The following is a 113,250-nucleotide window of genomic DNA, read 5'->3' as shown; positions in this document are numbered from 1 at the left end:
TTCTCGCACCCGGTCAACGTCGAGCCGCCCGCGGGCATCACGTTCGCTGTGGAGGGCAACAACAAGCTCACTGTCAGCGGAATCGACAAGCAGGCCGTCGGTGAGGTCGCCGCCAACATCCGTAAGATCCGCAAGCCCGAGCCCTACAAGGGCAAGGGTGTGCGCTACGCCGGCGAGGTTGTCCGCCGCAAGGCCGGAAAGGCTGGTAAGTAACCATGGCTCTTGGAACCAGAGGAAAGAGCAAGTCCGCAGCGCGTGACCGCCGTCACGCCCGCCTTCGCAAGAAGGTCGAGGGCACCGCGGTCCGTCCGCGTCTGGTCGTCAACCGCTCGGCCCGTCACGTCTTCGTGCAGGTCGTCGACGACGCTCAGGGTCACACCCTCGCGTCTGCGTCGACCATGGAGGCGGACCTCCGCAGCTTCGACGGCGACAAGACCGCCAAGGCACGCAAGGTCGGCGAGCTCGTCGCCGAGCGTGCGAAGAGCGCGGGCATCGAGGCCGTCGTATTCGACCGTGGAGGCAGCAAGTACGCAGGTCGCGTCGCCGCTGTCGCCGAAGGAGCTCGAGAGGGTGGATTGAACCTGTGAGCGACGAACAGAACAACAAGGAGCAGACCGTGGCCGCAGAGGCGCCGGTGGAAACCGCCGCATCCACGACCAGCACGCAGAACGAGCCTCGCGAGGCTCGCCGCGGTGGCCGTGAGCGCAACCCCAACCGTGATCGCGGCAGCCGCGATCAGGACAAGAGCCAGTTCCTCGAGCGCGTTGTGACCATCAACCGTGTCTCCAAGGTCGTCAAGGGTGGTCGGCGCTTCAGCTTCACCGCTCTGGTGGTCGTCGGAGACGGCAACGGACTGGTCGGCGTCGGCTACGGCAAGGCCCGTGAGGTGCCGCTGGCGATCTCGAAGGGTGTCGAGGAGGCGAAGAAGAACTTCTTCCGCGTCCCGCGCGTCGGCAACACCATCCCGCACCCCGTGCAGGGTGAGGCAGCCGCCGGTGTGGTGCTTCTGCGCCCCGCCGCCGCCGGTACCGGTGTTATCGCCGGTGGCCCCGTGCGCGCCGTGCTCGAGTGCGCCGGTATCCACGACGTGCTCAGCAAGTCGCTCGGCTCGTCCAACACGATCAACATCGTGCACGCGACCGTCGAGGCGCTGCAGCAGCTCGAGGAGCCCCGTGCCGTCGCAGCTCGCCGTGGTCTCGACTACGACCAGGTCGCCCCGGCGCGCCTGCTTCGTACCGAGGCAGCGCTGGCCGAGGCCGCCGCGACCGCGAAGGCAGGTGCCTGATGGCTGCTCGTCTGAAGATCACGCAGATCAAGTCCAAAGTAAGTGAGAAGCAGTACCAGCGCGACACCCTTCGCAGTCTGGGACTGAAGCGCATCGGTGACGTCGTCGTCCGTGAGGACAACTCGCAGAACCGCGGGTACGTCAACACCGTCGCTCACCTGGTGAAGGTCGAGGAGATTGACTAATGGCTGACGAAAAAGAGGCAACCACCAAGGCTGCTGCTAAGCCGGCCGCCGAGAAGAAGGCTCCGGCCAAGAAGGCTCCGGCGAAGGCCGCTGCCGACAAGCCGGCCGCCGAGAAGAAGGCTCCGGCCAAGAAGGCTCCGGCGAAGGCCGCTGCCGCTTCGACGAGCGAGACCACCGCTGCCAAGGCTGAGAAGCCCGCAGCGAAGGCTCCCGCCAAGAAGGCCGAGGCCACGGAGAACCGCGAGCACGTGCTCAAGGTCCACCACCTGCGCCCCGCCGCCGGTTCCAAGAAGGACCGGACCCGCGTCGGACGCGGTGAGGGTTCCAAGGGTAAGACGGCAGGCCGTGGTACCAAGGGTACGAAGGCCCGCTACTCCGTCCGCCCCGGCTTCCAGGGTGGCCAGCTGCCGATGCACATGCGGGCTCCGAAGCTTCGCGGCTTCAAGAACCCGTTCCGCGTCGAGTACCAGGTCGTGAACCTGGAGAAGCTCGCCGAGCTCTACCCGTCGGGTGGTGACGTCACCGTCACCGATCTCGTCGCGAAGGGCGCCGTTCGCAAGAACGAGAAGGTCAAGGTTCTCGGCAATGGAGACATTGCGGTTAAGCTGAACGTTGCGGTCGACAAGGTCTCCGGCTCCGCCGAGCAGAAGATCGTCGCCGCGGGTGGCTCCGTCAAGTAGTCACTGGGATCGCTGGAACCGCCGGTTCCGCGCGACCTACGTAAAGTAGTGCAGTCGGGTGACCAGATCATCTGGTCACCCGGCTGACTCCTTACAGGAAAGCAGGACGCACTTTGTTTAGCGCCGTCGCGCGGATCTTCCGCACGCCAGATCTTCGCCGCAAGATCGCCTTCACCCTGGGCATCATCGCCCTGTTCCGGCTGGGGTCGTTCATCCCGGCTCCGTTCGTGGACTTCGGCAACGTGCAGGCCTGCCTCAATGCGAACCAGGACACGTCCGGTCTCTACTCGCTCGTCAACCTGTTCTCGGGTGGCGCGCTCCTCAAACTCTCGATCTTCGCGCTCGGCATCATGCCGTACATCACCGCGTCGATCATCGTGCAGCTGCTGCGCGTGGTCATTCCGCGCTTCGAGACCCTCTACAAAGAGGGTCAGGCCGGTCAGGCCAAGCTCACGCAGTACACCCGTTACCTCACGATCGCGCTCGGTGTGCTCCAGTCCACCACGCTGATCACCGTCGCCCGCAGCGGCGCGCTCTTCGGCACCACCGCCGTCTCGCAGTGCACGCAGCTCATCACCGACGACTCCTGGTACGCCATCATGCTCATGGTCATCACCATGACCGCCGGCACCGGCCTCATCATGTGGATGGGCGAGCTCGTCACCGAGCGCGGCATCGGCAACGGCATGTCGCTCCTCATCTTCACCTCGATCGCCGCGCAGTTCCCGAGCTCGCTCTGGGCCATCGCGCAGTCGCAGAACGTCGAGACACTCATCGTGGTGATCGCCATCGGATTGCTGATCGTGGCGGCCGTCGTGTTCGTCGAGCAATCGCAACGGCGCATCCCTGTGCAATACGCCAAACGGATGGTCGGCCGGCGCACCTACGGCGGCAACAACACGTACATCCCGATCAAGGTCAACATGGCCGGTGTCGTGCCGGTGATCTTCGCGTCGTCGCTGCTGTACCTGCCGGCGCTGATCGCGCAGTTCAACCAGCCCGCAGCGGGCAAGGCCCCTGCTCCCTGGGTGACCTGGATCACCAACTACCTCACCAAGGGCGATCACCCGCTCTACATGCTCCTGTACTTCCTGCTCATCGTGGGCTTCACCTACTTCTACGTCGCGATCACCTTCAACCCTGAAGAGGTCGCCGACAACATGAAGAAGTACGGCGGCTTCATCCCGGGCATCCGTGCCGGACGCCCGACCGCCGAGTACCTCGACTACGTGCTGACCCGCGTGACGCTCCCCGGAGCGATCTATCTGGGGTTGATCGCGCTGATACCTCTGATCGCCTTCGCGGCGATCGGGGCCAGTCAGAACTTCATGTTCGGAGGCACATCGATCCTGATCATCGTCGGTGTCGGACTCGAGACGGTCAAGCAGATCGACTCGCAACTCCAGCAGCGGCATTACGAAGGGCTGCTGCGATGACCCGGATGCTGATCGTCGGACCTCCTGGAGCAGGCAAGGGGACGCAGGCGTCCCGCATCACCTCCGCCTACGGGATCCCCGACATCTCCACCGGTGACATCTTCCGCGAGAACATCAAGAACGAGACGCCGCTCGGCAAGCAGGTCAAGGCCATCGTCGACTCCGGCGACTACGTGCCCGACAGCCTCACCAATGAGCTCGTCACCAACCGGCTGCTCCAGGACGACGCCCGGAACGGCTTCCTCCTCGACGGCTACCCGCGCACGCTCGAGCAGGTGCACTTCCTCGATCAGCTGCTGGATTCCAAGGGTCAGAAGCTCGAGGCCGTCATCCAGCTGGTCGCCGATCAGGACGAGATCGTCTCCCGCCTGACGAAGCGAGCGCAGGAGCAGGGCCGCGCCGACGACTCGGAGGACGCCATCCGGCACCGCCAGCAGGTCTACCTGCGCGAGACCTCGCCGCTGATCGACGTCTACCGCGACCGGGGTCTCCTGGTCGAGGTCGACGGCCTCGGCGACATGGACGAAGTGGCCGAGCGCATCAAGGCGGCTCTGGCCGAGCGCGGCATCGTGCCCGTCGGCCAGCGCGACGAGTCGGTGGCGTAGGGCCGTTGGTCTTCAAGCGGTCCATCTACAAGTCGCCCGCGCAGCTCCGGCTGATGGTGGCGCCCGGTCTGGTGACCGCGGCCTCGCTCGACGCCGTGCAGAACGGCATCGCGGCGGGTGTCTCGACGCTGGAGCTGGACGCCCTGGCCGAGCAGGCCATCATCGCCGCTGGCGGCACGCCGAACTTCAAGCTCGAGCACGGATACCTCCACACGATCTGCGCGTCGGTGAACGACGAGGTGGTGCACGGCATCCCCGGTGCGCGCATCCTGCAGCCCGGTGACGTCGTCTCGATCGACAGCGGCGCCGTGCTCGACGGCTGGAACGGCGACGCGGCGCGGACCTTCGTGCTGCCCGATCCGACCCGCCCGGAGGTCGTCGCCGAGCGGCAGCGTCTCTCCGACGTGACCGAGGCATCGCTGTGGCACGGCATCGCCCGGCTCGCATCCGCCTCCTACCTCAACGAGGTGGGCGAGGCGATCGAAGAGCACATCCTTTCGCAGGGGGAGTACGGCATCCTGACCGACTACATCGGGCACGGCATCGGGCGCCGGATGCACGAGGAGCCGCCGGTCTTCAACTACCGCGTGCGCGCGAAGGGCCCGGAGGTCAAACCCGGTCTGGTCGTCGCGATCGAGCCGATGGTGGTGCTCGGCGACGCCGAGACCTACGTGAAGGACGACGGCTGGACCGTCGCCACGGAGGACCACTCGGCCGCAGCGCACTGGGAGCACAGCGTCGCGGTGCACAAAGACGGCATCTGGGTGCTCACCGCCGCCGACGGCGGAGCGGCAGGACTCGCCCCGTTCGGCATCGTCCCGGCGCCCCTCGCGTGACCTGCTCGCGCAGGGCGAACGCAGATCATACACAAGGATTAGCCAAACGCCAGTTAATCCCATAAGATTGATCCTTGGTGTCTTGGGCGTGCTTTTTGCATGCCATTCACCACAATCAACGCACGACCAGCAATCAATACTTTTAGCGACAGTGAGGCTATGGCCAAAAAAGACGGTGTCATCGAGATCGAAGGATCTGTTGTCGAAGCGCTGCCCAACGCGATGTTCCGCGTTGAGCTGACGAACGGCCACAAGGTTCTTGCCCACATCTCCGGCAAGATGCGTCAGCACTACATCCGTATCCTCCCGGAGGACCGCGTGATCGTGGAGCTGAGTCCCTACGATCTGACCCGCGGCCGGATCGTCTACCGCTACAAGTAACGACTGCTGTAAGTAACGGCCACGCCACCGGGTAGCCCCTGGCGAGGTACGAGGACAGCGAACAAAGGTATACACACATGAAGGTCAAGCCTTCCGTCAAGAAGATCTGCGACAAGTGCAAGGTCATCCGTCGTAACGGGCGGGTCATGGTCATCTGCGAGAACCCGCGCCACAAGCAGCGCCAGGGCTGACGCAGGACCGGCCGGCACAGTTCGGCTTCGGCCGGCGGGATCCGTCCCGCCGGCCGGCACAACTGAATATCGAATGAAGGCAACACCAGATCCCGCAGCGCTTGTCGCGGCGGGGGACACCCCCGGTTGGAGGCCGGGGCACCGGAGTTGCTGCAGACCTCCACTCACTCACAGGAGAAAGCCACAATGGCACGTCTAGCAGGCGTCGACATCCCGCGCGAAAAGCGCGTGGAAGTCGCACTCACGTACATCTACGGCGTCGGACGCACGCGGGCTCTGAAGACCCTCGCCGACACCAGCATCGACGGCAACATCCGCGTCAAAGATCTGACCGACGACCAGCTCGTCGCGCTCCGCGACTACATCGAAGGCAACTTCAAGGTCGAGGGTGACCTCCGCCGCGAGGTGGCAGCCGACATCCGCCGCAAGGTCGAGATCGGCAGCTACGAAGGTATCCGCCACCGCAAGGGCCTCCCGGTCCGCGGTCAGCGCACCAAGACCAACGCTCGTACCCGCAAGGGACCGAAGCGCACCGTGGCCGGCAAGAAGAAGGCTCGCTAGGCCTTAGCCAGCAGCCTCGCCTTTAGGATTCAGGAGAAATCATGGCAGCACCCAAGTCGGCCGTTCGCAAGCCGCGCAAGAAAGAAAAGAAGAACATCGCCGTGGGCCAGGCCCACATCAAGTCGACGTTCAACAACACCATCGTCTCGATCACCGACACCACCGGTGCGGTCATCAGCTGGGCATCCTCGGGTGGCGTCGGCTTCAAGGGTTCGCGCAAGTCGACCCCGTTCGCCGCACAGCTCGCCGCAGAGTCGGCCGCGCGTCAGGCGCAGGAGCACGGCATGAAGAAGGTCGACGTCTTCGTCAAGGGCCCGGGCTCGGGTCGCGAGACGGCGATCCGCTCGCTGCAGGCCGCCGGCCTCGAGGTCGGTTCGATCAACGACGTCACCCCGCAGGCGCACAACGGTTGCCGCCCGCCGAAGCGTCGCCGCGTCTAAGCAGTCTGTATTCCTTTCGCGCGAGCGACGGCGGTCGGCTGTGCCGGTCGTCGTCGCTCACGCGCGACATAACTCAATACCTACATCACGCAAGTGTCATATAGCGGACACTTAGCCGAAAGGAATTAAACAGTGCTCATTGCACAGCGTCCTACGCTCGCCGAAGAGAACATCTCCGAGTTCCGCTCGCGGTTCGTGATCGAGCCCCTCGAGCCGGGCTTCGGTTACACCCTCGGCAACTCGCTTCGCCGCACGCTCCTCTCCTCGATCCCCGGCGCTGCCGTGACGAGCATCCGTATCGACGGTGTGCTGCACGAGTTCAGCACGGTGCCCGGTGTGAAGGAAGACGTCACCGAGATCATCCTGAACATCAAGGGACTCGTCGTCTCCAGCGAGCACGACGAGCCGATCACCGCGTACCTGCGCAAGACGGGTGCCGGCCAGGTCACGGCCGCCGACATCTCGGCTCCTGCCGGTGTCGAGATCCACAACCCGGAGCTCGTCATCGCGACGCTCAACGACAAGGCCAAGTTCGAGGTCGAGCTCACCATCGAGCGCGGCCGCGGCTACGTCTCGGCGACCCAGAACCGCAACGAGTACAGCGAGGCCGGTCAGATCCCGATCGACTCGATCTACTCGCCCGTCCTCAAGGTCACCTACCGCGTCGAGGCCACCCGTGCCGGTGAGCGCACCGACTTCGACCGCCTCGTGGTCGACGTCGAGACCAAGCCGGCCATCAGCCCGCGCGACGCCATCGCGTCCGCCGGCCGTACGCTGACCGAGCTCTTCGGCCTGGCCCGCGAGCTCAACACCGCCGCTGAGGGCATCGAGATCGGCCCCGCGCCGGTCGACGCCGTTCTCAGCTCCGAGCTGTCGATGCCGATCGAAGACCTCGACCTCTCGGTGCGCTCGTACAACTGCCTCAAGCGCGAGGGCATCAACACCGTGAGCGAGCTCGTCTCGCTCTCGGAGACGCAGCTGATGAACATCCGCAACTTCGGTCAGAAGTCGGTGGATGAGGTCAAGGACAAGCTGACCGAGATGGGTCTGTCGCTCAAGGACTCGGTTCCCGGCTTCGACGGCGCCCACTTCTACAGCGGGTACGAAGAAGACGAGACCAGCATCTGAGCTTCGTCGTCCGACGACTCCGACTGACACACCAACTTTCAACACTGGAGATAACCGATCATGCCTAAGCCCACCAAGGGCCCCCGCCTCGGAGGCGGTCCCGCGCACGAGCGCCTGATGCTCGCCAACCTGGCCGCTGCGCTCTTCACCCACAAGAGCATCAAGACCACGGAGACCAAGGCGAAGCGCCTGCGTCCGCTGGCCGAGCGTCTCGTCACGTTCGCCAAGCGCGGCGACCTGCACGCCCGCCGTCGTGTGCTCAGCATCATCCACGACAAGTCGGTCGTGCACGAGCTGTTCACCGAGATCGCCCCGCTCGTCGCCGAGCGCGAGGGTGGTTACACCCGCATCACCAAGCTGGGTTACCGCAAGGGCGACAACGCCCCCATGGCTCAGATCGAGCTCGTGCTCGAGCCGGTCACCCCGAAGGTGAAGTCGACGAAGTCGTCCAAGACCGCCGCTCCGAAGGCCGCTCCGGCCGAGGAGGCCCCCGTCGAGGAGGCTTCGACCGAGACCGCCGCCGCAGAGGCCGAGGTCGTCGAGGAGACCACGGCTGACGCCGAGGCCACCGAGTCGGAGGAGACCACCGCCGAGGCCGAGGCCGAGAAGGCGTAACGCTCAGCAGTCCACGAAGGCCCCGCATCCACTGGATGCGGGGCCTTCGTCGTTGGAGCCGCGCGCCGGCGTGAATAGGCTGTGGAGATGGCCGAGAGCACACAGTCCCTCCCACCGGTGAACGAGCGGATGACCGCCCCCGAGCTGCACCGGCCCTCGCATCCGCTCATCGCAGAGTGGCGTCCGATCGCACCGGACGATCTGGACGCCGTGCTCGAACTGCTCCAGGCGATGGACGCGGTCGACCACCCGAACTATCTCACGACGCGCGAGGAGCTCGAAGACGAGTTCGCCTTCACGTTCGTGCAACTCGAGACGGACTCCCTGCTCGGGCTCACGGCCGACGGGCGTGCGGTGGCGGCCGCCCTGATCGTTGTGCCGCCCCTGCAGGAGACGCTGGTGCGCGCCTACCTGGAAGGCGGCGTGCATCCGGACGTCCGCGGGCGCGGCATCGGGCGTGAACTGCTGGCCTGGCAGCGCACGCGCGCAGAGCAGCTTCTGGCGACCTCGACGAAGAGGCTCCCCGCCTGGATCTTGGCGTACGCGGATGCCCGCGCTCCGCAGACCGAGCACCTGTTGCAGCGCGGCGGCTTCGAGATCGCGCGATACTTCTCGGGTCTCGAACGTGACCTCAGCGCCCCCATCGACGCCGTCGACCCGGCGGAAGGCATCCGCATCGTGCCGTTCACCGAGGAGCGGTCGGCTGCGGCGCACGCGGCCCGCACGGACTCGTTCCGCGACCACTGGGGGAGTCAGCCCATGAGCGAGGAGCAGTGGCATTCCTGGCTCGGCGGCACCTTCGATGCCGGCGTTTCGTTCCTGGCCGTCGCCGACGATCCGGAGGCACCGGGCGGTGAACAGGTCGTCGGCTTCGCGCTCTGCCAGGTGAACGAGGACGACTGGGCGAGCCAGGGGTTCACCGGCGCGTATCTCGGCATGGTCGGCACGACGCGCGCGTACCGCGGGCGCCGGATCGCCCCGGCGCTGCTGTCGCGCGTGCTGACGGCCTGCGCTGCCAGGGGGTGGGAGAGGGTCACGCTCGACGTCGACTCCGAGAGTCCCACCGGGGCACTCGGCCTCTACACGCGCATGGGCTTCGTGCCGACCAACTCGGAGACGGCACTCACACGCGTCTACTGAGCGGAGGCGCATCCGGGCGATGCGGCTGGTGCGGGCAGGCGGCTATTGCGGGCGGGGTCCCTGCTGATCCCAGGGGTTCGCGACGCGCACCGTCGACGACTCGGCGAGCTTCTGCAGCGCAGAGTGCAGAGCGTCGGCGTAGAGGCGGCCGCCGCTCATCCCCGGGTGGATCTGGTCGTCGGCCAGCAGGTCGAGGTGCGGCGCGATCGTCGCCTTCCACGGCGCGAGGGCGGCCGCTCCCGGATGCGCGTCGACATACGACGTGAGGGTGTCGTTCACGCCGTCGGTCCAGGAGCGCGGGGCTTGGACGCTGACGAAGACGACCTGCCGCCGGGGTCCGGCCGCGTCCTGGATGCGCTGCAGCGTGTCGGCGGAGATGGAGCCGTTCGTGCCCAGACCGACGAGCACGACCGGGCGGAGGCGTCCGGCCTCCCGTGCCGCGCGCACCAGGTCCGGAGCCGCGCTCATCTGGCGGGACACGACCGCGTCGATGGCGATGCCGGGGAAGCGCTCCTGCAGCGCGGGCGCCGAGGCCAGCATCACCGAATCGCCGAAGGCCGAAATGTCCGGCCCGGTCGCCACGGGATGAGGATCGGGCGGGATGCGCAGGTTCGAGGCGGGAGGCGTCGCCGCGCCCGCACCCGGAGAAGGCTGCTGCAGTGAGGCGCTCCCCTTCTCGATGAACTGCTGCGCGCCGGTCGCCGATGGCGCGACGACGACGGCGACGACGGTGGCGATCGTGAGGAGCGCGGCGACGACGAGTGTCGCGATTCCGCGGGCCCGCGCCGGCGACGAGGCGCGCATCCGGTTGCGGGCGGCCTGGAGGGTCCCGAGCAGTCCGTGGCGGCGGATCGGCTGCTCGACGTAGCGGTACGAGAGCAGCGCGGCGGCCGTGCCGATCGCGAGAGAACCGAAGCCGACGATCAGCGCCATCACCGGATCGTGCTCGTCGGGCACCAGGGCGCAGACCAGCACGAAGACCGGCCAATGCCAGAGGTACAGCCCGTAGGAGCGCACGCCGACGAAGCGGAGCGGGCCGGCGTCGAGCCGTCCGCCGAGGCGACCGCCGGGCGTCACCGCGGCCCAGATCGCAATCGCCGTGAGCACACTGACCAGCACGAGGCCGCCCTGGTAGGTGAACGCCGCGTCGTCGTGCATCCCCCACGCGGCGACGCCGAGTCCCGCGAGCGAGAGGATGCCGAGCGGGGGCAGCCAGCGACGGGAGAACGCCTGCATCGCGCTCTCGCCGGCGTCGAGGTCGATGGGCCGCATCCGGGTCACGAGGATCGCGAGTGCTGCTCCGATCGCGAGACCGAAGCTGTGGGTGTCGGAGCCGAAGTACACGCGGGTCGGGTCGCCGTCGGCCGGGTAGAGCACGAGCATCCCGACGGCCGAAGCCACGGCAACCGTCGACACGATGGTGAGCCGCGCCAACCAGGGCCGCACCAGCGCGAGACCCAGGATGACCAGGGGCCACACCAGATAGAACTGCTCCTCGACCGCGAGCGACCAGAGATTGCGGAAGAGCTCCGGCGCATCCTGGTTGAAGTAGCTGCTGTCGGCGGCGATCGAGAGCCAGTTGGCGCTGAACGTCGCCGCGCCAACGATCTGGCGCCCGAGACCGACGAGCACGTCGCCGCCGATCGCCAGCGCCGCGCTCGAGCAGACGATGACCAGCACGACGATCGCCGGAAGCAGGCGGCGCACGCGGCGCACCCAGAACCGCCGGAGGTCGAGGCGGCCGGTCGCGCGGCGTTCCCGCATCAGCAGGCTCGTGATCAGGAACCCGCTGATGACGAAGAACACGTCGACGCCGATGAAGCCGCCAGGGAGCACGCCGGGGAACAGGTGGTAGACCAGCACGGCGGTGACGGCGAGGGCGCGGAGGCCGTCGAGCCCTGCGTAGCGGCGGCTGCGTGCTTGCTGTGTGGTCGGGGTGCTTGGCGCCGGCGCGGTGGCTGCCGGGGTCGCGGATGCCGGGGTCGCAGAAGCGGCCTCCGGGGGGAGGCCGATGGCGGGACTGGTCGTGATGGTGAGGACTGGTGTTGTGGGAGAAGTCATAGCGGTTGGGTCTCGCGACGAAGCATCCACGATAACAACGTCGGCTGACAGTTCAGGGGGCGCCGCGGGACATCCCTAGAATTGTCCTGTGAACGACCTGGGGCCTGCGAACGATCCGTCGACGACCCGATTCCGGCTCGACATCGCGTATCAGGGCACGGACCTGAACGGCTGGGCCCGCCAGCCCGGGCAGCGCACCGTGCAGGGCGAACTCGAGTCGGCGCTGGCGACGATCTTCCGCCGGCACGGCGCCGCTCCGGGGCTGGTCGTCGCCGGTCGCACGGACGCCGGAGTGCACGCGCTCGGCCAGGTGGCACACCTCGACCTCACCGACGAGCAGGTCAAGAGTCTTCTCCGGCCGCGCGGCAAGCAGCCCGTCACGGATGCCGGCGCCACCCTCGCGCGCCGGATCAACGGCATCCTCGGTCCGGTCCCCGACATCGTCGTGACCGCGGCGTCGCAGGCGCCCGATGGCTTCGATGCGCGCTTCTCGGCCATCTGGCGACGGTACGAGTACCGCGTGGCGGACATCGTCGCCGTGCGCGATCCGCTTCAGCGCCACCGCACCACCTGGTTGCCGGTCGAGCTCGGCGTCGAGGAGATGGACGCCGCCGCGCTCGGCCTCCTCGGACTGCACGACTTCGCCAGCTACTGCAAACCGCGTGCGGGGGCGACGACGATCCGCACGCTGCAGAGCTTCGGCTGGCGGCGCGACCCCGACGGAGTCCTCGTGGCGGACGTGCGCGCCGACGCGTTCTGCCACAGCATGGTGCGCTCGCTGGTGGGGGCGTGCGTGAGCGTCGGCGAGGGCAAGCTGACGGCGGAGGAGCTCGTGTCCCTGCGCGACGGACGGACGCGCACGAATGCGTTCAAGGTGATGCCCGCACGCGGACTGACGCTGATGCAGGTGGGCTACCCGGATGACGTGGGGCTGGCCATCCGGGCGGAGCAGACGCGGGCGTTGCGGACGCTGTAGGGGTGGGGCTGGGCCGGGCTGGGCCGGGCTGGGCCGGGCTGGGCCGGCTTTCGCGGAGATGTGAGCGCGTCCTCCACAGGTGAGTCTTTCCAGAAGTTATCCACAGAAAAATCCCTGGTCAAAGCCATATTTGTCGTCCTCCGATGTCGGTGGTCCGTGATGTGATGGAGACATGACGACGACACCGGCCACGGCGCTGAGAGGGGCACTCGCCTCGCTGAAGGCTCCCGCCGCGTCGTCGTGCGACGAGCTGCTGCGTGCGCTCACGGCACTCGGGGAGGCGCAGGCCGTGCTGGACGCCGCCAAGCTCGGCGTCGTCGGCGAGATCGTGGAGCGGTCCGCGTTGCCTGAGCCGAGCAATCCGGTCTCGCGCGCTGGACACGCACGACCCGCGACGCTCGTGGCGGAACGGTGGGGCGTGCCGGTGCCCGCCGCGCGAGCATTCTGCGAGGTCGGAGCGGCGATCCGATCGCGAACCGGTCTGACCGGTGAAACGCTGCCCGCGCGATTTCCGGCGCTCGCTGCAGCGTTCGAGGGGGTGCTCGCCGGCGATCCTGTGATTTTCGGTGATTCTGCGCCGCTCAGCGACTCTGCGCCGCTCACGGTCGATCAGGCGGTCGTGATCGTGCGCGAACTCACGAAGGCCGCACCTGCCTGCGCACTCGACGACGTGCTCCACGGGGAGCGGCTGCTCGTCGAACATGCTCCCACCCTGACGATTCCTGAGTTACGCACGGTCGCCGGTCAGGTGCGCGACCGGCTGGACCAGGACGGCGTGCTCCCACGTGAACGCCGGCAGCGCCAGCGTCGATCCCTGACCATCTCCACCACCTCCGACGGCCTCACGCACGTCGACTGGTACCTCGACCCCGAGTCGGCGGCATACGTGGTGACGGCGATCGACGCCTTCGTCGGTCACGAACTGCGCACTGTGCGATTCCGTGACTCCGCCGCGACTCCGGAAGGGGTCGACGAGTACGCCGCGCCCGAAGGGGGCGACGAGTATGCCGCCCCCGCCGAAACGCGCTCACTGCCGCAACTGCGATCGGATGCCGCGACGGACATCTTCCGTCACGTCGCCGGATGCTCGGCTCGCACGGCTCCGGATGCCGTCGGCACGACGCCGCCGGTCACGGTGATCGTGCGGATCGCCCTCGCCGACCTCCAGGCCGGCGTCGGTCTCGGCGAGATCGACGGGATCGCCACCCCGGTCAGCGCCGGCACCGTCCGACGGATGGCTGCGGATGCCCGGATGATCCCCGCTGTTCTCGGCGGTCCGTCGGAGGTTCTCGATCTCGGTCGCGGGCGTCGACTCTTCTCCACGGCGCAGAAGCTCGCCCTGGCCGAACGCGACGGCGGATGCGCGTGGATGGGCTGTCCGCACCCGCCGAGCTACACCGAAGCGCACCACCTCGAATGGTGGAGCGCCCACGGAGGCCGCACCGACCTGGACAACGGGATCCTGCTCTGCAGCACGCACCACCATCGCGTCCACGACGACGGCTGGCAGATCCAGGTGCGCGAGAGTGTGCCCTACTTCATCCCGCCCGACGCCGTCGATCCGTATCGACGTCCCCGCAGAGGTGGTCGTGTCCGCCTGCCCGATGCGGCCTGAGGAGAGGCACTGTCAAGGCTGCTGGAGTGCCCTGCCTGCGGGCGCCGACAGTGGCAGCTGGGCGTCGGCAGCACGAGTGCAGTAGCAAGTGCAGCAGCAGCGCGTCAGGCAGTACAGCAGCAGCGCGTCAGGCAGTACAGCAGCAGCGCGTCAGGCAGTGCACCAGTCAGTGCACCAGTCAGCGCATCAGGCCGTTCTCGTAGGCGAAGGCGACGAGCTGCACGCGGGAGGCGAGACCGAGCTTGGCGAGAATGCTGCGCATGTGGCTCTTGACGGTCGCTTCGCTGATGAAAGCGACCTGCCCGGCATCGGCGTTGCTGAGTCCGCGGGCGGCGAGCAGGAAGACCTCCTTCTCCCGCGTGGAGAGCGGCTCGAGCACGTCCTCCGCGGGCAGGCCGCCATAGGTGCCGGACGGTCCCCACGCACCCCGCCCGTCGGCTGGCCTCGCATCCTTCCCGCCGCCCTGCGGCGCCAGCAGTGCGGCGATGTCTCTCGGAGCGATCACCGAATGCCCGGCATGCACGGTCCGGATGGCGGCGAGCACGAACTCCGGTGTGGTGTCCTTCATGACGAACCCGTGGGCGCCGGCGCGGATGGCACGGGCGACGGCCTCGTCCCGCTGAAAGGTGGTGAGGACGATGACCTTGGGTGCGGTCTCGGGGGACTCGGCGGCGGCGACGATCCGTGCGGTGGCCTCGATTCCGTCGATGCCGGGCATCCGGATGTCCATGAGGATGACGTCGGGGCGCTCCCGCCCGGCGAGGTCGACGGCTTCGTCGCCGGTGTGCGCGGCGCCGGCGAAGGCGAGGTCGGGCTGGGATTCGACGAGCATCCGCATGCCGGAGCAGAACAGCACCTGGTCGTCGGCGATGGCCACGCGGATGGCGCTCACGCGGCGGCCTCCACGGCTGCATCGGTCGGGATGAAGGCGGTGACGATGTACCCGCCAGGCGTGTCGTCGACGGGACCGCAGGTGAGCCAGCCGCCGGCGAGACGAGCGCGCTCGCGCATCCCGTAGAGCCCCCGGCTCGTGGTCAGCGGCTCGCTCCGGGAGGAGGGTTCGCCGTTCGAGGCGACGGTGATGGCGAGACCGTTGCCGCGCCAGTCGAGGGCGACACGGGCGACGGGTTCGCGTCCGGCATGTTTGAGGGCGTTGGTGAGGCTCTCCTGCACGATGCGATAGACGGCGAGCTCCTGGGTGGAGGTGAGCGGCTCGGGATCGCCGAACTGTTCGAGGGTGACGTCGAGTCCGGCGGTGCGCATGCGGTCGACGAGCTCGTCGAGTTCGGCGATCCGGGGAGCGGAGTGCCCGACGGGGTCGGCGATGAGCGTCTCGATGAGCATCCGCACTTCGGTGAGAGAGGTCCGCGCGGAGGCTGCGATGTTCTCGAGGGACTCGGAGACGGCCTCGGGACGCGCGGGGGCGACGAAGCGGGCGCCGTCGGCCTGGGCGATGATGACGGAGAGCGAGTGGGCCATGATGTCGTGCACGTCCTGGGCGATCCGATCCCGTTCCTGCGAGACGAGCAGGTCGACCTCGGCTGCGCGCAGGTCGTCGGTGGTCTGAGCGAGGAGGGCGTCGTTCTGCAGCTTCTGCTGCCACGCGCGACCGAAGAAGCCGAGCAGCCAGGCGCCGATGGACAGGATGAGCGCGATGGCGAAGATGGTGATCCGGTTGGCGACGATCATGCCGACGTCGGAGGTGGCGCCCCGCGAGGTGTCCGCGATGGGTCCGTACCAGTCCATCCGGCCCCAGCCGACGAGCAGCCCGGCGACGGAGACGGCGATCCCGATGGCGAAGGCGAAGGAGACGGGTCGCCAGCGATCGCGGACGGCGGCGCTGACACCGAGCACGACGATGAGGAAGCCGAGGTAGATCGGCCAGTCGGTGTGGGTGAACACGGCGGAGTACGGGAAGAGGAGTTGCCCGACGACGACGAGGGTGGAGACGCCCATCGCGACGAGGGGCCAGTTGCGGCACACGGCGATGGCGATCGAGACGCCGAGCAGCGCTGCCCACCACGGAAGCACACTGCGAAGGAGGCCTGGCAGGATCGGATGGGTGCCGGTCTCGGCGAGCGCCCAGAACACGAAGAAGATGATGGCGATGACCGGTTCGAGGTAGCGCTGACCGCGGAGCAGAAGCGTGTGCATGGCCATCACGCTAGAGGTCGGGGCGAGCCGGCGCTGCCGTTTGCGGCGGGTTTCAGCCCTAGGGCGCAGAGGAATCCTCCAGGTGGCTGGTCTGCTAGTATTGACCTTTGGTGTCCGCGCCCTGGTGGCGTGACACACGAACGTGAGCCCTCCGAGGGATCGATTACCGGCTGATCCAGTCGACAACGGTCATGGAGCGGGATTCACGAACACCTCCGTTCGATACAGAAAGCAGCCACTACTGTGACGCGCACTTACACCCCGAAGGCAGACGAGATCCAGCGCGACTGGGTCGTCATCGACGCGACTGATGTCGTGCTCGGCCGTCTCGCCAGCCACACCGCCGCTCTCCTCCGTGGAAAGCACAAGGCGACGTTCGCCCCGCACATGGACAGCGGCGACTACGTCATCATCGTGAACGCCGACAAGGTCGCCCTCACCGGCGCCAAGGCGGCGCAGAAGAAGGCCTACCGTCACTCGGGTTACCCGGGTGGTCTCTCGGCCGTCACCTACGCGGAACTCCTCGAGAAGAACCCGATCCGCGCCGTGGAGAAGGCCGTCCGCGGCATGCTCCCCAAGAACTCGATCGGCCGCGCTCAGCTCCGCAAGCTGAAGGTCTACACGGGCAGCGAGCACCCGCACGCCGCCCAGCAGCCGAAGCCGTACACCCTCGGCCAGGTCGCTCAGTAAGCGACGAGCAGACACTTCAGACTCAGAGACAAAGGATTATCACCATCGTGGCGAAGATCGCAGACAGCATCGAGTCGGCTCAGGCCGACAACGTCGAGTCCTACTCGACCGAGACCCCGGCGAGCGAGGCCCCCGCGGCCACGCGTCCCGTCCTCACCGTTCCGGGCGCGGCCGTCGGCCGTCGCAAGCAGGCCATCGCCCGCGCGCGCCTGGTCCCCGGCTCCGGCACCATCACGGTCAACGGCCGTGAGTTCGCCGACTACTTCCCGAACAAGCTGCACCAGCAGCTGATCACCGACCCGTTCAAGGTGCTCGACCTCATCGGCGGCTACGACGTGGTCGCCCGCATCACCGGTGGCGGCCCCTCGGGCCAGGCCGGCGCGCTGCGCCTGGCGATCGCTCGTGCCCTCAACGAGATCGACCGCGAGAACAACCGTGCCACGCTCAAGAAGGCGGGCTTCCTCACTCGTGACGCGCGCGTCATCGAGCGCAAGAAGGCCGGTCTCAAGAAGGCCCGCAAGGCGTCGCAGTTCTCCAAGCGCTAAGCGTCCCCAGCGCTTAGGCTTCGGTTCATGCCACGCCTCTTCGGTACCGACGGGGTCCGCGGACTCGCGAACGGTAGTCTCACCGCCGACCTCGCGCTCGGTCTTGCTCAGTCAGCTGCTGCTGTACTGACGCAAGGCCGCAGCGCGGAGGCGCGGCGTGCCGCCGGCAAGCGTCCGGTGGCGATCGTCGCCCGTGACCCTCGTGTCTCGGGCGAGTTCATTTCCGCCGCGGTCGCGGCGGGTCTGGCGAGCTCGGGCATCGATGTGCTCGACGCGGGCGTCATCCCGACGCCGGCGGCCGCCTTCCTGATCGCGGACATCGACGCCGACTTCGGCGTGATGGTCTCGGCGTCGCACAACCCGGCGCCCGACAACGGCATCAAGATCTTCGCCCGCGGCGGCACGAAGCTTCCGGATGTGGTCGAGGACCGCATCGAAGAGCACCTCTCGCTCGAGAAGCTGGCGCCCACGGGTGCCGCGGTCGGCCGCATCCGCCGGTTCGCCGACGCGGAGGACCGCTACGTCATCCACCTCCTCGGCAGCCTCCCGCACCGCCTCGACGGCATCCATGTCGTGCTCGACTGCGCACACGGCGCTGCGGCAGGTGTCTCCCCGGAGGTCTTCACCGACGCGGGAGCGCGGGTGACGGTCATCGGTGACGCGCCCGACGGGATGAACATCAATGACGGGGTCGGCTCGACCCACCTCGACAACCTCGCCAAGGCCGTGCTCGAGCACGGTGCGGATGTTGGCATCGCCCACGACGGCGACGCCGACCGCTGCCTTGCGGTCGACGCGAACGGCAACATCGTCGACGGCGACCAGATCATGGCGATCCTGGCTCTCGGGATGGCGGAACGCGGCAAGCTGCGCGACAACACGCTGGTCGCGACGGTGATGAGCAATCTCGGTCTCAAACTCGCGATGCGCGACCACGGCATCCGGATGGTGGAGACGGCGGTCGGCGACCGTTACGTGCTCGAGGAGATGAACGAGCACGACTTCTCGCTCGGTGGCGAGCAGTCCGGCCACGTGATCATGCGCGAGTTCGCGACGACGGGCGACGGGATCCTGACGGGACTCCACCTGCTCAGCGAGATGGCCCGACAGCACAAGTCGCTGGCGGAGCTGGCGCAGGTGATGACGGTGTACCCGCAGGTGATGGTGAACGTCAAGAACGTCGACCACCACGCGGTGCACACCGACGAGCCCCTGCAGGCAGCGGTGCGACGCGTGGCGGAGACACTGGGCGACACCGGTCGCGTTCTGCTGCGCCCGTCGGGCACGGAACCGCTGGTGCGCGTGATGGTGGAGGCCGCCGACCAGCACACTGCCGAGCGGCTGGCGAACGAGCTCGCCGAAGTGGTCAGGGAGCGCCTGGGTCTCTGACCCGCGGTGCTGCTGGCCGTCAGTCCTTCTTCGGCGCGCCGTCGGACGCGGCCTTCTGCGCCGCGAGGAAGTCCGTGACGGAGAATGCCCGCGCGCGGCCGGGGAGCATGTCCTTGCCGTAGAGGCCGGCGAGGAGCGTGCCCGGGTCGACGTTGAGCGCCGTCGCCAGCCGCACGATGGTGTGCAGCTCCGAGTTGGCCTCACCGCGCTCGACGCGACCGTAGTTGGTCACGTGCATGTCGGCGAGGTGGGCGATGTCTTCCTGGCTCATCCCGAGGGCCACCCGCGCCTCCCGGATGCGCGCGCCGAACAGTTCGGCGGCACGGGAGCGCGAAGCGGGCATACCTCATGCCTACGGCACCAGGGCTCGGCCGACCAGAGTTCGACGACCTGGGGTCTAACGACCTCAGGCGCAAGAACCGCACACGCGCTGGCGTGAACCCGTCACAGCTTGCGCAGCAGCACGGAGCTCACGGTGTGGTCGGCGTCTTTGCGCAGCACGAGCTTGGCGCGGGACCGCGTCGGCCGGATGTTCTGGGTCAGGTTGGGCTCGTTGATGCTGGCCCAGATGCCGGCGGCGCGTTCCCTGGCCTGCTCTTCGGTGAGCTCCGAGTACCGGTGGAAGTACGACTTGGGGTTGGCGAAGGCGCCGCGCTGGAGCTTGAGGAAGCGCTCCTCGTACCAGCGGGCGATGTCGCGGGTGCGGGCATCCACGTAGACGCTGAAGTCGAAGAGATCGCTCACGGCGAGCCGGTTGCCGCCGCCGGCGGGCTGCAGCACGTTGAGGCCCTCGACGATCAGCACGTCGGGCCGGCGCACGACGATCTCGGCGTCGGGGACGATGTCATAGCTGAGGTGCGAGTAGAACGGCGCACGCACCTCGGCCGCCCCGCTCTTGACGGCGGTGACGAAGCGCAGCAGGGAGCGCCGGTCGTACGACTCGGGGAAGCCCTTGCGTTCCATCAGGCCGCGGCGCTGCAGTTCGGCGTTCGGCAGGAGGAAGCCGTCGGTGGTGACGAGCTCGACGCGCGGGGTGTCGTCCCAGCGGGAGAGCAGTTCCCGCAGCAGGCGCGCGATGGTGGACTTGCCGACGGCGACGGAGCCGGCGACGCCGATGACGAACGGGGTGCTGGCCGCCCGCTCGCCGAGGAAGTCGCTGGTGACGCGGTGCAGCTGCTTGGCGCCGCCGACATAGAGGTTCAGCAGCCGGCTGAGCGGCAGGTAGACCTGTTCGACCTCGCGCATGTCGAGGGGGTCTCCGAGTCCGCGCAGCTGCACGATCTCGGTCTCTTTGAGCGGGAGCCGGGTGCTCTGGGCGAGCTCTGCCCAGTCCTCGCGCCCGAGTTCGACGAACGGTGACGACTCGCCATTACCTGAGGATCCGCCTTGTGCTGCGCCGTTCACCGCCATAGGCGACAAGTCTAGGGTGTGGGCCCAGGCTAAAATCGGGTGCATGTGTGGAATCGTCGGGTACGTCGGTACGGATAAGAGCCTCGAGGTGCTCCTCGGTGGGCTGAAGCGTTTGGAGTACCGCGGGTACGACTCCGCCGGCATCGCTGTGATCGCACCGGATGGCGCGCTCAACACGGCCAAGAAGGCGGGCAAGCTGTCCGTGCTGGTCGACGAGCTCGACGCCAACCCGATCCCGAACGGCGGGACGGGCATCGGCCATACCCGCTGGGCGACCCACGGCGGCCCGACCGACCGGAACGCGCATCCGCATCTCGGCGACGATGGCCGGCTCGCGGTCATCCACAACGGGATCATCGAGAACTTCGCCACGCTCAAAGACGAGCTGCTGGCCGACGGCTTCACCTTCGAGTCGGAGACGGACACGGAGGTCGCCGCGGCGCTGCTGGGCCGCGAGTACCGCACCACGGGAGACCTCAACGAGGCGTTCCGCCGCGTCGTGTCCCGCCTCGAGGGCGCCTTCACGCTGCTCGCCCTGCACCAGGACGCCCCGCACGTGGTCGTCGGCGCACGGCGCAACTCCCCGCTCGTGATCGGCCTCGGCGAGGGCGAGAACTTCCTCGGCTCCGATGTCGCGGCGTTCGTCGAGCACACCCGCAACGCGATGGCGATCGGCCAGGACCAGATCGTGACGATCACGCCCGACAGTGTGACGGTCACCGACTTCTCCGGGGCACCGGTCGAGGTCGAGCCGTTCGAGGTCGCCTGGGACGCGTCGGCCGCCGAGAAGGGCGGCTGGTCCAGCTTCATGGCGAAGGAGATCGCCGAGGAGCCGGATGCGGTGGCCAACACGCTGCGCGGCCGCCTGGTCGACGGCGCGGTGCACATCCCCGAGCTCGACGGCCTGGGCGACGAAGTGCTCGCCGAGATCGACCGCATCACGATCATCGCCTGCGGCACCGCGGCCTACGCCGGCATGGTCGGCTCGTACGCCATCGAGAAGTGGGCGCGCGTTCCCGTCTCCGTCGAGCTCAGCCACGAGTTCCGGTACCGGGAGCCGGTCATCACCGACCGCACGCTGGTGATCTCGATCAGCCAGTCGGGCGAGACCATGGACACGCTCATGGCGGTCAAGTACGCCCGCGAGGCCGGCGCGAAGGCGATCTCGGTCTGCAACACACAGGGTGCGACGATCCCGCGCGAGTCGGATGCGGCGCTCTACACGCACGCCGGTCCCGAGGTCGCGGTGGCGTCGACGAAGGCGTTCGTGGCCCAGATCACGGCCCTCTACCTCTTCGGGCTGCACCTCGCACGGGTGCGCGGAACGCTCAGTGCCGTCGCGCAGCGCGACGCGATCGCCGAGCTCGCCGCGGTCCCCGACAAGATCGCCACGGTGCTCGAGTCGCACGAGACGATCGCCCAGCTGGCCAAATGGATGTCCGACACCCGCTCGGTGCTGTTCCTCGGTCGCCACGTCGGGTACCCGATCGCGCTCGAGGGCGCGCTCAAGCTCAAGGAGCTGGCGTACATCCATGCAGAGGGCTTCGCCGCGGGCGAGCTCAAGCACGGTCCGATCGCGCTGATCGAGCCCGGCCAGCCCGTGTTCGTCGTCGTCCCCAGCCCGCGCTGGTCCGACGAGATGCACAAGAAGGTCGTCTCGAACATCCAGGAGATCCGCGCTCGGGGCGCCCGCGTGATCGCGATCGCCGAGGCCGGCGACGCCGCCGTGCTGCCGTTCGCCGACGAGGTCATCCGCATCCCGCTCGCTGCGCCGCTGTTCGAGCCGCTGCTGGCCGTGGTGCCGCTGCAGATCTTCGCGATGGAGCTCTCCTCCGCCAAGGGGCTCGACGTCGACCAGCCGCGCAACCTGGCCAAGTCGGTCACGGTCGAATAGCCGAAAGCACGTCAGTCATGATCGCCGGTATCGGGGTCGACGTGGTCGACCTGCAGAGGTTCACACGGGCGATCGAGCGCACCCCGCGGCTGCGCGAGCGACTGTTCACCGACTCCGAGCGATCGCTGCCCGTGCACTCGCTCGCCGCGCGGTTCGCGGCGAAGGAGGCGCTGATCAAGGCGCTCGGCGACTCGGAGGGCGTGCGCTGGCACGACATGGAGATCGTCCCCGATGAGGAGCGCAACCCGGGATTCGTGCTGCACAACGTCGTCGAGGGCGTCGTGCGCGACCGCGGCATCACGTCGATCCACGTGTCGATGACGCACGACGCCGGCATCGCGATGGCCTTCGTCGTGACGGAGATCGACGGGGGAGCCGGTCGTGGCTGACGGCACGCAGACCCCGAGGGATGCCACCCGTCAGGCGCCGGCCGAGAAACCGGAGGCCGCGTTCCGCGAGGCCGTGATCGACCTCGGCGCGCTGACCGCGAACGTGGCGCACCTGCGCGAGCTGGTCGGCACGGAGCACGTGATGGCGGTCGTCAAGGCGAACGCGTACGGCCACGGCGCCGTCGAGTGCGCGCGTGCCGCTCTGGCCGGGGGCGCCGACTGGCTGGGCGTCGCCGACCTGACCGAGGCGGTCCAACTGCGGGATGCCGGGATCGATGCGCCCCTGCTGGCGTGGCTGCACGACCCGGACGCGGACTTCGCTCCGGCGATCGAGGCGGGCGTCGACATCGGGGTCTCGTCGATCGCGCAGCTCGACGCGGTCGCGGACGCCCGGCGCGCACTCGTCGCGGCCGGGCGGCTCCACGGTCAGGCGCTGGTGCAGCTGAAGCTCGAGACGGGGCTGAGCCGAAACGGCATCTCGGAGCCGGAGTGGGCCGCGACCTTCGAGCGCGCCCGTGCCCTCGAGAAATCCGGCGACATCGTGGTGCGCGGCATCTTCAGCCACGTCTCGAACGCGTCGCCGGACGACGACGCTGCGGCGATCGACACGTACACGCGCGGTCTCGGGGTGGCCGCGGCTGCGGGGCTCGAGCCCGAGCTGCGTCACCTGGCCGCCTCCGCCGCGGCGCTGAGCCTCCCGGACGCCCGGTTCAATCTCGTCCGGCTCGGCATCGGAATCTACGGGCTGTCCCCGTTCGCCGGCCGGTCGAGCGCCGATCTGGGGTTGCGCCCGGTGATGACCCTGCGCGGGCGAGTCGCCGCCGTGCGCCGGGTGCAGGGCGGAACCGGCGTCTCGTACGACTACACGTACCGCACGACCTCGGATACGACTCTCGCCCTCGTGCCGCTCGGCTACGCCGAAGGCATCCCGCGGCACGCCTCCGGCCGCGCATCGGTGTCGATCGCGGGCGAGACCTTCCGGATCGCCGGACGCGTCGCGATGGACCAGTTTGTCGTCGATGTCGGCGATCACGATGTGCAGGTCGGCGACGAGGTCGTGCTGTTCGGCGATCCGGCGACCGGTGTGCCGTCGGCCGACGACTGGGCGGAGGCGGCCGGCACGATCAACTACGAGATCGTGACCAGGATCGGCGCCCGCGTGCGCCGCACCTACGTGGGGCGGCGATGACGGGCACGCTGCAGCCGCCCGTCGAGCGCGTCGTACCCACCGCCGACGGGATGCACGTGCTCGGCATCGAGCTCGCCGGCGTGTTGCGGGCGGGAGACCTGATCGTGCTCAGCGGTCCGCTGGGGGCGGGCAAGACGACACTGACCCGCGGGATCGGCGAGGGTCTCGAGGTTCGCGGACCGGTGACGAGCCCGACGTTCGTGCTGGCGCGCACGCATCCGAGCCTGGTCGGGGGAGCGCCGCTGGTGCACGTCGACGCCTACCGGCTGAGCAGCGCGCTCGAGCTCGACGACCTCGACATCGACTTCGCCCGGTCGATCGTCGTCGTCGAATGGGGCAGCGGGATGCTCGACGGCGTCGCCGAGTCGTGGCTGGAGGTCGACATCGTCCGTCCGACCGGAGCGCACGGCGCTCCCGGCGCCGAGATGCCGCCCGCGGCCGACGACGACGATCCCACCGAGGATCCCGACCCCGACGACGAACTCGACGCCGACGAGCCGCGCCGCGTCGTCATCACCGGATACGGCCCGCGCTGGCAGTCGCCGCCGCTCGCCTAGGCTGGAATCATGCTTCTCGCGATCGACACCTCCGCAGGAACGAGTGTCGCCGTCGTCGATCGGGACGGCGGGATGCTCGCCGAGCGCACGGAACCCGACACGATGCGGCACGCCGAGGTCGTCGGCGAACTGATCGAGGCGGTGCTGCGGGAATCCGGCGTAGCCGTCGCGGCGCTCTCCGGCGTGGTCGCCGGGATGGGTCCCGGCCCGTTCACCGGCCTGCGCGTCGGCATCGCCGCGGCCAAGGCGTTCGCTTTCGGCGCTGGCAAGCCGCTCGTCCCGGTGGTCAGCCACGACGCCGTGGCGTTCGAACGGTACGCGGCCGGACACGAGGGTCCTCTGCTCGTCGTGACCGACGCCCGACGCCGCGAGCTGTACTGGTCGACCTACACCGGCGTGGACGACGCGGGTCTGCCGATCCGCTCCGACGGCCCCGGCCTGAGCCGCCCCGACCGGCTTCCCGAGACCGACCCCACCCAACCGGACCCCGCCCGCGTCGATGCGCGCATCGTGTCGGCCGGCTCGCTCGGGATGCTCGCCGAACTGCTGTACTCCAACGGCCGGCCCTTCGCCGCCGACGAGCCGCTCTACCTGCGCTCGCCGGATGTCACGCTCTCGAGCGGCCCCAAGCGGGTGAGCGCGTGACCGCCTGGCAGCTGCGCCGCGCGACGCCCGACGACGTCCCGGCGATCATGGAGCTCGAGCGCTCGACGTTCACGACCGACGCCTGGTCGGAGCACTCGATGCTGTCCGAGGTCCGCAGCGAGCACACCTACTACCTGGTGGCCTTCGAGCCCGAGCATCCGGAGCGCATCGACGGGTACGCGGGCCTGCTGTCGCCTGCGGGAGCCGCCGAAGGAGACATCCAGACCATCGCCGTCGCTCCCGCCGCTCGGCGCCACGGCCTCGGCCGCGCGCTGATGCTGGCCCTGATCGGCGAGGCGCGCAAACGCGGCGCCCGTGAGGTGTTCCTCGAGGTGCGCGCCGACAATCCGGCGGCCCAGACGCTCTACCGGGCGCTCGGCTTCGAGGAGATCGGGGTGCGACCGCGCTACTACCAGCCCGACGACGTGGACGCGATCGTGATGCGCCTCATCGTCCCGACCCCGGAGACGACCGTCGCATGAACCGCGAGAATCCGCTGGTGCTCGGCATCGAGACCTCCTGCGACGAGACCGGGATCGGGATCGTGCGGGGAGACACCTTGCTCGCCAACACCATCGCCTCGTCGATGGAGGAGCACGCCCGCTACGGTGGCGTCGTTCCCGAGGTGGCGGCCCGTGCGCACCTCGAGGCGCTCACGCCGACGCTCCGCACCGCCGTGGCGGACGCGGGCATCGAGCTGGCCGACATCGACGCGGTGGCGGTGACGAGCGGTCCGGGCCTGTCCGGCGCCCTGATGGTGGGCGTCGGGGCGGCGAAGGCGCTCGCGGTGTCGCTCGGCAAGCCCATTTACGCCGTCAACCACCTCGTCGGACACGTCGGGGCCGACCTGCTCGACGCGCACGGCGGGCCGGGGCATCCGGTCGAGCTCCCGACGATCGCCCTGCTCGTCTCGGGCGGGCACACCTCGCTGCTGCTCGTGCGCGACCTGGTCTCCGATGTGGAACTGCTCGGCGAGACGATCGACGACGCCGCCGGTGAGGCCTTCGACAAGGTCGCCCGCGTGCTGGGGCTGCCCTACCCGGGCGGACCGCAGATCGACCGGGTCGCCGCGGGCGGCGATCCGCGCGCCATCCGTTTTCCGCGTGGGCTCACCAAGCCGAAAGACCTGGACGCGCACCGATACGACTTCTCGTTCTCCGGCCTCAAGACGGCCGTCGCCCGCTGGGTGGAGCAGCGGCAGGATGCGGGCGAGCCGGTGCCGGTCGCCGATGTCGCGGCGAGCTTCCGCGAGGCGGTCGTCGACGTGCTGCTCACGAAGGCGCTCGCCGCCTGTCGCGACTACGACGTGCCGCGCCTGCTGCTCGGTGGCGGAGTGGTCGCCAATGCACGCATCCGGGAGGTCGCGGTCGAGCGCACCGAGGCGGCCGGAGTCGCGCTGCGCATCCCGGCGCTCTCGCTCTGCACCGACAACGGTGCGATGATCGCGGCGCTGGCCGCGCAGCTCATCCGGGCCGGGCACGAGCCGAGCACGCTCGGCTTCTCGGCCGATTCGACGCTGCCGGTCACGGAGATCCAGGTCGCGCGCTGAGCGGATGCGGTCCGGTCGGATGGGCTCCGGTCGGATGCGCGCAGGGCGCCGCCAGCTGTCCCGCCGTCCCGCGGTCCCGCGGTCTGAACCGTGTGGTACCACGGTGCCGAATACGGCTCCCGGCCTGACCAGACCGGCCCGGCCGGAATACCCTGGGATGACAGCGCTCGCGCGGGTCTCGTTGACACCTCTGAGGGCGCCTGCCACTATGGCTGCGATACAGGAACCTCTCAGAATTCGAAGGAGATTGGCCTCATGACCGACCCGAACGTGCCCGCGGAGCCGACGGACCCCGCAGCCGGAAACGGCGCAGTTCCGCCCGCCCCGACGGACGACACCACCGGCGCGGTTCCCCCCACGCCTCCCGTCTCCGACGCGGCAGCCGCTGCTGCCGCTCCCGCCCCGGTCGAGGGCGCACCCGCTCCGGCCGCACCGCCGGTCCCGCCGGCCCCGCCCGCTCCGGGCTACGGTCAGCAGGCGCCGTACGGTCAGCCCGCATACGGACAGCCGGCCTACGGCCAGCAGCCCCAGCAGCCGTACGGTCAGCCCGGCCAGCCCGGCCAGCCCGGCGCTCCCGCCTACGGGCAGCAGCCGCAGCAGCCGTACGGCCAGGCCGCCTACGGGCAGCCGGCGCCTGGCTACGCGCAGCCGTACGCCCCTCAGGCGAAGTCGCCCGTGCTGAGCATCCTGTCGATGGTCGGCGGCATCCTGAGCGTCGTGCTCGCCTGGGTGTACGGCCTCGGGTTCCCGTTCGGCGTTGCGGCCGTGATCCTCGGATTCATCGGCCGCAAGAAGGAGCCGGCGGCGAAGGGATTCTGGCTCACCGGCATCATCACCGGTTTCGTGGGGATCGCGATCGCGATCGTCGAGTGGGCGGTTATCATCATCGCCCTGATCGCGTTCTCGACCTACCGCGGCAGCTACACGTACTGAGCCCGGCCTCACCAGAGGCACGAACGGCCGGTCGGCGCACAGCGTCGGCCGGCCGTTCTGCGTGTCCGGGGGCCGCTCAGGCGGGCAGCCGCTCCACCAGGAGCGCGGTGTGCCGCCCCGCGACGCGCGTGAGCACCACGGTGGCAGAGCCCGATCCGCTCAGCGACAGGCGCTTGCGCAGGGCGGCGGGGTCGACATCCACCCCGCGCTTCTTGATCTCGAGGGTGCCGATGCCGCGCTGCCGGAGCGCCCGCTTGAGCTCCTTCTCCTGGAAGGGGAGGGTCTCGATCACGCGGAACCCCGTGGCGAACGGTGTGGAGGTGGCGTCGTCGGACGTGAAGTAGGCGATGCCGTCGGAGAGCATCCGGGCGTTCAGCGAGCGCGCGAGGTCGCCGATGAGACGGGCCCGGATGACGGCGCCGTCGGGCTCGTAGAGATAACCGCCGAGCGGGCCGGCCTCGACGTCTTCGCTGTCGGACGGCGCCGTCAGCTCGCTGGCCTCGTCGCCGTGCAGCACGAGGGCGGCGCGACGGATGCCCGACCGGGCGAGCGCGCCGAACCAGAGGCCCATCTCGACCAGCTGGCCGTCGACCGACACCCACTGCGCCTCGGCGCCCGTCGGGATGAGGTCGCGGTCGAGTCCGGGGCCGAGCTTCACGCCGACGGACCGGCCGGTTCCGAGCTCGAAGGCGAAGCCGAGCGACGGGGAGTAGTCGTCGGGGTCGGTGAGTCGCGCGGTCTGCCCGTGGCCGGCGGTGCGGCGGGCGGGATCGAGGAAGACGCCGTCGATCCCGTGCAGGTCTGCGTCTTCGGCCAGCCCGTGCTCGACGGTGGCGTTGTCGAACGGGGCGAGGTTGTAGCTCGCGATGGCCGCGGTGACCTCGTCGGCCTCGACGGCGGTCACCTCGAGGTCGAGCGCGGCGAGCGACATGGCGTCGCCGCCGATCCCGCAGCCGAGGTCGGCGACCCGGGTGAGCCCGGCGGCCGCGAAGCGCCCGGCATGCCGGGCGGCGACGGGAAGCCGCGTCGCCTGCTCGAGGCCGGCCTCGGTGAAGAGCATCCGGTCGGCGAAGGGACCGAACTTGGCGGCGGCTTTCGTGCGCAGCTTGGACTGCGTGAGCACGGCCGCCACGAGCCCCGGCGGATGCCCGGCCTTGCGCAGCTCGGTGACCAGAGCGAGCACATCCGATTTCGAGTGGTACGGGGGGAGGGAGTCGAGCAGCCGCAGCCCCTCGGGCGACAGCAGCTCGACCAGCTCAGACCGTTCCATGGCTTCACGCTACCCTCTTGGCACTCACGTTGCGTGACTGCTAATGAACCCTCTAAACTCGTGTTAGCACTCTCCGTGCGAGTGTGCTAACTCCAGTCTTCACGTCAGTGTTAGTTCAAGAAAGAGGTCAACCGTGTCGGTCTCCATCAAGCCGCTCGAGGATCGCATCGTTATCAAGCAGGTCGAGGCTGAGCAGACCACTGCTTCGGGTCTTGTCATCCCCGACACCGCCAAGGAGAAGCCCCAGGAGGGCGAGGTCGTGGCGGTGGGCCCCGGCCGTATCGACGACAACGGCAACCGCGTTCCGCTCGACGTCGCCGTCGGCGACAAGGTCATCTACTCCAAGTACGGCGGAACCGAGGTCAAGTTCGGTGGAGAGGACTACCTCGTCCTCTCGGCTCGCGACGTTCTGGCCGTCATCGTCCGCTGACGATCGGCTCTGAAGGCCCGGATGCTCAGGCATCCGGGCCTTCGTCGTCTGTGCGTAGAATCACCAGGTGTCCTCGAGCGAAACAGAACCAGCCGTCGCCGTCGCCGTCGCCAAGCCGTTGACGGAGCATCGCCGATCCGGGCTGATCTATGCGATCTCGGCGTACGTGCTGTGGGGCATCCTGCCCATCTACTTCCTCTCGCTGGTGCCGGCCAGCGCCTTCGAGATCGTGGCGTGGCGCGTTCTCTTCTCGCTCGTCTTCTGCGCCATCCTGCTCACCGTCACGCGCAAGTGGCGGGCCTTCGCCACGCTCCTCACCAACAAGCGCGTCGTCTTCACCATGGGGGTGGCCGGCGCCCTCATCTACGTGAACTGGCAGACGTATGTGCTCGCGACGGTCTCCGGCCACGTGGTCGAGGCGGCCCTCGGTTACTTCATCAACCCGATCGTCACGGTCTTTCTCGGAGTGATCGTGCAGCGCGAGAAGCTGCGCGTCGCCCAGTGGGTCGCGGTGGGCATCAGCATCATCGCGGTGGTCGTGCTGGCGGTCGGGTACGGCTCCATCCCGTGGATCGCTCTCATCCTCGCGTTCTCGTTCGGCCTCTACGGCCTCATCAAGAAGCGCGTCGGGCCGTCGGTCGACGCGGTGTCCGGGCTCACGCTCGAGACGCTGTGGCTCACCCCGGTCGCGATCGTCCAGCTCGTCGTCGTCGGGGCGACCGTCGGCATCACGATCGGCACGATCAGCGTCTGGCACACCGTCGCGATGGCGGGCGCGGGAGTGATCACCGCTGTGCCGCTGCTCTTCTTCGCCGCGGCGTCGCGCCGGCTCCCGCTGGTCTACATGGGCTTCATCCAGTACTTCGCCCCGTTCATCCAGTTCCTGGTCGGCGTGGTGGTGCTCCACGAGGCGATGCCGCCCGAGCGCTGGGTCGGGTTCAGCATCGTCTGGCTCGCGCTCCTCATCCTGGCGATCGACCTCGTCGCGTCCGCGCGCTCGAACCGCAGGACCGCCGCCCTCGACGTCGCGACCGTGGAATAACGCTCAGGGTTCTGCCGTTAGCATTGAGTATCCGTGGCGCTGGTGGCGGGCGGATTCTCCCATTCCTCGCGACGCTCTAAGGGGTGAAATGGATCAGACGGATCCGTTCGGCTTCATCGGATTGACCTACGACGACGTGATGCTCCTGCCCGGGCACACCGACGTCATCCCGAGCGAGGCGGACACGTCCTCCCGGCTCACCAAGCGCATCACGGTGGCGTCCCCGCTGTTGTCGAGCGCGATGGACACGGTGACCGAGTCGCGCATGGCGATCGCCATGGCGCGCAACGGCGGCATCGGCATCCTGCATCGCAACCTCTCGATCGAAGACCAGGCGGCGCACGTCGACAAGGTCAAGCGGTCCGAGTCGGGCATGATCACCAACCCCGTCACCACCACCCCCGACGCCACCGTCGAAGAGGTCGACCAGCTCTGCGGTCAGTTCCGCGTGAGCGGCCTGCCGGTGGTCGAGGGCGATGGAACCCTCGTCGGCATCATCACCAACCGCGACATGCGCTTCGTCTCGCCGTTCGAGCGCACGACCACGTATGTGCGCGATGTCATGACCCGGCAGCCGCTGATCACCGCGCCGGTCGGCATCGACCCCGACTCCGCTGTGGCGATCTTCGCCCAGCACAAGATCGAGAAGCTCCCGCTCGTCGACGCCGACGGCAAGCTCAGCGGTCTCATCACGGTCAAGGACTTCGACAAGAGCGAGAAGTACCCCAACGCCACCAAGGACGACGAGGGCCGCCTGCGGGTGGGCGCGGCGATCGGCTTCTTCGGCGACGCGTGGGAGCGCGCGATGGCGCTCGTCGACGCGGGCGTCGACGTGATCGTCGTCGACACGGCCAACGGCGACAGCGCCGGAGTGCTCGACATCATCCGCCGGCTGAAGGCGGAGCCGCGCGCGGCGCACGTCGACATCATCGGCGGCAACGTGGCAACCCGCGCCGGGGCACAGGCTCTGATCGACGCCGGCGCCGACGCGATCAAGGTCGGCGTCGGACCGGGCTCGATCTGCACCACGCGCGTCGTCGCGGGCGTGGGCGTCCCCCAGGTCACGGCCGTCTACGAGGCGTCGCTCGCCGCCCGTGCGGCCGGTGTGCCGCTCATCGCCGACGGCGGTCTGCAGTACTCCGGTGACATCGCCAAGGCGCTCGTCGCCGGCGCGGACACCGTGATGCTCGGCTCGCTGCTCGCCGGAACGGCCGAGTCGCCCGGCGACCTGGTGTTCGTCAACGGCAAGCAGTTCAAGAACTACCGCGGCATGGGATCGCTGGGCGCTCTGCAGACGCGCGGCAAGAAGACCTCGTACTCGCGCGACCGCTACTTCCAGGCGGATGTGCCCAGCGACGAGCAGCTCATCGCCGAGGGCATCGAGGGACAGGTGCCGTATCGCGGACCGCTGTCGGCCGTCGCCTACCAGCTGATCGGCGGCCTGCGGCAGTCGATGTTCTACGTGGGGGCGCGCACCATCGCCGAGCTCAAGGAACGCGGCAAGTTCGTGCGCATCACGGCGGCCGGACTCAAGGAGTCGCACCCGCACGACATCCAGATGGTGGTCGAGGCGCCGAACTACCGCCGCTGACCCTGGTCTCACCTCGCTGACCCGTCTGACCTCCACAACTCCGGAAGATCCCGCCTCACCGCGGCGAGCTTCCGGAGTTGTGCGTTAATCGACGGGGTGTCGAGCGAGAGTTCCGGAATTGCGGACGGGGCGACCGCGGGTCGACGGGACGAGCGCGGTCGTCTATTCTGGAAGGCTCGTTCGACGCGGGCGCCCCGCACCAGGGCTCGCACCGAATGAAAGCACTCCCGTGGGATACATCGACGTCGCCGGAATCGGCTATTCACTCGCCGACGGCCGTCCGCTGCTCGACGACGTCTCGTTCCGCGTGGGGGAGGGCAGCGTATCGGCGCTCATCGGCGCGAACGGGGCGGGCAAGTCGACGCTGCTGCGCATCATCCGGGGCGAGCTGAAGGCCGACACCGGCAGCATCGGGATCGACGGCGGCCTCGGGGTGATGGACCAGTTCGTCGGGCATGTGCGCGACGACCGTACGGTGCGCGACCTCCTCGTGTCGGTCGCGCCGCGCGCCGTGCGCGCGGCGGCGGAGGCGCTGACTGCGGCCGAGGAGGCCATCATCGAGCGCGACGAGACCGACACCCAGCTCCGCTACGCGTCGGCCCTTGCCGACTACGCGGATGCGGGCGGCTACGAGCAGGAGGTCGTCTGGGACCACTGCACGATGGCCGCCCTCGGCATCCCGTTCGAGCGCGCCCAGTACCGGGGCCTCCGGTCGCTGTCGGGAGGCGAGCAGAAGCGTCTCGTGCTCGAGGCGTTGCTGCGAGGGCCGGAGCAGGTGCTGCTGCTCGACGAGCCGGACAACTATCTGGATGTGCCGGCCAAGCGCTGGCTCGAGGAACAGCTGCGTGCGACCCAGAAGACCGTGCTGCTGGTCTCGCACGACCGGGAACTGCTGGCGAACGCCGCCGACCGGATCGTGACACTCGAACTCGGCGCGGCCGGCAACACCACCTGGACCCACGGCGGCGGCTTCGCCGGCTACCACCAGGCGCGCGACGACCGGATGGCCAGGCTCGAGGAGCTGCGCCGGCGCTGGGACGAGGAGCACGCGAAGCTGAAGGCCCTCGTGCTGCGGCTGTGGGAGAAGGCGAAGTACAACAGTGATGTCGCACCTGCGTACCGCGCCGCTCAGACGCGACTGGCGAAGTTCGAGGAGGCCGGTCCTCCGCAGCTGCGCCCGCGCGAGCAGGAGGTGACGATGCGCCTCACCGGTTCGCGGACGGGTCGTCGCGTCGTCGAGTGCTTCGATCTGGAACTCACCGGGCTGATGCGCGCATTCAGTGCGGAGATCTGGTTCGGCGAGCGGGTGGCCGTGCTCGGGTCGAACGGGTCGGGCAAGTCGCACTTCCTTCGGCTCCTCGCCGCGGGCGGCACCGATCCGGATCCGGCGGCCGGGCACCTCGCCTCGGCGGAGCAGTCGGGCCCTCCCGTCGCGCACTCGGGCGTCGCGAAGCTCGGCGCGCGCGTGGTGCCGGGGCTGTTCGCGCAGGCGCACGAGCATCCGGAGCTGGTGGGCCGCACCCTGCTGGAGATCCTGCACCGCGGCGACGACTTCCGTTCGGGGATGCCCAGGGACGCGGCCAGCCGGGTGCTCGACCGCTACGGGCTCGCCGCCTCGAGCGAGCAGACGTTCGAGTCGCTCTCGGGCGGCCAGCAGGCGCGGCTACAGATCCTGCTGCTCGAGCTGTCGGGCGCGACGCTGTTGCTGCTCGACGAGCCGACGGACAACCTCGACCTCGTCTCCGCCGAGGCGCTGGAGGAGGGTCTGCGCGGGTTCGAGGGCACGGTGATCGCCGTGACGCACGACCGCTGGTTCGCGCGCGGGTTCGACCGCTACCTGGTGTTCGGCGCCGACGGGGGCGTGTACGAGTCGGATGAGCCGGTGTGGGACGAGGCGAGGGTGGCCCGGGTGCGGTGAGGCTCGGGAGATCCGGGCAGGCTGGCGGGTCCGGTCAGGGCCGCACCGAGGCGAGCCGGAGCACGGCCTCCGTGAGCACCGACGGGGAGCAGGCGAAGTTCAGCCGGGCGAACCCGGCGCCCTCGCGCCCGAAGTCGGGACCGGGCACGAGCGCGACCCGCGCCTCGTCGAGCGCCAGCCCTGCCGGTTCGACACCCCAGTCGAGCGGGCGGAAGTCGAGCCACGCCAGGTAGCTCGCCCGTGGCTCGCGGTAGCGTACCTCGGGCAGGTACTGCGTGAGCAACTGGGTGAGGAGCGCCCGATTCGCCTCCACCGCGGCGAGCATCCCGCCCAGCCACGCGCGCGAATCGCGGTACGCCGCTTCGGTGGCGATCCTCCCGAAGAGGCTGGTGCGCTCCTCGACTTCGAACGGCAGCGTCGCGAGCACGCCGGCCATCCGGTCGCTCGCGGCGACGAACATCGCGCACTTGAGGCCGGCGAGGTTCCAGGCCTTGCTCGCTGAGTGGGCGGCGATGCCGTGCTCGCGCGCGGCGTCCGACACGGAGAGGAACGGGGTGAACGTCGCGTCGGAGTGCGTGAGCGGCGCGTGCACCTCGTCGCTGACGACCACGGCGTCGTAACGGGCCGCCAGCTCGGCGACCGCGGCCAGTTCGCCGGCGCTGTGCACGAGCCCGAGCGGGTTGTGGGGGTTGCAGAGCAGGAAGGCGCGGGCGCCCGACGCGAAGGCGCGCTCGATGCCGTCGAGGTCGAGCGACCAGCCCGAGGCCGGGTCGACCGAGAGCGGCACCTCCTCGACGACGCCGCCGGCCTCGGTCACCATGCCGAAGAACGGCGGATACACGGGCGGCGTGATGATGACGCGGTCGCCGGGGGTGATCACCAGTCGCAGCGACTCGACGATCACCGAGCTGACGTCGGTCGTCGTGGTGACACGCGCGGGATCGACCTCCCACCCCCACGAGTTCCTGGCGAAATCGGCGAACGCCCGCTTGGCCGAGTCGTCGGGCCCGATGTACCCGGTGTCGGAGCGGCGCACGGCGGCGATCAGCGCCTCGGCGATGGGTTCCGCCAGGGGATAGTCCATCTCTGCGACGAACAGCGGGAGCACGTCATCCGGATACGCGCGCCACTTCTCGCTCGTCCTGGTGCGCAGTTTCTCGAGGGAGTCGGCTTCGATCGTCATGGTTCCACTCTGCCCGCCTGCGCCCGACGGCGCATCCTCGACGCCCTCGCCATAGACTGAACGGGTGAGTATGGAGATTGAGATCGGGCGCGCCAAGCGCGCTCGCCGCGTGTACGCCTTCGACGACATTGCGGTGGTGCCGAGCCGGCGCACCCGTGACCCCGAGGACGTCTCGGTCTCGTGGTCGATCGACGCGTACCAGTTCTCCATCCCGTTCCTCGCCGCCCCGATGGACTCGGTGGTCTCGCCGACCACCGCGATCATGATGGGCCAGCTGGGCGGTCTGGGCGTTCTCGACCTCGAGGGCGTGTGGACGCGGTACGAGGACCCGGAGCCGCTGCTGGCGGAGATCCGCCAGCTTCCGGCCGCGAAGGCGACCTCGCGCATGCAGGAGATCTACTCCGAGCCGATCAAGCCGGAACTCGTCACGAGCCGTCTCGCGGAGATCCGCGAGGCCGGCGTCACAGTCGCCGGCGCCCTGTCGCCGCAGCGCACCCAGGAACTGTACGAGACCGTGGTCGCAGCGGGCGTCGACCTGTTCGTGATCCGCGGCACGACGGTGTCGGCCGAGCACGTGTCGAAGAACGTCGAACCCCTGAACCTCAAGAAGTTCATCTACGAGCTCGACGTGCCGGTCATCGTCGGCGGGGCGGCCACCTACACGGCCGCACTGCACCTGATGCGCACCGGCGCGGCCGGCGTCCTCGTCGGCTTCGGCGGTGGCGCCGCCTCCACGACGCGCTCGACCCTCGGCATCCACGCGCCGATGGCTACGGCCGTCGCCGACGTCGCCGGCGCACGCCGCGACTACATGGACGAGTCCGGCGGCCGCTACGTGCACGTCATCGCGGACGGCGGGCTCGGCAGCTCGGGCGACATCGTCAAGGCGATCGCCTGCGGCGCCGACGCGGTGATGCTCGGCTCCACGCTCGCCCGCGCCACCGACGCCCCCGGCGGCGGCTGGCACTGGGGTGCGGAGGCGCACCACGCGCAGCTGCCCCGCGGCAACCGGGTCGAGGTGGGCCAGGTCGCCCCGCTCGAGGAGATCCTCTACGGCCCGGCACCCGTCGCCGAGGGAACGGCCAACCTGGTCGGCGCACTGCGTCGCTCGATGGCCACCACCGGCTACTCCGACCTGAAGGAGTTCCAGCGCGTCGAAGTCGTCGTCGCGCCGTACAACGCGCACTGAACATCGGCCGATGGCGGCCGAGAGGGAGAGAACGATGGTCACGACCAGATCCACCTCACAGCCGGCTGTGTCGTCCACGTCACGGCTCGGCCCGGCCGAACGTGCGGACGCGATAGCGGCACTGAAGGACACCGAGCTCGACATCCTCGTGGTCGGCGGCGGCATCGTCGGAACGGGCAGCGCGCTCGATGCGGTGACCCGCGGGCTCTCGGTCGGCCTCATCGAGGCGCGCGATTTCGCATCCGGCACCTCGAGCCGGTCGTCGAAGCTCGTGCACGGCGGCATCCGCTACCTCGAGCAGCTCGACTTCCGGCTGGTGCGTGAGGCCCTGATCGAACGCGGGCTGCTGCTGCAGCGCATCGCGCCGCACCTCGTGAAGCCCGTGCGGTTCCTCTACCCGCTCAAGAAGCGCGTCATCGAGCGTGCCTATGTGGGCGCCGGCATGATGCTCTACGACATCTTCTCGTACACCGGACTGCGTCCCCCGGGCGTCCCGCACCACCGCCACCTGTCGAAGCGGCAGGTGATGCGCTCGATCCCGAGCCTGGCGAGCGACGCCCTGGTCGGCGGCATCACGTACTACGACGCGCAGGTCGACGACGCCCGGTACGTGGCGAACCTCGCGCGCACGGCCGCGCACTACGGGGCGAACGTGGCGAGCCGAGTGCGCGCGGAAGGCTTCATCAAGGTCGGTCAGCGCGTGGTCGGCGTGCAGGCGCACGACCTCGAGACCGACGAGCGGTTCGAGATCCGGGCCAAGCAGGTCGTCAACGCCACCGGCGTCTGGACGGACGACACGCAGGCGATGGTGGGGGAGCGCGGCCAGTTCAAGGTGCGCGCCTCGAAAGGCATCCACCTCGTCGTGCCGCGCGACCGGTTCCAGTCGAAGATGGGACTGTTGCTGCGCACCGAGAAGAGCGTGCTCTTCGTCATCCCGTGGGGCCGTCACTGGCTGATCGGCACGACAGACACCGACTGGCACCTCGACAAGGCCCACCCGGCGGCGACGGCGGCGGACATCGACTATCTGCTCGCGCACGTGAACTCGGTCCTCGCCATCCCGTTGACCAGGGAGGACGTCGAAGGCGTCTACGCCGGCCTGCGCCCGCTGCTCGCCGGTGAGTCGGAGCAGACCTCGAAGCTCTCCCGCGAGCACCTCGTCGCGCACTCGGTTCCCGGCCTGGTGGTGATCGCGGGCGGCAAGTGGACCACCTACCGGATCATGGCGAAGGACGCGATCGACGCGGCCGTGGACGCGCTCGACGGCAAGATCGCCAAGAGCACGACGGAGGAGATCGCGCTGGTCGGGGCCGAGGGATACCAGGCCGCCTGGAACCGCCGCAACCGCATCGCCGACGAGAGCGGGCTGCACGTGGTGAGGATCGAGCACCTCCTCAACCGTTACGGCACGCTGGCCGAAGACATCCTGGAGCTGATCCGCGACGACCCGTCGCTCGCCGAGCCTCTGCCGGGCGCCGACGACTACGTCGGGGCCGAGGTGGTCTACGCGGCGTCGAACGAGGGTGCGCTGCACCTCGAGGACGTGCTCGCCCGCCGCACCCGCATCTCGATCGAGGCGTGGGACCGCGGGGTCTCCGCCGCACCGGTCGCCGCCCGTCTGATGGCCGGCGTGCTCGGCTGGGACAAGGGCAGGGAGGACCGCGAGGTGCAGACCTACCTCAAGCGCGTCGCGGCCGAACGTGCGAGCCAGCTGCAGCCCGACGACGAGTCGGCCGACCGCATCCGGCTGGAGGCTCCCGACATCGTCGACGTCGACGCGGCGGCGGCGAAGGCGGCCAAGACGGCCCGCGCGTCGAACCGGGCCAGGGCGACGCGCAAGCCGGCGACGTCTGCAGCGCCGGCCGCGCCGACCGCGCCCGCTGCACCGGATGCGCCTGCAGCCCCGGATGCGCCGGGTGCGCCTGCCGGAGACGGAGCGCCCGCCGCCGAGTGACGCGGGGCACCGCCCGTCCGTACACCACCAACCCCGGAGCCGCCTTCAGGCGGCTCCGGTACGATTGACGTACTGCCCCCAAAACCTCTGGAGACGGAACATGGTTGACGTTCGACGGGTCAAGCTACCCGGAGTCGGGGTGCTGCATACGTTCGTGACCGACGACGGTGGAAAGGTCGGTGTCATCGCGCACCGGTCGGGTCACAGCGACCTGATCACCTTCTCCGATCACGAAGACGGCGCCGACGTGACCAAGGTGTCGCTGCGCCTGAACGAAGACGAAGCGCACACCCTTGCCGAGCTGCTCGGCGGCACGCAGATCACCGAGTCGCTCACGGCTCTCGACCAGATCCCCGGTCTCAGCATCGACTGGTTCACGGTCGACTACGACGACTACATCGCCGGCCAGCCCCTCGGTGCACCCGCCGATCGCGGCCTCGTCGGCCTCACGGTCGTCGCGGTCGTGCGCGGTGACTCCGCGAATCCCGCGCCGGCCCCCGACTTCAAGGTCTTCCCCGGCGACACGCTGGTCGTCGCCGGCTCCCCGGAGAAGGTCGCGAAGGCGTTCTCCTTCTTCCGCACCGGCGAGCTTCCCGCTCGCGTGACCGCAGACGCGCCGCCCGGGGGATAAGCAATGCATCTCGGCGAAGACCTCATCGTTCTCGGCGTCCTCCTGCTCGTGGCCTACGTGCTCGGGCGCCTCGGCAAGCTGGTGGGTCTCCCCGCGATACCCATCTACATGCTCGTCGGCTTGCTCGCGAGTCCCCACACCGGATGGTTCCCGCTCAACTTCGAATCGCACTACATCGAACTGATCGCGATCTTCGGGCTGATCCTGCTCCTGTTCAATCTGGGGCTCGAGTTCGACCAGGACGAGTTCTTCGGCAACTTCGGCAAGCTGATCATCTCCGGCGGCTCCTACATCGTGGTCAACATGGGCGTCGGCCTGATCTTCGGCTTCATGGTCGGCTGGGGCACCCGCGAGGCCCTGATCATCGCCGGCATGACGGCCACGTCGTCGAGCGCGATCGTCACCAAGCTGCTGATCGAGCTGAAACGCCTGGCGAACACCGAGACGCCGATGATCCTGGGCGTCACGGTGGTCGAGGACATCTTCATCGCGATCTACCTCGCGATCGTCTCGGTGGTGCTCAGCGGCGAGACGGACTTCTGGCCGATCGTCGCCAAGCTCGCGATCGCCTTCACCTTCCTGGTGGTGATGTTCACCATCGCGCGCTGGGGAGGACGGTTCGTCTCGCGGCTCTTCCGCACCAAGGACGACGAGCTCTTCACCATCCTGTTCTTCGGCTTCGCCGTGTTGTTCGCCGGTATCGGCGAGGTGCTGGGCGTTACCGACGCGATCGGGGCTTTCCTCATCGGTCTGGTGCTCGGCGCGACGAAGTACCACAAGAAGATCGAGCAGATCGCGATCCCGCTGCGCGACGTCTTCGCGGCCTTCTTCTTCCTCAACTTCGGCCTCGCGCTGAATCCGGCGCAGTTCCCGCAGGTCGTGGTGCCGGTGCTGCTCGCCGTGCTGCTCACGATCGTGCTCAACATCGGCGCCGGGCAGTTCGTCGCCTGGATCAACGGGCTCGGCGTGCAAGCGGGCATCAACACCACGGTCATCCTGCAGAACCGCGGCGAGTTCGCGCTGATCCTCGCGACGCTGTCGCTCAGCGCCGGACTCGACGAGCGCATCCAGCCGTTCGCGGGCCTCTACGTGCTGATCATGGCGGTGCTCGGCCCGGTGCTCGCAGCAAACTCCGAGAAGATCGGTGGGATGATTCTGCGGACCGGTCGATCCGGAAAGCGCCCCACGAAGGGCGCTGCGAAGCGCGACCCCATGCTCGACGAGGAGATCGCGCTGGTCGAGGCGGCGACAGCCGACCTCGATCCCGACGCGCGGTCCGACGACACGAAGAGCGCCATCGACCGTGTGGTCGAACAGGCCATGCAGCAGCAGGACACCACCGGGGACCGAAAGCGGGACTGAACCATTAGCGAGACCACCGGAGACAGCGAGACGACGCTGTTCCAGATGATGCTGCGCCCACGCTGGATCGGCGCGCTGCTGCTGGCGCTCGCGCTGGCGGCCGGATTCGCGGCCCTCGGCCAGTGGCAGCTGGAACGGGCGGTGGAGTCAGGCAAGGTCATCGATGCGCCGAGCGAGTCGGTGCTCCCGCTCGCCTCCGTGGCGAAGCCGGACGGCCCGATCACCGACGAGGCGACCGGCCAGCTGGTGACGGTGACCGGATCGTTCGTCCCTGGCGACTACCAGCTGCTCGACGGCCGGCTCAACAAGGGCACGGCCGGATGGTGGGTGGTCGCGCACGTGACGGTGGACGATGCCGCATCCGGGCATCCGGTCGCTCTCGCCGTCGCTCGGGGTTGGGCGCCCGACAAGGCCGCGGCCGAGTCGGTCATGGCGCGGCTCGCGAACGAGCAGCCGAGCCAGCAGACGATCGTGGGCCGGCTGCTGCCGACGGAGGCGCCGGAGGTGCCCGCCGATAAGAGCGACCCGACGCGGATGCGCACCATGTCGGTGGCGGCGCTGTACAACCTGTGGACCGGCGTCGACGGCGTCGACGTCTACTCGGCGTACGTCGTCGAGCGCACCCCGCCGCAGGGGCTGGTGAAGATCGATTCGCCGCCGCCCATCCAGGAGAGCACGCTCAACTGGCTCAACATCTTCTACGCGGCCGAGTGGATCATCTTCGCCGGCTTCGCGGTCTTCTTCTGGTACCGACTGGTGAAGGACGCGAAGGAGCGCGAAGACGAGGAACGCCAGCTCGCGCGCGAATCGGTCGCTGCCGCCGAGAAAGTAGAATAGGTCCATGCCCCTCGCTCCCAAACCAGAAGACTTCCCGAAGATCCGCGGGGCGCTCCGGTTCTACCAGGTCTTCGCCTACGTCACCGGCATCATGCTGCTGCTGCTGTGCGTCGAGATGATCATCAAGTACGGCATGGGCTACCAGCTGTTCGCGTTCAGCAACTACGGCGTCTTCGCGCTCGTCGACGTGAACGAGCCCGTCGCCCCCACCGGTCTCGACCTGAGCACGGGCATCCTGATCGCGCACGGCTGGCTGTACGTCGTGTACCTCTTCTCCGACTTCCGTCTGTGGAGCCTGATGCGCTGGAACTTCGCGAAGTTCGTGGCGATCGCCCTCGGCGGGGTCGTCCCGTTCCTGTCGTTCTTCGTCGAAGCACGCATCACCAAGCAGGTGAAGTCTTATCTGGCCGGCCGGGAGGCCGAAGAAGCGACCCTCGTGGAGGCATCAAATTAGCACCGACCCCGTTTTCTCCGAGATCCTGGGAGGGGCCGACGCGGCCAATCCGTCCGGTCCTGTTCTCGTCGTCGACTTCGGCGCGCAGTACGCCCAGCTGATCGCGCGGCGCGTCCGCGAGGCGAGCGTCTACTCGGAGATCGTGCCGCACACCGTCACGGCTGCCGAGGTCGCCGCCAAGAAGCCGTCGGGCATCGTGCTCTCCGGCGGACCGTCGAGCGTCTACGAAGAGGGCGCCCCGCAGCTCGACGAGGGCATCTTCGAGCTCGGCGTCCCCGTGCTCGGCATCTGCTACGGCTTCCAGGTGATGGCGACCGCCCTCGGCGGCGAGGTCGCGCACACCGGAGCGCGCGAGTACGGCTCGACCGCCGTGCGGATCAGCGAGTCGGCCAGCAACGGTCGAGGACAGCTGCTCGACGGCCAGCCCGAGGAGCAGACCGCGTGGATGAGCCACGGCGACTCCGTGTCCCGTGCTCCGGAGGGCTTCGAGGTGCTGGCCTCGACCGACTCGACGCCCGTCGCCGCGTTCGCGAACGACGAGCGCAAGCTGTACGGCGTGCAGTGGCACCCCGAGGTGAAGCACTCGGCTTACGGCCAGGCCGTGCTCGAGAACTTCCTGCACCGTGCCGCCGGCATCCCGGCCGACTGGAACAGCGGCAACGTGATTGCCGACCAGGTGGCGGCGATCCAGGCGCAGGTCGGCTCGGGTCGCGTCATCTGCGCGCTCTCCGGCGGCGTCGACTCCGCCGTGGCGGCCGCGCTGGTGCACAAGGCGGTCGGCGACCAGCTGGTCTGCGTCTTCGTCGACCACGGACTGCTCCGCAAGGACGAGCGCCGCCAGGTCGAAGAGGACTACGTGAAGGCCACCGGCGTTCGCCTCGTCACGATCGACGCCGAGAAGCAGTTCCTCGACGCGCTCGCCGGCGTGAGCGACCCCGAGACCAAGCGCAAGATCATCGGCCGCGAGTTCATCCGCACCTTCGAGCAGGCGCAGGCCGACCTGATCGCCGAGGCCGCGAGCGAAGGCGACCCGATCCGCTTCCTGGTGCAGGGCACCCTCTACCCGGATGTGGTGGAGTCGGGCGGAGGTACGGGCACCGCGAACATCAAGAGCCACCACAACGTCGGCGGCCTTCCGGAAGACCTGCAGTTCGAGCTCGTCGAGCCGCTGCGCACCCTGTTCAAGGACGAGGTGCGTGCCATCGGCCGCGAGCTCGGTCTGCCCGAGGCGATCGTTGGCCGCCAGCCGTTCCCCGGCCCCGGCTTGGGCATCCGGATCGTCGGCGAGGTGACGCACGAGCGCCTGGAGCTGCTCCGCGACGCCGACGCCATCGTGCGCGCCGAGCTGAGCGAGGCCGGCCTCGACGGCGAGATCTGGCAGTGCCCGGTCGTGCTGCTGGCGGATGTGCGCTCGGTGGGCGTTCAGGGCGACGGCCGCACCTACGGGCACCCGATCGTGCTGCGCCCGGTGTCGAGCGAGGACGCGATGACCGCGGACTGGACTCGCCTGCCGTACGAGCTGCTCGCCAAGATCTCCAACCGCATCACGAACGAGGTCGACGGCGTCAACCGCGTCGTGCTCGACGTGACGTCGAAGCCGCCGGGAACGATCGAGTGGGAGTGACGCTCCCGTAGTGCCGGGCGACGGCGCTCTGTCACAACTCCGGAAGATCGGGGCCGAAAGGCTTCAGGCTTCCGGAGTTGTGGCGTTTCGGGCGGCGTGTCGCCCGGAGGTTCCGGAGTTGTGCGCCTGACACGGCGGGCGTGCGGGATGCGAAAGGGCCGGGGATGCGAAAGGGCCGGGACGAATCGTCGTCCCGGCCCTTTCGCGTGCGAGGTGTCGCTCGCAGGTCGTGCGGTGCTGCGCGGTCGCGTGTCGCTAGTTGCGGGCGATGGCGAAGATGCGCAGCAGTTCGAGGTACAGCCAGATGACGGTGAGCATGATGCCGAAAGCGCCCGCCCAGCCGACAGCACGCGGGGCGCGGTTCTTGACGCCCTGCTGGATCATGTCGAAGTCGAGCACCAGCGAGTAGGCGCACATGATGACGACGAGGACACCGATGATGAGACCGAGCGGGATGCCGAAGATCTTGAACGAACCGCTCAGCCCCCACGGGTCGCTGTTGGCGCCGGTCCAGATGAGCACGACGTTGATGAGGGAGAACACCAGGTAGCCGATCATGGCGATCAGCCAGATCTTGGTGGCCTTGGCGGACGCGCGGATCTTGCCGCTCGCGAACAGGGCGAGGGTGACGCCGACGACCACGACCGTGCCGAGCACCGCCTGCACGACGACGCCGCTGGCGATCTCCTCGTAGAACCGGGAGATGCCGCCGATGAAGATGCCCTGAGCGCCGGCGTACGCGAGGGTCAGGCCGGCGGACGGGAGCTTCTTGCGGTTGTGGAAGATGTTGACGAAGGCCAGCACGAGGCCGACGACCGCACCCGCGATCCACAGACCGGGCACGACCCAGCCGATGAGCGCACCGACGACCAGGATGCCGAAGCTGATGCCGGTCTTCTTGATGGTGTCTTCGACCGTCATGCGGTCGGTGTCTGCAGCGGTGGCGGACGGCGACGCGTACAGCTCCTGCAGCTGCTCAGCGCTCACAGTGGAGTTCATTGCGCTGGAGTTCTGGAAGGCCGGGGTCTGCGAGAAGGCCGGGTTCGAAGTAGCCATGGGTTCCTCTGCTCACGTTGTGGGTCCGGGAAGTCCGGGGTGGGTCAGTCCAATCTATCCGCTTGTTTTCTGAGAGTTCTGACAGATTGCCTTGAATCGACCAAAACAGCGACCCACCGTGCCAGCCAGGCGCCCGCGATGACCACCAGGGTGCTCACCAGGATGGAGACCCAGCTCACCGAGTAATCGGTCACGGTGCGGGCGAGCACGATGCTCGACGCGATCGGCAGAACGAGCACGACGTACGACAGGAGCGGGCGCAGCCGCACGAGCAGCCAGGCGGCGAGCGGGACCGCGAAGCACCACGCGAACGAGGCGCCGCCGAGCATGAGCCAGGTGAAGCCGAGCACCGGGACGACGACGGCGACGCGCCGCCCGATCCACGACGGCAGGAGTGCCCACCCCGCCGGCTGGATCAGGGAGCCGGAGAGCAGGAACGGCAGGCTGTACGCGGACGTGAGCAGGATGCAGCCGGTGCCGACCATGATGAGCACCAGCCCCGCGAGGAGCCGGGGTCGATACGCGCCCCAGTGCAGCTCCAGGCGGCTCGCGGGCTCGCTCCAGCCGGCTGCTGCGGAGGGCTCCCGGACGGACACGCGTTGATTCTGTCACCCGGATGAGCGGGCGACCAGCCCCCGACCGCGGGCTAGTATCGCTCCATGCGCGCGCATACAGGCCCCCTGATCATCGGTCATCGGGGCGCGTGCGGGTACCGCCCCGAACACACGGCGGCGGCCTACGAGCTCGCCTTCGCTCTCGGGGCGGACGCCGTGGAGCCGGACCTGGTCGCGTCGAAAGACGGCGTGCTCGTGCTGCGGCACGAGAACGAGATCTCGGGCACGACGGATGTCGCCGAGCATCCGGAGTTCGCGGCGAAGCGCACGACCAAGGAGGTCGACGGGGCGGAGCTCACCGGGTGGTTCACGGAGGACTTCACCTGGGCGGAGCTGACGACGCTGCGGGCGAAGGAGCGGCTGGGAGGCATCCGGCAGGCGAGCTCGACGTTCGACGGACGGTACCCGCTGCTGCGGCTGAGCGACCTGTTCACGATCGTGGAGCGCGCGAGCGACGACGCTGCGCGACTGCTCGGGATCGTGGCCGAGCTCAAGCACGCCACGTACTTCGAGTCGATCGGCCTGCCGCTCGACGAGCTGTTCGCGAGCGAGTTGGGCGAGGCGGGCTGGTTCGACAACCCCGGGCTGGTGGTGGAGAGCTTCGAGAAGACCGTGCTGACCCGGCTGCACGGCCGCGGCTTCCGGGGGAAGCGGGTGTACTTGCTCGAAGACGAGGGAGCGCCGGCCGACCGGGTGGCGCGGCTGGGGTCGACGGCTCCGGGATACGCGGATGACCTGACGGCACGCGGACTCTATGCGCTCGCGGCGGCGGGGCCGGCCGAGCGCGTCGACGGGATCAGCGTCGAGACGGGCCAGGTGCTGGCCTCCGGATCGGTCGCGGTGGCGTTGTTCGACGACGGCGACGATGTGGGCGCGGTGACGTCGGATCTCGTCGACACGGCGCACTCCGCCGGGCTCGAGGTGTTCTGCTGGACGCTGCGGCCGGAGAACGGACTGCTGCCGGCGGAGTTCCGGCGGGCCGAGGCTCTCGACGCCCAGTGGGGCGACTGGCGCCGGTTGTTCTCGATCGTGCTCAACTCCGGGGTGGACGGCGTCTTCGTCGACCATCCGGACCTCGCGGTGGCCGTGCGCGACGGCCGGTAGCGCGGACGCGGCCGGGACGGCGCCGGTGATCCGCGCGCGGAACCCGGATGACGGTGGTGGCGGCTAAAATCGATGGAGACATGACGAGCCTCTCCAACCCCGACACCTCGAACTCCGCCACCCCCATCATTCTCGACGGCCGGCAGGGTGGTTCTTCGGGCGACGGCGGCTCCGACAGCGCGCACGAGCGGCTCTTCGCCGGTCTCAACCCGCAGCAGCGGGAGGCGGCCGAGTACCGTGGCGCGGCGCTGCTGATCGTCGCCGGCGCCGGTTCGGGCAAGACGAGCGTGCTCACGCGCCGCATCGCCGGTCTGCTCCAGAGCCGCGAGGCGTGGCCGAGCCAGATCCTCGCGATCACGTTCACCAACAAGGCGGCCGCGGAGATGCGCGAGCGCGTGCAGGCTCTCGTCGGCGACACGGCGCAGGGGATGTGGATCTCGACCTTCCACTCGGCGTGCGTGCGCATCCTGCGTCGCGAGGCCGAGACGATCGGCAAGACGCAGAGCTTCACGATCTACGACTCGGGCGACACGCGCGCCCTGCTCAAGCGCATCATCAAGGGGCTGGATGCCGACACCCTCGGCTTCACGGTCGCGGGCGCCGCCGCGCGCATCTCGAAGCTCAAGAACGAACTCACCGACATCGAGACGTACGCCCGGTCGGCCAATCTGAGCGACCCGCAAGAGGTCATGTTCCTCGAGATCTTCCGGCAGTACACCCGGCAGCTGCGCAGCGCGAACGCCTTCGACTTCGACGACCTCATCGCGGAGACCGTCTTCCTCTTTCGTGCGTTCCCCAAGGTCGCGGCGCTCTATCAGCGGCGGTTCCGGCACATCCTGGTCGACGAGTACCAGGACACGAACCACGCGCAGTATTCGCTGATCCGCGAGCTGACCATGCCGATCGCCCCTGCGATCGCCGACGAGCTCGAGGCGCAGGGCCACCACGTCGACCGGATGCGCGACCCCCTCGGCGTCATCCCCGGCGCCTCGCTCACCGTCGTCGGCGACTCCGATCAGTCGATCTACGCGTTCCGCGGCGCCGACATCCGCAACATCGTCGAGTTCGAGCGCGACTTCCCGGGAGCGAAGGTGGTGCTGCTCGAGCAGAACTACCGGTCGACGCAGAACATCCTGAGCGCCGCGAACTCGGTGATCGCCAACAACTTCGACCGCAAAGACAAGAAGCTGTGGACGGCGGTCGGCGACGGCGACAAGATCATCGGGTTCACGGGGTACTCCGGTCACGACGAGGCGCAGTTCGTAGCCGACGAGATCGAGAAGCTCCACGCGGCGGGCATGGCCTACAGCGAGATCGCGGTCTTCTACCGCACGAACGCGCAGACGCGTGCGCTGGAGGAGATCTTCATCCGCTCGGCTCTGCCGTACCGCATCATGGGCGGCACCAAGTTCTACGAGCGCGCCGAGATCAAAGACGCGATGGCCTACCTCACGGCGGTGGCGAATCCCGACGACGCCCTCGCACTGCGGCGCATCCTGAACACGCCCAAGCGCGGCATCGGCCCTGCCACCGAAACCCAGCTGGGCAGTTACGCCGACGACAACGGCGTGAGCTTCCGCCAGGCGATGCGCGACGCGGGCTCGCTCGGGCTCGGCCCGAAGGTGACGGCCGCGATCCTGCAGCTCGCCGGTCTCCTCGACACGGCGACGGAAATGGTCGACCCTGCCAACCCGGCGGGTGCATCGCCGGTGGCCGACGTGCTCACCTACCTGCTCGACGAGAGCGGGTACCTCGACGCGCTCCGCAACAGCCGCGACCCGCAAGACGAGGCGCGCGCCGAGAACGTCGACGAGCTCGTCGCGGTGACCCGCGAGTTCGCGCGCAACAATCCGGATGGCGGGCTGATCGACTTCCTCACCGAGGTGTCGCTGGTCGCGGCCGCCGACGAGATCGACGACTCGAGCGGAACCGTCTCGCTGATGACTCTGCACACCGCGAAGGGGCTCGAGTACGACGCGGTGTTCCTCACGGGCATCGAGGAAGACCTGCTGCCGCACCGAATGTCGGCGAACGAGCCGGGCGGACCGGCCGAGGAGCGGCGTCTGTTCTACGTCGGCATCACGCGGGCGAAGAAGCGCCTGTTCCTGTCGCTCGCGATGACCAGGGCGCAGTTCGGGGAGACGGCGGTGGCGATGCCCAGCCGGTACCTGCAGGAGATCCCAGCCGATCTGATCGACTGGAAGCAGTCGCCGGGCACGGCGAACGGCCGCGGCGGTTCGCAGTCGCGGGCGCTCAATGCGCGACGTCCGGGCCTCGGCAGCGGGAGCGGCCCGTCGGGCTCCGGCTCGTCGGGCTCCGGGTCGCGCTGGAACGACAGTCCGGGCTCGGGCGGGTACGGCGCGGGTGGCGGACGTGCGCCCGACCGGCCGAAGGCGGAATGGCCGAACCGGGTCACCGGGCAGGTGCGTGACAACGGCGACCTGGAGCTCGTGGCGGGTGACCGCATCCGGCACAGCGACTTCGGCGACGGCCGGGTCACCGCGGTGACCGGCGAGGGCGCGAAGCGCGTGGCACACGTGCAGTTCGAGAAGGTGGGGGCGAAGAAGCTCCTCATCAAGATCGCCCCCATCGAAAAGCTGTGATGGCCTCCGCGCCGGACGGCGGAACGGGCGCTGAGTCGCACGGTGGGCGGGCGCGACCGTCGGAACGGCGTTCGGTGCCTTCGGGACTCAGCGTGGAAGTGGGCCTGCGTGCGGCGCTCGCGGTGGGTGTCCCGTTGTTGGTGCTGCTCGCCGTCGGCCGGCTGGACCTGACCGCATATGCGACCTTCGGTGCGTTCACGGCGCTCTACGGCCGCAACGAGCCGTACCGGTTGCGCATCCGGAGCGTGTCGGTCGGTGCGGTCGCGCTGCTGGTCAGCATCACGCTCGGGATCCTCGTCGCCGCGCTCGGCGAGCCCCTCTGGCTGCTCGCTCCGCTGCTGCTCGTGATCGTCGCCGGCGGGACGCTTCTCGCAGCGACGTTCCAGCTGATCCCCGCCCAGCCGTTGTTCTTCGTGTTCGCTCTGCTCGTCTGCGCCGCGGTGCCGACCCCCGCGGCCGAGATCGTGCCGCGCGTGCTGCTCGCGGCGTCGGTCGCGGCGTTCTCGTGGCTGCTGACGATGTCGGGCTGGCTGCTGCGACGTGCGCGCGGGCTCGATCGCGGCGTGTTCGGAGAGCTGTTCTTCAAGGAGCTCCGCCGCGCCCCGAGCGTCGATCGCGGGGCCGTTCGCGACCTGCGCGTCTGGCTCACCATCGCCCAGAACCTCCTCGGTGTGCTCATCGCCGGCGGAATCGCGCTGCTGTTCGGCCTCGGCCACGCCTACTGGGCGATCGTGAGCCTTGTCGCCGTCATCCCGCCCGCCAGGGCGGCCCACTCGATCTCCCGTTCGGTCCACCGGATCGTCGGAACCGTCGTCGGCGTGGGCGTCACGGTGCTTCTGCTGTTCTGGTCGCCTCCTCCGCTGTTCGTGGTCGCCGTGATCGTCGTGTGCCAGGTCTTCGCGGAGATCCTGGTCGGACGGCACTACGGCTCCGCTCTGGTGTTCATCACGCCGATGGCGCTGTCGGTGTCGCACCTGGTGAGTCCGGTGCCCCTCAGCGTGCTCGCGGTCGACCGGGTGCTCGAGACCGTGCTCGGCGCGGGGGTGGGCATCGTGCTCGTGCTCGCCGCCCGGTGGGTGGAGCGTCGGTTCGTCGAGTCATCTGGCCGGCGGGGAGCCCCGGCGGCCGGGTAGCTGTGTAGCCCGGGTCGCTGCGTGGTCGGGGTGGCTGCGTGGTCGGGATAGCGGCGTAGTCGGGGTAGCTGTGTAGTCGGGGTGGCTGCGTAGTCGGGCGGCAGTCAGGGAGTCGAGGGGGAGCGTGTTCTGCCTCCCGGCGGCCGGACCGCGCCTGCGGCTAGGGAGTCGCGCGGTCGCGTCTCGCGGCGTCGTCGGCGGTCATCCGTCGCAGCCGCTTCAGGTAGAGCTCCTTGGGCCGATGCCGAAGGGAACGGGGCAGTCGCGGATAGAGGCGTGCAGCCCAGCGCATCCAGCCGTCGAATCGCCGCTGGTCGCGGGCGTTCCACGCCAGGCCGAAGTCCGCGCGCACGCCGTCCGGCAGGAGACCGATGGTCACGAGCCGCCCCTGCGGCATGAGGGCGCGCACCCACCAGGTAACCCCGCGCGGCTGCAGGAGCTGACCCGCGACCCGCGTCGTCTCCGCGGTCGGCTGCAGCAGGGCGAGCGTCTCGTTCCAGTAGGCGGCGAACGCGCGACGATCGGCCGGCCACAGCGAGGCGGGCAGCTGCAGCCCGGTTCCGACCACGGCGAAGTCGCGGTAGATCGTGTCGGCCTCGTCATCGGTGAGCGCCGGGAAGACGCGCTCGTAGATGGTCATCATGGTCTCGTAGAGCGTCGCCGCGACCCACAGCTGGAGTTCCGGATCGAAGGCGTTGTAGGCCGGCCCGGCCGTGCCAGCGGGAGCCTGGACGGGAACATGGGCGCGGTTCACCGCGCGCCGGATCGTGGCCAGCTCTTCGGGGTCGGCGTACACCGAGGCGTAGACGTACGTCATGGTCGCGTGCAGGCGGTCCATGATGCGGGTCGCGAAGTCGCTGTGCTCGACGACGCCGCGACCGACCGCGGGGTGGGCGATCTGCAGCAGCAGGGCCCGGCCGCCGCCGACGAGGTTGAGGGCCTCGGCGGCGACGTCGGTGAGATCTCGACGGGTCGACGTGATGGGCACGCAGCCATCCTCCCGCGCGTTTCTGCGAAGAAGCGACACGGCATGGGCATTCGGGCGGGGATCTGACGCAGAGAACCGGCACCGACGGAGACCCGGCGCCATCGGAGACCCGGCGCCATCGCAGACGCTGCCGTCATCAGGCCGACCTGCGCTTACCAGCTCGATGCGCCGAACGACGACGAGTCTTCAGCGCGACGACGAGAGCAGCGCTCCCGCCGATGACGGAGGCCGCGGCAGCCGCCACAACCGGCATGGGGACGTCGGTTCCGGTGGCCGCGAGTGCTGCCACGGCCGGTGCCGGTGCTGGTGCCGGCACTTCGGGGGCCTCGGGGGCTACGGGAGCGGCGGGAGCGACCACCTGTGTGATCTCGCTGGCGACGCCGAACGTCGACTGCCACGCTCGCAGACGGGAACCACCCTGATCGGCCGGCGTGCGTTCCGGTTCGATCCTCTCGACCCAGACGTAGTTGCCGGGTTCGCTGACGGTGCACGGCTCGGTGTCGTACTCCCCGGGTCCGGAGATGGCCAGTTCGACGGTGCACACGACGGGTGCACCGTCCGGGGCCGTCGGCGCCGGCTCGATCTCCTCGGGGAACGGTCCGAGGAGGGTGCTCTCGACGATCGCCCCGACGGGCTGCATGCCGTCGTCGGAGGACCAGACGCCCCAGGTGGGGAGGAGTCCGTCTCCCTGCTCGACCTCGACGGTCAGGTGATCGCTGACGGCAGCGCCGGGAGTCGCCTCGGCCGCGCTCGTGACGGTGCGGACGACGGGCTGGAACGGCAGCGGCGAGACGCCGGTGACCTCGGCCTCGGCCGTTGCCTTCGCGGTCGCCGGCACGGCGATCAGCAGAGACTGCGCGTCGCCCCGCGGGACGGCCACCCGAAGCCGGTCGCCGTACGGGAGCTCCCCGAAGGCCGCGGCGGCGGTGACGGAGACGGTCTGCTCGGTGCCGGTCGGCGTGATCGACAGGTCGACGCCGTTGCTCACCGTGGCCGAGGTCGTCCCGTCGTCGAAGACCGCGCCCACCAGCTCGACCGTCGCCGAGTGCGTCCGTGGCGCGATCATCTCCGTGCCGGTCAGCCGGTCGACGACGAGCTCCACCCGCGCCCGGCCCGCCGCCGTGTCGGAGAGCTCGACGGTGGTGGTGGCCCTCACGGTACGAGATGCCTGACGTTGCGTCTCGGAGATCATGGACTTCGCACGAGCCAGCACCTTCGCAGCGTCTGCGCCGGCTCGCGCGGCGTACGACTCGGGCGTCTTCCCATTGAGCCCCGCGATCATCCACGTGGCCAGCTGCCCGGCCGCGGCCGTGGTGCGGTCGGAGGTGCCCGCCCAGCTGCGCGAGATGTAGGCGAGCTGGGCGGACTTCTCGGGCGTGAACCAGCCGAGCGTCTCACCCTCGACGACGTCGGCGCCGAACCCGACGGGGCTCTCGCGGCCGGCGTTGAGACAGAATCCCTGAGAGCCGTCGTCGAGCGTGTATGTTCCGAGCCACCATCCGTCGCTGGAGAAGTAGCCGGGGCCGTGGCCGTTCGCTGTGAGGGCGTCGGCGCGCGCGGCGGGGGCGACGACCGAGAGGAAGACGAGGAGGGCGAGCAGAGCGAAGGTCGTTGCGGCCGAGGTGAGGCGATGTGTCATGGCTCAACGCTCGCGGTTCGGAACGCCCTGCGGACCGCGCGGCCGCTAACTGTGGAGAGCCTCGAGGTGGGGTGCGCATGTGGAGGCGTCGGCCCATCCGGACACCCGGTCGTCAGCCATCCGGACACTCGGTCGTCAGCCACCCGGCCACCCGGCCGTTGCGCGGGCGTTCAGCCGGACGCGCTAGAGTTCTCACTGGCGAATTTATCTCGGCGTCGAGCTAAATCGCGTTGGAAACCGCCCAGAAAACCACAAAGCGCACGTCACGAGCGCGCGCGGCACCAGCGGATTGGATAACCGTGGATCTATACGAGTATCAGGCCAGAGACCTGTTTGAGCAGTACGGGGTCCCGGTCCTTCCGGGCATCGTCGCGGACACCCCCGAGGAGGTGCGCGCAGCGGCCGAGAAGCTCGGCGGCGTGGTCGTCGTCAAGGCGCAGGTCAAGGTCGGTGGTCGTGGCAAGGCCGGCGGCGTCAAGGTCGCCAAGAACCCTGACGAGGCGGAAGAGGCGGCTCGCGCCATCCTGGGTCTCGACATCAAGGGCCACATCGTCCGTCGCGTGATGGTCGCCGGCGGCGCCCGTATCGCGAAGGAGTTCTACTTCTCGGTGCTGCTGGACCGGGCCAACCGCTCCTATCTGTCGCTCACGAGCGTCGAGGGCGGAATGGAGATCGAGCAGCTCGCGGTCGAGAAGCCCGAGGCGCTCGCCCGTATCGAGGTCGACCCGATCACCGGTGTCGACACCGCGAAGGCCACGGAGATCGCGAAGGCCGCCGGATTCCCCGACGAGCTCGTCGAAAAGGTCGCCGACGTCTTCGTCAAGCTCTACGACGTGTACAAGGGCGAGGACGCGACGCTCGTCGAGGTCAACCCGCTCGTGCTCACCGAGGAGGGCGACATCATCGCCCTCGACGGCAAGGTCACGCTCGACGAGAACGCCGGCTTCCGTCACCCGAACCACGAGGCGCTCGAGGACGCGGCAGCCGCCGACCCGCTCGAGGCCAAGGCGAAGGCGAGCGACCTCAACTACGTGAAGCTCGACGGCGAGGTCGGCATCATCGGCAACGGCGCGGGGCTGGTCATGAGCACCCTCGACGTGGTCGCGTACGCCGGCGAGAAGCACAAGGGCGTCAAGCCCGCCAACTTCCTCGACATCGGCGGCGGAGCGTCGGCAGCCGTCATGGCGGCCGGGCTCGACGTCATCCTCAACGACCCGCAGGTCAAGAGCGTGTTCGTCAACGTCTTCGGCGGGATCACCGCCTGCGACGCCGTCGCGAACGGCATCGTCAAGGCGCTGGAGATCCTCGGCGACGAGGCGAACAAGCCGCTCGTGGTGCGTCTCGACGGCAACAACGTCGACGAGGGTCGCCGCATCCTCACCGAGGCAGCTCACCCGCTGGTGACGCTGGCTCTCACCATGGACGAAGGCGCCGACAAGGCCGCCGAACTGGCTGCGAAGTAAGGGCGCGAGAAGAACAATGTCTATCTTCCTCAATAAGGATTCCAAGGTCATCGTGCAGGGCATCACCGGCGGTGAGGGCACCAAGCACACCGCCCTCATGCTGAAGGCCGGCACCCAGGTCGTCGGCGGCGTGAACGCGCGCAAGGCCGGCACGACCGTCACCCACGGCGACGTCGAGCTGCCCGTGTTCGGCACGGTCGCCGAGGCCATCGAGAAGACCGGCGCAGACGTGTCGATCGCGTTCGTCCCCCCGGCGTTCACGAAGGATGCGGTGATCGAGGCGATCGACGCCGAGATCCCGCTTCTCGTGATCATCACCGAGGGCGTGCCCGTGCAGGACTCGGCCGAGTTCTGGGCGTACGCGCAGGAGAAGGGCAACAAGACCCGCATCATCGGTCCGAACTGCCCCGGCATCATCACCCCGGGTGAGTCGCTCGTCGGTATCACCCCGGCGAACATCACGGGCAAGGGCCCGATCGGTCTCGTCTCGAAGTCGGGGACGCTGACCTACCAGATGATGTTCGAGCTGCGCGACCTGGGCTTCTCGACCGCCATCGGCATCGGCGGCGACCCGATCATCGGCACGACGCACATCGACGCGCTCGCCGCGTTCGAGGCCGACCCGGAGACCAAGGCGATCGTGATGATCGGCGAGATCGGCGGCGACGCGGAAGAGCGGGCAGCCGACTTCATCAAGGCCAACGTGACCAAGCCGGTCGTCGGCTACGTCGCCGGCTTCACCGCGCCGGAGGGCAAGACGATGGGCCACGCCGGCGCGATCGTCTCGGGCTCGGCCGGTACCGCACAGGCGAAGAAGGAGGCCCTCGAGGCCGCCGGTGTCAAGGTCGGCAAGACGCCGAGCGAGACGGCTTCCCTCCTGCGCGAGGTGTACGCCGCGCTCTGATCGCGTCCTCCACAGTCACGGGCCCCGCGGATTCATCCACGGGGCCCGTACTCGTTTCCCTGCCGGACAGCGCCTCAGCGCTACAGTGAGCACAACGAGGGAACGGGGTCGATCATGGCACGGGTGACGAGTTCGGAACTGCTCGCGAAGATCGAGCGGCTCGAAGGCGAGAACGCAGCACTGCGCGAGCGGCTCGATAACGCGCAAACTATGCCGATCCCGCCGCTGGAAGGCGATGGCGTCTCCGGCGGGGGAGACGTCGTGGCCACCCGCCGCAAACGCGGCTGGGGCTGGACGCTGCTGGCCACCGTGCTCATCCTCATCGGCGCCATTCTCGCCCCGGTCGCCGTCGCGGCGTCCTGGGCCAAGGTGCAGCTCACCGACACCGACAGCTTCGTCGCCGCCTACGCCCCGCTCGCCGATGATCCCGGTGTCCAGGCCTACGTGACCGACCAGGCGGTCCAGGTCATCCAGCAGAACGTCGACATCCCGGCCCTCACCTCGCAGGTGATCGACGGCATCACCTCGCTCGGCACCGGTCCGGTCGCGACGAAGGCACTCGAGGCGCTGAAGGGACCGGCCGCGCAGGGCATCGTCACGCTGGTGAAGTCGACGGTCGGCAACTTCGTGGCCTCGGATGCGTTCGCGGAAGTGTGGCAGCAGGCTCTGAGAGCGAGCCACGCGCAGTTCGTCGCCACGATGCAGGGCGACCCCAAGGCGGCGATCGCGGTCGGCTCCGACGGCTCCGTCGGCGTTCAGCTCGGGCCGATCATCGACCGCGTGAAACAACTGCTCGTGCAGCAGGGGATGACGTTCGCGTCGCAGATACCGAGCGTCGATCGCACCATCACCGTCGCGCAGAACTCCTCGCTGCCGACGATCCAGCTCTTCTACGGGCTCGCCGTCGGCGCGGGTGCCTGGCTGCCGTGGGTGGCGCTCCTGTTCCTCGCGGCGGGCGTGCTCGTCGCCCGGCGGCGGGCGCTCGCACTGGTCTGGTCGGCGGTCGCGCTGGCGCTCGGGATGGTCGTCATCGTCGCGGGCATCGCCATCGGGCGCCTCGTCTTCATCGCCTCGGTGTCCCCATCGCTCCTCCCGTCGGACGTCGCGAGAACCGTGTTCTCGACGGTCACCACCGCGATGGTCGATACCGGCGTCGCCGTGCTCGTGCTGGCGATCGTGGTGGCGCTGGTGGCCTGGTACTCCGGCCCGTTCGCTGTGCCACGGCGCCTCAGGGGCTTCTTCGGCGCCGGCACGACATGGGTGCGCGAGGCGGCCGAGCGGCACGGCATCTCGACAGGGCGCACGGGCGAGTGGCTCTATGCGCAGCGGGTGCTGCTGCGGGCGGCGATCGCGGTCATCGCGGCGGCGGTCGTGCTCTTCGTCCGACCGCTGACGCCGGGCCTCATCATCTGGACCCTGGTGATCGCGGCGATCGTCATCGTGATCCTCGAACTCGTCCAGCGTCCCGTGATCACGGTGCCGGAGACGGCGGACGACGAGACGCCGATCGTCACCGTACCCTGAGCGCGCGAAGTGTCGAGGCCCCGGCCTGAGCGGGGCCAGGTAGGCTCCGTTCGGTCATGAATCGAACAACCGTCGCCCTGCTCGCCGCGCTGGAGGCGGTCATCGTCGTCGCGATCGGGCTCGGCATCAGTCTGGTGCCGCTCACCATCCTCTGGGCGGCGCAGTACCATCTCGCGGCCGACTGGTTCGTCTTCTGGCGGGCGTCGGCCGACATCTGGCTCGTCGGGCACGGGGTCGACCTCACCGTCGCGTTGAACGCGCAGCTCGGCACGGCCCTCGGACTTCCCGGCGCCGTCGCGCCCTTCACCATCACGATCGCGGCTCTCGGTTTCGCGGCGCTCACGACCGGACTCGGCGTGCGCACCGGCCTCCGCGCCTCCGAGACGCCGTACCGCGTGACCGGTGCGGTCAGCGCCGTCGTCACCGTCGGGCTGCTGGCCGCCGTCGTCACCTTCACGGCGCGCAGTGCTCCGGTCATGCCGTCCGCCTGGCAGGGCATCCTGCTGCCACCCCTCGTCTACGCCATCGGGATCGGACTCGGCCTGGTGTTCGCCCATCTGCGGCGGGAGCCGGCCGTGGGCGCCGCGGCCGGGCCGGCCGGCGCAGCAGGCGCACCCGGCGCCGGCATCCGGGACACGGGCGCCACCGCGGACGCGACGGACGCACCACGTCGACCCGTACCCGGCGGATTGATCCGAGGGTGGCTCGATGCGATCCCGCTCGTCGTCAGGGACATCGCGGCCGGCGCCCTGCGCGCAGGAACGGCGGCGGCAGCGATTGTCATCGCCGGGGCCGGCATCATCCTCGCCATCCTGGTCGTGCTGAACTTCGGCGCCGTCATCGGCCTCTACGAGCAGCTGCAGGCGGGCGGGCTCGGCGGTGCCGCGCTCACGATCGGCCAGCTGTCGGTGCTGCCGAATCTCGTGATCTGGCTGGCCTCGTGGATGATCGGACCCGGCTTCGCGATCGGCACCGGGTCATCCGTGAGCCCGATCGGCACCGAGCTGGGCCCGATCCCCGGCCTGCCGCTGTTCGGCGTCATCCCGCCCGGCGGCTTCTCGTTCGGCCTGATCGGCGTGCTGGTGCCCATCATCGCCGGCTTCCTCGCCGCCGGACTGCTGCGCTGGCGGATCGAGTCCGCCAACGCGCATCGCGGCACCGCCACCCTCTTCCTCACCGCGCTCGCCATCGGTATCGTTGCGGGCATCGAGCTCGGGCTGCTCGCGTGGTGGTCGTCCGGGTCGATCGGACCGGGCCGGCTCCATGACGTCGGGCCGAATCCCTGGCTCGTCGGGTCGATCGCGGCCGGTGAAGTGGCCGTCGCCGCGGTCATCGGTCTACTGGCAGGAGGGCGGGCGCGACGGTGAATGCGTGGCGGTCGCAGTTCCGTCTGCCGAGGGTGCGTTTCCATGCCCGGTCGCTGGAGGCGACGCCGCGGGTCGACAGCCCGTCCGAGGAGCTCCAGGAGTTCCTGGTGAAGCTGGGCAGTGCGCTGCTCTCCGTGGGAACCGCCGCCACCGACATCCAGCGCACGCTCACCTGGGTGGCGATCGCGCTCGGTTCGCCGAAGACCGCCCTCATCGTCTTCCCCACGCTGATCTTCGTCGGGATGCCGGACGAGAAGGAGACGCGGTTCGAGGTCGCCGAGCCGACAGGTGGCGAGGTGCGCTTCGACCGGGCGTCGCACATCTACGCCGTCGTCGACCAGGCGACGGCCGGCACGATCACCGCCGCGCAGGGCATCGAGGCCATCGATGCGATCATCGCCGCCAAGCCGCGATTCGGCACCACGCTGCGGGTGCTCGGACACGGCCTCGCCGCCGCCGGCGTCGGACTGGTGCTGCTCGGTGCCGATCCGCTCAGCATGGCCTACGCCTTCGTGCTCGGTGTGCTGGTCGGGATCGCGAAGCTGGTCGTGCGGCCCGGCACCTACGCCGCCATCCTGCTGCCGGTGCTGACCGCGTTCGTGCTCGCGCTGCTCGTGTTCTCGGCAGCAGGGGCCCACCTCATCCAGGAGCCCCTGCAGGTGCTGGTGCCGCCGCTGGTCACGCTGCTGCCCGGTGCGGTGCTGACCACGGGCATCCAGGAGCTCGCGGCCGGTGACATGGTCGCGGGCTCGAGCCGCCTGGTCTCGGGGATCGCGCAGCTGCTCTTCCTCGCCTTCGGGATCATCGCCGCCCTCACCATCACGGGTGTCCCCGCGTCTGTCGCGCTCTTCGCGAGCCAGCCTGCGCTCGGCGCCGTGCAGCCCTGGCTCGGCGTGCTGCTCTTCTCCCTCGGGGTCTTCCTGTACTACTGCGGACCGCGCCGCTCCCTGTACTTCCTGACGCTCGTGCTGCTGGTCGCCTACGGCGGCCAGGTGCTGGGCTCCTTCCTGGCCGGCAACGTGTTCAGCGGCTTCTTCGGCGCCTCGGCGCTCACCGTCGTCGCCTACCTCGTGCAGTCCATCCCCGGTGCCCCGCCGGCCGTCGTCTGCTTCCTGCCTGCCTTCTGGCTGCTGGTCCCCGGCGCGACCGGCCTGATCGGACTCACCCAGAGTGCGGCGGGGACGAACCTGGATGCGGCCAGTCTGACCGCCCTGATCGGGTCCCTGGTCGCCATCGCGCTCGGCGTGCTCACGGGCACGGCGCTCTTCCGGCAGATCTTCCGGATCGCCCCCGCCCGGTGGGGTCTCCGGCTGGTCTGACCCGCCTGAGGCGCCCGGTAGGCTGGGGGCGTGCTCTCGATTGTCGTGCTGATCTCCGGCGGCGGGTCGAACCTGCGTGCCCTCCTCGAGGCCTCCGAGGACGCCGAGTTCCCCGCCCGCGTCGTCGCCGTCGGAGCCGACCGCGACGCCGACGGCCTGGCGCACGCCGAGGAGTTCGGCATTCCGTCGTTCACCGTGCCGTTCTCGTCGTTCGACGACCGCGAGGAGTGGGGGGACACCCTGCTCGAGCAGATCCAGCAGTGGCAGCCCGACCTCGTCATCCTGTCGGGGTTCATGCGCCTGGTGCCGCCGCGCGTGGTGGAGGCGTTCTCGCCGTTCCTCATCAACACGCATCCTGCCTACCTGCCCGAGTTCCCCGGCGCCCACGGCGTGCGGGATGCTCTGGCCGCGGGTGTCACGCAGACCGGCGCCAGCCTCATCGTGGTCGACAACGGCGTGGATGCCGGCCCGATCATCAGCCAGCAGCGCGTCCCCGTGTACGCGGGCGACACCGAGGCCGCCCTGCACGAGCGCATCAAACCCGTGGAGCGACGGCTGCTCATCGACGCCGTGCTCGACATCGCCAACGGACACATCGACCTCAAGGAGCTCGCACGAGTATGAGTGGACCCAGCCACGACTCCCGCCTCTACCGCGAACGCGACATCGTTCCCATCCGCCGTGCACTGATCTCGGTCAGCGACAAGTCCGGACTACTCGACCTGGCGAAGGCGCTCGCCGGAGCCGGTGTGGAGATCGTGTCGACCGGCAGCACCGCCTCGACCATCCGCGACGCCGGGTACGCCGTGACCGACGTCGCCAGCGTCACCGGCTTCCCGGAATCCCTCGACGGCCGAGTGAAGACCCTGCACCCCGCCATCCACTCGGGGCTGCTCGCCGATCTGCGGCTCGAGTCGCACGAGACGCAGTTGAAGGACCTCGAGATCAAGCCGTTCGAGCTGGTCGTCGTGAACCTCTACCCCTTCGTCGAGACGGTCGCCTCGGGCGCCGTCGGCAACGATGTCGTCGAGCAGATCGACATCGGAGGCCCGGCGATGGTCAGAGCGTCGGCCAAGAACCACGCGAACGTGGCGATCGTCGTGTCGCCGTCGCACTACCCGTCGATCCTCGAGGCGCTCGCCGCGGGAGGCACCACCTTCGAGCAGCGCCGCGCGCTCGCCGCCGAGGCCTTCGCACACACGGCCGCCTACGACGGCGCCGTCGCGGCCTGGTTCGCGGGCGACGCCCCGTCGACCGCCGACTTCCCCGAGCGTTTCGCCGTTCAGGCCGAGCTGAAGCAGAACCTGCGTTACGGCGAGAACTCCCACCAGGCCGCCGCCCTCTACGTCGACCCGGCCGGCCGCGGCATCGCGCAGGCCACGCAGCTCGGCGGCAAGGAGATGTCGTACAACAACTTCGTCGACGCGGATGCCGCGCTGCGCAGCGCGTACGACTTCAGCGAGCCCGCGGTCGCCATCATCAAGCACGCCAACCCGTGCGGCATCGCGGTGGCAGACGATATCGCCGTGGCCCATCGCAAGGCGCACGAGTGCGACCCCGTCTCGGCCTACGGCGGCGTCATCGCGGCGAACCGCACCGTCACGCTCGCGATGGCGGAGACCGTGAAGGGCATCTTCACCGAGGTCCTGATCGCGCCGGCGTACGAGCCAGAGGCGCTTGCCCTGCTGCAGACCAAGAAGAACCTGCGCATCCTGCAGCTGCCGGAGGGGTATGCGCGGGCGCGCACCGAGTTCCGCCAGCTCTCCGGCGGCGTTCTCGTGCAGGACTCCGACCGGTTCGACGAGTTCAGCTCGGCGGGCTGGACGCTCGTCTCCGGCGACGAGGCCGACGCCGCGACGCACGCCGACCTCGAGTTCGCCTGGAAGGCCTGCCGCGCGGTCAAGTCGAACGCCATCCTGCTGGCCCACGACGGGGCATCCGTCGGCGTCGGAATGGGCCAGGTCAACCGCGTCGACTCGTGCAACCTCGCCGTCGCGCGCGCGGGCGACCGCGCCGCCGGATCCGTCGCCGCCTCGGACGCGTTCTTCCCCTTCGCCGACGGCCCCGAGATCCTGATCGCCGCCGGAGTGCGTGCCATCGTGCAGCCGGGCGGGTCCATCCGCGACGACGAGGTCATCGCCGCGGCGCAGGCCGCCGGCGTGACGATGTACTTCACGGGGGAGCGGCACTTCTTCCACTGAGCCGCGCGCTGGGAGCCACGTGCTCGGAGCCACGCGCTCGGAGCAACACGCTCGATCAGCGCCGCGAGTCGGTCTCGACCGGAGGCCGGCCGCCTGTTCTCACGCGGCCGGCTTCTCTTTCAGGCCGGTCTTCGCGAGGATCGCTTCGCGCAGCATCGGGGCGAGCGTGCGTGTGTAGCTCGACGTGAGGTGGTCGCGGTCGCGGTACACGATCACGTTTCCGATCACGGTGGGGCAGACACCCCCGGAGCAGAAGTACTCGGAGAGGTCGATGACCGTGCTGCCGGGTACCTCGGCGCTTGCGGCGCGCTGGCCGTCCACGAACCCGAAAGCCTCTTTCTGACCACGCACGCACGCCGTCGCCGCGTCACTCGGATGCGCATCGATGCAATCGAGGAAATCAGGCCGGGGCCGTGGGTTGTCCTCTATCGCGACCACCCGGGTACCGCGGGAGACCGCGGGCTTCCAGGCCTCTGCGAAGCCGTGGGCTTCCGTCTCCTCGAGCGTCTCCCCGGCCGCCGCCTGGTAGGCCAGGGTCGCGGAGAAGCTGGTGATGATCAGGTCGTACGGTGCGCCCGTGAGGATCCGCTCATTGAGTTTTGAGCGCCACGAATCGCAGTTGGCGTTCCAGGCGTCGGGCGCGTTCAGGGGGATCGTCGTCCACGCGCAACTGGACTTGCCGATGAAGTCCACCCGCCAGCGGTACTTCTTCGCCATCTGCTCGAGCGCGGCCTGGTACTGGTTGCTGTGCGAGTCGCCGATCAGAGCGACCCGCAGTGCCGGCGAGTTGGCAGGACCCTGAGAGCACACGCGCAACGTATCGTCCCCGTCGCGGCTCCAGCAGTCCGGCGTGATCACGGCATCCTGCGGTGCTTGAGCGGTACCCGGGATGAGTTTCGTGGCCGGGAGGCCGGTGGTGCATCCCGGGCGAGCGAGCGATCCCGCGCCGAGACATCCGTCACCGTGCGCCAGAGCCGCTGCGGCAGCGTGCTTGTCTGAGTCGAGGCCCTGCTTCACGTCGAGCGAGGCGCCGGTCACGGCGACCAGCACGATGGCCATCGCTCCCGCCGTCATGAGAAGGGTCGCCCGGGGGTGGCGCGACGTGAGTATCGGCGCGTTGCGGGTGGGGTCTTCGACGTAGCGCTTGGTGAGAACCGCCAGCACGATGGCGACGACACCCACGAGCACGTGGCCGACGGCGCCGACGGTGCCCAGCATCGCTATCGCGAAGATCGCGAGCGGCCAGTGCCACAGATACAGGCTGTATGAGATGTCGCCGATGTATTGGACCGGCCTCCAGCTCATGAGCAGGCGCGGCGACCAGACCGGCGCCGGGTTGCCGGCAGCGATGACCGCGACGGTTCCGAGAACAGGGAGCAACGCGGTGTAGCTGGGGAAGGGAACGGCACCGGTGTAGAAGAGGAAGGTGACGGCGATGGCGGCCAACCCCACCCAGGACAGGATCGCCCTCGCGCGCGGAAAGCGTGTGGTCCGCGCGACGAGGAGGCCCAGGATGCCCCCGGCGGCGAACTCCCACGCCCGCGTCGTCGTGGCGAAGTAGGCGGGACCGGGGTCGGACGTCGTCAGAGCGATGCTCGTGATCAGCGAGCCCACGAACACGATGCAGAGCATCCAGGTCAGGACTGCACGGCGCCGGGCTGGGATCAGCTTGGAGGAGATCCACCAGCCGGCGACGAGCAGGAGCGGCCACACGAGATAGAACTGCTCTTCCACCGAGAGCGACCAGTAGTGCTGAACCGGGCTGGCGATGGCAGTGCTCTGCGCGAGGTAGTCGACCGAGTTGGCGGCGAGCACCCAGTTCTCGACGTAGACCGCGGACGCGCCGATCTCCTGAAGCACTTGGAGCCAGTTGCGCTCGGGGAGCAGGAGGAAGGTCAGGATGCCTGTGACGACGAGCACCAGGAGGGCCGCAGGCAGCAGGCGCCGGGCGCGTCGGGCGTAGAACGCGCCGAATCGGATGCGCCCGGTGGCGTCGAGTTCGCGGAGCAGATGCGCGGTGATGAGAAATCCAGAGATGACGAAGAAGACGTCGACGCCCGCATACCCGCCGCGCAGGACACCCGGAAACAGGTGATAGATGACCACCCCGCCGACGGCAAGGGTGCGCAATGCCTGGATTTCGGGAAAGCTCTGCTTCGCGCGCGGAGTCGACGTCGCGGCGACTCCGGTGGGAGCCGGGGCCGTCACGAGATCGCTGCGCGCAGTTCGCGCTCGGCGTCGGCGTCCAGCTCGAAGACGGTGTCCGCACCGTCCGCATCGGGCTCCGGAAGTCGGATGATCACATCTCCGAAGCGCACGAATTGACGATCGATGTCGTCGCCTGAGGCGATCACGATGTTCCGGATGCCCGGCTGGATGTCCGGCTCGCCGTCGAAGGCGAAGTGCACCACGACGTCGTCGAGCACGCGGGAGCGGCGATACCGCGTCGACGCCGTGTCCACGATGACGTGCGCGTCGCTCGCCTGCACGGCTGCGACGACGGCATCCACCACGAGGCCGCGGACGGGCGTGCGTCCGTCTTTGAGGGACAGGTAGGGACGACGGACCGCCACGCGGAGCCGCTGCGCCCGGTCACCGGTGAGTCGGATCGTCGTGGGCTCCGTGCCGTGCGTGAGACCGATCTCGCCCGGTTTCCTGCCGCGGGGCGCGAAGGAGACGGTGGCCAGACCGAGCTCGTCGTACCGCCAGGTGTCCGACGGGGGCATTGATCCGGCCCAGCGCTGCCAGTAGCGCGCGCGGTTCGGGACCGTGCGGGCGCCACGGCCCTCGCTGACGCTCTCGTAGTGGACGACCCGGGAGTCGGTGACAACGCGGAACGTGCCGTCCAGCTCCTCGCGCAGGCGGAGGCAGAGATCGACGTCCTCCATGCCGTTCGCGAAGAGCTCGTCGAAGCCCTGCACCTGGGCGAAGTCGCGTGCCCGCAGAGCGAGGCAGGCGGCCGTGACGGCGGAGAAGCCGTCGAGGGTCCCGGGGTCGAGTGCGAGTGCGTCCTCGATCGGGTGATCGGTCAGGAAGTGCCTGGGTAGAACGGTCGGGCCGTCGAACACCGTTCCGGCGGTCTGGATGGTGCCGTGGGCGTAGATCAGGAGCGACTGGGTACCGACTGTCGCCGGGTCCTCCAACGGCGCGACGAGCGCGTCCAACCAGCCGTCCGTGACCTCGGTGTCGTTGTTGAGCAGGACGATGCGCGATCCACGCGAGTGGACGAACGCCAGGTTGCAGCCGCCGGCGAAGTTCAGGTTGATGGGGGAGACGATGATCGTGACGCGCGGGTCGTCGTCGTAGAGCGCGCGGAGGATCCGGCGCACCTGCGGCTTCGATCCGTTGTCGACGAGCACCAGCTCGAACTCGACATCGGTCTGCGCTGCGAGCACAGCGTCGATCGCGACGATGGTGCGGCGCCAGTCGTTGTAGGTGAGCATCAGGATCGACACCACGTCGTCGGAGCGCTGCGCACTGGCGGCGAGCTGCTCGTTCCAGTGGATCCCGGTGACCGCGGAGCTGGGCTGCCGCGACAGCTCGGACGCCTCGAAGCGTCCGACACGGTCGTACAGCTTGCGCGGATCGGTGAAGGCGGAGCCGTCGACGGGCGGGGCCAGGAGGACGTCCGGGGCGACGGTGGTGGAGGGGACGAGCTCGGTGGACGACTCGTGCATCGGCTTCGTCCACACGCGCCCGAGATCCGTGCCGCCGTGGCCGGCGACGTAACGCACGACGATCGGAGCGGGTTTTCCGGAGATCGCTCCCGCCCATTCCGGTTCGAACAGCGCCGAGGGGGCGAGGCCGGCGGCCACGCCCGTCGAGAGGAAGTGACGGGCCGCGTCGAGATCGGTCGCGAACCGCTTGCCGGCCTGGATGCCGTAGAAGACCTTGTCGACCAGCCCGCGCCGTACCAGCGCGACGGCCACAGCCTGGTCCTTCGCCACGGTGCGGATGCCACGCTTCTGCTTGGCTGCACCGGCGCCGACCGCGCGGGTCACGTCGATGGGACCCCGGCTCGCGGACGGAGCGCGCTTCGTCTCGGACGGCCGTGCCGACACCACGGAGTCGACACCGCGTCTGGCACGCTTCGCCAGGTTCCGCGCGCGGCGCGCTGGACCGACGACCCGAGCGCCGAGGCGGTACTCCGCGGTCTGGGTCCGGTTGTCGATGCTGCGCCGCACCCAGTCGAGGGCGCGACCAGCCTCGCCCATGGTCGCGGCGACGAGCCGCGGGGTCGGTGCCGCACCGCGTCTCGTCGCGCCCAGTTCCTGCAGGCGGGCAACCAGGGCGTCCAGGGTGCGATCGCCGCTGGTGAACGCGACCGCACGCTCTCGTGCGTTGGCGCCGTGCCGGGCGATCAGGTCGCGATCGTGTGCGTACGCCGCGAGAGCGACGGCCATGTCGTCGGCGTTGCCGGGGGTGACCAGGTAGCCGGAGCGACCGGAATCGATCAGCTCGACCGTGCCTCCCGAGCGCGCGCCGACCACCGGCTTGCCGAGCAGCATGTACTCGAGGGTGACACGTCCGAAGGCCTCCATGACCGAGGGGGTGACACCGATGTGGGCTCGTTGGATGATCTCCTGCACGCCGTCGGTCGGGGGGAGGATCGTCACCCGGTCGCCGACGCCCAGGCGGTCGGCGAGAGCGCGCAGCTCGTCGCGATATCCGGCGGGGGAGTCGGCGCCGACCAGGGTGAGCTCGGCGTCGACGCCGCCCTGCGCGAGACGGGCGACCGCGGCGACGGCGGTCGCCTGGCCCTTGGAGACGGAGAGCGTGCCGACGCAGACGATCGAGAGGGTCGGTGCGTGAGGATCCGGCTGCTCGTCGGCGGCGGCCTCGTCGGGGAGTGCCACGGGCGGGTAGGAGATCGCGGCGCCGGTTCCGGGGGCGAACGACTCGATGTGGTCGCGGACCGCTTCGGAGTTGGCGACCACCAGATCGGAGAGGGACGCGATGTCGCGCCACGTCGATTCGACCCCGAATTCGAATTGCAGGCCGTGATCGAGGTCGCCGAACTCGCGCACGAGCCAGGCGTGGGGGAGTCCTGCCATGGATGCGGCGACGGCGGCCCAGGGGTTGACGATCGAGTTCGTCACGACGAGGTCGGTCTTCTCGCGCTGGATCAGTTCGACGAGGCGCTCGACGGCGCGCGCGTTCTGCCGCTGGTACCGCAGGATCCGCTCTCCGTCGTCGGGGACCTTGCGCAGCACCCAGGGGAAGGACGGGATGCCTTTGACGGCGAAACCGCGCGCGGTCAGCGCCGGCGCGAGGAGCCCGTCGGTCGCGGGGACGACGAAAGTGAACTCGACCGAGGGGTCGAGTTCACGCCAGCGGGAGGCGATCGCAATGACCGATTTTTCAGCGCCGCCGAGTGTTTCGTAAGCGGGGCTATGACAGAGGACGAGAACACGCACGGAACGACATTAGCCGGACTTTGCCGTTCAGGTAGGCTGAGGGGTCGTTCGGCGCCGACACGGTGCCTCGAACAGGTCGTGTCGGCCAGGAGGATCAGTCTGTGAGTTCAACCCCCGGTGTCACCGTCGTCGTACCGATCTACGGCGATCTCGAATCACTGCTCGAGTGCGTTCGATCGCTGAAGTCCACCGTCGACTTCTCGCGCCACCACGTGCTGCTCGTCAACGACGTCGGTCCCGATGCCGACGTCATCGAGGAGGCGATGCTCCGCGAGATCGAGGGGCTCGACGGCTTCGAGTACCACCGCAATCCGCACAACCTCGGTTTCGTCGGCACGTGCAATCGCGCGGCACTGGAGCTCGATCAGAGCGACAGGGACATCCTCCTTCTCAACAGCGACACGGTGGCGACCGACGGCTTCGTCGACGCCATGGAGGCCGTGCTCTACGCCGATGAACGTCACGGCGTCGTCACGGCGCGCAGCAACAGCGCGACGATCGCGAGCATCCCCTACCGCCTCGCCGATCCGGCGTCGGCGCGCACCTTCGAACGCACGCAGGCCGTCTACGACACCATCACGCCCTTCCTGCCCGCCTCGACGGTCGTCCCCGTCGCCATGGGCTTCTGCTTTCTCACGCGACGCGAGCTGATCCGCAAGTACGGACTGTTCGCGCAGGAGTTCGCTCCGGGATACGGCGAAGAGAACGACTACTGCCTGCGCATCAACAAGGCGGGCTACCTGTCGGTGATGGCGAACACCGCGCTCGTCTTCCACGAGGGCTCCAAGAGCTTCGTCAGCGTCGGGCGCAACGAGATCCGCGACGCGCACGAGAAGCTGCTCGACAGCAAGTACCCGTACTACCGCCGCGCGGTTCGCTACTACAACTACTTCGGAGTGCGAGCGGCGGAGTGGTTCGCCGACGTCATCGTGCCGCGCGACGGCCGGCCGAAGGCCGAGATCGAATTGCGTGGGCTCAGCGATGCCCTGCCGCAGGCCGGTCAGCGGTTCGAGGCGCTCGCGCGTATCCGCACGCAGCTGCTCGAGCCGCTCCTGGAGCGCTTCGACGTGCAGATCGTCGCCGATCCGGATGACGCGGTCGCGCTCGGAGTCGACCCGTCGCGCGCCAGGATCGTGAACGCCACCCCCGACCCCGTGGAGATCTTCGACGTGGGCGTCGTGATCGCCGACGGCGTGCACGGGCAGCGACTGGTGGAGGCGAACCGGCGGCACCTTCGTACCGTCGGCGTCTCGGTCCTCGATCCGGCTCCGATCGCCTGGAGCCGCGAGGTCGGCGCCGGCGAGAGCCGGGTCGCTGCCGACGAGCTCCACGCGTTCGCCGACTGGTGGATCGAGCTCGGAGGGGGCCGCCGCGATCTGTCCCGCGAGCGTCCGTCGCTCAGCGGAGCGGCGCCGGAGCTCCTCCCCGGTCCGGTGCCCGACGGCGGTGCCGTCGTCGACGAGATCGAGTCGGTCGTGCGAGCCGGGGCACCCGACCTCGCGGCGTTCCTCGAGCGTCTGGAGCGCCGCTGGGCGCATTTCACCGCCGTCGAGCTGTACCTCGACCGGCAGCGCCGAACGGCCTCTCAGTAGGATCGTGACCATGCCAACCACGATCGGCATCCTCGGAGCAGGGGGCCAGGCGAGCGAGCTCGCCGCCTACATCGGTGCCGAGTCGGTGTCGTTCTACGCGGTCGACGCACAGCATCTCTCCGCGGCGGGCGGCACGATCGATGTCACCGCCCCCAGCGACGAGCAGAGGGGCTGCGAGGTGATCGCCGCCGTCGGTGCCCCCGCCGTGCGCCGGGAGCTCGTCTCACGGTGGCCGGGCGATCGCTTCGGCACCTACGTCTCTCCGGCCGCCTACGTCGGCCCGACGGTCGGCATCGGCGACGGTTCGATCGTGTCTCCCGGAGCCGTGCTCACGGCATCCGTGCTGGTCGGGGACCACGTGATCGTCAACGTCGGCGCCAGCATCTCCCACGACGTCATCGTCGGCGACTTCGCGACCATCGGGCCCGGCGCGCGCATCGGCGGGCACTGCCGCCTCGGAGCCGGGGTGGTCATCGGTATCGGCGCCGTCGTCAAGAACGACGTGGCGATCGCCGACGGAGTCATCGTCGGAGCGGGAGCGGTCGTCGTGGCGGACGTCGAGGAGCCGAACGCTGTCGTGATCGGAAATCCCGCCCGAACGCTGCGCATCGCCGAAGGGTGGGCCCGTGAGCTCTAGCCATCCGCTCATCCGTCCGGAGTTCCCGCCGACCGAGCACGTCGCGGCCGACTACGCCGCCATCACGGCCAGTGGCCGGTTCAGCAATTTCGGCCCCTTCGAGCAGCGGTTCCGTGCGGGCATCGGGCGCAGGCTCGGCGTCGATGGCGTTGCGACGTACTCGAGCGCGACCACGGGGCTGATCGCGGCCATCGGCACGCTGATGGGGCGCGGCGACGGCAACCGGCGTGTCATCCTGCCTTCGTTCACCTTCGCCGCCGCGGTTCAGGCGATCGAACTCCTGGACTTCGTGCCGGTGTTCGTCGACATCGAGCCGGGTTCGCTCGGCGTCGATCCCGAACGCGCGCGCGAAGCGATCGCCGACGGCCCCGTCGCCGGCCTCCTGTTCGCGAATCCGTTCGGCATCGGTTCACCGTTGGTGTCCGAGTGGGAACGGCTGGCGTCGGAGGCGGCGCTCCCGCTCGTGATCGACTCGGCCGCCGGCTTCGGGTCGGAGTACCCGGACGGCACCCCGATCGGCGGACGCGGAGACGCCGAGGTCTTCTCGTTCCACGCCACGAAGCCGCTCGCCGTCGGTGAGGGCGGAGCGGTGACCAGCCGCGACGCCGACATCGGAGAGCGGTTGCGATCGGCGAGCAACTTCGGTTTCGACGGGGGGCGCGAGTCGGTGCGGATGGGCTTCAACGGCAAGCTCTCGGAGTTCGCCGCGGCACTGGGTGTCCGCCAGCTCGAACGAATCGATCGCATCGTCGAGGCTCGGCGTGAGGTGCTCGGCTGGTACCGGGCGCGGCTCGGTGCGCACAGCCTCCCCTCCAACGTCGAGCGTTCCAGCCTCGCGTTCCTGCCGGTCGTGCTCGCTGCGGGCGCCCCTCGCGACGAACTGGTCGGGGCGCTCGCCGGTGTCGGGGTCGAGGCCCGCACCTACTACGCGCCGTCGCTGCATCGGCACCCTCGATTCGCCGACGTGCCCCGTGGGCCGCTCGAGGTCACCGAGGACGTCGAGCAGCGCATCCTGTCACTGCCCGTGCACTCCGGGATCGACGAGGGCACCGTCGAGGAGATCGCCAGGGTGCTGGGCGGCGCGACCGGTATTGTCGATCCGTGGTGAATGAATCGAACTCCGCCGGCTCCGACGGGCGCCGGACCCGTCTCCGCGACCAGGTCGCGCAGATCATCGACGAGCAGCGCGAGCTGCGAGCCCAGATCCAGGCGCTGACCGACCTGGTCCAGTCGACGGTCGTGGGGGAGCTGCGCGTCGTCGATCGGCATCTCGACGAGGGCGTGCGTGACCTCGCGGCGCGCTCGGCGACGTTCGAGACGGCGACCGGGGAAGCACTGACCGCGCTGTCGTCGACGACCGCGGCGCTGGACGAGGCCGCGGCGAGGGCGACGCTGCTCGCGAAGTCGGCGAGGGACGCGACGCCGGCCGCCGCCGAACGGCTGGCCGCCGCCCGCGCGGAATCCGGCTACGACAAGCCGTGGACGACCAAGGACCCGTTGGTCAGCGTGCGCATCGCGACCTACCAGCGGACGCACGAGCTCATGACGATCTCGCTCCCGTCGGTGCTCGCGCAGACGCACGGCAACCTCGAGATCGTGATCGTGAACGACGGGCCGAATCCCGAGACGGCCGAGGCGATCCGCGAGCTCGGCGACCCGCGTGTGACCTACGTCGAGTTCCCGCACCGCTCGATCTATCCGGAGCGGCGCGCTCACCGGTGGTTCGTCGCCGGCTCGCCGGGGATGAACGAGGGCATCCGGAGGTCGACGGGGCTGTGGGTCGCGCCATTGGACGAAGACGACGTCTTCGAGCCCGACCACATCGAACGTCTGCTCGCCGTCGCGAAGGATTCGCGCGCAGAGGTCGCCTATGGCGCTCTGACACAGCGGAATCTCGTCGACGGGTCCGAGGCCCACATCTTCAGTTACCCGCCGGAGCGCGGCGGCTTCAGCTTCCAGGGCGCCCTCGTGCACCGGAGCCTGCGGTTCTTCGAGTACGACCAGGAGAGCTGGCTGGTCGATGAGCCGGGCGACTGGAACCTCGCGCGCCGGATGCTCGCGGCCGGAGTGCGGTTCGCCGGTGTCGACGAGGTCGTCGGCGTGCTCAACTGGACGCCGTACACGCACAAGTCGACCGACGAGGCGGACGCCGGCTAGCCCGTGCGGCCCAGGATCCGCCGCACCACGGCCTTCGACCACCCGACCGGTCGCGGTGCGATGCGCTCGGCGCGGCGCAGAGCGCGACGCATCAGAGGCTCGCGCGGGCTCCCGGCGTCGGCGAGGTAGTCCGGGCGGCTCGTCTCGAGCGCCCAGCGACGGCGGAGCGCCTCGAGGTCGACATCGCACCGGCTGAGCAGGACGACCGCGGCCTCGTCGGGCGCCTCGTCGAAACGCGCCGTGAGGTGCTCGACAACCGTGGTCCCGACGGCGGCCCAGCGCAGGCACGTTCGATTGAGCAGGGCCCTGCGACGGGCATCCGGTTCGGTGCCGGGGAGGAGAGCCAGGTCCCAGACCCCGGAGACGTGATCGTCCCGGCGCCAGGCGAGGGACGGATGCGCACGCGCCAGCCCGCGGAGCATGGCGGCCGGGGCGACCGCTGTCACGCGCACCGGGCCCGACCAGAGCCCCGCAGCGCGAAGCAGTGTGGTCTCGTCGGCGGTGGCGTGCCCATGACCGTCGCCCACGACGGGGATGAGCACCCGGGCCACCTCGTCGCCGGGAACGAGGGCGTCGGCGAAGACGTCGACGGGGTCGCGATCGATGTAGATGTAGCGCTGCACCGCCTCGGTGTACTCGGGATAGCGCGACACGATGATCTTCTCGTGCGCCGACCGCAGTGCTTCGCGGCGTGCGCCCTGGAAACTGCGCCCGCCCAGGTGATAGACGACGGCGCCGTGCGCGATCATCGACCGGTACCCGTGGCGTCCGATGCGCAGGCAGAAGTCGTTCTCCTCGCCGTAGCCCGGTGCGAAGGTCTCGTCGAAGAGACCGAAACGGCGGATCAGCTCCCGCTTGATGAGGATGCAGAACCCCATGGCGACCGGCGAATACGTGTGCGAGGGCAGGAGCGGGGCGAGCGCGGCGTGCACGGCGGCCGTCCGTTCCATCGGCCGCCCGACGGAGGGATCGCGCAAGGCGAACGGAAGGCTGGCCACCGTCGCGTTGTTGCTGCGCGGGCACACGGCGCCGTTCTCGTCGGACGCGTGGAGCACCGTCGAGAGCACCTCGACGAAGCCCGGCGTGGTCAGCGTGTCGCTGTTGAGGAGCAGGATGTCGTTGTCGGTGTCGTCCAGTTCGAGGACGGCGCGGTTGCAGTTGCCGACGAACCCGAGATTGGACGGGTTGCGTTCGTAGCGGAAGGCCGGTTGACCGTCGATCTGCCGGCGGAGTGCCGTCTCGATCGCGTCGGCCTCCGGACCGCTGTCGTTGACGAGGAGCACCCGGTGGACCGACTGATCGACGTTCGCTATCAGCGACGACACGCACGTGGTCAACGACTCGAGGTCGCCGTACACCGGCACGACGATGGTGACCGGGTGCGTCACCGCGATCGCCTCCGTCGCAGGGCGGAGACCGGCCGCGCGATGACCGCCCTGAGGCGTCCGGGGAGCCGCGTGCGGATGAAGGCGAGCGTGATGCGCCGTCCCCTCCCGGCCGAGGCGAAGTAGGTCGGCGGCAGCGAGAACCAGTAGCGGGCGACGTTGGGAAGGCGCGCGGGCTCCGCCGCCGCCGTCTCGACGAGCCGGGCGATGGCGGCCTGATTGCTGTACTCGTGCGAGACGAGCTCGACGGCCCGGGCCCGGCCCGCCTCTCCGTGCGCGACGATCAGCTCGCGGTCCCTGGCGTACAGCTCCAGCCGGTCGGCGAGCTCGGCCGTGTCGTCCGGCTCGAAGAGGTAACCGGTCACTCCGGGCTCGACGAGCTCGGCGCTTCCGCCTCCGCGCGAGGCGATCGCAGGCTTGCCGGTCGCCATGTATTCGAGCGTCGTGCGACCGAATGCTTCGATGCCGGACGGCGTCACGCAGACGTCGGCCGCTGCGATGAACGGGAACGGCTCCGCCTGCTCGCCGGCGATGACAACACGGTCGGCCACCCCGAGGCGAGCCGCGCGATCGAGCAGCTGAACGTCGTAGTCGGGCCGCTCCTGGCCGCCGACGAGGCACACGCTGGCCCGGACACCCCTGGCGGCCAGAGCCCCGATGGCGTCGATGACCCTCCACTGGCCCTTCGAGTCCGCGAGACGGCCCACGACCGTGATGGCGAGCCCCGGATCGGCGCCGAACGGGGCGACGGCCGGCGCCGCTGCGGCCCGTCGGGTGACCTCGTCGACGTCGACCCGCGGGTAGACCACATCGATCGCCCACTCGTCGATGTACTGGCCGACATGCGCCCGCAGAGCGAGGGAGTTGGTGAAGACGGCCTGGGAGAGCATCCCGATGTCTTCGAACGTCTCCCGGCGACCGTTCTGGAAGGTGAGTCCGTGGTCGAGGTCTCCGTACTCGCGGATGAACCAGGCGTGCGGGATCCCGAGCGTCGCGGCTGCGAAGGCGCCCCACGGGGCGACCAGCGTGTTGGTGACGACGAGATCGGGTCGGCGGTTCTCCATCATCTCGATGATCTCGAGGGTCGAGCGGTAGTCGTCGTTCGCGAAGTAGGTGATCTCGCTGACGGGCGGGTTCGGAGCGGGGATCGTCCAGCCGCGGTAGAGGAACGACCGGTACTTCCAGCCGCGCTCCTCGATGGCGGCGACGAATTTGCCGTGCGGCGCCTTGGTGATGAAGACTGCTTCGAAGTCGGGGTCGGTCGCGTACCAGTCTTCGACCAGTGCGATCATCGACCGCTCGGCGCCACCCAGATTGACGGGCGCAGTGGAATGATTCACGAAGTAGACGAGCACAGTCTTCGATCCTACGGTCCCCGTCGCGGCGTTGAAGGCGAACTCACGGCTGGCGTCTCCTAGAATTGGCAGGTTGTCCACGGCCGATCATTGGGCCGACCACAGAAAGTGCTGATGATTACCTACATCAAAGAGCTGTATGGGACGCGCGAGCTGCTCGCGAACCTCACCATGCGCGATGTCAAAGGCAAGTATCGCCGCACGATCCTCGGCCAGCTCTGGTCGCTCATCAACCCGCTGGCGACGATGCTCGTCTACACGCTCGTGTTCTCATTGCTGTTCAAAGCGAACCCGCCTCCCGGGAATCCGAGCGGCATCGACGCCTATCCGATCTGGCTGATGTGCGGTCTGCTGCCCTGGAACTTCTTCAATCAGGTCGTGCACGGTTCGATGTCGTCCATCACCGGCGGAGCGAACCTCATCAAGAAGGTCTACTTCCCGCGGATGAACCTTCCCTTCGCGGTCGTCGGATCGACGGGCTTCACCTGGCTCAACGAGATGGGACTCCTTCTCGTGATCATCCTGCTGTTCGGCGGGTGGCCGCTCTTCTGGATCCCCGCGATCCTGGTGCTGATGGCTCTTCTCGCCATCTTCTCCGTCGGCATCGGAATGATGCTGGCCATCCTGAACGTGCACTTCCGCGACACGGAGCACTTCGTCTCCATCGCCCTGCGACTGATGATGTACCTCACGCCGATCCTGTACCCCATCTCGGTCGTCGAGGCCCTTGCCCGGTCGCACGGCGCGTGGATCCTCCACCTGTACGAGCTCAACCCCATCGAGCACTTCATCACCGCCTTCCGCAACCTGATGTATGACAACCGCTGGCCGGAGCTGTCGGATTCGCTCTGGTGCGTGTTCTCGGCGCTCATCGTCTTCGCGCTGGGCTTCGTGATCTTCATGCGGAACGAGAAGAGATTGGCCATGCTGCTGTGACCCGTGCTGCTGTCGTCGTCGACGACATCTCGCTCAAGTTCCGCATGTACCAGGAACGGAACAATTCGCTCAAGACGGCGCTGATGCGCGGTCGCCGGAGCATCCACGAAGACTTCTGGGCCCTCAACGGCGTCTCGTTCGAGGTGCCGGAGGGGTCGACATTCGGACTCGTCGGCCGCAACGGTGCCGGCAAGTCGACGTTGCTGAAGTGCCTGGCGAAGATCTACTTCCCCGACTCGGGCTCGATCAGGGTCAGAGGCAGGATGGCTTCCATGCTCGAACTCGGCTCGGGTTTCCACCCGGAGCTCAGCGGGCGCGAGAACATCTTCTTGAACGCGTCCATCCTGGGGCTCTCGCGAAAAGAGGTCGCGAAGCGCTTCGACGAGATCGTCGAGTTCTCCGGAGTTCAGAAGTTCATCGACCAGCCGGTGAAGACGTACTCATCCGGTATGTACGTGCGCCTGGGCTTCTCCGTAGCGATCAACGTCAATCCCGACATCCTGGTGGTGGACGAGATCCTCGCCGTCGGCGACGCTGCGTTCCGGAAGAAGAGCATGCAGAAGTTCGTTGATCTGAAGAACTCCGGCCGCACCGTGATCATGGTCTCGCACTCGGCTGCCAACATCCGTGAGATGTGCGACAGCGTCGCGTGGATCGACCAGGGCCGCGTGGTGCGGATCGGCGACGCAGCGTCGGTGATGGACGAGTACGAGGCAGCGGTCGATCAGGCGCCGTGACCGGTGCTGAGCCGCTCGGCGACGGTGTCGACCACGTCGTCCCAGTCGGCGCCTAGCGCACCTTCGGCGACCGGGAGGTACGGCAGCGGATCGCGTCCAGCTCTTTCGCGGACGGCGCTCGTGATGGCCGCGGACAGGTCGCGCGTCGTCGGTTCGACGGCGGCGATGCGGGGATGCAGTCCGGCGCGCACTCCGTCGAAGTCGTTGGTGACGGCGAGGGCGCCGGAGATGGCGGCGTCGAACGGCGGGTGGCTCGGATGCGGACTCAGCTGCAGCGAGAGAGCGACGTCGACCGTGCTGAGAAAACTGAAGTAGTCGTTCCAGGCGATCCGGCCGCGGCTGGTGAGGCGGGCGCCGTGACCCAGATCGATCGTGTCGTGCTGCTCACCCGCGGAGACGAACTCGACCTTCGGATCCGGTGCCCCGAGTTCGAGAGCGGTCGCCCGCAGAGCCGAGAGCCCGAGGGCGAAGAGGTTGCGGTGCTTGGATCGCCGGCCGTAGTACAGCACGCGGACGCGGGGGTGCGCCCTCCTCGCCGCGGCCGCCTCCTCCAGTTTCGCGGCCTCGAAGCGCGGGGCGAACACGAGCTCCCGGGGGAGCTCCAGCTGCTCGGCGCGTTGCAGGTACGTCCACAGCGGCAGGGAGTTGACCACGGGCAGGAATCCCGCGTGGTACGTCGAGCGGGCGAGCACCGACTCGGTGGACCAGGCGCTGAATCCGGGTTCGTAGTCCTGGATCAGGTAGGCGACCCGCCGGCGATCGATCACTCCGGTGTCGCAGGCGACCTGGATCGCGTGCGCCGTCTTCGAATGCGATGCGAGCCAGATGTCGTCCGACCCGTAGGTGCGCGAGCGGATCCCCTCCCGCATCACGACGTCGACCGAGCTCAGGCCGAGCGTCTCGGCGAGGTACGAGGCGACTGCGCGCTCGGAGTTGCCGGGCGTCGTCGCGTCCAGCATGACGACCCGCAGCCGCAGCCCGAGCTTCGTCGCCAGTTCGGCGGCGGCGGTGAGGGCGGTGTGGATGCCGGCGAAAACCTTCGACGGCTCCACTTCGCCGACCACGAGGTTGAGCCGGCCGGGCTCGCCCGAGGCGACCCGGATGCCGGTGAGGGCGAGGCTTCCGCTGGAGAGTCGCGCGAACGGGAAGGCCGCCGCCGGCGCGGCCGCGACGTCCCCGTCGATCAGGGCTTCGGTGCGACGATCGAACGCCCCCGTCTGAATGGCCGCTCGCATCTGTCCGCGCTGATTCTCATTGGTGAGAAAGGCGATGTTCGCCCGGACGAGATCGCCGAGGATTCCGGGAATCCGTGCGAACTTCACGATTCCTCGAAGCCGGCTACGGCCGCCGCCGCGTCGGCAGGCGTCTTCTCGTACGCGCGCAGATGGGCCAGGGCCGTCGCGGCCCAGTCGAACTTGGTCGCCCTCACGATCGCGCGCGCCGACATGTCGGTTCGCATCGCATCGTCGTCGAGGACGTTCAGCATCGCCTCCCGCAGCGATGCCGCATCCGGCTCCGTGTAGAGCACCGCGTCGCCGCCGACCTCGGGGATGGCGAGGTGACGGGTGGTGATGACGGTGGCCCCGCACGACATGGCCTCGACGACCGGCAGCCCGAATCCCTCGCCGAAGCTCGGGTAGACGACTGCGACGGCGCCGCCGAGGAGCGCGGCCAGGTGGTCCACCGGTACGTAGCCGAGCGATGAGACGCCGGAGTTCGCCCCCATCGCGTCGAGCCGGGAGATGGCTTCGACGTCCCAGCCCCGAGCGCCGGCGATCAGCAGCCGGGGCGCGCTCTCGCCGAGCTCGGAACGGATCGCGGCATACGCATCGAGAAGCGAGCCGACGTTCTTCCTCGGCTCGATCGTTCCGAGGAAGGCGAACCAGTCGCGCGTGTCGTCGAGGCCGTGATCGGCCCGGAAATCGTCGAGCTGATCCGGCGTCGGAGGGTGGAAGCGCGAGCTGTTCACGCCGAGGTGCGCGACGGACACCACGCCGTGGGGCGCGCCCAGGTAGCGGCTCAGCTCGCTCGCGGTCGCGGCGCTCGGGGTGACGATGGCATCGGCGCTGCGCCAGGCACGCCGGATCCAGCCGCGGAAGTACAGCCGCTTGAGGCTGGTGTGAACCAGCGGGTGGCTGAAGAACGTGGCGTCGTGCAGCGTGACGACGCGGCGGCGGGCCCAGAGCAGCGGGTAGCTGTAGTGCGGCGAATGGATGACGTCGATCCGATGGCGCACGGCGCGCAGGGGGAGCACGAACTGCTCCCACAGCATCCGCAACGGCCGTGCTCGCAGGGCCGGGGAGGTCTTCAGGATGTGCGCCCAGGGCACGACGGCCGCGACGGTCGGTGCGTCATCCGGCTGGCAGGCGACGAAGAGGTCGATCGACTCGGGAGGGAACCCCTCGAGGACGCCGTAGATGTAGCGGGCGACCCCGCCGTGATTGGCGGGCATCGCTGTGGCGTCGATGAGCACGCGCTGCCGACGGGACACAGCCTCCCCTTCAGTTTTTTTAGTGGACCCCCTGTCAAAACGTACATGCAGAGGTGCAGAAATGCCATTCGCGCAACCCCCGTGAACCCCGTTCGGGAGGGGGCGGCACGGGGCCGAACGGGGGTCGGCGCCCGGTTCCCATGCAATGCCAGTAATGGCAAAATGGTCGGGGCCCACCAGGCCCCCGTATTACTGTCACGATCCCACAAGGAGACACCGATGTCTGTCATGCCCGTCGATCTGGTCGCAACGACCGGAGTGAATCTGCCGCACGAGACCCTGCACGTCGTCAAGGGAAGGCGCAGCGGGCTGACGATCAGCATCGCCGTGCACTCGACGGTGCTCGGGCCGGCTCTGGGCGGCTGCCGGGTGTGGACGTACGACAGCTGGGCGGAGGCGGTGAACGACTCGCTGCGTCTGGCCGAGGGGATGACCCTCAAGAACGCGGCCGCCGGACTCCAGCGCGGCGGTGGCAAGTCGGTGGTCTACGTTCCGCGTGGCACGGTCCTCACCGCCGAGGAGCGGCACGACGCGATGCTCGACCTGGGAGACGCGGTCGAGAGCCTCGGCGGCGCATACATGACCGCGGAAGACGTCGGCACCTCCGCCGAGGACATGGCGCTGGTCGCCACGCGCACGTCGCACGTCTGCGGCCTCCCCTCGTCGGCCGGCGGGGTCGGCGAGCCGAGCGACGCCACGGCCGCCGGCGTGTATGCCGGGCTGCTCTCGACGCTCGAGCGGGTGTTCGGCAGCCGCGCGGTCGCCGGACGCCGGGTGACGGTGCTCGGTCTCGGCCACGTGGGCTCGATCATCGCGATGCGCCTCGCGCGTGAAGGAGCGGTGCTGACGGTGACCGATGTGAACCCCGCCAAGCGCACTCTCGCCGAGGCGCTCGGCGCCCGCTGGGTCGAGCCGGAGGAGGCTCACGCCGTCGAAGGCGACCTGTTCGTGCCCGCCGGGGTCGGCGGCGTGCTCACCGACCGGGTGATCGACGAGCTGCGCGTCGCAGCCGTGGTCGGCCCGGCGAACAACCAGCTCGCGCACCGGTCGGGCGCAGCGCGGCTCGCCGCCCGCGGCATCCTGTGGGCGCCCGACTTCGTCGTGAACGCCGGCGGCGTGATCTTCCTGTCGATGATGAGCGAGGAGAACCCCTCGGCGGATGCCACGGCGGCGCGCGTCGAGCAGATCGGCGACACGGTCTCGGAGATCTTCGCCGTCGCGCAGGAGCGGGGGATCACCACGCTCGAGGCCGCGGAAGAGGTCGCTCTGGAGCGCCTGCACGCACCAGCGAACGCATAGAAACGCTCCGCTAGGGTTGGTTCCCATGACCACTTCGTGGGGCCGCCGGCTCATCGCTTCTGTTCTGACTGCCTTCGTCGTCGCCCTCATCGTGCACGTCGCGATGATCGTCGTCTTCACGATCGGCAATCTGGCGAGCACGACGGCGCCGTCGTTCGCCCTGCACCAGGCGGTCAGCAACTACTTCTCGCTCGCGAGCGTCTTCTCGCTGCTGCTGCTCTTCGTCGCCGGGATCCTGGGCGCGTTCGACCGGTGGTGGACGGCGCTCATCGCCGGCATCGTGGTCGGCGTGCTGGCCCCTGTGGCCAGCACGCTGATCTCGGCGACGTCGGGCGGCTCGCCGTTCGGCGGCGCGCTGCTCGGCGCCGTCTTCGGCACGCTGCTCGGCGTCAACATGCTCTACGCGGTGGCCATCGCCGTTCTCACCCCGACGTTCGGCCGGTGGCTGTTCCGCGTCGTCGAGGGCACGCGCAACCGCTTCGCCGCCGACCGCACCATCGCCCTGGTGCGCATCCCGGCGTCCAACCTCGCCGACGGTCTCACCACGCACATCGAGCGCGAGCAGATCGACGCCGAGCTGGCCGACGCCCAGTGGGATGCGTACGTCGCCGCCCTCTCGGAGGCCGGCTGGCAGACCGTCGAGGTCGCCAGCGCCGACACGCTCGCGGACTCGGTCTTCGTCGAGGACACGGCCGTCGTCTTCGGCGACACCGCTGTCATCACCCTGCCGGGAGCGGCGAGCCGCCGCCCGGAGACGGCGGGCACCGAGGCGGCGCTGCGGTCGCAGGGCCTGCGCATCGAGCGCATCGAGGAGCCGGGCACGCTCGACGGCGGCGATGTGCTGAAGGTCGGCACGACGGTCTACGTCGGCCGCGGCGGCCGCACGAACGCGGAGGGCATCCGCCAGCTGCGCGCGCTCGTCGCACCGCTCGGCTACACGGTCATCGCCGTGCCGGTCACCAAGGCGCTGCACCTCAAGACCGCGGTCACGGCACTGCCGGACGGAACGGTCATCGGCTACGAACCGCTCGTCGACGACCCCTCGATCTTCGACCGCTTCCTGCCGGTTCCGGAGGCGCACGGCACCGCTGTCGTCGTGCTCGCCCCCGACACCGTGCTGATGTCGTCCTCCGCGCCGCAGTCCGCCGCGCTGATCGAAGACCTCGGCTACCGCGTGATCCAGGTCGACATCTCGGAGTTCGAGAAGCTCGAGGGATGCGTCACCTGCCTCTCGATCCGCGTCCGCTGAGGCCGGCGCGAGCTTCTTCGAACCCGTTCTGAGATCTCTCTTGCGCCCAGCTTCCTTTCAGGCATAGTCTGTAGGGCTGCCTCGGCGGCACTTACGTGAACGCATCGGGCTAGGGAGGACGCCATGACAACGACAGAGAACACACGAACCATCAGCGGGTTCGGACTCGTCGCCGTCGCCGTGCCGGCGTCCCCGGAGCAAGCCCCCGCCTGGTAGGTCCCAGGCAGGACGCAGTTCCCGGCTGATCGTCGCCGGCACGTCGCGCGGACCATCGGCGGTCCGCGGAGTCCACCACTCGGTGGAACGGCTCTTTTTGGCGACCTCTCAGCACGCTCTCAATCGGGGTCACGAGCGACCCCACGAAGCAATCACTACAAGAAAACGGATACAACATGTCTGTCGCTGAAACTCCTCAGCACCCGCCTCACACTGAAACGAAACAACCGCAGAAGAAGGCAGGCACAGTGCGCACACTGCTGCGCATCCTTCCCTTCGCCAAGTCCGCCGCGCCCCGCATCCTGCTGGGCATGGTCGCCGCACTGCTGGCGAGCCTGGTCGCGCTGAGCATCCCGCAGGTGCTCCGCTGGCTGGTCGACGGCCCGCTGTCGACCGGCGATTCGGCCGCCGTCTGGCCGGCCGCGCTGCTGGTCGTCGGCCTCGGTGCCGCCGAGGCCGTGTTCATCTCGCTCCGCCGCTGGTTCGTGCTCACCCCGGGCACCCACGTCGAGGCGAAGATGCGCAACGGGCTCTACGAGCAGCTGCAGGACCTGCCTGTCGCCTTCCACGACCGCTGGCCGAGCGGCCAGCTGCTCTCGCGCGCCGTCAGCGACCTCAACCTGATCCGCCGCTGGATCTCGTTCGGCATCGTGCTGCTGGTCGTGAACGTCGTGACGATCGTCGTCGGCTTCGGCATCCTGATCGCCTGGAACTGGCTGCTCGGCACGATCTTCCTGGTGTGCTCGATCCCGCTGTGGATCTACGGGTTCATCTTCGAGGGCAAGTACTCGCTGATCGCCCGCCGCAGCCAGGACCAGGCCGGTGACCTGGCGACCGCCGTCGAGGAGTCGGTGCACGGCATCCGGGTGCTCAAGGCGTTCGGCCGCGGCAAGCACGCGCTCAAGAACTTCGAGTCGCAGGCGGAGGAGCTGCGCGGCACGGAGATCGAGAAGGCGAAGGCGATCGCGGGCATCTGGCTCTGGCTGCTGCTCGTCCCCGACGTCGCGTTCGGCATCTGCCTCGTCGTCGGCGTCTGGCTGGCCTCGCTCGGAGAGCTCTCGGTCGGCGAGCTGGTCGCGTTCTTCGCGACGGCCACCGTGCTGCGCTTCCCGGTCGAGTCGATCGGCTTCCTGCTGTCGATGACCTTCGACACGCGCACGGCCGCCGACCGGTTCTTCGAGGTCATGGACGAGGTCAACACGATCACGGATCCCGAGCACCCGAAGAAGATCGAGCAGCCGCGTGGCGAGCTGGTCTTCGACGACGTGCACTACCGGTACCAGGATTCGCCCGAGCGCTTCCCCGACCTGCTGAACGGCATCACGCTGACCGTGAAGCCGGGGGAGACGATGGCGCTGGTCGGTCTCACGGGATGCGGCAAGTCGACGCTCACCGCCCTCACCACCCGGCTGTACGACGTGACCGGGGGCGCGGTGAAGGTCGACGGCGTCGACGTGCGCGACCTGACCAGGTACGACCTGCGCAAGAGCATCGCGATGGCGTTCGAGGACGCCACGCTGTTCTCGGCGTCGGTGCGTGAGAACGTGCTGCTCGGCCGCGACGACCTCGACATCTCGTCGGACGAGGCGCAGGCCGTGCTCACCGAGGCGCTCGAGATCGCTCAGGCCGGCTTCGTCTACGACCTGCCGGACGGCGTCGACACGAAGGTGGGTGAAGAGGGACTCAGCCTGTCGGGCGGTCAGCGTCAGCGTCTGGCGCTCGCCCGCGCTGTCGCTGCGAACCCCTCGATCCTCGTGCTCGACGACCCCCTGTCGGCGCTGGACGTCGACACCGAGGCGCTGGTCGAGGCGGCCCTCCGCCGCGTGCTCGCCGCGACGACGGCACTGGTGGTCGCCCACCGTCCGTCGACCGTGATGCTCGCCGACCGGGTGGCGCTGCTGGAAGACGGCCGCATCACCGCCGTCGGCACGCACCACGACCTGCTCGCCACCAGCGAGCACTACCGTTTCGTCATCTCCAGCCTGGAGGACGAAGAGAATGAAGAGCTCCTTCAGGAGGTGAACCTGTGAGTACCGCAACCGTGATCGGAGTCGAGGGCGAAGAACGCAACGACTTCACGAAACAAGAGAGCCGTCAGATCCGGCAGCGTTCGCTGCGTCTGCTCGGTTCGCTGCTGCAGCCGCTGCGCACGCGGCTCATCCTGACGATGGTGGTCGTCGTGATCAGCACGGCCGGCCAGGTCGCCGGTCCGGCGATCATCGCGTTCGGGATCGACAACGGCCTGCCGGCGCTGATGAAGCAGGACTGGATGCCGCTGGCGCTCGCCGGCGCCGCCTACCTGTTCACCGGCATCATCGGTGCCGTGCTCATCGCGTGGTACACGGTGCTCAGTGCGAGGATCAGCCAGGCCATCCTGATCGATCTGCGCAAGCGGGTGTTCCTGCACACCCAGAAGCTCAGCCTCGAGTTCCACGAGTCGTACACGTCTGGCCGCATCATCTCGCGCCAGACGAGCGACCTGGACTCGATCCGCGAGCTGCTGGACTCGGGCATCAACCAGCTCGTGCAGGGCTTCTTGTACATGCTGTTCATCGCGATCATGCTGTTCTCGCTCGACTGGGTGAGCGGCGTCGTGCTGTTCTGCTCGCTGGTTCCGCTGTACTTCCTGACGCGCTGGTTCCAGAAGCGCTCGCAGGTGCTGTTCCGCATCTCGCGGGTGGCGTCGGCGAAGCTCATCGTGCAGTTCGTCGAGACGATGACGGGCATCCGCGCCGTCAAGGCGTTCCGCAAGGAGAAGCGCAACGAGAAGGAGTTCGGCGGCCTGGTCGAGGACTACCGCGACGTGAACGCGAAGGTCATCCAGCTGTTCGGGATCTTCGATCCCGGGCTGGTGATGATCGGCAACCTCACCGTCGGCGTCGTGCTGCTGATCGGCGGGTTCCGGGTGGCCGACGGGCAGATCCAGATCGGTGTGCTGCTGGCCGTGCTGCTCTACACGCGCCGGTTCTTCGACCCGATGGAGGAGATGGCGATGTTCTACAACTCCTACCAGTCGGCCGCGGCGGCGCTCGAGAAGATCTCGGGCGTTCTGGAGGAGGAGCCGACGGTTCCCGATCCCGTGAAGCCGGTGGACCTGTGGGACTCGACGGGGCACGTGCACTTCGACGACGTCACGTTCGCGTACAAGAAGGACCGCGTGATCCTGCCGAACTTCAGTCTCGACATCCCGTCGGGGCAGACGGTCGCGCTCGTCGGTTCGACGGGTGCCGGCAAGTCGACGCTCGCCAAGCTGATCTCCCGCTTCTACGACCCGAGCGACGGGGCGGTGCTGCTCGACGGCGTGGATCTGCGCGATCTGCACCCGAAGGACCTGCGCCGCGCGATCGTCATGGTCACGCAGGAGGCCTACCTGTTCAGCGGGTCGGTCGCCGACAACATCGCACTGGGCAAGCCGGATGCGACGCGTGACGAGATCGTGGCCGCCGCCGGCGCGGTGGGCGCCGACGAGTTCATCCGGAGTCTGCCGAACGGCTACGACACCGACGTGAACAAGCGCGGTGGACGCGTCTCGGCGGGTCAGCGTCAGCTGATCTCGTTCGCCCGCGCCTTCCTCGCCGACCCGGCGGTGCTCATCCTGGACGAGGCGACCAGCTCGCTCGACATCCCGAGCGAGCGCCTGGTTCAGGAGGCGCTGCAGACGTTGCTCTCCGACCGCACCGCGGTGATCATCGCGCACCGTCTCTCGACGGTCGCGATCGCCGACCGGGTGCTGGTGATGGAGCACGGCGCCATCGTGGAGGACGGCACGCCGAGCGACCTGATCGCCGGCACCGGCCGCTTCTCGCAGCTGCACGCGGCCTGGCGCGACTCGCTGGTCTAGCGAGAGCGACGGCGAGGCCGAAGGCGAGGGCCGGACACGCGAAATCGGCGGGGGACACGAGGGAAGCCTCCTCGTGTTCCCCGCCGCCACGGCTCTCGATGGGCTGAGGGGTTGGGTTGATCAGCCAGCCGATGACCGGGGTCGTGCACCGCGGGCTCCGCTGCGCAGGACGCGATGCCTGCTCACGCTGGAGCTGCGGAAGAAGGGGAAGCGCGCCGGCGAGCCGTCCGCGTCGTCGGCGCCGATGACGACGACCTCCGCGCCGTCGTCGATGCAGTCGCTCGCGACGAGCGGGTCGACGTCGCGCTCGACCGTTCCGCCGATCACGGTGATGCACTCCGTGGTGACGGCGCGACTGGCCGAGGCGGTGACCGCGACGTGCGAGGTCGCCGGGGCGATGAGCGCCCGGATGGCGCGGGCCAGTTCACCCCGTTCGCCCGGCCGGCGGGCCGCGCGCCCGGGGAAGGCGTCGCCCAGATCGAGCAGGTCGAACCGGATGCCGGTGGTCGTCTCGATGTCGGCCATCAGCGCCGCGCAGCGGGCGATCTGGGCGACGTAGTCGCCGGTGAGGGCATCATCGGGCACGCTGAGCGAGAATCCGGCGATCCGCACGCCCAGGCTGGCCGAGTAGCGCACCAGGCGGAGGGCGTCTTCGGCACGAACGCCACGCGGGAGGGCGTGGGCGCCGCGCGGCGTCCCCTCCGGGCGGAGCCGTACGAGCAGGCGCAGATCGTCGGGGTAGCCGACGAACTTCTCGATGTCGGTCGGGCCGTCGACGACGAAACGGCGGACGCCCGCGTTGTAGGCGGCGAGCACCTCGTGCGGATGGGTCGCCGGCGTGGCGTGGAGCACGCGGGTCTGGTCGGCGCGCGCCGCGGTGAGCGCGGCGAGTGCGCTGTCGTGCGCCACCTCGAAGTAGCCGCCGTCGGCCGCGATCGCCTCGATCAGGGCCGGATGCGCGAGCGCGCTGACGTCGTAGTGCACGTCGACCGTGGGGAAGGCCTCCCGCAATGCGCGGTACTGGCGGACCGCCCTCGCGATGTCGAGGATCACGAGCGGCAGGCCGTGCCGTGACACGAGGTCGGCCAGGTCGGGATCGACCGGTGCGAGCGAGGCGAGGACCATGTCCACCTCCGCGGTGCGAGACGCCGTCTCGGGTACGGCGCTCGTCGGTGCGGATCGGGTTGCGGTGAACATGGGCCTTTCTCCTCGCTGTCCCAGATCAGGGGATGCCGCCGTCGGGCCGGCCGGCATCCTCGGGTTCTGATCGGTGTGATCTCATGGTGGTCCCGTGCCGGAAACCCCGCATCCGGGGGGTCACCATACTTCGGTGCGTGGTAGCACGGATGACGCGGGGACCTGTTCCGGGCCATGATTATCGGCATGTGCCTCCGTGTTGTGATCGTCGACGACCACGCACGATTCCGCGCCCAGGCGACCGAACTCCTCAAGCTCGAACGGTTCACCGTCGTCGGCGACGCCGACACGGGCCGCGGGGGGATCGAGCTGAGCCGGCGCCTCGCACCCGACGTCGTGCTCCTCGACGTCGGCCTTCCCGACGCCAACGGCTTCGACCTGGTGAACGACATGCACGCCACCGGCGCCGCGGTCGTGCTCACCTCCAGCCGGGCATCCGCGGACTACGGCCGCCGCATCCTGGAGAGCGGGGCGGAGGGCTTCATCGCCAAGGCGGAACTGAGCGGCGAGGCGATACGCAGCCTGCTAAGGTGAGCGCGTGGGAGCGGGCTCAGGGCACGGATCTCGCGCACTGAGAGTCGCCGTGGCCGACGACGCGGTGCTGTTGCGCGAGGGGATCGGCCAAATCCTGCGCGCCGGTGGAGTCGAGGTCGTCTCCTCCGTCGACACGGCTGAGGAGCTGCTCCAGGTGGTAGCGGGGGATCCCGCCATCGACGCGGTCGTGCTCGACATCAAGATGCCGCCGACCCACACGGACGAAGGGCTGCGCGCGCTCGAGGAGCTGCGCGCATCCGGTTCATCGGTGGGGGTGCTGCTGCTGTCGATGTACACGACCGCGGCATATGCCATCCGGGCCATGAGCGCCGGCAGCGGAACGGGCTACCTGCTCAAAGACCGGGTCGCGGATGCCGGGACGCTGGTGAACGCGGTGCGCAGCGTCGCGGCCGGCGGATCCGTGGTGGACCCGGAGGTTGTCGCACTGCTCGTCAGCGGGCGCACGGCCGCGGCCTCGCTCGACGCCCTCTCCGCACGCGAGCGCGACGTGATGCGGCTGATGGCGGAGGGCAAATCGAACGCGGGCATCGCGGCGGACCTGCACCTGAGCCTGCGCACGGTCGAGTCGCACATCGGGCACATCATGTCGAAGCTCGACGTCGAAGACACCTCCGAGGGTCATCGGCGCGTGCTGGCGGTTCTGCGGTTCCTCGGCCGGGACAGCTGAGATGAACGCCGCCCGCATCACGGTCCGCGCGCTCGCCGTCATCATCGCGATCGCCTCGAACGTCGCCGCCCAGGTCGTCAGCGCCGTCACCGGCGAGTACGGGCCGCGGCCGCAGGGCATCGGCTGGGGCATCGTCTTCATCGTCGTCGGGCTCGACTACGCGGTCTGCGCGATCATCGCCTGGCGGATCGTGCGCAGTCCCGTGCCCGGCTGGCTCATGGTCGGCGCCTCCTTCTTCTGGGCGGCGGGCGCGTGGTACCCCGCGACCCGCCCGGACGGCTGGCTCTGGCCGCTGGTCGAGGGCGTGACCGACCTGTGGGCGCCGCTGGTCGGCATCCTGGTGCTGGTGTACCCGACCGGTCGACTGGTCGCACGCTTCGACCGAGGACTGGTGATCGCGGTCTTCGTCGCCTTCATCGTGCGGTTCGCCGGCATCCTGTGCTTCTCGTCGCCCTCGCCGGTGCAGTGCGACTGCGCCACCAACGTGTACGCGGTGCTGCCGAGCGACGACGCCGACTTCTGGCTCGGCGTCGCCTGGCGCGCCGTCGGGCTGGCGCTCATGCTCACGGTCGCGGTGCGGCTGACGATGCGCTGGTTCCTCAGCACACTTCCCGCGCGCCGCGTCGCTTTCGTGATGCCGCTCGCCATCCTGCTCTGGTGCTACGGCACGGTGCAGGACTCACTGAGCTTCGCCTTCGGCTGGGAGAGCGGCTGGCTGCAGTTCATCCCGCCCATCGCGATCGCCTTCATCCCGCCGGCGTTCGTCGGGGGAGTGCTCTACGCGCGCGGGCTGCGGTCACGCGTCGCCGACCTCGTCATCGTGGCCCGCGACAAGGTGGACCGCGCGCTCTGGGAGACGAGCCTGGCGCGCACGCTGCACGACAACTCCCTGCGCGTGTACTGGTGGGACGAGCAGCTGAGGGGGTACGAGACCTCCGACGGCGAGCGGATGCCCGACGGGGCGTCGCGGGATCGGCCGGGCCGCTCGACCCTCGCCATCGACTCCGATCAGGGACCGATCGCGCTCATCGAGCACGACGTCGCCCTCAGCCAGGATGCCCGGCTGCTCGACGCCGTGTCGTCGGCGCTGCTCCTCTCGGTGGACAACGACCGGCTCCGGCAGCGCCTGGAGCGCACGCTGCAGGAGGTCAGGGAATCGCGCCTGCGCATCGTCGAGGAGGGCTATCTGGCCCGTCGCCGGCTCGAGCGCGACCTGCACGACGGCTCGCAGCAGCAGCTGGTGTCGTTGGCGATCGGGTTGAGGATCGCGGCGACCAAGGCGCAGACGGCCGGTAACGACGAGGTGGTCGCCGACCTCGAGCGCGCGTCCGACCAGCTCGCCGATGCGCTCCGCGAACTGCGCGAGCTCGCCCGCGGCATCCACCCGACCGTGCTCACCGACGGAGACCTGCGCTCGGCCATCGAGGAGCTGGCGCTGCGCAGCCACCTCTCGGTCGAGGTGAGCGTCGACACCGGCGACGACCGGCTCAGCGAGGTCATCGAGGAGACGATCTACTTCTCGGTCGCCGAGTGCCTCACGAACGCGGCGAAGCATGCGGCCGCGCGCAACTGCGCCGTCACGGTGACACGCACGGACGGCACGGTGTCGGTGATCGTGAAGGACGACGGCCGCGGCGGTGCCCGCATCGAGGCGGGCGGCGGGCTCGAAGGCGTCCGCGACCGCGTCGAGGCGGTCGACGGTCACGCCGAGGTGCAGTCGGTGGTCGGGCTCGGCACGATCATCGAGCTGACGATCCCGGTGCCGGTGGCGGCCGGATAGCTGAGGGATGCCCGCTGCCGGCTGTGCCTCAAGCCGCCGGTCGCGCCGCGTACACCTGGTTGCCGATGGTGAAGGCGGACCATCCCCCTGGACAGCTCACGGCCTTCGCGGGAACGCCCGCCGTGGGCCACCAGCTGTCCTGCACCGCCGGCTTCGGGATGTCGGCCGGCTTCTCGCAGGTGCCCTTCACGAAGTGCGTCTTCGAGGTGTAGGTGAGGATCGCGGCCGCGTTCTGCGTGTCGTAGTCGACGCGGATGATCGTGGCGTCGGCCGGGATGAAGGTCGGCGAGCCGAAGGCCTTGGTCGCGCTGGGCGTGAGCTCCTTCGCGGTGTCGAAGATGGCGGCGTCCACGTGCGGGGCGAACGCGCTCACGACGGAGCATCCGGAGAGGCCGATGGTGACGACGGACGCAGAGATGACAGCGGCGACGAGACGAAAACGGTGCACAGACACTCCAGAGCAACAGAACGGTAGACGTTCAGTCAAGCGCATCAAGCTGTGCGGTTCATCGGTCGTTCGGATGATCTTCGTCGGCGGGATCGAAGCGTGCCGTCCGCAGGTCGACGCGGTAGGCGCTCGACCCGACGCCGAGCAGCGGCGTGGACTCCGCGCGGTAGTGCTGCAACGCGATGTGCTCGTGGTTCGCCGCCGGATGCCCGCTCGCCCGCACTACGCGCCACCACGGCACATCCGACCCGTAGTACGCCATGATCTGGCCGACCATCCTGGCGGCGCGGGAGCCGAGGACGGCCGCGACGTCGCCGTAGGTCATGACGCGACCGGGCGGGATGCTGTCGACCACGGCGAGCACGCGTTCGACGAACGGTGGCTCGTCGGGAGCCGGCTCAGAGCTCGAGGGCACCGATCGTCTCGCCGTACTGCGTCTCGCCCGCCGGGTTGAACCCGCTGCGGATGAAGAACTGCTCGGGGCCGAGCTCGCCGGACTCCCAGATGACGAAGAGCCGGCTGAGACCGCGACGGCGCGCCTCGTCCGCCAGCGCCCGCACCGCGAAGGTTCCGACTCCGCGGCCCTGGTCGTCGGCGTCGACGTTGATGCGCCACAGGATGGAGCGGAACTCCTCGTGCTCGGCATCCGGGTCGAAGTTGCCCATGATGAATCCGACGACCATGTCGCCGTCGAGAACGACGCGCTGCCAGGAGGTCGCCGGGTTGCTGACCACGGCGGCGGCCGAGTACGACACCGGCGACACGAACTGCTCCTGACCCGGTTTCAAGCTGAGAGCGTTCGCCGCCACGATGTTCGACGCGCTCAACTCTTCAAGTCTCAACTCAGCCATAGCGACAGGGTAACGTGCGGCCGACGCGCAAGCATAGTCGGCCGGAGGAGGACATCGTCCGCTGACAGCGGATCCATAGGCGCCGTGAGGATGCCGGGAAGATTTGTCTCGACGTCAAGATAGTTGGTCGGCTCGGGTAAGCTGTTGTCGGCCAAAAGATGGCACAGACTTGAGGAGATCCATTGGAAAAGATCAAGGTTGACGGCACGGTCGTCGAACTCGACGGCGACGAGATGACCCGCATCATCTGGCAGTCCATCAAAGATTCGCTCATCCACCCGTACCTCGACGTGAACCTCGAGTACTACGACCTCGGCATCCAGAAGCGCGACGAGACCGACGACCAGATCACCGTCGATGCTGCCAACGCCATCCTGAAGCACGGTGTCGGCGTCAAGTGCGCCACCATCACGCCCGACGAGGCGCGTGTCGAGGAGTTCGGCCTCAAGAAGATGTGGCGCAGCCCCAACGGCACCATCCGCAACATCCTCGGCGGCGTCGTCTTCCGCGAGCCGATCATCATCTCGAACATCCCGCGCCTGGTGCCCGGCTGGAACAAGCCGATCGTCATCGGCCGTCACGCCTTCGGCGACCAGTACCGCGCCACCGACTTCACCTTCGACGGCCCGGGAACGCTGACCATGAGCTTCCAGCCGGCCGACGGCAGCGAAGCCCGCACGTTCGAGGTCTACCAGGCCCCCGGCGCCGGCGTCGCGATGGGCATGTACAACCAGGACGCGTCGATCCGCGACTTCGCGCGCGCCTCGTTCAACTACGGTCTCGACCGTCAGTACCCCGTGTACCTCTCGACCAAGAACACGATCCTCAAGGCCTACGACGGCCGCTTCAAGGACCTGTTCCAGGAGGTGTTCGACACCGAGTACAAGGACAAGTTCGACGCCGCCGGCCTCACCTACGAGCACCGCCTCATCGACGACATGGTCGCCTCGAGCCTCAAGTGGGAGGGCGGCTACGTCTGGGCGTGCAAGAACTACGACGGCGATGTGCAGTCCGACACCGTCGCGCAGGGCTTCGGCTCGCTCGGCCTGATGACCAGCGTGCTGACCACGCCCGACGGCAAGGTCGTCGAGGCGGAGGCCGCGCACGGCACCGTCACGCGCCACTACCGTCAGCACCAGCAGGGCAAGCCGACCTCGACCAACCCGATCGCCTCGATCTACGCCTGGACGCGCGGTCTCGCGCACCGCGGCAAGCTCGACGGCAACCAGGACCTGATCGACTTCACGCACACCCTCGAAGACGTCGTCATCAAGACGGTCGAGTCGGGCAAGATGACCAAGGACCTCGCGCTCCTGGTCGGCCCGGACCAGCCGTACCAGACGACCGAGGAGTTCCTCGCGACGCTGAGCGACAACCTGCAGGCACGCCTGGGCTGAGCCCGGTCCGCGCTGTCGAAGGGCCCGGTGGGAGCATCCCGCCGGGCCCTTCGTGCGTTCGTCGGCGATTGGGCCTGCGCTCCGTCGTCGGTTAGGTTCGTGGAATGCGCTCTGCCTCTGGGGGAGCTTCGAACGCGGTCGCCGTCGTGCGCCGCGAGATGAGGATGAGATGACCACGAACGCAACCCGCTTCTCGATCGCCGCCGCCGTTCTCGCGACGGTTGTCACCCTGACCGGATGCTCGGCCGCCGCCCCGAAGGCGAGTTCGACCCCCACGCCGTCCGCCAGCGCGTCGGCTTCGGCATCGGCTTCGGTATCGGCGCCCGCCTCGCAGACCCACGCGGAGGCCTGCGCCGTCGTCACGAACGGCTTCACGAGTGTGGCGAAGCTGCAGGGCGAGGCCGCGTCGGTGATGAACGATCCGTCGAAGGCCGCCGCGCTGCTGAAGAAGGTCGACGTCGCGGTGCAGTCCATCGACCAGAAGGTCGGCAACGTCGATGTGAAGAAGGTCACGTCGTCGGCGGCCACGGCGATCCACGACTACGCCGCGTACATCGACAAGGCGATCAGCGACCCGACGTCGATCGACGTCACCGCCGTCAAGAGCAAGGCCGAGGCCCTCGCGGCCAAGTTCCAGGCCGTGCAGGCCGAGTGCGCGTAGCTCTGCTGACGCGCAGCGCCGCTGACGCGTGCCGCCGCTGACGCGTGCCGCCGCTGACTCGTGTCGTGCGCAATCGCACGACGCGTGTCGCGCGGTGCGCGTTTGCGCACGATCGGCGGGCAGCGCGCCGGCGCGCCCGTGTTTCGGGCGTGGATCGCGAGCGGCGCGAATGTTACAAGTCGGTAAAGCGTGGGGAAATGGCGGCCGAAGGCTTGCATTCATTTTGTTCGTAAGCTTTACTAACAAACATGACGACATCGGATGTGCAACGCAGCACAGCGACCGGGCCCGTGCCCGGCGCAGTGCCCGGCGTCCCCGTCGTCACGGCAGCGGCCGCCGCTCCTGGTTTTGCCACCGCGCCCGCCGCCACTCCGGGCTTCGCCCCTGGCCGCGCGCTTCGCCCCATGGTCAAGGTCCTCCCCGAGCACGCGCGCAGCCACAACCGCTCCCTCGTGCTGCAGACGCTGTACCGCTCGGGGGAGCGCAGCCGCGCCGACATCGCCCGTGAGACGGGACTGACCCGCGTCACCATCTCCGACCTCGTCGCCGAACTGCTCGCCGAGGGCCTCGTCATCGAGCTCGGGCAGCGCGAGTCCGCCCGCCCCGGCAAGCCGGCCCGTCCTGGCAAGCCGGCCGTGCTGCTCGACATCAACCGCACCGCGTACCAGATCGTCGGCCTCGACCTGAGCGAGCACGCCACCTTCCGCGGCGCCGTGATGGACCTCGACGGCACCATCCTCGAGCGCGCGGACGTTCCGCTCGAGAGTGCGACCGGCGACGACGCGATCGCGAAGGTCGTTCAGCTCGTCAATCGCCTGCTCACCCTCACCACGGCGCCGATCATCGGCATCGGCGTCGGGTCGCCCGGTGTCGTCGACCTGACCGGAACCGTGCTGACCGCCCCGAACCTGGGCTGGGTCGACGAAGCACTGCAGCAGCGGCTGCAGGCGCACACCGGGCATCCGGTGGTCGTGGCCAACGACGCGAACGTCGCGGTGCTCGCCGAGCACGGCTACGGCGACGCTGCGGGCGACATGATGCTCGTCACGGTCGGCCACGGTGTCGGCGCCGGGCTGCTCGTCGCCGGCGCACTCGTCTACGGCAGCCGCTTCGCCGCCGGCGAGATCGGCCAGGTGATGGTCGGCACCGACCTCGGGCTGGAGGCCACGTACAACCGCGACCAGGTGCTCGAGCACTGGCTCAGCGTGCCGCAGCTCCAGCAGCGCATCCGGGAGGCCGAAGCGGCCGGCTCGGACGCCGCCCCCATCCTGCGGGAGGCAGGGCAGCGCCTCGGCATCGCCCTCGCCCCCGTCGTCGGAGCGCTCAATCTCTCGGAGATCGTGCTGAGCGGTCCGGCAGAACTACTCGATGGCGCACTCGCCGAGGCGACCATCCAAACGCTCCGCAGCAGGACGATGGCCGAATTCCACGGCGATCTCACGCTGCGGATGACCACGCAGGGGCAGGACATCGTTCTGCGCGGCGCGGCCGTACTCGTCCTCTCCGGACAACTCGGGGTCTCGTAACACAGCACCGCCCGAACCGAATCGAATCATCGACCCCAGCACCAACGGTGTGGCAATCGCACACATCGACATCGAAGAAAGGAACAGCAATGAAGAGAAAGCTCGTCGGCCTCGCCGCTGTGGCTACGGCTTCCGCTCTCGTGCTCGCCGGATGCTCCGCCGGAGGCGGCGCAAGCGCACCCAGCACGGACGGCAAGGGTAAGACGGTCACCCTCTGGCTCGTCGGCGCCGACACTCCCGACCCGCTGCGCGCCTACCTCAAGACGGAGTTCAAGAAGGAGACCGGCGCGACCCTCAACATCCAGCAGCAGGACTGGGGAGACATCGTCACCAAGCTGACGACGTCGCTTCCGGACGCGAACAACACCCCCGACGTCACCGAGATCGGCAACACCCAGTCGCCGACCTTCACCAACGTCGGCGCCTTCCTCGACATCTCCGACATGTACAAGGACCTCGGCGGTTCCGACCTCCTGCCGTCCTTCGTCGAGGCCGGCAAGGTGGACGGCAAGAACTACACGCTCCCGTACTACTTCGGTTCGCGCTACGCGTTCTACCGCAAGGATGTCTGGAGCGCGGCGGGCGTGCAGGTTCCCACGACGCTCGACCAGTTCAACACCGACGTCGCGACCATCACCGCCAAGAACCCGAAGGGGATCAAGGACTTCTCGGGCTTCTACCTCGGCGGCCAGGACTGGCGCAACGGGATCTCCTGGATCTTCGCAAACGGTGGCGACATCGCGAAGAAGGAGGACGGCAAGTGGGTCGGCACGCTCGACTCCGAGGGATCGCTGAAGGGTCTGCAGCAGCTGCAGGAGCTGTACAAGAACGCGTCCAAGGCTCCGAACGACGCCAAGGACTCGAACCAGTACATCTACCTGAACGACAGCGACCAGATCCTCGACGCCGCCGGCAAGAAGACGTCGGACACGTCGCTCTCGGCCGCGACCATCATGGCTCCGGGCTGGGCGCACTGGTCGATCGGTGACGCCTCCACCAAGGACGGCAAGGTCGTCCGCACCTGGAACGACGACACGTTCGGCACGTTCGCGCTCCCGGGCAACGACGGCAAGCCGGCTCCAGTGTTCGCCGGTGGCTCCAACATCGGCATCTCGGCCAAGAGCAAGAACCCGGGCCTGTCCAAGACCCTCCTGAAGATCATCTTCTCGAAGGACTACCAGGAGATGCTCGGCAAGAACGGCCTCGGCCCGGCGAACAGCAAGTACACCTCCTCGCTCGGCGACGACCAGTTCGCGAAGGCGCTCATCGCGTCGGCGTCGAACTCGAAGCTGACCCCGGCCGCTCCCGGCTGGGCCGCTGTCGAGGCGGGCAACGTGATGGAAGAGTTCTTCAGCAAGATCAAGGACTCGACCGACCTCAAGGCACTGGCGCAGGAGTACAACACCAAGCTCAACGCCTTGATGAACGTCAAGAACAAGTAGCACCCACCCGTAACACCCGGCAGTCGGGGGCGCGGAACGACCTTCCGCGCCCCTGCTCCTGCCCTCAGACTTTCAGGAAGGAGGACAGACGTGACCACCACCCGGCAGACCCCGTCCGTGAACACCGCGCCGCGCATCCCGCAGGCGACGCCGCAGCGCAGGAAGCGCTTCCAGTTCACCCCGTACGCCCTGCTCATCCCCTCCGTCGCCATCCTCATCCTCGCGCTGGGCTATCCCATCGTGTGGCAGCTCATCACCTCGATGCAGAGCTTCGGGCTCGCCCAGCAGTTCGGCCAGCCGGCCCCCTTCGTCTGGTTCGAGAACTACATCACCCTGTTCTCCGACTCGTACATGTGGGTCGTCGTGGCCCGCTCGATCGCGTTCTGTCTCGTCACCGCGTTCGTCACGGTGGTCATCGGCATCGGACTCGCTCTCCTGATGAACGCCGTCAACAAGGCCGTGCGCATCATCATCCAGATCTCCATGCTCCTCGCCTGGGCGATGCCGGTCGTCGCCGCGATGACGGTGTGGAACTGGCTGTTCGACTGGCGCCGCGGCATCGTCAACTACACCCTGACGTCGTGGGGCCTGGACTTCCAGAACCACAACTGGCTGCAGAACCCGCTCTCGTTCTTCTTCGTCGCGATGGTGATCGTGGTCTGGATGAGCGTCCCGTTCGTGGCGTTCTCGGTGTTCGCCGGCCTCACGCAGGTCTCGGGCGAGGTGCTCGAGGCCGCGCAGATGGACGGCGCCAAGAGCTTCCAGCGGCTGCGGTACATCATCCTGCCGATCATCCGGCCCGTGCTCGGCATCGTGCTGCTGCTGCAGATCATCTGGGACCTGAGGGTCTTCACCCAGATCAAGCTGCTGCAGGACAAGGGCTCCATCGCCAGCGAGACCAACCTGCTCGGCACGTACATCTATCAGCTCGGCGTCGGCTCCAGCGACTTCGCGATGGCGAGCGCCGTCTCGGTCTTCGTGCTCATCCTGACCATCGCGATCAGCTGGTTCTACGTGCGCAATCTGCTCAAGGAGGACGAGTCATGAGTGCTGTCACCTCGACCCGCGTGGAGTCGGCGGCCGATTCCGCCGCTCCCGCCCCCGCTCGCAAGCTCCGCCAGAAGATCAAGCCGTCGCGCGTGATCCTCGGCATCGTCGGCGTCGTCATCTCGCTGATCTGGGTGTTCCCCGTCTACTGGATGGTGAACTCGTCGCTGCTGCCCAACGTGGTGCTGCAGAACACGACCCCGACCTGGCTGCCGTTCGGCGGCTCGTGGGACAACTTCGCCGCGGTCATCAACGGCGGCACGTTCTTCCCCGCGCTCGGCATGAGCCTCATCATCGCCATCGTCACCGTGGTGTTCTGCATCGTGTTCGCGTTCCTCGCGGCCCTCGCGATCAGCCGGTTCAAGTTCCGCGGCCGCAAGTCGTTCGTGCTCGCCGTGCTGCTCATCCAGATGCTGCCGGCCGAGGGCCTGTTCATCGCCCAGTACAAGCTGATGGGCAGCCTCAACCTGCTCAACACCGTGCTCGGCGTGAGCATCATCTACATCGCCGCCGTCGTGCCGTTCACCATCTGGATGCTGCGCGGTTTCGTCGCCGGCATCCCGGCCGACCTCGAAGAGGCCGCAATGGTCGACGGTCTCAGCCGCACGCAGGCGTTCATGCGCATCACCTTCCCGCTGCTGGCCCCCGGGCTCGTCGCATCCGGTGTCTACGCGTTCCTCCAGGCGTGGAACGAGTTCACCGTCGCGCTCGTCATCCTGCAGGAGAACTCGAGCCAGACGCTGCCCCTGTGGCTGCGCGGCTTCATCCAGCAGTCCGCCTCACGGGCGACCGACTGGGGCCAGGTCATGGCCGCGTCCACGCTCGTGGCCGTTCCGGTGATCATCTTCTTCCTGTTCGTGCAGGGCCGGATGACCAGCGGGCTCGTCAGCGGGGCGGTCAAGGGGTGAGCGGGCCCTCCGCCACCGACCAGCACGCCGCCACCGACCAGACCTCCGCCACTGAGCAGCACGCAGCCGCCGACAGCACCACGCCGCTCGCGCATCTCCGCCGCCAGGTGGCAGCGACACTGCTCCCGGGCTTCGTGGGGACGACGCTGCCGGACTGGCTCGCCGTTCGCCTGCGCAACGGCTTGGGCGGGGTGTGTGTGTTCGGTCCGAACATCACCTCGCTCACCCAGCTGCGCGCGCTGACCGACGCGATCTACGCCGCGAATCCGGATGCGATCGTCGCGATCGACGAGGAGGGCGGCGACGTCACGCGCCTGTACTACGGCACAGGATCGCCGTATCCCGGCAACGCCGTTCTCGGGCGCCGTGGCGACGCCGCGTACACCGAGTCGGTGGCGCAGCGCGTCGGCTGGGAGCTGCGTCGCGCCGGCTGCAACCTCGACTTCGCGCCGGATGTCGACATCAATTCGAACCCGGACAACCCCGTCATCGGCGTGCGCAGCTTCGGCTCGTCGCCGGCTGTGGTCGCCGAGCAGGGCGCCGCGTGGACGCGCGGGCTGCAGTCCGCCGGCGTCGCCGTGTGCGCCAAGCACTTCCCCGGGCACGGCGACACGGCGCAGGACTCGCACCTCGTGCTGCCGGAGGTCGACCTCTCGCTCGAGCGGCTGCGGGAGCGCGAGCTCCGTCCGTTCCGCGCCGTCATCGAGGCCGGCGCGCGCAGCGTGATGACCTCGCACATCCTGCTGCCGCAGCTGGACGCCGAGCGTCCAGCCACCTTCAGCCCCACGATCATCGAGGGGCTCCTGCGCGGTGAGCTCGGGTTCGACGGCGTCGTGGTCAGCGACGCGCTCGACATGAAGGGTGCGAGCGGCGAGACGGGCATCCCGCCGGCCGCCGTGCTGGCGCTCGCCGCCGGCTGCGACCTGCTCTGCGTCGGGACCGAGAACACCGACGAACAGCTCGGGCAGATCGAGGATGCGGTGGTCGCCGCGATCGCCGACGGCCGGCTGAGCGCCGCCCGGGTCGCGCAGGCGGCCGAGCGCGTGCTCGCACTCGCCGCCGATCTGCACGCAGAGAGCGCGCAGAAGCCGATTCCCGCCGATCCGTTCGCCGGCGCCATCGACCCAGTCGACATCGCCGCGGCCATCTCGACCTTCGACATCGCGCCGCACGCGGCCGAGTGGGTCGCCGCCAACCGCGGACCGTACTCGATCGTGCGCATCGACACCGTGGCGAACATCGCCGTCGGCGTCGCCCCGTGGGGGCCGTTCGCGGAGGCCGCTGCCGACCCGGAGTCCGCCGTCGCGCGCGCCTTCGAGCAGAACCCGCTCGTCGTGTTCACCGAGGGCGACCATCCGGATCTCGTGCTCGCGGCCAAGTCGCCGGTGCTCGTGATCGGCAAGGACAACCACCGGCACGCCTTCGCCCGCGCGGCGATCGATCGGCTGCGCGCCGAGCGCGACCGTGTGCTCGTGGTCGACATGGGCTGGCCGAGCGACGACCGCGCCTATGCCGACGTCGCCACCTTCGGTGCCTCCCGCCTGGTCGGCCGCGCCCTGCTCGCGTACCTGGAATCCGGCTCGTGAGGCTCGGGATCGACATCGGTGGCACCAAGACGGATGCGGTGGCCATCGACGATGCGGGCGGCCTGTCCCAGCGCATCCGGCTGGCCACGGGCTTCGGATCGATCGCCGTCGTCGAGACGGCCGTCGCCGCCGTCGCGCGGATCGGCGAGCTCACCGGGCTGCCCGCGAGCGGGTTCCAATCGATCGGCATCGGCATCCCCGGCATGGTCGACAGCGCCTCCGGGCACGTCGCCCACGCGGTGAACCTGGGCCTCGAGCGTCTCGAGCTCGGCGGAGAGCTGGCCGGACGCCTCGGCGTCGGGGTGCGCATCGAGAACGACGTGAAGGCCGCCGCGGTGGGCGCGTACCACCTGATGGGACTCGACGGCACGATGGCGTACCTCAACCTCGGCACCGGACTCGCCGCCGGGATCGTGGTCGACGGGCGGCTGTGGCGCGGCGCCGACGGTATCGCCGGGGAGATCGGGCACATCCCGGTGGACCCCAACGGCGTGATCTGCGCGTGCGGTCAGCGCGGCTGCCTCGAGACGGTCGCGAGCGGGTCGGGGGTCGCGCGCCAGTGGCGCACCGACGATCCACTTCCTGTTCGCTCGCTGTTCGCCGCAGCCGCCGACGGCGACCCCGAGGCGAGGGCCATCAAGGCTAGGCTGGCTGCGGGCATCGCCTCCGCGGTGCGGGTCCTCGTGCTGACCGTCGATGTCGATTCCGTCGTCATCGGAGGTGGCCTGAGCCATCTCGGGGACCGGCTGCTGTGCGATGTCCACGAGGTGCTCGACGAGTGGGCGCAGGCGTCGCCGTTCCTGGCGTCGCTCTCGCTTCCCGAGCGCGTGCGCCTCATTCCGGAAGGTTCACCGGCCGCCGCCATCGGCGCGGCCCTCGTGGGAGAGAGCTAAGTGGCAGAGATCGTCGTCGTACCCGACCAGAAGCAGGCGGGCGAACTCGCCGCGCAGTCCATCGTCGACCTCATCGCGAGCCGACCGGATGCCGTGCTCGGCCTCGCGACCGGCTCGACCCCGCTCGCACTGTACCGTGCGCTCACCGCGCGGGTCGCGGAGACGGGCATCGACGTCGCCCACGTGCGCGGATTCGCGCTCGACGAGTACGTCGGGCTGCCCGCCGACCACCCCGAGTCGTACCGCTCGGTGATCACCCGCGAGGTCGTGGAGCCGCTCGGCCTCACCCCGTCGCTCATCCACGTTCCGAACGGCGCGATCGACGGCATCGAGCACGCCGGGCCCGACTACGAGCGCGCGATCGCCGAGGCGGGCGGCGTCGACGTGCAGATCCTCGGGATCGGCACCGACGGCCACATCGGCTTCAACGAGCCGGGTTCGTCGTTCGCATCCGCGACGCGCGTCAAGACGCTCACCGAGCAGACCCGCCGCGACAACGCGCGATTCTTCCCCTCAGAGGCCGACGTGCCGATGCACTGCATCACGCAGGGGCTCGGCACGATCCTGCGCGCGAAGCACCTGCTGCTGCTCGCGTTCGGCGAGGGCAAGGCGGAGGCCGTCGCCGGCGCCGTCGAGGGCCCCGTGTCGGCGAGCAACCCGGGATCGGCCATCCAGCTGCACCCGCACGTCACGGTGATCGTCGACGAGGCCGCTGCCTCCCGGCTGCAGAACATCGAGTACTACCGCTACGCCTACGCGAACAAGCCCGCCTGGCAGACGCTCTAGCCGCAGTAATCGAGTCCGGGAGAAATCGTCCGCCCTCCGGCGGGGCGCGCGATTTCTCCCGGACTCGACGGCGTCGGCGGCGGGTCAGACCAGCGGCAGGCCGGCGGCGAAGACGCGTCGCACGTTCCACTCGTGGTCGAGGATCACGGCGTCGGCCGCGTAGCCCGCGTGCAGCCGGCCGAGCCGGTGGTCCTCGCCGAGCACCCGCGCGGGCGTGAGCGTGAGCGCCTCGACGGCGCGGGCGGGCTCGAGACCGACGAGCTCGACCGCGTTGCGCAGCGCGACATCCTGCGTGAGGGTCGAGCCGGCGATGGTCTGCGTGCCGGAGAGCACCGCGAGCCCGTCGTGCACCGTCACGTTCAGCGAGCCGAGCCGGTAGTCGCCGTCGGTCGCGCCGGCGGCCGCCATCGCGTCGGTGACGAGCGCGACCCGGCCGGGAGCCGCCGTGAACGCCAGTTTGGCGACCTTCGGATGCACGTGCAGGCCGTCCAGGATCAGCTCGAGCGTCACATCCGGGTTCTCGAACGCCGCGACGATCGGCCCCGGCGCCCGGTGGTGGATGCCGTTCATCGCGTTGAAGGCGTGGGTGAGCACCCGAGCGCCGACCTCGAACGCGCGGGTCGCCTGCTCGTAGTCCGCGGCCGTGTGGCCGATGCCGACGACCGCGCCCGCCTCGATCAGCACCCCGATCGTCTCGAGCGCGTTCGAGAGCTCCGGCGCGATGGTCGCCAGCCGCAGCGTGCCGCGTGCGGCGCCGATCAACTGCTCGACCATCTCGGGGCCGGGCTCGCGGAGGAACGCGGCGTCGTGCGCGCCCCGTCGCTCGATGGCCAGGAAGGGCCCCTCGAGGTGCGATCCGAGCACCAGCGGGTCGTTCGCGGTCAGCTCGGCGACGATGGACAGGCTCTCCCGGAGCGCGGCGAGCGGATTGGCGACGTGCGAGACGAGCGATCTCGTCGTGCCGTGCGCACGATGGGTCGCGAGGCCCTCCAGCATCTGCTCGGGGCCGTCGTCGAACGGGTGACCTCCGCCGCCGTGGCAGTGCAGGTCGATGAACCCGGGCGTCAGCCAGTGGCCGCCCGCGTCGACGATCTCGCGGCCGGGCGCCTGCGCTGCCGCGTGCCAGCCGGTGCCGGATCCGGTGGCTCTGATGGTGTCGCCGTCGGCGACGAACCAGAAGTCGTCGACCAGCCCGTCCGCGTCGATCTTGCGGGCGCTGTGGACGACGAGTCCGGTCATGCGATGCTGCCTTTCATCGGAATTCGGCGCGTCCGTTGATCACGCCGCTCACGGTTGCGATGACGGCGAAGACGATCGCCACCACGGGCTGGCCGAGATCCCACCACGCGAACGCGGCGGCCAGCATCACCACGATCTCGACGAGCGCCTTGACGAACGGGTCGACGCGCAGCACGGCCTTCGGCGACCGGAACAGGGCCCAGAGCACGATCGCGATGAGCGGAGCGCCGATGCCGACCACGATGTTCCAGGGGAGGGGCCAGGCCACGAAGCCCCAGAAACCGAGCGAGAAGATCGCGAACAGCTCCAGCAGAAACCGGATGACGTCGTTCGGGGAGATCTTGATGTCGCTCTGCGGGGTCGGTGCGTCGGTCACCAGGCCATTCTAAGCGGGCTCGAACCTGCGGCCCGGTGCGGTCTCGCGCGTCTCAGCGGAAGATGATCGTGCGCGCGCCGTCGAGCAGCACGCGGTCCTCGGCGAACCACTTCACCGCCTGGGTGAGCGTGCGGCTCTCCTCGTCCTGGCCGATGGCGACCAGTTCGGAGACGCTGCGCGAGTGGTCGACGCGCACGACGTTCTGCTCGATGATCGGGCCCTCGTCGAGATCGCTCGTCACAAAGTGCGCCGTCGCACCGATGAGCTTGACGCCGCGGGCGTGCGCCTGGCGATACGGGTTGGCGCCCTTGAAGCCGGGAAGGAACGAGTGGTGGATGTTGATCGCGCGCCCTGCGAGGCGCTCGCAGAGCTCGGGGGAGAGGATCTGCATGTAGCGCGCCAGTACGACGAGCTCGATGTCGTGCTCATCGACCGCCTCGAGCACGCGCGCCTCGAAGGCGGCCTTGCTCGCCGCATCCGTGACGGGGTGCGACTCGAACGGCACGCCGTAGAACCCGGCGAGGTCGCGCAGGGTCCCGTGGTTGGAGAGCACGAGGGGCAGCTCGACCGGCAGCTGCCCGGCGCGCTGGCGGAACAGGAGGTCGTTGAGGCAGTGGGCCGCGGTGGAGGCGAGCACCAGGGTGCGCAGCGGGCGACCGACGTTGTCGACCTTGTGCGACATCCCGAACCTCGCGACGACGGGCGCGAGCGCCTGCTCGAACTCGTCGCGCGTCGCCTCCGACTCCACCTGCAGGCGCATGAAGAAGCGGCCCGTGTCGCTGCTCGCGAACTGCTGGCTCTCGGTGATGTTGCCGCGGGCCGCGACGATCGCGCCGCTGACGGCGTGCACGATGCCCGGCTTGTCGGCACAACTGAAGGTGAGCACCCAGTGGTTGGGCTGGGCCTCGGCGGCAGCGTTCGCGGTGGTGTCGGTCACCCGTTCAGGGTAGCGGGATCCGCGTCCTTGGTTTGGCGAGGCCCTCGTCGTACTGCTCGCGTGCCATCCGCCGCCATTGACGGGGAGGGGCGCGGTGAAGTTGGATCGGTGCATGACAAGCCTTGGCGAGGACAGACCCGACGCGCCCCCCGCGCCCGCTCAGGCGCTCGGAGTGGAGCTGAACGGTCTCAACACCATCCACGAGAGCGAGCGCAAGGGTCGCGCGCGTGACCTGTTCTGGCCGTGGTTCGGCGCGAACGTGTCGGTGTTCGGCCTCGCGTACGGCTCCTTCCTGCTCGGCTTCGGCATCTCCTTCTGGCAGGCGACGATCGTCGGCGTCGTCGGCATCGTGATCTCGTTCCTGCTCTGCGGGTTCATCTCGCTCGCGGGCAAGCGCGGGTCGGCGCCGACGATGGTGCTGAGCCGGGCGGCATTCGGGGTGAACGGGAACCGGGTGCCCTCCCTGCTGTCGTGGCTGCTCACCGTGGGCTGGGAGACGGTGCTCACGGCGCTCGCCGTGCTCGCGACGGCGACCGTCTTCACCCAGCTGGGCTGGGAGGGCGGCATCGCGACCAAGGTCGTCGCGCTCATCGTCGTGGCCGCGCTCATCATCGTCGGAGGCGTCATCGGGTTCCACCTGATCATGCGGATGCAGATGATCATCACGATCGTCACCGGTGTGCTCACCGTCGTCTACATCGTGCTCGTGCTCGGCCACATCGATCTCGGAGCCGTCGCCGCGCTGCCGGCCGGCGATGTGCCGCACGTCATCGGCGGGTTCGTGTTCATGCTGACCGGCTTCGGCCTGGGCTGGGTGAACGCGGCGGCCGACTACTCGCGCTACCTCCCGCGGGCTACGCGGAGCTCCGGCGTCGTCGGCTGGACCACGTTCGGGTCGTCGCTGGCTCCGGTGATCCTGCTGATCTTCGGCATCCTGCTCGCGGGTTCGTCGAAGGAACTCAACACCGCCATCGCGGCCGACCCGATCGGCGCACTGGCCTCGCTGCTGCCCACCTGGTTCCTGGTGCCGTTCGTGATCGTCGCCGTGCTCGGACTGGTCGGCGGCGCCGTGCTCGACATCTACTCCTCGGGGCTGGCGCTGCTCAGCGTCGGGGTGCGCGTGCCGCGGTTCGTCGCGGCGGGCATCGACGGCGTGATCATGACGGCCGGCGCCATCTACGTCGTGTTCTTCGCCGGTGACTTCCTCGGACCCTTCCAGGGCTTCCTCATCACGCTCGGCGTGCCGATCGCCGCGTGGTGCGGCATCTTCATCGCTGACATCCAGCTGCGCAAGAGGGACTACGCCGAGAAGGAGCTCTACGACGCGCGTGGACGGTACGGGAGCGTGCGCTGGCTGCCGATCGGGCTCATCGTGCTCGGCACGGTGCTCGGCTGGGGGCTGGTCACCAACACGTATGCGCCGTGGCTCGCCTGGCAGGGCTACCTGCTCGCGCCGTTCGGGCTCGGTGGCAAGGAGGGCGACTGGGCGTTCGCGAACCTCGGCGTGCTCGTCGCGCTGCTGGTGGGGTACCTCGGCACCCTGATCTTCTCGGCGAGGGCCGTGCGCAGCCAGGAGGAGCGGTGACCGATCCGGTGCTGGTCGTCATCGACATGCAGCGGATCTTCGGCGACCCGGCGAGCTACTGGTTCACGCCCCGCTTCGCCGAGGCCGCGGTGACGATCGAGCGGATGCTCCCGGCGTTCGGGGAGCGCGTCGTCTTCACCCGGTTCGTCGCACCCGAGCATCCGGTCGGTGCGTGGGTGCCGTACTACGAGCAGTGGCCGTTCGCGCTCGTGGCGCCGGATGATCCCCTCTACGATCTCGTCGAGCCGTTCGGTACGGCGCTGGCCGAGGCCGAGGCCGAGGCCGAGGCCGGGCACGGGCCGCGGGTCGTCACCGAGACCACGTTCGGCAAGTGGGGCGCGGCGCTCGCGGACGCCACCGGCGGGAGCGACGACATCGTGCTGGCCGGCGTCTCCACCGACTGCTGCGTGCTGTCGACGGCGCTCGCCGCGGCGGATGCGGGCATCCGGGTCAGGGTCGCCGCCGATGCGTGCGCGGGGCTCAGCGACGCCGACCACCAGCGCGCCCTCGACGCGATGGCGCTGTACGCCCCGCTGATCGAGATCACGGACTCCCAGCGCGCGACCGCGGGCATCCGGTAAACTGTTCCGTGGTCGCCGGTTCTCGAGCGGCCCTGGGCGCGCACATCAGCGCGTAGTCGACCTGCCGTTCGTGGAGAACCCGAACCGTGCGGGGAACGCCGTTCGTTGGACAGCTTCGTCATGTCTGCCACTTCAACGTCGCCACTCAAGACCGTACAGAAATTCCCCTGGGTCGGGCTCATCGCGCTCGCCGGGGCCGTCTTCCTCTCTGTCACCAGCGAGATGATCCCCACCGGGCTGCTGCCCGATATGAGCGCGTCCCTGGGCGTGAGCGAGGCGCAGATCGGCCTCCTGGTGACGGTCTTCGCCTTCACAGTCGTCATCACCAGCACGCCGCTGACCGCCCTCACCCGGCGGTGGCCGCGGCACGGGATGATCGTCGGCATCCTCGTGGTGCTCGCCATCAGCAACCTGCTCACCGCGATCGCGCCCGACTATACGTTCGTCGTCGTCTCGCGCATCATCGGCGGCATCGCGCACGGCATGTTCTGGTCGATCGTAGGCGCCTACGCCGGGCACCTCGTGCCCAAGGAGCAGATCGGCCGCGCCGTCTCGATCACCCTCGGCGGCGGCACCCTGGCCTTCGTCTTCGGTGTGCCGCTCGGCACCTTCGCCGGCCACCTGTTCGGCTGGCGGCTGTCGTTCGTGTTCCTGGCGGTGCTCATGCTCGTCGGCGCGGCCGTCGTGTGGAAGTTCCTGCCGAAGGTCGAGCGCGACGACGAGGCGCACCCGAAACGCGAGCGCGGCGTCGTCCGCCCGAAGGACCCGACCATCGTCGCCGTCATCATGGTGTGCCTGGTGGCGGCCGTCACCATGATCGGCCACTACTCCTTCTACACGTTCGTGGTGCCGTTCCTCACCGATGCGATGGGCGTGCCCGCCGCGAGCGTCGGCGGACTCCTGTTCTTCTACGGCATCGCCGGGGCCGCCGGCCTCGTGATCGCAGGATCGGTCTTCGGTCCGCGTCCGCAGCTCGGGCTGGTGCTGGCGCTCGTGGTGACCGGACTGGCCGTCGCGGCGCTCGCCGTCTTCGCGTCGATGCCCATCCTGGCCATCAGCGCGTTCGTGCTGTGGGGTCTTGCCTTCGGCGCCCTGCCGCCGCTGCTGCAGACCCGTCTGCTGCACACGTCTTCCCCCGCGTTCCGCGACACGGCCAGCGCGCTCTACACGACCTCGTTCAACATCGGGATCGGCGGCGGAGCACTGCTCGGCTCGGTGATCTTCGACCTCGGCGGCCTGCTGGTGCTGCCGTACTTCTACATCGGACTGCTGGTGGTCTCGCTGGCACTGGTGTTCGTGATCGGCCGGATGACGCGGGCGCGGGCGCTCGCGGCCTGAGCCGCGCGCACCGAGCTCCCCCACCTATGCGCCCTCACCTCGCCTGAGCCCGGAGTGAGTGGTCAGTAGTTGTCGCGTAGAAGGGCTACCCCGGCCGGCAAGCGACAACGAGTGACCGTTCACGAATCCGGATCGGTGCCGGACTGTGGATAACCAGGCACCGGCACGAAGTCTCGGGCGGGCACGCCGGGCACGCCGGGCGCGCTGGGCGCGTTCGTGCGTCGTTGAGGGGTGGCGAACGCAGGCTCCGTCGGCGTGTTTAGACGCGTTTGCCGCCCCTCAACGGAGTGGGACGAGGGGGGCTCCGGCGGTCCAGACCTGCCGGACGTGGAAGTCGGCGTCGAGCAGCACGGCGTCGGCCGCGTAGCCCGGGGAGAGGCTGCCGAGGTCGTGGCCGCGGCCGATCGCGCGTGCGGGCGTGGCCGTGAGGGCGAGCACGGCGTCCTCGACGGGCAGACCGACCTCGCGCACGGCGCGGCGGAGAGCGTCGTCGAGCGTGAGGGTCGATCCGGCGATCGAGCCGCCGTCGGCGAGGCGGGCGACGCCGTCGCGGACCGTCACGCCGAGGGAGCCGAGCACGTAGTCGCCGTCGCTGGAGCCGGCGGCGGCCATCGCATCCGTGATCAGCGCGACGTGGCCGGGGGCCGAGGCGAATGTCATCCTCACGACCTCCGGATGCACATGGATGCCGTCGTTGATGATCTCGAGCGTCACGCCGTGGGTGCGCGCGGCGGCCGCGACGGGACCGGGCGCGCGGTGGTGGATGCCGTCCATGCCGTTGAAGGCATGCGTCAGGATGCTCGCGCCGGCGTCGAAGGCCGCGAGCGTCTGGTCGTAGTCGGCGCCGGTGTGCCCGACTGCCACGGCCACCCCGGCCGAGGAGAAGGCGCGCACCGCGTCCAGGCCGCCCGGGAGTTCGGGGGCGAGGGTGATCTGGCGGAGCGTCCCGCGGGCGGCCGCCAGGAGCACAGCGATGTCGTCGGGGGTCGCAGAGCGCAGCAGCGCCGGGTCGTGCGCGCCTTTGTGACCCGCGTCGAGGTACGGCCCCTCGAGGTGCGAGCCGAGGATGCGCTCGTCCGTCTCGACGAGGTCGGCGACGGCGGCCACCCGCTCGGCCAGCGCGTCGACAGGAGCAGTCACGAGCGAGATCACGAACCGGGTCGTTCCGTGCTGCTGGTGCAGCGCGAGGGCGGTGCGGATGGCGTCCGGTCCGTCATCGAAGGCGGCACCGCCTCCGCCGTGGTTGTGGATGTCGATGAAGCCCGGGGTGAGCCAGGCTCCCTCGGCATCCACCACATCGGCGGGCGCCCCCACCTCCGACGACTCACGGCCGCCCTCGCGCCAGCCGCTTCCCGACCCGGTGGCGGCAACGCGACCGTGCTCGAACCGCACCCAACCGTCGTTCTGCACGCGCCCGTCGGTGACGATCCTGGCCGAGTGGACGACCGTGACGGGATGCGCTCCGGTGACCGGATGCGTACCGGGGACGGGATGCGCGCCGGAGTCCGGATGCCCTGTGTCAGCGGTGCCCATTACGCGACGATCACCTCGACGCCGTGGTCGGCGAACTCGGCGCGTTGCTCGGCGGTGATGCCGTCGTCGGTGATGAGCGTGGTGAGGATCTTCGGGCCGCCGAGTGTCGCGAAGGCCTTGCGGCCGATCTTGGAGGAGTCGGCGACGACCACGGCGCGGGTGGCGCGCCGGGCCATCAGCGAGTTCACGCTCGCCTCGCCTTCGTCGTGCACGGTGGCGCCGACGACCGGGTCGATGCCGTTCACGCCGATGAACGCGATGTCCATCGTGATCTTCTCGAGCACGACGTCGCTGTACGGCCCCACCAGCTCGTACGAGCGGGCGTGCACGACGCCCCCGGTGACGACCGTCTTGATCTGTGGGCGCATCACGAGCTGCGCGGCGATGTTGATCGCATTGGTGACGACCGTGAGGTTCGGATGCGGGGACGGCTCCATCAGGTCGGGCCGCGAGCCGAGCACCGTCGCCACGGCCGTGCTGGTCGTGCCGCCGCAGAGGCCGACGACCGCGCCGCGCGGAACGAGCGCGCTGGCCGCCAGGGCGATCCGCAGCTTCTCGGGCGCGTGCTGCTCCTTCTTGTACCGGATGGGCAGGTCGTACGCCACAGACTGGCCGATGGCCCCGCCACGCGTGCGGGTGAGCAGCTGCTGCGACGCGAGGGCGTCGAGGTCGCGTCGCGCGGTGGCCGCAGAGACGTCGAGCTTGAGCACGAGGTCGTCCACGTCGACCTGCCCGGACTCGGCCAGCAGGTCGAGCACGGCGTTCAGACGCTCGGCACGGTTCATCGGTGGAGCCTCGCGCAGCGCTCGGCAGGCGTCGTCATCAGCTTCTGGCTCCTTCTGGCGCGGGTTCCGTCACGGCGAACAGCGTGAGGAGGCGTGCCGCCTCGGCCGTCACCGCGGTGCGTCCCTCGCGCAGGTAGCGACGCGAATCGACCATCTCGGGACGCTCGGCCAGGGTGCGCCGCACGGCAGCCGTGAAGGCGGCGTTGAGATGGGTGGAGACGTTGACCTTGGTGATCCCGGAACGGATCGCCGACACGATCGTCTCATCCGCGACCCCGGAAGAGCCGTGCAACACGAGGGGAACGGGGACAGCCGCGTGCAGGCGCCCGATCAAGCCGAGGTCGAGGGAGGCGGTCCGTTCGGTCATGGCGTGGGAGCTGCCGACCGCGACGGCGAGGGCGTCGACGCCTGTCTCGTCGACGAACCGTCGCGCCTCATCCGGATCGGTGCGCACCCCCGGCGCGTGCGCGCCGTCCTTGCCGCCGATCTCGCCGAGCTCGGCCTCCACGACGACGTCGTTGGCGTGCGCGTACTCGACGACCCGCACGGTGGCCTCGACGTTCTGCTCGTAGGGGAGCTTCGCGCCGTCGAACATCACCGAGCCGAAGCCGAGGTCGATCGCCTGGCGGGTCAGCTCCTCGTCTTCCGCGTGGTCGAGGTGCACGGCGACCGGCGCCTGCGAACCCGCGGCGACGGCCAGGGTCGCGCGGGCGATCGGCTCCAGTCCGCCGTGGTAGCCGACGCAGTTCTGCGAGATCTGCAGGATCACGGGCAGGCCTGCGTCCTCCGCGGCGGCGACGAGCGCCTCCGCGGTCTCGAGATGGATGACGTTGAACGCGCCGAGCCCGGTGCGCCGGGAGACGGCGCCGTTCAGCAGGTCGGCGGTGGGTACGAGAGGCATCGGCGGCTTTCCGGATCGTCAGGTGGTTCGTCGGGCGGTGGGTCGTGAAGCGTTGGCGTGAAGCGTGGGTCGTGGGTGCTGGCGGTGATCGCGCGGGCGGGTCGGCCGTTCAGCCGGAGAGCTGCACCGCGTCTTCGAGCGCTGGGTACGACGGATCGAGTTCGCCGGCGAGCGGCGCGAGTACGGCGGCGGCCGACCACGCGGTGGCGAGCGACAGGATGGCGGGCAGTCCGCCGACACCGGCCGCGAGGCACGACGCGACCGCAGCGACGGCTGCGTCACCGGCGCCGGTCGCGTTGCCGCGGAGCGCCTGCGGCAGCCGAGCGTGCACGGGACGGCCGGGCGCGTCGGCCGCGACACCGATCATCCCGTCTTCGCCCAACGAGACGATCACGAGTCGGGCTCCGAGCTCGAGCAGCCGCGTCGCCCCCGCGACGGGATCGCTCTCGCCCGTCGTCTCGGCGAGCTCGCGGCGGTTCGGCTTCAGCACGGTCGCGCCGGCCTCCGCGGCCTGCAGAAGCGCCGGACCGATGGCGTCGATGATGCTCGGGATGCCGCGGGCTGCGGCGATCCCGGCCAATCGCGCGTAGAGATCGCCCGGAGCTTCCGGCGGCAGGCTGCCCGATGCGACCAGGCAGCTCGCGGGCACGGCCAGGCGCTCGGCGGCGTCCAGCAGCGCCGTCCACTCCGCCTCAGTGAGCGCGGCGCCGGTCTCGTTGAAGATGGTGGTGAGCCCGGAGGCGTCGTCGACGATCGCGACACTGCTGCGGGTGGGGCTCGCGACCGGGACCAGCTCGTGCGGCAGCCCCGCCGAGAGCAGGTCGTCTCCGAGCCGGACGCCGGCCGGTCCGCCCGCGGTCGTGAGCGCGAAGGAGGCGCCGCCGGTCTGGGCGATCACCCGCGCGACATTGAGGCCCTTGCCGCCGGCACGGACCGCCGGGGGAGCGACGCGATGCGACTCCCCGACGTCGAGCACGGGCACCCGGTAGGTGAGATCGATCGCCGGATTGGGCGTCACGGTGAGGATCACGCAGACACCTCCAGCCCCGCGCGGGGCGGCTGCTCCGCCGGCGTCAGGGTGTCGACCAGGTCTCGTGCCCGCAAGGCGGCGCCGATCACACCGGCGTCCTCGCCGATGCTCGCGGGCAGCAGCAGGGGTCGGCGCTGGAAGGTGAGAAGCGCATCCAGCCGCTCCGCGAGCGGCTCGAACAGGGCCGGTCCCGCCTGCGAGAGCCCGCCGCCGATGACGATGGCCTCCGGCGCGAGCAGCGCGACCGTGTGCGAGAGGTCGAGGGCCAGGGCATCCAGTGCGCTCTCCCAGATGAACTGCGCGTCCGGGTCGCCCGCCTGCGCGCGCTCGAGCACCTCTTTGGAACCCGCGACCGGCGTGCCCGTGCGCCCGGTGTAGCGCCGGGCGATGGCGGCGGCCGAGGCCACCGCTTCGAGACAGCCGCGGCCGCCGCAGGCGCACTCGGGGCCGTCGGCGACGCGGGAGTGCCCCATCTCGCCGGCCATGCCGCCGCCGGCGTACAGCACGCCGCCGATGAAGATGGCGCCGGCGATCCCGGTGCCGATCGCCATCACGACGACGTCGCGGAACGGAGCCGCTGCGCCGAGGCGGTGCTCGGCCTCGCCGGCGCCGCGCACGTCGTGGCTGAACGAGACAGGCAGGTCAACCGCTGCGGCGACGCGGTCGCGGAACGGGTAGTCGTGCCAGCCGAGGTTCTCGGAGAAGACGCCGATGCCCGCCTCGTCGTCGACGTGACCGGGTACGAGCAGCCCGATGGCGCGCGGCTCGATCTCCGGATGCGCGGCGCGGAACCGTGCGGACGACCTCACGACGGCGTCGACGACGAGATCGGCCGTGTGGTCGCCGTCTTGCGGGGTCCGGATGCGCTCCAGCCCGAGGATCGTGCCGCCGGCGTCGATCAGAGCGGCCTTCATGTCGGTGCCGCCGACGTCGAAGGCGAGCACGGCGCTGCCGGCGCCCAGGTCAACGGTGCCGGTGCGGCCGGGGGCGCTGCCGGTGCGGCCGGGGGAGGGCGGCGCTGCTGGCGACTCTGCGTTCACGAGGCCAGGATGACAGATCGGGTGAGGTTGCGGGGACGGTCGGGGTCGAGCTCGAAACGTCGGGCCCGCGCGAGGGCGACACGCTGCGCGCGGACGAGATCGGCGAGCGGGTCGACGGGAGCGTTCTCGAATCGTGCGCCGGTCACCGCGACGTCGGCGGCCAGTCCCTCGGGAGCGTCGCCGAACATCCAGCTCACCCGGCCGGGGGCCGCGATGGCGATCGGGCCGTGGCGGTACTCCTTGGCCGGGTAGGACTCGGTCCACGATTGCGAGGCCTCGCGCATCTTCAGCGCGGCCTCGTGCGCGAGCCCGACGGTCCAGCCGGCGCCGAGGAACGTGTACTGGTCGGCGCCGATCAGCGCGGCGTCGAGCGTCTCGTCGATCGCGGCAGCAGCGTCGCGGATGGCGGCGTCGAGGTCGTCGCCCAGCGACGCGCGCACGAAGGCGAGCGCCGTCGTCGCGAACCGGGTCTGCACCACCGACGTCTCGTCGGCGAAGGGCAGCGTCACGACATCGTCGACGAGGTCGACCAGCGGCGTCTCCGGATCGCCGACGATGCCGATCGTGCGAGCCCCGTTGCCGGATGCCCGCAGTCCGTCGAGCAGTTCGAGCACCTCGGTCGTCGTGCCGGAGCGGGTGATCGCGACGATCGCGTCGTAGTCGCGGGTGTCGAACGGCGCGGATGCACCGGGCGTCTCGGAGGCGGCGAACGCGTCGGTCACACCGAGTCCCGCGGTCTCGCGGAGTGCGGCGTACGACTGCGCCATGAACCACGAGGTGCCGCAGCCGACGACCGCGACGCGCTGCCCGGCGGCCGGGAGGAGCTTCTGCTCGGCGCGCAGTTCGGCCGCGCGCGCCCAGGTCTCCGGCTGCGAACGGAGCTCCGCTTCCATGTGCGCTCCGGGGTTTGTGGCTTGCGTCACAGCGTCGTCTCCTCGTCGTCTGTCGCCAATGATGTGTCAATGATCGCTTATGAGCGATATGTCTGTCTAGTAATCATCTTCAATCGTTATTTGGCGCTTCGAGTCCGTCTGGGGACGGCCGTGTAAACGCCGTGTAACGATGTCTGCGCGGTTCCTTGACGTGAGATCACCAGCGCGCAATGATCGATCATCAATTGAACGCAAATGTTTATTTGCGGCACAAATGAGTCATAAAGCATCATCCCCGACGCACCGCCGCGCAGAGATACTTCGCATTCAGCGACGGTTCGTTCCATTCGAGAGTGAGGAAGTCAATGAAGAAGTCTCTGCGGTGGGGGGCCGCTGTCGCAGTCGCGACGGCCGCCACCATGACGCTCGCGTCCTGCGGTTTCAGCGGCGGATCCGGCGGCAGCGCGTCGGGCGGCTCCCAGTCACTCGACCTCATGGTCGCCAGCTACTCCGACAACACCAAGGCGGAGTGGCAGGAGATCATCAAGGACTTCGAGGCCAAGAACTCCGGCATCACGGTGAACCTCGATGTCGAGTCGTGGACCGACATCAACAACGTGATCAAGACCAAGGTCGCCGCGGGCAAGCAGCCCGACATCCTGAACATCGACGCGTTCGCCGGCTTCGCTGCCGACGACCTCCTCTACCCGGCCAAGGACGTCGTGTCCGCGAAGACGCTCGACGACTTCCAGACCGCGTTCAAGGACAACGCGAGCATCGACGGCACCCAGTACGGGCTTCCGTTCATCGCCTCGGCGCGCGCCCTGTTCTACAACAAGGACGCGTTCGCGAAGGCCGGCATCAGCGCGCCGCCCAAGACCTGGGCGGAGTTCGAGACCGACGCCGCGAAGCTGAAGGCCTCAGGCACCACCGGGTACGGCATGCCGCTCGGCAGCGAAGAGGCGCAGGCCGAGACCGCCATCTGGTTCTACGGTGCCGGCGGTGGCTACGGCGACGCCAAGACGCTGACCATCGACAGCCCGGAGAACGTCGCCGGCGCCACCGAGATGCAGAAGATCATCACGTCCGGCGTCACCG

General features: G+C 69.1%; 105 protein-coding genes (2 of these 105 running past the window's edge). 75 read left to right on the top strand and 30 right to left on the bottom strand.

Going from position 1 to position 113,250, the window contains the following annotated elements; genetic code table 11:
* The 15 genes from rplF to AC1DB1_RS17025 all read left to right on the top strand — a co-directional run.
* Nucleotides 1–213 carry the final stretch of a 50S ribosomal protein L6 gene (rplF, locus tag AC1DB1_RS17095; RefSeq protein ID WP_271175702.1) on the top strand. The gene continues 324 nt to the left of window position 1, outside the view, so only the last 213 of its 537 coding nucleotides appear in the window; the start codon falls outside the window, past its left edge; the stop codon is at nucleotides 211–213.
* 2 nt (nucleotides 214–215) lie between these two features.
* Nucleotides 216–587 (top strand): 50S ribosomal protein L18, encoded by a 372-nt coding sequence (gene rplR / locus AC1DB1_RS17090; RefSeq protein ID WP_271175701.1) that lies wholly within the window; start codon nucleotides 216–218, stop codon nucleotides 585–587.
* 29 nt (nucleotides 588–616) lie between these two features.
* Nucleotides 617–1,285 (top strand): 30S ribosomal protein S5, encoded by a 669-nt coding sequence (rpsE, locus tag AC1DB1_RS17085; RefSeq protein ID WP_271175768.1) that lies wholly within the window; start codon nucleotides 617–619, stop codon nucleotides 1,283–1,285.
* Entirely contained in the window at nucleotides 1,285–1,470 is a 186-nt protein-coding gene (rpmD, locus tag AC1DB1_RS17080; protein ID WP_271175700.1) for a 50S ribosomal protein L30, read from the top strand. The genes rpsE and rpmD overlap by 1 nt, the downstream gene beginning before the upstream one ends.
* Nucleotides 1,470–2,150, top strand: a complete 681-nt coding sequence (gene rplO / locus AC1DB1_RS17075) for a 50S ribosomal protein L15 (protein WP_477201668.1) — start codon at nucleotides 1,470–1,472, stop codon at nucleotides 2,148–2,150. Before rpmD ends, rplO begins: the two co-directional genes overlap by 1 nt.
* 113 nt (nucleotides 2,151–2,263) lie before the next feature.
* Nucleotides 2,264–3,586, top strand: a complete 1,323-nt coding sequence (secY, locus tag AC1DB1_RS17070; protein ID WP_271175698.1) for a preprotein translocase subunit SecY — start codon at nucleotides 2,264–2,266, stop codon at nucleotides 3,584–3,586.
* Nucleotides 3,583–4,191: an adenylate kinase gene (locus AC1DB1_RS17065; RefSeq protein ID WP_271175697.1), complete on the top strand. Its 609-nt coding sequence runs from the start codon at nucleotides 3,583–3,585 to the stop codon at nucleotides 4,189–4,191. The genes secY and AC1DB1_RS17065 overlap by 4 nt, the downstream gene beginning before the upstream one ends.
* Nucleotides 4,192–4,196: 5 nt before the next feature.
* Nucleotides 4,197–5,027, top strand: coding sequence for a type I methionyl aminopeptidase (gene map, locus AC1DB1_RS17060; RefSeq protein WP_477201667.1), 831 nt, complete (start codon nucleotides 4,197–4,199; stop codon nucleotides 5,025–5,027).
* Between the two features lie 159 nt (nucleotides 5,028–5,186).
* On the top strand, nucleotides 5,187–5,408 hold the full coding sequence (gene infA / locus AC1DB1_RS17055) for a translation initiation factor IF-1 (RefSeq protein WP_021759551.1): 222 nt from the start codon (nucleotides 5,187–5,189) through the stop codon (nucleotides 5,406–5,408).
* 77 nt (nucleotides 5,409–5,485) lie between these two features.
* Nucleotides 5,486–5,599, top strand: coding sequence for a 50S ribosomal protein L36 (rpmJ, locus tag AC1DB1_RS17050; RefSeq protein WP_021759549.1), 114 nt, complete (start codon nucleotides 5,486–5,488; stop codon nucleotides 5,597–5,599).
* Nucleotides 5,600–5,785: 186 nt separating this feature from the next.
* Nucleotides 5,786–6,160 (top strand): 30S ribosomal protein S13, encoded by a 375-nt coding sequence (gene rpsM, locus AC1DB1_RS17045; protein ID WP_477201666.1) that lies wholly within the window; start codon nucleotides 5,786–5,788, stop codon nucleotides 6,158–6,160.
* A gap of 41 nt (nucleotides 6,161–6,201) precedes the next feature.
* Nucleotides 6,202–6,600 (top strand): 30S ribosomal protein S11, encoded by a 399-nt coding sequence (gene rpsK / locus AC1DB1_RS17040; protein WP_055821293.1) that lies wholly within the window; start codon nucleotides 6,202–6,204, stop codon nucleotides 6,598–6,600.
* A gap of 132 nt (nucleotides 6,601–6,732) precedes the next feature.
* Complete coding sequence (locus AC1DB1_RS17035; RefSeq protein ID WP_271175694.1) at nucleotides 6,733–7,728, top strand: DNA-directed RNA polymerase subunit alpha; 996 nt, start codon at nucleotides 6,733–6,735, stop codon at nucleotides 7,726–7,728.
* Nucleotides 7,729–7,788: 60 nt separating this feature from the next.
* Nucleotides 7,789–8,343 (top strand): 50S ribosomal protein L17, encoded by a 555-nt coding sequence (gene rplQ, locus AC1DB1_RS17030; RefSeq protein WP_477201665.1) that lies wholly within the window; start codon nucleotides 7,789–7,791, stop codon nucleotides 8,341–8,343.
* Nucleotides 8,344–8,430: 87 nt separating this feature from the next.
* Nucleotides 8,431–9,483, top strand: a complete 1,053-nt coding sequence (locus tag AC1DB1_RS17025; protein ID WP_477201664.1) for a GNAT family N-acetyltransferase — start codon at nucleotides 8,431–8,433, stop codon at nucleotides 9,481–9,483.
* Between the two features lie 42 nt (nucleotides 9,484–9,525).
* On the opposite strand, the gene AC1DB1_RS17020 is transcribed toward AC1DB1_RS17025, so the two are convergent.
* Nucleotides 9,526–11,544: an acyltransferase family protein gene (locus AC1DB1_RS17020; protein ID WP_477201663.1), complete on the bottom strand. Its 2,019-nt coding sequence runs from the start codon at nucleotides 11,542–11,544 to the stop codon at nucleotides 9,526–9,528.
* Nucleotides 11,545–11,632: 88 nt separating this feature from the next.
* Here AC1DB1_RS17020 and truA point away from each other — a divergent pair, with 88 nt between their 5' ends.
* Both truA and AC1DB1_RS17010 read left to right on the top strand, forming a co-directional pair.
* A complete protein-coding gene (gene truA, locus AC1DB1_RS17015; protein WP_477201662.1) occupies nucleotides 11,633–12,520 on the top strand; it encodes a tRNA pseudouridine(38-40) synthase TruA in 888 nt (295 codons plus the stop codon).
* A gap of 172 nt (nucleotides 12,521–12,692) precedes the next feature.
* Nucleotides 12,693–14,135 (top strand): DUF222 domain-containing protein, encoded by a 1,443-nt coding sequence (locus tag AC1DB1_RS17010; RefSeq protein ID WP_477201661.1) that lies wholly within the window; start codon nucleotides 12,693–12,695, stop codon nucleotides 14,133–14,135.
* Between the two features lie 178 nt (nucleotides 14,136–14,313).
* Here the strand turns inward: AC1DB1_RS17010 and AC1DB1_RS17005 are convergent, their stop codons facing one another.
* Complete coding sequence (locus tag AC1DB1_RS17005; protein ID WP_477201692.1) at nucleotides 14,314–14,973, bottom strand: response regulator; 660 nt, start codon at nucleotides 14,971–14,973, stop codon at nucleotides 14,314–14,316.
* Between the two features lie 50 nt (nucleotides 14,974–15,023).
* Nucleotides 15,024–16,289 (bottom strand): sensor histidine kinase, encoded by a 1,266-nt coding sequence (locus AC1DB1_RS17000; RefSeq protein ID WP_477201660.1) that lies wholly within the window; start codon nucleotides 16,287–16,289, stop codon nucleotides 15,024–15,026.
* A gap of 243 nt (nucleotides 16,290–16,532) precedes the next feature.
* Here AC1DB1_RS17000 and rplM point away from each other — a divergent pair, with 243 nt between their 5' ends.
* Genes rplM through glmM form a run of 3 tightly spaced genes read left to right on the top strand, consistent with a single transcriptional unit; the run spans nucleotide 16,533 to nucleotide 18,913 of the window.
* Nucleotides 16,533–16,979, top strand: a complete 447-nt coding sequence (gene rplM / locus AC1DB1_RS16995; RefSeq protein WP_271175686.1) for a 50S ribosomal protein L13 — start codon at nucleotides 16,533–16,535, stop codon at nucleotides 16,977–16,979.
* 47 nt (nucleotides 16,980–17,026) lie between these two features.
* The gene (gene rpsI, locus AC1DB1_RS16990; protein ID WP_271175685.1) at nucleotides 17,027–17,524 is read left to right on the top strand and encodes a 30S ribosomal protein S9; all 498 of its coding nucleotides are present in this window, start codon (nucleotides 17,027–17,029) and stop codon (nucleotides 17,522–17,524) included.
* 27 nt (nucleotides 17,525–17,551) lie between these two features.
* Nucleotides 17,552–18,913, top strand: coding sequence for a phosphoglucosamine mutase (glmM, locus tag AC1DB1_RS16985; protein WP_271175684.1), 1,362 nt, complete (start codon nucleotides 17,552–17,554; stop codon nucleotides 18,911–18,913).
* 19 nt (nucleotides 18,914–18,932) lie between these two features.
* Here glmM and AC1DB1_RS16980 read toward each other — a convergent pair whose 3' ends face one another.
* Both AC1DB1_RS16980 and coaA read right to left on the bottom strand, forming a co-directional pair.
* Entirely contained in the window at nucleotides 18,933–19,256 is a 324-nt protein-coding gene (locus AC1DB1_RS16980; protein WP_477201659.1) for a helix-turn-helix domain-containing protein, read from the bottom strand.
* 101 nt (nucleotides 19,257–19,357) lie between these two features.
* Nucleotides 19,358–20,323, bottom strand: a complete 966-nt coding sequence (coaA, locus tag AC1DB1_RS16975; protein ID WP_477201658.1) for a type I pantothenate kinase — start codon at nucleotides 20,321–20,323, stop codon at nucleotides 19,358–19,360.
* Between the two features lie 43 nt (nucleotides 20,324–20,366).
* On the opposite strand from coaA, the gene glmS reads away from it, so the two are divergent.
* The 8 genes from glmS to AC1DB1_RS16935 all read left to right on the top strand — a co-directional run bounded on the left by glmS (nucleotide 20,367) and on the right by AC1DB1_RS16935 (nucleotide 27,479).
* Nucleotides 20,367–22,217, top strand: coding sequence for a glutamine--fructose-6-phosphate transaminase (isomerizing) (gene glmS, locus AC1DB1_RS16970; RefSeq protein WP_477201657.1), 1,851 nt, complete (start codon nucleotides 20,367–20,369; stop codon nucleotides 22,215–22,217).
* A 17-nt stretch (nucleotides 22,218–22,234) separates the two neighbouring features.
* Nucleotides 22,235–22,606, top strand: coding sequence for a holo-ACP synthase (locus AC1DB1_RS16965; protein WP_271175680.1), 372 nt, complete (start codon nucleotides 22,235–22,237; stop codon nucleotides 22,604–22,606).
* A complete protein-coding gene (gene alr / locus AC1DB1_RS16960; protein WP_477201656.1) occupies nucleotides 22,599–23,795 on the top strand; it encodes an alanine racemase in 1,197 nt (398 codons plus the stop codon). The genes AC1DB1_RS16965 and alr overlap by 8 nt, the downstream gene beginning before the upstream one ends.
* Nucleotides 23,792–24,352, top strand: coding sequence for a tRNA (adenosine(37)-N6)-threonylcarbamoyltransferase complex ATPase subunit type 1 TsaE (gene tsaE / locus AC1DB1_RS16955; protein WP_477201655.1), 561 nt, complete (start codon nucleotides 23,792–23,794; stop codon nucleotides 24,350–24,352). Before alr ends, tsaE begins: the two co-directional genes overlap by 4 nt.
* 9 nt (nucleotides 24,353–24,361) lie before the next feature.
* Complete coding sequence (gene tsaB / locus AC1DB1_RS16950) at nucleotides 24,362–24,997, top strand: tRNA (adenosine(37)-N6)-threonylcarbamoyltransferase complex dimerization subunit type 1 TsaB (RefSeq protein ID WP_477201654.1); 636 nt, start codon at nucleotides 24,362–24,364, stop codon at nucleotides 24,995–24,997.
* A gap of 47 nt (nucleotides 24,998–25,044) precedes the next feature.
* Nucleotides 25,045–25,479 (top strand): ribosomal protein S18-alanine N-acetyltransferase, encoded by a 435-nt coding sequence (gene rimI, locus AC1DB1_RS16945; RefSeq protein ID WP_373877106.1) that lies wholly within the window; start codon nucleotides 25,045–25,047, stop codon nucleotides 25,477–25,479.
* Nucleotides 25,476–26,546, top strand: a complete 1,071-nt coding sequence (tsaD, locus tag AC1DB1_RS16940) for a tRNA (adenosine(37)-N6)-threonylcarbamoyltransferase complex transferase subunit TsaD (RefSeq protein WP_477201653.1) — start codon at nucleotides 25,476–25,478, stop codon at nucleotides 26,544–26,546. Before rimI ends, tsaD begins: the two co-directional genes overlap by 4 nt.
* A gap of 255 nt (nucleotides 26,547–26,801) precedes the next feature.
* On the top strand, nucleotides 26,802–27,479 hold the full coding sequence (locus AC1DB1_RS16935) for a DUF4190 domain-containing protein (protein WP_477201652.1): 678 nt from the start codon (nucleotides 26,802–26,804) through the stop codon (nucleotides 27,477–27,479).
* 76 nt (nucleotides 27,480–27,555) lie between these two features.
* On the opposite strand, the gene AC1DB1_RS16930 is transcribed toward AC1DB1_RS16935, so the two are convergent.
* Nucleotides 27,556–28,749, bottom strand: a complete 1,194-nt coding sequence (locus tag AC1DB1_RS16930; RefSeq protein ID WP_477201651.1) for a THUMP-like domain-containing protein — start codon at nucleotides 28,747–28,749, stop codon at nucleotides 27,556–27,558.
* A gap of 133 nt (nucleotides 28,750–28,882) precedes the next feature.
* On the opposite strand from AC1DB1_RS16930, the gene groES reads away from it, so the two are divergent.
* The 4 genes from groES to AC1DB1_RS16910 all read left to right on the top strand — a co-directional run bounded on the left by groES (nucleotide 28,883) and on the right by AC1DB1_RS16910 (nucleotide 33,730).
* The gene (gene groES, locus AC1DB1_RS16925) at nucleotides 28,883–29,179 is read left to right on the top strand and encodes a co-chaperone GroES (protein ID WP_271175673.1); all 297 of its coding nucleotides are present in this window, start codon (nucleotides 28,883–28,885) and stop codon (nucleotides 29,177–29,179) included.
* Between the two features lie 67 nt (nucleotides 29,180–29,246).
* Entirely contained in the window at nucleotides 29,247–30,221 is a 975-nt protein-coding gene (gene rarD / locus AC1DB1_RS16920; protein WP_271175672.1) for an EamA family transporter RarD, read from the top strand.
* An 88-nt stretch (nucleotides 30,222–30,309) separates the two neighbouring features.
* Nucleotides 30,310–31,812, top strand: a complete 1,503-nt coding sequence (gene guaB, locus AC1DB1_RS16915; RefSeq protein WP_271175671.1) for an IMP dehydrogenase — start codon at nucleotides 30,310–30,312, stop codon at nucleotides 31,810–31,812.
* A gap of 229 nt (nucleotides 31,813–32,041) precedes the next feature.
* Nucleotides 32,042–33,730 carry an ABC-F family ATP-binding cassette domain-containing protein gene (locus AC1DB1_RS16910; RefSeq protein WP_271175670.1) on the top strand — a complete coding sequence of 563 codons (1,689 nt, stop codon included), beginning with the start codon at nucleotides 32,042–32,044 and terminating at the stop codon, nucleotides 33,728–33,730.
* A 34-nt stretch (nucleotides 33,731–33,764) separates the two neighbouring features.
* Here the strand turns inward: AC1DB1_RS16910 and AC1DB1_RS16905 are convergent, their stop codons facing one another.
* On the bottom strand, nucleotides 33,765–34,913 hold the full coding sequence (locus AC1DB1_RS16905) for a MalY/PatB family protein (RefSeq protein WP_477201650.1): 1,149 nt from the start codon (nucleotides 34,911–34,913) through the stop codon (nucleotides 33,765–33,767).
* A 70-nt stretch (nucleotides 34,914–34,983) separates the two neighbouring features.
* On the opposite strand from AC1DB1_RS16905, the gene AC1DB1_RS16900 reads away from it, so the two are divergent.
* The 7 genes from AC1DB1_RS16900 to guaA all read left to right on the top strand — a co-directional run bounded on the left by AC1DB1_RS16900 (nucleotide 34,984) and on the right by guaA (nucleotide 42,964).
* A complete protein-coding gene (locus AC1DB1_RS16900; RefSeq protein ID WP_271175766.1) occupies nucleotides 34,984–36,102 on the top strand; it encodes a GuaB3 family IMP dehydrogenase-related protein in 1,119 nt (372 codons plus the stop codon).
* 34 nt (nucleotides 36,103–36,136) lie between these two features.
* Complete coding sequence (locus AC1DB1_RS16895) at nucleotides 36,137–38,056, top strand: glycerol-3-phosphate dehydrogenase/oxidase (protein WP_477201649.1); 1,920 nt, start codon at nucleotides 36,137–36,139, stop codon at nucleotides 38,054–38,056.
* A 100-nt stretch (nucleotides 38,057–38,156) separates the two neighbouring features.
* Nucleotides 38,157–38,687 carry a cation:proton antiporter regulatory subunit gene (locus AC1DB1_RS16890; protein WP_343880490.1) on the top strand — a complete coding sequence of 177 codons (531 nt, stop codon included), beginning with the start codon at nucleotides 38,157–38,159 and terminating at the stop codon, nucleotides 38,685–38,687.
* A 3-nt stretch (nucleotides 38,688–38,690) separates the two neighbouring features.
* The gene (locus AC1DB1_RS16885; protein ID WP_271175666.1) at nucleotides 38,691–40,049 is read left to right on the top strand and encodes a cation:proton antiporter; all 1,359 of its coding nucleotides are present in this window, start codon (nucleotides 38,691–38,693) and stop codon (nucleotides 40,047–40,049) included.
* Nucleotides 40,050–40,094: 45 nt separating this feature from the next.
* Nucleotides 40,095–40,886: an SURF1 family protein gene (locus AC1DB1_RS16880; RefSeq protein WP_477201648.1), complete on the top strand. Its 792-nt coding sequence runs from the start codon at nucleotides 40,095–40,097 to the stop codon at nucleotides 40,884–40,886.
* Between the two features lie 4 nt (nucleotides 40,887–40,890).
* Nucleotides 40,891–41,340, top strand: a complete 450-nt coding sequence (locus AC1DB1_RS16875; RefSeq protein WP_477201647.1) for a DUF3817 domain-containing protein — start codon at nucleotides 40,891–40,893, stop codon at nucleotides 41,338–41,340.
* 25 nt (nucleotides 41,341–41,365) lie between these two features.
* Complete coding sequence (gene guaA, locus AC1DB1_RS16870) at nucleotides 41,366–42,964, top strand: glutamine-hydrolyzing GMP synthase (protein ID WP_477201691.1); 1,599 nt, start codon at nucleotides 41,366–41,368, stop codon at nucleotides 42,962–42,964.
* A gap of 255 nt (nucleotides 42,965–43,219) precedes the next feature.
* On the opposite strand, the gene AC1DB1_RS16865 is transcribed toward guaA, so the two are convergent.
* Together AC1DB1_RS16865 and AC1DB1_RS16860 are read right to left on the bottom strand one after the other, a co-directional pair.
* Nucleotides 43,220–44,020 (bottom strand): Bax inhibitor-1/YccA family protein, encoded by an 801-nt coding sequence (locus AC1DB1_RS16865; RefSeq protein WP_477201646.1) that lies wholly within the window; start codon nucleotides 44,018–44,020, stop codon nucleotides 43,220–43,222.
* Nucleotides 44,021–44,064: 44 nt separating this feature from the next.
* A complete protein-coding gene (locus tag AC1DB1_RS16860; RefSeq protein WP_477201645.1) occupies nucleotides 44,065–44,616 on the bottom strand; it encodes a hypothetical protein in 552 nt (183 codons plus the stop codon).
* Nucleotides 44,617–44,679: 63 nt separating this feature from the next.
* On the opposite strand from AC1DB1_RS16860, the gene AC1DB1_RS16855 reads away from it, so the two are divergent.
* The 3 genes from AC1DB1_RS16855 to AC1DB1_RS16845 all read left to right on the top strand — a co-directional run bounded on the left by AC1DB1_RS16855 (nucleotide 44,680) and on the right by AC1DB1_RS16845 (nucleotide 49,474).
* The gene (locus AC1DB1_RS16855) at nucleotides 44,680–45,738 is read left to right on the top strand and encodes a glycerophosphodiester phosphodiesterase family protein (protein ID WP_477201644.1); all 1,059 of its coding nucleotides are present in this window, start codon (nucleotides 44,680–44,682) and stop codon (nucleotides 45,736–45,738) included.
* 80 nt (nucleotides 45,739–45,818) lie between these two features.
* A complete protein-coding gene (locus AC1DB1_RS16850; RefSeq protein ID WP_477201643.1) occupies nucleotides 45,819–48,341 on the top strand; it encodes an ATP-dependent helicase in 2,523 nt (840 codons plus the stop codon).
* A gap of 92 nt (nucleotides 48,342–48,433) precedes the next feature.
* Nucleotides 48,434–49,474 (top strand): FUSC family protein, encoded by a 1,041-nt coding sequence (locus AC1DB1_RS16845; protein WP_477201642.1) that lies wholly within the window; start codon nucleotides 48,434–48,436, stop codon nucleotides 49,472–49,474.
* 160 nt (nucleotides 49,475–49,634) lie between these two features.
* Here AC1DB1_RS16845 and AC1DB1_RS16840 read toward each other — a convergent pair whose 3' ends face one another.
* Together AC1DB1_RS16840 and AC1DB1_RS16835 are read right to left on the bottom strand one after the other, a co-directional pair.
* The gene (locus AC1DB1_RS16840) at nucleotides 49,635–50,462 is read right to left on the bottom strand and encodes an oxygenase MpaB family protein (RefSeq protein WP_477201641.1); all 828 of its coding nucleotides are present in this window, start codon (nucleotides 50,460–50,462) and stop codon (nucleotides 49,635–49,637) included.
* Between the two features lie 136 nt (nucleotides 50,463–50,598).
* Nucleotides 50,599–52,101 carry a hypothetical protein gene (locus AC1DB1_RS16835; protein WP_477201640.1) on the bottom strand — a complete coding sequence of 501 codons (1,503 nt, stop codon included), beginning with the start codon at nucleotides 52,099–52,101 and terminating at the stop codon, nucleotides 50,599–50,601.
* A gap of 299 nt (nucleotides 52,102–52,400) precedes the next feature.
* Between AC1DB1_RS16835 and sucC the strand changes: the two genes are divergently transcribed.
* The 7 genes from sucC (at nucleotide 52,401) to purH (ending at nucleotide 60,879) form a co-directional block, all read left to right on the top strand.
* Nucleotides 52,401–53,564: an ADP-forming succinate--CoA ligase subunit beta gene (gene sucC, locus AC1DB1_RS16830; protein WP_271175656.1), complete on the top strand. Its 1,164-nt coding sequence runs from the start codon at nucleotides 52,401–52,403 to the stop codon at nucleotides 53,562–53,564.
* A 16-nt stretch (nucleotides 53,565–53,580) separates the two neighbouring features.
* A complete protein-coding gene (sucD, locus tag AC1DB1_RS16825) occupies nucleotides 53,581–54,468 on the top strand; it encodes a succinate--CoA ligase subunit alpha (protein ID WP_477201639.1) in 888 nt (295 codons plus the stop codon).
* A gap of 114 nt (nucleotides 54,469–54,582) precedes the next feature.
* Nucleotides 54,583–55,992 carry a hypothetical protein gene (locus AC1DB1_RS16820; protein WP_271175654.1) on the top strand — a complete coding sequence of 470 codons (1,410 nt, stop codon included), beginning with the start codon at nucleotides 54,583–54,585 and terminating at the stop codon, nucleotides 55,990–55,992.
* A 56-nt stretch (nucleotides 55,993–56,048) separates the two neighbouring features.
* Nucleotides 56,049–57,359, top strand: a complete 1,311-nt coding sequence (locus tag AC1DB1_RS16815; RefSeq protein ID WP_477201638.1) for a cell division protein PerM — start codon at nucleotides 56,049–56,051, stop codon at nucleotides 57,357–57,359.
* A 32-nt stretch (nucleotides 57,360–57,391) separates the two neighbouring features.
* The gene (locus tag AC1DB1_RS16810) at nucleotides 57,392–58,678 is read left to right on the top strand and encodes a threonine/serine exporter family protein (RefSeq protein WP_477201637.1); all 1,287 of its coding nucleotides are present in this window, start codon (nucleotides 57,392–57,394) and stop codon (nucleotides 58,676–58,678) included.
* A 30-nt stretch (nucleotides 58,679–58,708) separates the two neighbouring features.
* Entirely contained in the window at nucleotides 58,709–59,302 is a 594-nt protein-coding gene (purN, locus tag AC1DB1_RS16805; protein ID WP_477201636.1) for a phosphoribosylglycinamide formyltransferase, read from the top strand.
* A complete protein-coding gene (gene purH / locus AC1DB1_RS16800) occupies nucleotides 59,299–60,879 on the top strand; it encodes a bifunctional phosphoribosylaminoimidazolecarboxamide formyltransferase/IMP cyclohydrolase (protein ID WP_477201635.1) in 1,581 nt (526 codons plus the stop codon). Before purN ends, purH begins: the two co-directional genes overlap by 4 nt.
* Before the next feature lie 99 nt (nucleotides 60,880–60,978).
* On the opposite strand, the gene AC1DB1_RS16795 is transcribed toward purH, so the two are convergent.
* On the bottom strand, nucleotides 60,979–63,087 hold the full coding sequence (locus tag AC1DB1_RS16795; protein ID WP_477201634.1) for an acyltransferase family protein: 2,109 nt from the start codon (nucleotides 63,085–63,087) through the stop codon (nucleotides 60,979–60,981).
* Nucleotides 63,084–66,296, bottom strand: coding sequence for a glycosyltransferase (locus AC1DB1_RS16790; RefSeq protein ID WP_477201633.1), 3,213 nt, complete (start codon nucleotides 66,294–66,296; stop codon nucleotides 63,084–63,086). The genes AC1DB1_RS16795 and AC1DB1_RS16790 overlap by 4 nt, the downstream gene beginning before the upstream one ends.
* A gap of 101 nt (nucleotides 66,297–66,397) precedes the next feature.
* Here AC1DB1_RS16790 and AC1DB1_RS16785 point away from each other — a divergent pair, with 101 nt between their 5' ends.
* The 4 genes from AC1DB1_RS16785 to AC1DB1_RS16770 are packed head-to-tail and all read left to right on the top strand — an operon-like array spanning nucleotide 66,398 to nucleotide 70,682.
* A complete protein-coding gene (locus tag AC1DB1_RS16785; RefSeq protein WP_477201632.1) occupies nucleotides 66,398–67,888 on the top strand; it encodes a glycosyltransferase family 2 protein in 1,491 nt (496 codons plus the stop codon).
* 10 nt (nucleotides 67,889–67,898) lie between these two features.
* Nucleotides 67,899–68,525, top strand: a complete 627-nt coding sequence (locus AC1DB1_RS16780; RefSeq protein WP_477201631.1) for an LbetaH domain-containing protein — start codon at nucleotides 67,899–67,901, stop codon at nucleotides 68,523–68,525.
* Nucleotides 68,515–69,633 carry a DegT/DnrJ/EryC1/StrS family aminotransferase gene (locus AC1DB1_RS16775; protein WP_477201630.1) on the top strand — a complete coding sequence of 373 codons (1,119 nt, stop codon included), beginning with the start codon at nucleotides 68,515–68,517 and terminating at the stop codon, nucleotides 69,631–69,633. Before AC1DB1_RS16780 ends, AC1DB1_RS16775 begins: the two co-directional genes overlap by 11 nt.
* Nucleotides 69,627–70,682, top strand: coding sequence for a glycosyltransferase family 2 protein (locus tag AC1DB1_RS16770; RefSeq protein WP_477201629.1), 1,056 nt, complete (start codon nucleotides 69,627–69,629; stop codon nucleotides 70,680–70,682). The genes AC1DB1_RS16775 and AC1DB1_RS16770 overlap by 7 nt, the downstream gene beginning before the upstream one ends.
* Here AC1DB1_RS16770 and AC1DB1_RS16765 read toward each other — a convergent pair.
* On the bottom strand, nucleotides 70,679–72,070 hold the full coding sequence (locus AC1DB1_RS16765) for a glycosyltransferase family 2 protein (RefSeq protein WP_477201628.1): 1,392 nt from the start codon (nucleotides 72,068–72,070) through the stop codon (nucleotides 70,679–70,681). The genes AC1DB1_RS16770 and AC1DB1_RS16765 overlap by 4 nt on opposite strands.
* The gene (locus AC1DB1_RS16760) at nucleotides 72,067–73,503 is read right to left on the bottom strand and encodes a glycosyltransferase family 4 protein (RefSeq protein ID WP_477201627.1); all 1,437 of its coding nucleotides are present in this window, start codon (nucleotides 73,501–73,503) and stop codon (nucleotides 72,067–72,069) included. Before AC1DB1_RS16760 ends, AC1DB1_RS16765 begins: the two co-directional genes overlap by 4 nt.
* Before the next feature lie 33 nt (nucleotides 73,504–73,536).
* Here AC1DB1_RS16760 and AC1DB1_RS16755 point away from each other — a divergent pair, with 33 nt between their 5' ends.
* Entirely contained in the window at nucleotides 73,537–74,358 is an 822-nt protein-coding gene (locus AC1DB1_RS16755) for an ABC transporter permease (protein ID WP_271175641.1), read from the top strand.
* Nucleotides 74,355–75,095: an ABC transporter ATP-binding protein gene (locus tag AC1DB1_RS16750; protein WP_477201626.1), complete on the top strand. Its 741-nt coding sequence runs from the start codon at nucleotides 74,355–74,357 to the stop codon at nucleotides 75,093–75,095. Before AC1DB1_RS16755 ends, AC1DB1_RS16750 begins: the two co-directional genes overlap by 4 nt.
* Here AC1DB1_RS16750 and AC1DB1_RS16745 read toward each other — a convergent pair.
* Together AC1DB1_RS16745 and AC1DB1_RS16740 are read right to left on the bottom strand one after the other, a co-directional pair.
* Entirely contained in the window at nucleotides 75,083–76,330 is a 1,248-nt protein-coding gene (locus AC1DB1_RS16745) for a rhamnosyltransferase WsaF family glycosyltransferase (RefSeq protein WP_477201625.1), read from the bottom strand. The genes AC1DB1_RS16750 and AC1DB1_RS16745 overlap by 13 nt on opposite strands.
* A gap of 83 nt (nucleotides 76,331–76,413) precedes the next feature.
* A complete protein-coding gene (locus AC1DB1_RS16740; protein ID WP_477201624.1) occupies nucleotides 76,414–77,586 on the bottom strand; it encodes a glycosyltransferase family 4 protein in 1,173 nt (390 codons plus the stop codon).
* Nucleotides 77,587–77,805: 219 nt separating this feature from the next.
* Between AC1DB1_RS16740 and AC1DB1_RS16735 the strand changes: the two genes are divergently transcribed.
* The 4 genes from AC1DB1_RS16735 to AC1DB1_RS16720 all read left to right on the top strand — a co-directional run bounded on the left by AC1DB1_RS16735 (nucleotide 77,806) and on the right by AC1DB1_RS16720 (nucleotide 84,191).
* Entirely contained in the window at nucleotides 77,806–78,885 is a 1,080-nt protein-coding gene (locus AC1DB1_RS16735; protein WP_477201623.1) for a Glu/Leu/Phe/Val dehydrogenase family protein, read from the top strand.
* 25 nt (nucleotides 78,886–78,910) lie between these two features.
* Nucleotides 78,911–80,134 carry a dimethylargininase gene (gene ddaH, locus AC1DB1_RS16730; RefSeq protein WP_477201622.1) on the top strand — a complete coding sequence of 408 codons (1,224 nt, stop codon included), beginning with the start codon at nucleotides 78,911–78,913 and terminating at the stop codon, nucleotides 80,132–80,134.
* 392 nt (nucleotides 80,135–80,526) lie between these two features.
* The gene (locus AC1DB1_RS16725) at nucleotides 80,527–82,380 is read left to right on the top strand and encodes an ABC transporter ATP-binding protein (protein WP_271175635.1); all 1,854 of its coding nucleotides are present in this window, start codon (nucleotides 80,527–80,529) and stop codon (nucleotides 82,378–82,380) included.
* Nucleotides 82,377–84,191, top strand: a complete 1,815-nt coding sequence (locus AC1DB1_RS16720) for an ABC transporter ATP-binding protein (protein WP_271175634.1) — start codon at nucleotides 82,377–82,379, stop codon at nucleotides 84,189–84,191. The genes AC1DB1_RS16725 and AC1DB1_RS16720 overlap by 4 nt, the downstream gene beginning before the upstream one ends.
* A gap of 120 nt (nucleotides 84,192–84,311) precedes the next feature.
* On the opposite strand, the gene AC1DB1_RS16715 is transcribed toward AC1DB1_RS16720, so the two are convergent.
* The gene (locus AC1DB1_RS16715) at nucleotides 84,312–85,388 is read right to left on the bottom strand and encodes a type III PLP-dependent enzyme domain-containing protein (RefSeq protein ID WP_271175633.1); all 1,077 of its coding nucleotides are present in this window, start codon (nucleotides 85,386–85,388) and stop codon (nucleotides 84,312–84,314) included.
* A 186-nt stretch (nucleotides 85,389–85,574) separates the two neighbouring features.
* Between AC1DB1_RS16715 and AC1DB1_RS16710 the strand changes: the two genes are divergently transcribed.
* From AC1DB1_RS16710 to AC1DB1_RS16700, 3 genes are read left to right on the top strand one after another with little or no spacing between them, the layout of a single operon-like run.
* On the top strand, nucleotides 85,575–85,922 hold the full coding sequence (locus AC1DB1_RS16710; protein ID WP_477201621.1) for a response regulator: 348 nt from the start codon (nucleotides 85,575–85,577) through the stop codon (nucleotides 85,920–85,922).
* Nucleotides 85,923–85,971: 49 nt separating this feature from the next.
* Complete coding sequence (locus AC1DB1_RS16705; RefSeq protein ID WP_271175631.1) at nucleotides 85,972–86,610, top strand: response regulator transcription factor; 639 nt, start codon at nucleotides 85,972–85,974, stop codon at nucleotides 86,608–86,610.
* Nucleotide 86,611: 1 nt separating this feature from the next.
* Nucleotides 86,612–88,390: a sensor histidine kinase gene (locus AC1DB1_RS16700; protein WP_477201620.1), complete on the top strand. Its 1,779-nt coding sequence runs from the start codon at nucleotides 86,612–86,614 to the stop codon at nucleotides 88,388–88,390.
* Nucleotides 88,391–88,418: 28 nt separating this feature from the next.
* Here the strand turns inward: AC1DB1_RS16700 and AC1DB1_RS16695 are convergent, their stop codons facing one another.
* From AC1DB1_RS16695 to AC1DB1_RS16685, 3 genes are read right to left on the bottom strand one after another with little or no spacing between them, the layout of a single operon-like run.
* Nucleotides 88,419–88,844, bottom strand: coding sequence for a hypothetical protein (locus AC1DB1_RS16695; RefSeq protein WP_477201619.1), 426 nt, complete (start codon nucleotides 88,842–88,844; stop codon nucleotides 88,419–88,421).
* A gap of 52 nt (nucleotides 88,845–88,896) precedes the next feature.
* Nucleotides 88,897–89,253 (bottom strand): MGMT family protein, encoded by a 357-nt coding sequence (locus tag AC1DB1_RS16690; RefSeq protein WP_271175628.1) that lies wholly within the window; start codon nucleotides 89,251–89,253, stop codon nucleotides 88,897–88,899.
* Nucleotides 89,237–89,689, bottom strand: a complete 453-nt coding sequence (locus tag AC1DB1_RS16685; RefSeq protein ID WP_271175627.1) for a GNAT family N-acetyltransferase — start codon at nucleotides 89,687–89,689, stop codon at nucleotides 89,237–89,239. Before AC1DB1_RS16685 ends, AC1DB1_RS16690 begins: the two co-directional genes overlap by 17 nt.
* Nucleotides 89,690–89,871: 182 nt before the next feature.
* Between AC1DB1_RS16685 and AC1DB1_RS16680 the strand changes: the two genes are divergently transcribed.
* The 9 genes from AC1DB1_RS16680 (at nucleotide 89,872) to nagB (ending at nucleotide 99,935) form a co-directional block, all read left to right on the top strand.
* Nucleotides 89,872–91,086 (top strand): NADP-dependent isocitrate dehydrogenase, encoded by a 1,215-nt coding sequence (locus AC1DB1_RS16680; protein WP_271175626.1) that lies wholly within the window; start codon nucleotides 89,872–89,874, stop codon nucleotides 91,084–91,086.
* Nucleotides 91,087–91,255: 169 nt separating this feature from the next.
* The gene (locus AC1DB1_RS16675; RefSeq protein ID WP_477201618.1) at nucleotides 91,256–91,747 is read left to right on the top strand and encodes a hypothetical protein; all 492 of its coding nucleotides are present in this window, start codon (nucleotides 91,256–91,258) and stop codon (nucleotides 91,745–91,747) included.
* A 404-nt stretch (nucleotides 91,748–92,151) separates the two neighbouring features.
* Nucleotides 92,152–93,273 carry an ROK family protein gene (locus tag AC1DB1_RS16670; RefSeq protein WP_477201690.1) on the top strand — a complete coding sequence of 374 codons (1,122 nt, stop codon included), beginning with the start codon at nucleotides 92,152–92,154 and terminating at the stop codon, nucleotides 93,271–93,273.
* Between the two features lie 89 nt (nucleotides 93,274–93,362).
* Nucleotides 93,363–94,715: an extracellular solute-binding protein gene (locus AC1DB1_RS16665; protein WP_477201617.1), complete on the top strand. Its 1,353-nt coding sequence runs from the start codon at nucleotides 93,363–93,365 to the stop codon at nucleotides 94,713–94,715.
* Between the two features lie 135 nt (nucleotides 94,716–94,850).
* On the top strand, nucleotides 94,851–95,762 hold the full coding sequence (locus AC1DB1_RS16660; protein ID WP_477201689.1) for a carbohydrate ABC transporter permease: 912 nt from the start codon (nucleotides 94,851–94,853) through the stop codon (nucleotides 95,760–95,762).
* Entirely contained in the window at nucleotides 95,759–96,670 is a 912-nt protein-coding gene (locus tag AC1DB1_RS16655; protein WP_271175623.1) for a carbohydrate ABC transporter permease, read from the top strand. The genes AC1DB1_RS16660 and AC1DB1_RS16655 overlap by 4 nt, the downstream gene beginning before the upstream one ends.
* The gene (locus AC1DB1_RS16650; RefSeq protein WP_477201616.1) at nucleotides 96,667–98,256 is read left to right on the top strand and encodes a glycoside hydrolase family 3 protein; all 1,590 of its coding nucleotides are present in this window, start codon (nucleotides 96,667–96,669) and stop codon (nucleotides 98,254–98,256) included. The genes AC1DB1_RS16655 and AC1DB1_RS16650 overlap by 4 nt, the downstream gene beginning before the upstream one ends.
* Nucleotides 98,253–99,149 carry an ROK family protein gene (locus tag AC1DB1_RS16645; RefSeq protein ID WP_271175621.1) on the top strand — a complete coding sequence of 299 codons (897 nt, stop codon included), beginning with the start codon at nucleotides 98,253–98,255 and terminating at the stop codon, nucleotides 99,147–99,149. Before AC1DB1_RS16650 ends, AC1DB1_RS16645 begins: the two co-directional genes overlap by 4 nt.
* On the top strand, nucleotides 99,150–99,935 hold the full coding sequence (gene nagB, locus AC1DB1_RS16640; protein ID WP_271175620.1) for a glucosamine-6-phosphate deaminase: 786 nt from the start codon (nucleotides 99,150–99,152) through the stop codon (nucleotides 99,933–99,935).
* An 84-nt stretch (nucleotides 99,936–100,019) separates the two neighbouring features.
* Here the strand turns inward: nagB and nagA (AC1DB1_RS16635) are convergent, their stop codons facing one another.
* The 3 genes from nagA (AC1DB1_RS16635) to purU are packed head-to-tail and all read right to left on the bottom strand — an operon-like array spanning nucleotide 100,020 to nucleotide 102,487.
* Complete coding sequence (nagA, locus tag AC1DB1_RS16635; protein ID WP_477201615.1) at nucleotides 100,020–101,174, bottom strand: N-acetylglucosamine-6-phosphate deacetylase; 1,155 nt, start codon at nucleotides 101,172–101,174, stop codon at nucleotides 100,020–100,022.
* Nucleotides 101,175–101,187: 13 nt separating this feature from the next.
* The gene (locus AC1DB1_RS16630) at nucleotides 101,188–101,550 is read right to left on the bottom strand and encodes a YrdB family protein (RefSeq protein ID WP_477201614.1); all 363 of its coding nucleotides are present in this window, start codon (nucleotides 101,548–101,550) and stop codon (nucleotides 101,188–101,190) included.
* 52 nt (nucleotides 101,551–101,602) lie between these two features.
* Nucleotides 101,603–102,487, bottom strand: a complete 885-nt coding sequence (gene purU / locus AC1DB1_RS16625; protein ID WP_477201613.1) for a formyltetrahydrofolate deformylase — start codon at nucleotides 102,485–102,487, stop codon at nucleotides 101,603–101,605.
* A 112-nt stretch (nucleotides 102,488–102,599) separates the two neighbouring features.
* Here purU and AC1DB1_RS16620 point away from each other — a divergent pair, with 112 nt between their 5' ends.
* The 3 genes from AC1DB1_RS16620 to AC1DB1_RS16610 all read left to right on the top strand — a co-directional run bounded on the left by AC1DB1_RS16620 (nucleotide 102,600) and on the right by AC1DB1_RS16610 (nucleotide 105,991).
* Nucleotides 102,600–104,072, top strand: a complete 1,473-nt coding sequence (locus AC1DB1_RS16620) for a purine-cytosine permease family protein (protein WP_477201612.1) — start codon at nucleotides 102,600–102,602, stop codon at nucleotides 104,070–104,072.
* Nucleotides 104,069–104,653 carry a cysteine hydrolase family protein gene (locus AC1DB1_RS16615; protein WP_477201611.1) on the top strand — a complete coding sequence of 195 codons (585 nt, stop codon included), beginning with the start codon at nucleotides 104,069–104,071 and terminating at the stop codon, nucleotides 104,651–104,653. Before AC1DB1_RS16620 ends, AC1DB1_RS16615 begins: the two co-directional genes overlap by 4 nt.
* 120 nt (nucleotides 104,654–104,773) lie before the next feature.
* Entirely contained in the window at nucleotides 104,774–105,991 is a 1,218-nt protein-coding gene (locus AC1DB1_RS16610) for an MFS transporter (RefSeq protein ID WP_477201610.1), read from the top strand.
* 279 nt (nucleotides 105,992–106,270) lie between these two features.
* On the opposite strand, the gene nagA (AC1DB1_RS16605) is transcribed toward AC1DB1_RS16610, so the two are convergent.
* The 6 genes from nagA (AC1DB1_RS16605) to AC1DB1_RS16580 all read right to left on the bottom strand — a co-directional run bounded on the left by nagA (AC1DB1_RS16605) (nucleotide 106,271) and on the right by AC1DB1_RS16580 (nucleotide 112,173).
* Nucleotides 106,271–107,524: an N-acetylglucosamine-6-phosphate deacetylase gene (nagA, locus tag AC1DB1_RS16605; protein ID WP_477201609.1), complete on the bottom strand. Its 1,254-nt coding sequence runs from the start codon at nucleotides 107,522–107,524 to the stop codon at nucleotides 106,271–106,273.
* Entirely contained in the window at nucleotides 107,524–108,309 is a 786-nt protein-coding gene (locus AC1DB1_RS16600) for a DeoR/GlpR family DNA-binding transcription regulator (RefSeq protein ID WP_271175612.1), read from the bottom strand. Before AC1DB1_RS16600 ends, nagA (AC1DB1_RS16605) begins: the two co-directional genes overlap by 1 nt.
* A gap of 37 nt (nucleotides 108,310–108,346) precedes the next feature.
* Nucleotides 108,347–109,210 (bottom strand): class II fructose-bisphosphate aldolase, encoded by an 864-nt coding sequence (locus AC1DB1_RS16595; protein ID WP_477201608.1) that lies wholly within the window; start codon nucleotides 109,208–109,210, stop codon nucleotides 108,347–108,349.
* A 109-nt stretch (nucleotides 109,211–109,319) separates the two neighbouring features.
* Complete coding sequence (locus AC1DB1_RS16590; RefSeq protein ID WP_477201607.1) at nucleotides 109,320–110,240, bottom strand: 1-phosphofructokinase family hexose kinase; 921 nt, start codon at nucleotides 110,238–110,240, stop codon at nucleotides 109,320–109,322.
* Nucleotides 110,237–111,280: an ROK family protein gene (locus tag AC1DB1_RS16585; RefSeq protein ID WP_477201606.1), complete on the bottom strand. Its 1,044-nt coding sequence runs from the start codon at nucleotides 111,278–111,280 to the stop codon at nucleotides 110,237–110,239. The genes AC1DB1_RS16590 and AC1DB1_RS16585 overlap by 4 nt, the downstream gene beginning before the upstream one ends.
* On the bottom strand, nucleotides 111,277–112,173 hold the full coding sequence (locus AC1DB1_RS16580; protein WP_477201688.1) for an SIS domain-containing protein: 897 nt from the start codon (nucleotides 112,171–112,173) through the stop codon (nucleotides 111,277–111,279). The genes AC1DB1_RS16585 and AC1DB1_RS16580 overlap by 4 nt, the downstream gene beginning before the upstream one ends.
* A 344-nt stretch (nucleotides 112,174–112,517) precedes the next feature.
* Here AC1DB1_RS16580 and AC1DB1_RS16575 point away from each other — a divergent pair, with 344 nt between their 5' ends.
* Nucleotides 112,518–113,250, top strand: the 5' portion of a protein-coding gene (locus AC1DB1_RS16575) for an extracellular solute-binding protein (protein ID WP_477201605.1). The gene runs 512 nt beyond the window's last position; only the first 733 of its 1,245 coding nucleotides appear in the window; the start codon lies at nucleotides 112,518–112,520; the stop codon falls past the right edge of the window.

It is taken from the genome of Leifsonia sp. 10N434 (assembly GCF_056394405.1).
The sequence above is the reverse complement of the archived record's forward strand: the minus strand, read 5'-3'. Positions and strand labels throughout refer to the sequence as shown.

What these genes read in the sequence shown, in the direction of transcription:
- ddaH (WP_477201622.1), top strand. Translation starts at nt 78,911, where the DNA reads ATGACCACTTCGTGGGGCCGCCGGCTCATCGCTTCTGTTCTGACTGCC.
- AC1DB1_RS16665 (WP_477201617.1), top strand. Translation starts at nt 93,363, where the DNA reads ATGAAGAGAAAGCTCGTCGGCCTCGCCGCTGTGGCTACGGCTTCCGCT.
- AC1DB1_RS16875 (WP_477201647.1), top strand. Translation starts at nt 40,891, where the DNA reads ATGCCCCTCGCTCCCAAACCAGAAGACTTCCCGAAGATCCGCGGGGCG.
- AC1DB1_RS17010 (WP_477201661.1), top strand. Translation starts at nt 12,693, where the DNA reads ATGACGACGACACCGGCCACGGCGCTGAGAGGGGCACTCGCCTCGCTG.
- rplR (WP_271175701.1), top strand. Translation starts at nt 216, where the DNA reads ATGGCTCTTGGAACCAGAGGAAAGAGCAAGTCCGCAGCGCGTGACCGC.
- purH (WP_477201635.1), top strand. Translation starts at nt 59,299, where the DNA reads ATGAGTGGACCCAGCCACGACTCCCGCCTCTACCGCGAACGCGACATC.
- nagA (WP_477201609.1), bottom strand. Translation starts at nt 107,524, where the DNA reads ATGGGCACCGCTGACACAGGGCATCCGGACTCCGGCGCGCATCCCGTC.
- rpsK (WP_055821293.1), top strand. Translation starts at nt 6,202, where the DNA reads ATGGCAGCACCCAAGTCGGCCGTTCGCAAGCCGCGCAAGAAAGAAAAG.
- tsaE (WP_477201655.1), top strand. Translation starts at nt 23,792, where the DNA reads ATGACGGGCACGCTGCAGCCGCCCGTCGAGCGCGTCGTACCCACCGCC.
- AC1DB1_RS16835 (WP_477201640.1), bottom strand. Translation starts at nt 52,101, where the DNA reads ATGACACATCGCCTCACCTCGGCCGCAACGACCTTCGCTCTGCTCGCC.
- AC1DB1_RS16610 (WP_477201610.1), top strand. Translation starts at nt 104,774, where the DNA reads ATGTCTGCCACTTCAACGTCGCCACTCAAGACCGTACAGAAATTCCCC.
- AC1DB1_RS16820 (WP_271175654.1), top strand. Translation starts at nt 54,583, where the DNA reads ATGGCACGGGTGACGAGTTCGGAACTGCTCGCGAAGATCGAGCGGCTC.
- rimI (WP_373877106.1), top strand. Translation starts at nt 25,045, where the DNA reads ATGGAGCTCGAGCGCTCGACGTTCACGACCGACGCCTGGTCGGAGCAC.
- AC1DB1_RS16930 (WP_477201651.1), bottom strand. Translation starts at nt 28,749, where the DNA reads ATGGAACGGTCTGAGCTGGTCGAGCTGCTGTCGCCCGAGGGGCTGCGG.
- rpsM (WP_477201666.1), top strand. Translation starts at nt 5,786, where the DNA reads ATGGCACGTCTAGCAGGCGTCGACATCCCGCGCGAAAAGCGCGTGGAA.
- AC1DB1_RS16890 (WP_343880490.1), top strand. Translation starts at nt 38,157, where the DNA reads ATGGTTGACGTTCGACGGGTCAAGCTACCCGGAGTCGGGGTGCTGCAT.
- AC1DB1_RS16780 (WP_477201631.1), top strand. Translation starts at nt 67,899, where the DNA reads ATGCCAACCACGATCGGCATCCTCGGAGCAGGGGGCCAGGCGAGCGAG.
- infA (WP_021759551.1), top strand. Translation starts at nt 5,187, where the DNA reads ATGGCCAAAAAAGACGGTGTCATCGAGATCGAAGGATCTGTTGTCGAA.
- AC1DB1_RS16815 (WP_477201638.1), top strand. Translation starts at nt 56,049, where the DNA reads ATGAATCGAACAACCGTCGCCCTGCTCGCCGCGCTGGAGGCGGTCATC.
- AC1DB1_RS16935 (WP_477201652.1), top strand. Translation starts at nt 26,802, where the DNA reads ATGACCGACCCGAACGTGCCCGCGGAGCCGACGGACCCCGCAGCCGGA.
- AC1DB1_RS16710 (WP_477201621.1), top strand. Translation starts at nt 85,575, where the DNA reads ATGTGCCTCCGTGTTGTGATCGTCGACGACCACGCACGATTCCGCGCC.
- AC1DB1_RS16685 (WP_271175627.1), bottom strand. Translation starts at nt 89,689, where the DNA reads ATGGCTGAGTTGAGACTTGAAGAGTTGAGCGCGTCGAACATCGTGGCG.
- tsaB (WP_477201654.1), top strand. Translation starts at nt 24,362, where the DNA reads ATGCTTCTCGCGATCGACACCTCCGCAGGAACGAGTGTCGCCGTCGTC.
- AC1DB1_RS16595 (WP_477201608.1), bottom strand. Translation starts at nt 109,210, where the DNA reads ATGCCTCTCGTACCCACCGCCGACCTGCTGAACGGCGCCGTCTCCCGG.
- AC1DB1_RS16885 (WP_271175666.1), top strand. Translation starts at nt 38,691, where the DNA reads ATGCATCTCGGCGAAGACCTCATCGTTCTCGGCGTCCTCCTGCTCGTG.
- rplQ (WP_477201665.1), top strand. Translation starts at nt 7,789, where the DNA reads ATGCCTAAGCCCACCAAGGGCCCCCGCCTCGGAGGCGGTCCCGCGCAC.
- AC1DB1_RS16580 (WP_477201688.1), bottom strand. Translation starts at nt 112,173, where the DNA reads ATGGAAGCGGAGCTCCGTTCGCAGCCGGAGACCTGGGCGCGCGCGGCC.
- AC1DB1_RS16755 (WP_271175641.1), top strand. Translation starts at nt 73,537, where the DNA reads ATGATTACCTACATCAAAGAGCTGTATGGGACGCGCGAGCTGCTCGCG.
- AC1DB1_RS17000 (WP_477201660.1), bottom strand. Translation starts at nt 16,289, where the DNA reads ATGCACACGCTTCTGCTCCGCGGTCAGCGCTACCTCGAACCGGTCATC.
- coaA (WP_477201658.1), bottom strand. Translation starts at nt 20,323, where the DNA reads ATGGCGGTGAACGGCGCAGCACAAGGCGGATCCTCAGGTAATGGCGAG.
- AC1DB1_RS16905 (WP_477201650.1), bottom strand. Translation starts at nt 34,913, where the DNA reads ATGACGATCGAAGCCGACTCCCTCGAGAAACTGCGCACCAGGACGAGC.
- rplO (WP_477201668.1), top strand. Translation starts at nt 1,470, where the DNA reads ATGGCTGACGAAAAAGAGGCAACCACCAAGGCTGCTGCTAAGCCGGCC.
- AC1DB1_RS16880 (WP_477201648.1), top strand. Translation starts at nt 40,095, where the DNA reads ATGATGCTGCGCCCACGCTGGATCGGCGCGCTGCTGCTGGCGCTCGCG.
- AC1DB1_RS16725 (WP_271175635.1), top strand. Translation starts at nt 80,527, where the DNA reads ATGTCTGTCGCTGAAACTCCTCAGCACCCGCCTCACACTGAAACGAAA.
- AC1DB1_RS16655 (WP_271175623.1), top strand. Translation starts at nt 95,759, where the DNA reads ATGAGTGCTGTCACCTCGACCCGCGTGGAGTCGGCGGCCGATTCCGCC.
- glmM (WP_271175684.1), top strand. Translation starts at nt 17,552, where the DNA reads ATGCCACGCCTCTTCGGTACCGACGGGGTCCGCGGACTCGCGAACGGT.
- AC1DB1_RS17020 (WP_477201663.1), bottom strand. Translation starts at nt 11,544, where the DNA reads ATGACTTCTCCCACAACACCAGTCCTCACCATCACGACCAGTCCCGCC.
- sucD (WP_477201639.1), top strand. Translation starts at nt 53,581, where the DNA reads ATGTCTATCTTCCTCAATAAGGATTCCAAGGTCATCGTGCAGGGCATC.
- rpmD (WP_271175700.1), top strand. Translation starts at nt 1,285, where the DNA reads ATGGCTGCTCGTCTGAAGATCACGCAGATCAAGTCCAAAGTAAGTGAG.
- AC1DB1_RS16900 (WP_271175766.1), top strand. Translation starts at nt 34,984, where the DNA reads ATGGAGATTGAGATCGGGCGCGCCAAGCGCGCTCGCCGCGTGTACGCC.
- AC1DB1_RS16895 (WP_477201649.1), top strand. Translation starts at nt 36,137, where the DNA reads ATGGTCACGACCAGATCCACCTCACAGCCGGCTGTGTCGTCCACGTCA.
- rpmJ (WP_021759549.1), top strand. Translation starts at nt 5,486, where the DNA reads ATGAAGGTCAAGCCTTCCGTCAAGAAGATCTGCGACAAGTGCAAGGTC.
- AC1DB1_RS16745 (WP_477201625.1), bottom strand. Translation starts at nt 76,330, where the DNA reads ATGCGAGCGGCCATTCAGACGGGGGCGTTCGATCGTCGCACCGAAGCC.
- AC1DB1_RS16700 (WP_477201620.1), top strand. Translation starts at nt 86,612, where the DNA reads ATGAACGCCGCCCGCATCACGGTCCGCGCGCTCGCCGTCATCATCGCG.
- glmS (WP_477201657.1), top strand. Translation starts at nt 20,367, where the DNA reads ATGTGTGGAATCGTCGGGTACGTCGGTACGGATAAGAGCCTCGAGGTG.
- guaB (WP_271175671.1), top strand. Translation starts at nt 30,310, where the DNA reads ATGGATCAGACGGATCCGTTCGGCTTCATCGGATTGACCTACGACGAC.
- tsaD (WP_477201653.1), top strand. Translation starts at nt 25,476, where the DNA reads ATGAACCGCGAGAATCCGCTGGTGCTCGGCATCGAGACCTCCTGCGAC.
- AC1DB1_RS17025 (WP_477201664.1), top strand. Translation starts at nt 8,431, where the DNA reads ATGGCCGAGAGCACACAGTCCCTCCCACCGGTGAACGAGCGGATGACC.
- AC1DB1_RS16675 (WP_477201618.1), top strand. Translation starts at nt 91,256, where the DNA reads ATGACCACGAACGCAACCCGCTTCTCGATCGCCGCCGCCGTTCTCGCG.
- AC1DB1_RS16855 (WP_477201644.1), top strand. Translation starts at nt 44,680, where the DNA reads ATGCGCGCGCATACAGGCCCCCTGATCATCGGTCATCGGGGCGCGTGC.
- nagA (WP_477201615.1), bottom strand. Translation starts at nt 101,174, where the DNA reads ATGACCGGACTCGTCGTCCACAGCGCCCGCAAGATCGACGCGGACGGG.
- AC1DB1_RS16715 (WP_271175633.1), bottom strand. Translation starts at nt 85,388, where the DNA reads ATGTTCACCGCAACCCGATCCGCACCGACGAGCGCCGTACCCGAGACG.
- AC1DB1_RS16980 (WP_477201659.1), bottom strand. Translation starts at nt 19,256, where the DNA reads ATGCCCGCTTCGCGCTCCCGTGCCGCCGAACTGTTCGGCGCGCGCATC.
- AC1DB1_RS16735 (WP_477201623.1), top strand. Translation starts at nt 77,806, where the DNA reads ATGTCTGTCATGCCCGTCGATCTGGTCGCAACGACCGGAGTGAATCTG.
- AC1DB1_RS17065 (WP_271175697.1), top strand. Translation starts at nt 3,583, where the DNA reads ATGACCCGGATGCTGATCGTCGGACCTCCTGGAGCAGGCAAGGGGACG.
- AC1DB1_RS16620 (WP_477201612.1), top strand. Translation starts at nt 102,600, where the DNA reads ATGACAAGCCTTGGCGAGGACAGACCCGACGCGCCCCCCGCGCCCGCT.
- AC1DB1_RS16600 (WP_271175612.1), bottom strand. Translation starts at nt 108,309, where the DNA reads ATGAACCGTGCCGAGCGTCTGAACGCCGTGCTCGACCTGCTGGCCGAG.
- AC1DB1_RS16850 (WP_477201643.1), top strand. Translation starts at nt 45,819, where the DNA reads ATGACGAGCCTCTCCAACCCCGACACCTCGAACTCCGCCACCCCCATC.
- AC1DB1_RS16865 (WP_477201646.1), bottom strand. Translation starts at nt 44,020, where the DNA reads ATGGCTACTTCGAACCCGGCCTTCTCGCAGACCCCGGCCTTCCAGAAC.
- AC1DB1_RS16670 (WP_477201690.1), top strand. Translation starts at nt 92,152, where the DNA reads ATGGTCAAGGTCCTCCCCGAGCACGCGCGCAGCCACAACCGCTCCCTC.
- AC1DB1_RS16965 (WP_271175680.1), top strand. Translation starts at nt 22,235, where the DNA reads ATGATCGCCGGTATCGGGGTCGACGTGGTCGACCTGCAGAGGTTCACA.
- AC1DB1_RS17005 (WP_477201692.1), bottom strand. Translation starts at nt 14,973, where the DNA reads ATGCGGATGCTCGTCGAATCCCAGCCCGACCTCGCCTTCGCCGGCGCC.